This window comes from Candidatus Filomicrobium marinum, assembly GCF_000981545.1.
In the GTDB taxonomy this organism is placed as follows: domain Bacteria; phylum Pseudomonadota; class Alphaproteobacteria; order Rhizobiales; family Hyphomicrobiaceae; genus Filomicrobium; species Filomicrobium insigne.
The window spans coordinates 3,147,116-3,262,458 of record NZ_LN829119.1 but is presented as its reverse complement, the minus strand read 5'-3'; the positions used below and the strand labels follow the sequence as shown (position 1 = coordinate 3,262,458).

Genomic DNA, 115,343 nt, shown 5'->3' with positions numbered 1-115,343 from the left:
GGACGAACGCGCAGCGGTCTGCGACAGATGCTTTGGGAAGCTCGACGAGGACGTATCCAAGTCTCTGATAGGTGTCCGTCATCGCGTCGTATGTTCGTTGAGCTTCGTCGAAGTTCTGCTTGCGTTCGTTGTCCTGCTCGAAAATCTCTCGCCAGGGCGGAGCTATGAAGACGCGGCCATAGCGGAAGAGCTGCGCTGCGGTTTGTACGTGGGTTGGTGTCGGTACGTTTGATAGCGTCAGATAGCCGAGAACGTCGGGGATGCCGCGATCGAAGAAGACAGGGCCCTTGAGCTCGCGTGCCTGCTCGTAAGATCGCATATCCCAAGAGAGCATCAATTCGGCAAATGCCGTTGGGTCCGTCCAGGGTAGTGCTTTGCCGCCAATGGCGGCCTGTGCCTGGATGATCGCGCGACCCGCTTCTGACGCATGCGCGTAGCCAGATTTTGCGAGCTCGGCGATGAGCGTGCTTTTGCCGGATCCGGGACCTCCGGTGAGGATGATGAAGCGGTCTATATCGTCCATATGTTCTCCATGATGCGTGGGCGTTCGAGAGGCACACATTGCCTTCCGACGAACACGGGGGGCGAGGTGAGGGTGTGGGGCTTTGGGCCGGAAGTGACTGACTGTGCCAAGAGCCGTCAGCTCAGCAACGGCAGATTGTTTTGCGGAGCAGGCTCACGCGTCAGTTTTGTAATTTTTTCGAATATCGGCCAGCACTTCGTATCGATCAGGTTTGCTGGATGTCTTGGGACGGAGGATAGCTGATGCAAGCTATAGCAACGCCCAGCTCCTTAATCGATGTTTGGTGATCGTAGACTGAAATGTGGAGGTGGCGGCTGTTCCCGTCAGCCGTAGCCGCCACCTAAGTCTCGTACCGGTTTGATTTGCGGTTGGCCGTTGGCCAGAAAATCAAATCTTCTGATTGTACGCGCCGACTTCCGGTTCCTTCTGCAGTTCGGAGTCGATGTCCGCGAAGATGGCGCGCATATTCGCTTCTGACGTCGGGCTCTCCACGACGATGACGAGTTCGGGTTTGTTCGATGAGGCGCGCACCAGGCCCCATGTACCGTCTTCCAGGACGATACGCACGCCGTTGACGGTGATGAGTTCGCGAACGGACTGTCCGGCGATCTTTTCTCCCGCATCGGCTTTTGCCTGATAGTGCGCGACCATGCGGTCGACGACGCCGTACTTCACTTCGTCTCCGCATTTCGGAGACATCGTGGGTGATTGCCACGTTCGCGGGAGATCGTTCTTTAAGTCGGCCATGGACTTATCCGGATTGCGATCAAGCATGTCGCAAACGGCCAGGGCCGCGATAATGCCGTCATCATAGCCGCGGCCGAGTGGCGGATTGAAGAAGAAGTGGCCGGACTTTTCGAAGCCCACAAGCGCTTTGGTTTCATGGCTGAACCGCTTGATGTAGGAGTGCCCCGTCTTCCAATAGGTGGTCGTGGCGCCGTTCGCGTTCAGTACGGGATCAGTCATGAAAAGACCCGTCGACTTCACGTCGGCGACGAACTTGGCATCCTTGTGCAGGTTAGAGATGTCGCGTGCCAGCATGACGCCGACCTTATCGGCAAAGATTTCATGCCCCTCGTTATCGACGACCCCGCAGCGGTCGCCATCGCCGTCGAAGGCCAAACCAACGTCCGCGCCGGTTCGCTTCACCTCGTCGGCGATGGCGTGGAGCATGGCCAAATCTTCGGGATTGGGATTGTGGTTGGGGAATGCGTAATCAAGGTCGGCGTTCAGTGGAACGACCTCGCAGCCGACGGCCTCCAGGACTTGGGGGGCGAAGGCGCCTGCCGTGCCGTTCCCGCACGCGGCGACGACCTTGAGCGGGCGGGTTAGCTTCGGACGGTCGGTAAGCATGGTCAAATAGCGCCGGGCCATGTCCTCAACGAAGATATATTTGCCGCCGCCGGGAGCATCGTAGGTGCCGTCCAGTACGATGGCTTTAAGTTCGGACATTTCATCCGGGCCGAACGTCAGGGGGCGATCAAGGCCCATCTTGATGCCCGTCCAGCCGTTGTCGTTATGGCTTGCCGTGACCATGGCCACGCCTTCGACATCGAGCGCAAACTGCGCGTAATACGCCATGGGCGAGAGTGCCAGACCGATGTCATGGACCTCAAAGCCGCCAGCCAGCAGGCCCGTCATGAGCGCCTGTTTTACGGCTCCGGAGTAAGAGCGATAATCGTGTCCGACGACGATGCGCTTTTTGACGCCGCGGCGGTCGAACAGGGTTGCCATGCCGAGTCCTACGGCATTCAGCCCCATGAGGTTGATTTCCTCGGGGAATAGCCAGCGTGCGTCGTACTCGCGGAAGCCGGTGGGTTTGACGAGTGGAAAGCGCTCGAAGTCGGCGGTATTGGGCTTCAGATCTGCGCGCGGCTTGGGGAGCATTTGGTCGTCCTTATGAGAAGTCCGCCTGCAACGGCGGCAAGATCCAGCTTGTATTCAGCCTAGGAACTCCGTCTTGCGCTGGGAGCACAAGGTGAGATTCCGGCATTCCGCATATGTCTTTCGGAGAATTCGATGACAAACCGATGGCATGGCGTCAACGATGGATGATTAATCCTGAAGTACTAGAACGCCGTCGCGCATCTCAAGCCGGGAGATGCGGCCAAGAAACGACATTCCCAGGAGTGTGCCGTTTAGCCGCCCCCGTTCGGCGACGGCGGCGCGTACGTCGCGCACCTCTATGGATCCGAGACGTACGCGATCGAGCGTTACGGGAGCGACACGGGCGACGCCATTCGCAGTGTTGACGCGATGGGTGAAGTTGGACGGAGAAAGGAAAATACCGGCGTGTTCGGCATCTTCGTAGCTCATAGCTACCATCGTTGCGCCGGTGTCTACCATGGCATGGACGGTGCGTCCGTTGATCTCGATGTCGCTATTGTAGTGACCCTGGGTGTCGGCGCGAAGTTCGACGTACCCATACGGGCTGGAGCCGGGGACGGACCGGGCGTCTGTGATCTGCGTAACGTTATTCTGAGAGGAGCTGAGAGTTTGCAAAGCGAAATCGCGGATCTCAGTATAGTGCGCCGCTACAACGGCGATCATGGCTGCCGCTGCTGTCCAACTCAGGGCTTCGCTCAGAAGTGCGCGCGTTCCAGTTGATAGCGCCATATCACGAAACAACCGTGCGTTTTTGATCTGCAATTTGTGGCGACACGCCAGAGGCACCGATTGCAGGGAGCTGCGACGGTTAACTGCGGAGTGTCAAAAACTCACCCGAGAACTCATAGGACCGGAGACGTCTTAAAAAACTCATACCGAGCAGGCTTTCGTTGAGCGCTCCCGGCTTGGCAACCAAGGCCTCGACATTGTCCAGGGCAATGGGGCCGATCGAGACAGAACGCAGGCGCACGGGCGCTGCGAAGCCGGTGCCGTTTGCTGTCCGCACAGGAATTGTGAACGAGAGCGTACTTGTATCAATTCCAGCCCGTTCCGCGTCTGCGGGTTTCAGAACGACGGTTGATGCGCCGGTATCTACGAGCATGAATAGGTGAGCGCCATTGACCTTTGCGCGCGCGGTAAAGTGGCCATCTTTGCGCTGACGGATGCGGACCGATGCCGGGCCGTCGCCGTTTCGGGTGACCGTCATGGTTTCGCCGGGGGGCAGCAATTCACCAGCCACGCGGTTGGCGACCATCGAAACGTCGTTGCGGTAGGTATATCCCACGATCAGCAGCAGCCCTATGACAAGCCAAATGCCGAGATGGCGAACGGCCTGCATGAAGCGGCCGCCATGGCCCATGAGCAGCACGCCTGCATAGAGGCAAATGAGGGCTGCAGAGATGACAAGAAGCCAACGTTCTAGGCCGCCCATTTCCGCAATCACAGCGGTGTTGCCGGACAGGAAATAGAATACACCGATCAAGACAGCGAGGATTGCGACGAGCCAGCCGAGCATTCGTTATACCCTCGCTTTCGCCTTGCGTTCGGGCAGAAGCGCCATGATCCGCTTGCGTTCTTCAGCGGTTAACCGGCTCCAGGATGCAATCTCGTCAATGGTTCGGTAGCAGCCTTCACACATCTCGGTTTCGTCGCTAATGGCGCAAATATTGATGCAGGGTGACTCCATAGGCGCGATAATTCCTTTGCCGGTTGCGCATCGCAATGCGGGCGACCTGCGTTTGCACGTGTGCCGTATGGATGTAAGCCGACATCCGTGTGAGTACAATCGTCAGACGGCTCAATGATGAACCACTGTGGCTGTCTTGTGCACGGTGAAGGTTGGCGTAGCGGCCTGATCGCGGACCAGCCGTGGTGGCCTGCTGGCGCGCTGTGTGACGCCGGCGTTTTGGCGGTGCCGTTCGCTTCCAAGGGGTTGCAACGGAGCGACGGCGCGCAGCACCCGTTGCCGTGGAAGGTAGACGATGGCTTCGGTACCTTTGCGCAGTTCGGACCTAAGTTCGAAGCGTCCGCCGTGGAGCTCGATCAGTTTCTTGACGATCGGCAAGCCGAGGCCGGTTCCGCCTTCCGCTGTGTGCAGGGCCAACGATCCTTGGCCAAATGCCTGCATTACTTTCGGAATTTCTTCACGCGGGATGCCTGGCCCTGTGTCCCGGACCGAAATGAAGTGTGCACCGTCAGCCGTATGGCCTACTGTCAGCTTCACGGTTCCGCCCTGCGGTGTGAATTTGAAGGCATTCGACATGAGGTTCAGCACGATCTGGCGCATAGCGCGCGGATCGGCCCAAACGGGCGGGAGTTCGGCGTCGAAATCCTCTAAGACCCGCAGATTTTTGTTATTTGCGCGCAGTTTTAACAGACGATGGCCATCTTCCACGACCTCCGTCAGGCGCAGAGGTTCTTCGTTGAGATCGTAGCGTCCCGCCTCAATGCGTGACAGGTCAAGGATCTCGTTGATCAGGTTCAGCAGATGGCTGCCGCTGTCGTGGATATTGGACGCGTACTCCCGGTATGTGGGATTGGACAGCGGTCCAAGAATTTCCGCTTTCATGACCTCCGAAAAGCCCATGATGGCGTTCAGCGGCGTGCGCAATTCATGGCTCATCGTTGCGAGGAACTGCGACTTTGCCTTGTTGGCGGCTTCGGCGCGACGGCGGGCTTCATCCGATCGAGCTTTTTCCTCTTCGAGCTCAGCGATTAACGCGTCCTTCTGGTCGCGGAACTCGAGCATTGCTTGAGCCGTCGATTTGAGGCCGATCGCTAGGAAGATGAAATAGAGGTGGACACCAACCGCCATTGTCGCGAGTGCGAAATAGAGCGGATCATTCATTTCCACGCCGAGATATGCGAGGCGCCCGACAACGGCTACCGTTACCGGAATTGTTCCGGCGTGCATGATCGGTAGAATGGAAGATGAAAACGTCATGCGGATCGCCAAAATGACAATCAGCATAGCGAAAATAAATACGTGAGCGGAAAACAGAGCTGCGGGACTCGACAGCGTATGCGCGCCGATGCCAACTAAGGCAAAGCCGGCCCATGTCATGCCGTTGATCAATTCGGCAATTACAAAACGCCGGCGCCAAACGCGCACGTCAACTTCGGCGCGGGGCAGGGCTAGGAAACGACGGCACAGCTCGAGGAGGAGCACCTTGGCGGAGATGACGAGGATCATCCACAGCGCTGCTTCCAAGGGCGTTGCCCATAACATGGAAGCGATCGAGATGATGATGGACAGCGCTGGCATGGTCGCGGCCGCTGCCATTTCGTTGCGCACGAACATCGTCAGAAGATCGTATTCGTTTTCGGGACGGAGCTCGCCGCCGTTGGTCAGGCGTTCGCGCACGGCCTTGACGTTGTCGAAGGCGCGATTGCGAGTTTCTCGACGGCCTTGGCGAGGCGCGAACTCATCTGATGTGGGAGACCAGGTCATATGTCCCGAACTTCTAATCAAGGTGAAGGAACCGCGTGGTTACGTCTGATTCCGATACAACTACATGGCCCTAGTAGGGCAGAGCTACAGTCTACACGATGTGTTAATATCTACTAAACTCATTAACTTAGTGTTTATCGGTGAGTTCAATTTGTTAAGGTCTGCGGCATGGTGAGCATGGTCTTCAGAGGCCGGACTTGGCGCAATCGATGGGTGTCAATCGCCCTGTTGGCGGGGCTTATCGCAGCTGCCTTCCTTGTGCGTCAGCTAGAACAGACCGACGTCGGCGATGTCGAAGGACATGCAACTGCGATCGACGGAGACAGCCTTTATGTGGCCGGCCGGGAGGTGCGCCTACAAGGCATTGATGCTCCGGAAGGTCAGCAGGTTTGCCGCCGCGGCGGTGCGAAATGGGAATGTGGCGAAGCTGCAACTCAAGAGCTTACTGCGCTGATCGGTGGGCAGACGGTGCGCTGCGAGGGGCTTGAGATCGACAAGCATGGGCGGCTTCTCGCTTTATGTTTTGTCGGAAATTTGAATCTCAATCAAGAAATGGTGATTCGCGGATTTGCAGTCGCCTATGGTCGATATGGCTCTGAAGAGCGAGAGGCGGCAAATTCCAATAGAGGTCTTTGGGCTGGAGAATTTGAAAGGCCACGCGATTGGCGCCGTGAGCGCGGCATCGGCAACTAATGAATTGACGTTGAGATTTGGCTTCGCGGGCCAAAACGGGGAGCACCATATGAAAATTCTAGATACGACTACGGCGCCAAATCCGAGACGTGTCCGTATTTTTTTGGCTGAAAAAGGATTGAGCGTTCCATTTGAGCCTTTCGAAATGAATATGACAAACCTGCGTTCTGAGGAATTCACAGCAATGAATCCGATGCAACGCGTTCCGATTCTCGTGCTCGATGATGGGACGTGTATCAGCGAGAGCGTCGCGATCTGCCGGTATTTTGAAGAGTTGCACCCGGAGCCACCGCTCTTCGGCACAGGAGCGTTGGGCAAGGCGCTCGTCGAAATGTGGAACCGGCGTATGGAGCTCAATTTCTTTACGGCTGTCGGTCAAGCTTTCCGGCATCTACATCCCAACATGCGCGAGCGGGAAGTGCCTCAGGTCGCTGAGTGGGGTGAGGCGAACAAAGCAAAGTGCTTGGGCGCTCTGAAGATTCTTGATGATCAACTTGCGAACACCCAATACGTCGCGAGCGAAAACTATTCGATTGCGGACATCACAGGCCTCGTTGCTGTGGACTTTATGAAGGTTGCCCGCATCGACATGCCCGATACTCTTTCCAATGTTCAGCGCTGGTATAATGAGGTTAGTGCGAGACCGAGCGCGAAAGCCTAATTCCCATTATCATGTCCGTTTTCTGTCGCCGCGGGCATGTTCCCTAGGGAACAGCCCGTAATTTATCCCTATGGCAACCTGGGAGATCGCGGGATAGATGCGGGCAACATCGCCATGAAACTGACCATTGTGGGTTCAGGTGACGCGTTTGGTTCGGGCGGTCGATTGCAGACGAGTTTCCACGTCGCAATCGGCGAATGGAACTGTCTTGTAGATTGCGGCGCGACAACCCTGATGGGGATGTCGCGTCTCGGACTCGACCCGAACGGTGTCTCCGCTATTTTTATTTCTCACCTGCACGGGGATCATTTTTCGGGGCTTGTCTGGTGGCTGCTTCACGCACGGCATGTTGCAAAGCGACAGACGCCGCTGACTATTGTCGGGCCGAGCACGATCGCGGAACGTTATCGCGCGGCAACGGAAGCTTTGTTTCCAGGCTCTTCAGATAAGAGCTTGGCCTTCGATCTGAATTTTATCGAGTTTGACGAAGCCGTGCCTTGTGAGGTCGGGCCTGTGGTGGTGACGGTCGTTCCTGTCAGCCATCCATCTGGTGCGCCTTCCTATGCGGTTCGTCTCGCCGCGGAAGGTAAGGTTGTTAGTTATTCTGGAGATACCGAATGGGTTGATGCCTTGCTTGATGTCGCTAGCGGGGCTGATGTCTACATCACGGAGTGCTTCAGTTTCGACCAAGACATTCCGCATCACATGAATTGGCAGAAGATTTCAAGCCATCTTGATGAGTTCAATGCGCGCCGTGTAGTTGTAACGCATATGGGCGATGACATGCTGTCGCGAGTGGCAGCTGGTCTTGATGTTGGTGACGTAATCCTTGCAAAAGATGGACTCAGTCTCGACGTTTGATGTTTCGTCATTTGAGTAAAGGTGAGTTCCATTCCTCCTGCCTCCGCACATCGCCAGGCAAAGAACGCGGCTAGCGGGCTGGGGCGCTTGTTGCGTGAGATCTCTGGGTGCCGTGTGTGCGTTGACACACCGACCGGCCAGCCTTTGCCGCATGAGCCTCGTCCCGTTCTGCGCGTACGATCGAGCGCGCGCGTTGGGGTTTTTGGGCAAGCACCGGGGCTGCGCGCCCATGATGCCGGGCTCCCATTCAAAGATCCCTCCGGCGTTCGTTTGCGTGAATGGATGGGCGTCGATGAACAAGAATTCTACGATGAGGACCGTATTGCCTTCGTTCCGATGGGCTTTTGCTTTCCTGGCTACAATGAGAAGGGTAGCGACCTGCCGCCGCGCCGGGAATGTGCGCGGACCTGGCGTGCCCGGCTCATCAAGGAGCTCCCCAACCTCGAACTCGTCTTGTTGGTTGGCTCTTATGCGCAGCGCTGGCATTTGCCGGAGGCTCGTAGGCAGTCCCTGACGGATGTCGTGCGCGCTTGGAGAGAGACTTACGAGCAGAGTGATTTTCCTCGTTTTATTCCCTTACCGCATCCGTCTTGGCGCAATTCAGCTTGGCTGAAAGCGAACCCATGGTTTGAGGTGGACGTTTTGCCGGTGGTACGATCTGAAGTGCGCAGACTTATTGCGACGGCGTCGGACCCTGTTGCGCACGACGGTGGACGTTAGAAACCGCCATCCGCGACCGGTGTCTGCTCAGTTCGCATGGAGGGCATTCCGGTGCATTCAAGCTTCTCGACGCACGAGATTACGAACCAAAGCCCGTCGTTTTGCGACATCAATCTTTTCTTGAGTGATGCGGCTCTTCAAAGCGCGATCGCAGCAGAAGGTGCGGCTCACGAGACAGAAGAACTGGCAAGATTTGGGCAAAAGGCGGGAAGTGCGCAAGCGTTCGAAGCCGGGCGCTTGGCGAATGAAAACCCACCGAAGCTCCGACGCTTTGACGAGAAGGGATTTCCGCTCGACACGGTCGAATTTCACGCTGCCTATCATGACTGTATGGCGATGAGTTTTGCCGTGGGGCTGCATTGCAGCCCGTGGGACTATCTCGGCGCTGCCGAGTCCGGTCCACGTCCGGGTGCGCACGTGATGCGTGCCGCCAGACTCTACATGATGACGCAAATGGAGCCGGGCCATGTTTGTCCGGTGACTATGACGAACGCAGCCGTTCCTACACTGCTGCTACAGCCTGATCTGGCTACGTCACTTCTGCCGAAGATCCTTTCGCGAACTTATGACAAAGCCTTTCGGCCATGGCCTCAGAAAGAGAGCGTCAGCATCGGAATGGGGCTCACGGAAAAGCAAGGCGGAACAGATGTCCGTGCGAATGCCAGCACGGCCATTGCCGCCGTGAATGCCGGGGCCGGGCAGGAGTATATTCTCACTGGCCACAAGTGGTTTATGTCAGCGCCGATGAGCGACGCATTTCTGATGCTTGCGCAGGCCCCCGGCGGCCTTTCCTGCTTCTTGGTTCCGCGGTTTCTTCCTGACGGCTCGATCAACGCTTTGCGTCTGCAGCGGCTCAAGAACAAGCTCGGGAATCACTCCAATGCCTCATCGGAAGTTGAGCTCCAGGGCGCGTCCGGTTGGCTTATTGGGGAAGAAGGGCGCGGCATTGCCAACATCATCGAGATGGTGACGATGACGCGGCTCGATTGTGCCGTCGCGTCAGCAGGTCAGATGCGTCTTGCGCTGGCGGTGGCCCTTCATCATTGCCACTATCGCTACGTGTTTCAGAAGCGACTTGTGGATCAGCCAATGATGGCCGCTGTTCTTGCTGATATGGCGATCGACGTTGAGGCCGCGACGGTGCTTGCTGTGCGGTTGGCCGGTGCATTTGAGCGCGCTTGGATGGATCCGCATGAGGCTGCGTGGCGTCGGGTTATGACGCCGGTCACGAAGTATTGGGTGTGCAAGATGGCGCCAGCGCTGGGCTTTGAAGCGATGGAGTGCCTCGGCGGGAATGGATACGTCGAGGATGGGCTCGCCGCCCGGCTTTATCGTGAGTTGCCGCTCAACGCCATTTGGGAAGGGTCGGGCAACGTTATGTGCCTTGACCTCCTGCGGGTATTGCAACGCACTCCTGAGGCCGTATGGACGGTTATGGCTGTGTTGAAAGAGAGCAGCGCAGGGGATGCCGTACTTTCAGCTTCGGTCGCACGGCTTGAGACGTTGATGCGTGGCAGCGCGCAGGAGGGCGATGCACGCACACTTGTCGAAACGTTGGCGCGGACGGCGGCTGGATGTTTGCTGCGCCAATCTTCGCCCGATTTTGTGGCCGATGCGTTTATCGCGAGCCGCTTAGGGGGAGAGTTTCGCCACACCTACGGCACGGGCGTTGGGAAGGCAGGCCATCGCGAAATTCTCGAGCGGGCGCGGCCTCTCCAATGATTGGTGTCATGTAAGTCTTAGGCCGTTTCCGTACCGGCGGCATGTGCGGCTTGCTGCTCCAGTTCATCGTGCAGGAAGCTCAGGTCGAAGGGGCCCTGACTGAGGATTTTCTCGACTTCCGCGACTGGTCGGGTTCTTGCGCTGGCTGCTGCCCAGACTATTGCCGAGCGCATCCCCGATTTGCAGTGTGCGAGTATCGGGCCGTCCAGCTTGGCAAGGGTATCTGCCATGGCGCCGACGACGCTGTCGCTGAAGATGTTCGCCTGATTTACAGGGATGTGGACGTACTGGAGGCCATGCTTTTCTGCAATTGCCTTTTGGGATGCCGCCGTTGGTTGGCCAGGTGCTTCGCCGTCGGGACGATTGTTGATGATGGCTTTGAAGCCGCTTGCGGCCGCTTCTTCAAAATCCGCGTCGCTCAATTCTCCGGCGACCGCGAAGTCTGGCGTCAGGTGGGTAACGGTTTGCATGGGCCTCGCTCGTTTCAATTCGTTTGCCGCGTCGCAGGTTTAGGTGTTGCGCGCGTGTTGGTCGACGCGACAATTCGATCTCAGTCACGGATTTTACGCGACGCGGTGTAGTCCCACTTGAAATCATATGCTAATAAATTTGCGTTTCGTCATGGATATTGAAATTTTTTTCTAGTGACGACATGTCCCAATTTTTAATAGCCGGTGGAGATGTGCTGTGCTCGATGAGATGGACGTCAAGATCCTCAAGGTGCTGCAGCAGGATACGACGCGTGCGGTCGCTGATATCGGCAAAGAGGTTGGATTGTCGACCACGCCCTGCTGGCGGCGCATTCAGAAGCTTGAGGAGGCTGGCGTGATTCAACGCCGTGTTGCCTTGCTTGAGCCAACCAAGGTGAATGCAGGCGTTACGGTGTTTGTGCAGATCAAGACGGATCAGCACAGCCTGGAATGGTTAGAGAAGTTTCATGCGGCTGTCGTCGATTTTGAGGAGGTCGTCGAGTTCTACCGCATGTCTGGTGATATTGACTATTTGCTGCGCGTGGTTGTGCCGGATATTGCCGCCTACGACGCATTTTACAAAAAGCTGATCGGCCGCATCGAAATCGCCAAGGTCTCTTCAACGTTTGCGATGGAGCAGATCAAGTACACCACGGCGTTGCCGTTAGACTTCGTTCTTGAAGATGCACAACACTCCAAACGAACCTAGGCAAAGCCAGCTTAGGAGTTGGCTTCCGGGTCCGTGATGACCGGTCCGCCAAGAATGCGCATGCGCCCTCGCGCAATCGCCGTTGTCGTTCCATCCTCCAAATGCAGGCGCACATCGTAGTAGACATTTCGCCCTTTGATGGCGGCTTCGGTCACATCTGCATAAAGATAAGCGCCGAGGGGGATAGGTGCGAGATATTCGATGCTCGCTCCCGCCGTCATGGACCGTTCGCCCCTGGCGTTACACGTGAAACCAAAAGCCAAATCGGCCAGGGCGAAAGTGACACCGCCGTGGCAGACGCCGAACGTGTTGGTGTGTTGAGGCTTCACGCGCATCGCGAAGCGGCTGCGCTGGGCACCCGCTTCGATGATTTCGACACCGAGTTCTCTAAAAGCCGGATTATTGGCGGCCATTGCTTCCATGAGTTGCCGCGGATCAGGCTGGTCCACTGCAGAGGTGGTGTCCGTGCTCATAATTGTCCTTATTTTCGGTCGCTAGCGTTCAGGCGCGCAATCAAGCTCGACGTATCCCAGCGATTGCCGCCCATCTTCTGGACCTCGCTATAGAATTGGTCGACGACGGCTGCAACCGGAAGGCTGGCGCCATTACGCCGTGCCTCATCGATGCAGATGGAGAGGTCCTTGCGCATCCAATCCACGGCAAACCCGAAATCGAACTTGCCGGCGTTCATGGCTTCCCAGCGGTTTTCCATTTGCCAGGATTGGGCTGCACCCTTGGAAATTGTATCGATTACGGTCGGGATATCCAGGTCGGCCTTCTGAGCGAAATGGATAGCTTCTGCCAAGCCCTGGACCAATCCTGCAATCGCGATTTGGTTCACCATTTTGGTGAGCTGGCCTGCGCCTGGCGCGCCGATGTGTTTGATCATCCGGGCGTAGTGCGTGATCACCGGTTCTGCACGCGCGAAGACATCTGCGTCGCCACCGCACATGACGGTCAGCACACCGTTTTCTGCACCGGCCTGCCCGCCGGAGACCGGGGCGTCGATGAAACCGATGCCCTTTTCTTTGGCAGCAGCGTAAAGTTCGCGTGCGACGTTGGCGGAAGCCGTTGTGTTGTCGATCAGGATGGATCCGGGTTTCATCGCGGCGAGCGCGCCATCGGGCCCAATGATGACGGAGCGCAGGTCGTCGTCGTTGCCAACGCAGCAGAAGACAAAGTCGGCATCCCTGGCAGCTTCAGCGGGCGTCGCTGCCGTTTGTCCTGAGCCGTGCTGCTCAACCCACTCCTTGGCTTTGGCGGCGGTGCGATTATAGACAACGAGGTCGTGTCCGCCTTTCTTAAGGATGTGGCCCGCCATCGGGAAGCCCATAACGCCGAGCCCAATCCACGCAACTTTTGCCATGCCCCTGCTCCTTCCCAGAATTATCGATGGTTCGTATTTGTTGATCCGGCACTTTTAGCCAATGGGTGATGACGGAAGCAAAGAAAAAGGGGCTAGCTGGGACTATGGTTCAGTGACAACACTGAAGAAAGGACACCTCAGTGAATTCGAAGCAGCTTGATGACGGCGGTTCTCTGGCTTCGGGATCTGGTGCGCGTGCGTTGGCTGTGACGCTGGCGGATGTCAAACGCGCTGCTGAGACCATAGCGGGAGCGGTGGTCGATACGGATTGCGGCCGCAGTCGTACGTTGTCGGAAATGTTCGGCGCGGACATCTGGCTCAAGTTTGAGAATCTACAGTTTACCGGGGCCTTTAAGGAGCGTGGCGCTCTTAATCGCCTGATGGCGCTGAGTGCTGAAGAACGCCGCAAAGGCGTTATCGCGATGTCGGCGGGCAATCACGCGCAAGGCGTAGCTTATCATGCGAACCGGCTTGGTGTTCCGACGGTTATTGTCATGCCTGAAGCGACGCCGACTGTAAAAGTCGAGAACACGCGGGGGCACGGCGCTCAGGTCATTCTCAAAGGCCCGACCTTGGAAGAGGCGTCTGCTTTCGCGCACGACTATGGGCATGAACATGGGCTCACGTTTGTGCATCCCTATGATGATCCACTCGTAATCGCGGGGCAGGGGACGATCGCTTTGGAGATGCTGCGTGATGTGCCCGATCTCGATGTTCTCGTGGTGCCGATCGGCGGAGGCGGCTTGATTTCCGGCATTGCCGCCGCTGCGAAGGCTTTGAAGCCGGAAATTTGCGTCGTCGGCGTTCAGGCCAAGCTTTATCCATCCATGTACAACGCAACGCGTGGCATGAGCTTGCCGATGCGCGGGGATACATTGGCGGAAGGGATCGCGGTCAAAGCGCCGGGCAAGTTGACGAGCCCCATGGTGAAAGAGCTCGTCGACGACATTGTGCTTGTCTCCGAGCCGGAACTTGAGCGGGCCGTCAGTTTGTTGCTCGCGATCGAAAAGACGGTGGTCGAGGGGGCGGGCGCGGCGGGCTTGGCGGCTCTTATCGCGGAGCCGGGGCGGTTTGCCGGACAGAAGGTCGGCTTGGTCTTGTGCGGAGGCAATATCGATACGCGTCTGTTGGCCAGTGTGTTGACGCGGGAACTCGCGCGCGAGGGCAGGCTGTCTCAGCTCACCATCGATATCCCCGATCGGCCAGGCCAGCTGGCTGCGGTGTCAGCCATTATCGCGGAGGCTGACGCCAATGTTGTTGAGGTTTATCACCAGCGCGTGTTTACGGACCTGCCGGCCAAAGGTACCGAGCTGCACATTGTCATCGAGACGCGCGATAGGGATCATCTCGGTAGAGTTTTGCGACAGCTTGAAGAGGCTGGCTTTGCCGTTGAGGTGAAGGGCGCCCGTTGAGCTTTCGGACTTTGCGGGCGCACTCACTCATGGAGGTCACTGCTTAATCGGCGTTTCCGGATAGGCTAGCTGTTCCCGGGCACGCCATTCGTTTGTGACGTAATTGATGATCACTGACTTACGAACGCCTTCAATGGGGCGCGACTCGAAGCCGTGATAGGTGTTGTCGGACGGAACGAAGATCATGGCCGAGTTTGATTGGAATGGTGAACGTCCAAGATGCTTCTTGTCGTTGTCGTAGATGTCGGTGCCGAGGTTGGCGTGTGAGGGTTCACGCGACATGTAGAGTAACATCGTGAAGACCTTCACGCCGAGATCCGTGTGTGGCTCCAGCCAAAACCCGTCGATGTCTTGCGCATATTCTACGCGGAGATAGCTACCATTCAGGTTGGTGCCGAAATGGTCTGCGAGCGCGTGCGTGAGTTGGTCAGCCTGGAAGGCTTCATTGAACGCCTTGCAGACGGGGAACTTCGCCATGTTCTCAGCATCGAAGTAGGTGCGCGTTGCGTTGTGCAATTCACGCTTTCCGGAAACACCGTCCAGAGCCGGAGCCGGGAAGGGAAGATGGACAATGTCTTCAGCGGCGGCGGCGGGGAGGCAGTCCGTCAGATACCAGTGTCGATAAGGTTCGTCGGTCCGGTTCGACGCCTCAATGCTCGCCAGCATGCTGTCGATGATCGCTTGCGAAGAGATGGTCATTTTGTGGACGTCCCCGATTGAGATCAACTGGCGGAATGTGGCCGCCTCGTGGGTTAGGCACGGTGCTAGGGCGGTCTGTCAAGGGGCAAGTGCGTGAGGAGTTTGGTGAGCGGGAGCTGTGACGGTTACGGACTTTTGCGGGTGGACAGCGACGAGCTTGAACGGTTTTGGCCGTAGCTGTCCATAACGCCTTGCCTGCAGGTTGGCTGGCATTTGTGGAAAAGTTGGGGAAAGAAAGGCTCAGATCGGCTGAGGCCGCGTGCCGTCGGCCTTATGGCAGTAAAGCCCTCAGGTAAGAGCTTGATCTCTAATTTAAAAAAGTTGACCCCGTTCGGTGAGGAACGGGGTCATAGAGTTGGAAGGAGCAGTATCGGGTTGGGTCGGAGGTAATCTCGATTTCGGCTTGTCTTAGTCTAAGCGTGTTTTCGCGAAAAATTGCGGGGACGGCTCGTTAAGGGCGACATCGTCTTTGGGCATAGGGTTCGACGACAGCGATACCCTAACGAGAATGAGGGCGGCCAGTAGAAGGCATCCGAGCGCGGCGATCATCGTGTAGCGACAGATATTGCCGCTGAGTAACTTGGCTGCCTCGAGATCCATGGTTTCCTCACAGGCTATTCAGAGAAATGCCGTTAGGATTTTTATAACCGATAACTTCTTGTTAGTCGAAGAAGTAGAATGGACATGGATAACGACCATTTCTTGAAATTAACTTCACGCTAACCTAAGTTAATGAGTAATTACTTTTATTTTTATGTAATTCAATTTTGGTAGTCGCGCGGATGGTTGGCGATGCCCCAGAAGCAGTTTGTGGTATTTATTTGAAAGCTTGAGTCGAATTTGCGGGAAGGTGGCGGCTCGTTGGTTCCGGGAGCTCAACGGCGGAAATGGCTGGCGGTGGCCGTCCTCGTGGCGCTCGGCTGTCTTGTCGTTCCGTGTCAGGCACAAGATCAAGATCCCCCTGCAGTGCTTGCACCTTCCGCGGCCAGCGATGCGGTGCGCGCGTACAAGGTTCTGGATCAGCACTGCGCGCGATGCCACCAGACGGGTCGTCTCAAGCGGAGTGTCGCGGCGGGGGATCTGGGAAATGTCCTAGATCTTGATGCTCTTGCACGGCGCGCGGACTTAGTGCGCCCTGGCTATCCGGATGCTTCTTCACTTTTTACCGTAATGCAGACGCGGCATATGCCGAATGACGTTACGAACGGCTTTGGCGACCTCAAGGAGCCCAGCGTCGAGGAAATTGCGGCGGTTAGGACTTGGATTGCCGGTTTGCGTGCCGTTTCCCGTTGTGTATGGGGAGTCACGGACACCGAGGACGTGGATGCGCTGATCCGGGCCGATCAGCAAGGGGCCGACCCTGAGACCGCAAGGTTTCGCCGGTACGTGCAACTTTCGCATCTTGGCACATCATGTGGCGGAAAGAGCCAACTGGATGCTTACAGGCAGGCTCTCGTCAAACTCCTCAATAGTGTTTCGCGCGCGCCGAAGCCGTTGCGTCCGGATAACGTCGATATCCGAGGAAGTTTCATTGCTTTTGATGTGCGCAATCTGGGATGGTCTCCCGACGAATGGGAAGCCATTGCCAAGCAAACGCCTGAAGCAACACGGCCTAATTTAGGTTCGGATATTTTAGAGAGTTCCGGGAGCCGTCAGCCGCTTTTACGGGCTGACTGGTTGGCGTACGCCCTCTCTGAGCCTGGAAACTACTACGCGCGTTTGCGGATCCCTGTCCGAGAGAGGAATTTTGATGCGTGGTTAGGTTTCACGGGAAACATTGATCTTGCGCAGACACGTGTTGCTGGCGTTGCGCAAAGTGCCGTTACGGGTGCTGCGCGCACTTTTTTGCGCCGCGCGGATAAGGATGGGCGGGTACTTTGGGAGGCTTTTGATTTTGTGCCTGGGACTGGGGAGCAGTCGGACGCACTCACAAATTTGTCGAACCGACTAAGCCGCGGGGCGGGAGATGACGTTGCGGAGGGTGCTGAACAGTCTCGCTTGCTGTTTCAGCTTCCGAACGGCTTTTTTGGCTCGGCCGTGTTTTCTGCCGATGGTACCCGTCGGGACGAGGCAAAGGAGATAGGGACTGAAAGCCATGTCTCTGAATTGGCTGGGCGCGCGACAGGTGGAGGGCTTGGGTGTTTTGTCTGTCATCAGCCGGTCCTGTTGCCCTTTCAGGATGATTTGCGTGGCATTGCCATGGAAGAGGTCAGCCAGAGCGGAGGCGGTGCAAACCACCTGGTTTCTCAGGCGGAGCTTGATGCGCTCTTGGCGAACGATGCCAACGCACAGACGATCGTCCTCCGTTCGGCGGGCATTGGACCTGATCTGACAATCGATGGGTTGGAGCCGATTCACGCGCTGGTTCTGAACTATCTGCGCGCGCTTGATATTCGCCGCGTGGCCCGCGAAATGGGTCGAAGCGTCCAGCAGATTTCTCAAACGCTTGAGAAGCTTGACGGCGATTTGGCGCCTGCCGCCCGGCGCTTGCGTCAGGGGGTGATCACACGCGCGGAGTTTGACTGGCTCGCTTCTGAGCTTGTTGAGGATACGGATCAAAGGCAGTCAATTCGGCCCCATGCGGATGACTTGCGCCTTTCGTTATGGAGCGACAAGCCAAGCTACAAAGCGGGTGAAGCGGCCTACTTCTTTGCTTCTAGCACACAGGATTGTCATCTGACATTGATTTCGGTTGATGCCAAGGGGCTGGCTACCGTCTTGTTTCCCAACGACTTTAATCCCGATAACCTTCTCAAGGCCCGCCAACGTTTACGCGTGCCGGGACCGGCCGATGAGTTCAGGTTCCGATTGCGGACTGTTGGTGAGGAAATGATCGTTGGGATTTGCATGGCGGGCGGACGTACCTCGCCGCCCGGTGTTTTCCACGACTTCGAGCGTCAACGCTTTACCAGTCTGGGGGATTGGGAAGCCTTTCTCCGCGATGAGCTGGCAGCGGATAGCAAGGAGCGTGCCGGCGGAGGGACGGTGCAGCGGGCGAAATTAGTGTCCGGCCGCAAGCGCCGGGACACAGTGCCCGCCCGCAGCGACCCGACACCGCTGCCGCAAGCCCGCGACGCGATCGTCATCAAGATAGACTGAGCTTTATTGCGGATCAGGCCAAGCGCTCTAGGGCTTTCAAGCCGAGAATGCCACCGAGAACGATCGCGACAAATGTCAGGTATGAGCCCAAAGCCAGCGTCGAGATGCCTGTCAGGCCCTGGCCGATCGTGCACCCGAGCGCCATCACACCCCCGAAGCCCATGAGTGCGGCGCCTGATAAGGTCCGCACGGTGTCACCGGCATCGGAAAAGGACGCCACGCGGAAACGTCCCATAGACATGGCGGCAAGGAAGGCGCCGAATAATGCCCCGAAGACGCTTGCGGCTCCAAAGCCCGGATAGCCTAGTGCGGTGTAGCGCTGGATCCATTCTAGGCTGTCGCCCGCGGGGCGGACGTAGGTCAACGAGATTGGAGGAACGGGCGCTTCGGTGAACTCATCGAAGGCGAGGCCAGTGGCCGCCCAGCCTGCGATCACGCACAACCCGACTGCAATACCGGCGATGATATGGACGGGGCTTGCGCGCATTTCGCGGCTTGCGAAGCAATAGAGCATCATTAGACCCGCGATGATCGCACCGACGGCGAGGCCCGCGATGTCGCCCGGAATGATTTGGTGGGCTGAAGCCATGTCGGCAAGGCTTGTCGATGGCGCGCCGAGGCCGCTCATTGGGAGTGCTGTCGCGTCCGCAATTGCAGCTCGCAGAGGGCCTAGGACGCCGCCGATTGTGGCGTATGCAAAGATCCCGACGACGACGAGAGTGAGCAAAGCCCGCAAGTCGCCGCCACCGGCGCGCGCCAGGTTGCGGCTCGGGCAGCCGCCGGAAAAGACCATGCCGAAGCCGAAGATCAGTCCGCCGAGGATATGGCCTGACCAATTCAACGAGGGGCCGAGATACATCGACTTCTCGACCGACACGATGCCAGCGTAGGCGAGCGCCTGGGTGCCGAGGATTGCGACCGCGCCTGCCAGGATCCATGAGCGGAAGCGGCGGTAGTCGCCAAAGTTAAAAGCGTCGGAGATCCCGCCCATCGTGCAGAAGTTTGTGGCGTAGACGATGCAGCCAAACGCGAAGCCGACCACCAATCCTGAGATCATCAGGTAAAGTGGTGCGTTTTCGATAAAGGCTTGGCGTAGTTCTTCCATCGTCAGTGGTCTCCGAGACTGTCCGTTGTCGGCGGCAGCGTTATCATAGTCAAACTTGAGAATGTTAACTGAATTCCACTGTTCTAAACGCCCCTGGAACAAGATGGCGCGGTGACAGCGGGCCTGGAACAACAAATTTGCTTCACGCTAGTGTCCGGTTTCCAAAGTTCGCTGCAGGGGATGCTTGTTTGGGAGCAAACTTCGGAATCAAAAGGGACACTAGAATCATGGGGTTGCTCGTGTGTTTCAGAGCGAGTAATTCGCTGACGGCCATTCCGCGATAACCGGCGAATTTCTCGATCATCACACGAGGGGTTTACGTGGGGGGCAAATGACCATATATCCGCGCTTCTTTGCGATAAGGCGGTCTCTGCTGGTATGAGCAGCGCCCTCGGATTTTTAAACCCGACTGGTGGAGGTCCCATGAAATGGAAAAGCTCGCTTCCGCGGCAGCTCTGATCCAATCCCGACGCCCTGAAAAGCCCGTACTTGGACTTCGTCCGCAGGCGGCTGGCCGGGCGGCGCGTTGGTTTATAGACAACTTTGATGGCGATGTGGCCTATGCCTACAAGGCCAACAGCTCGGTCTTTCTGATCGGGGCGCTGTATGGTGCCGGAATCCGGCATTTCGACGTTGCCTCGCTCCCTGAGCTTGAGGACGCCGCCACGATTCCTGGGGCAGAGCTTCATTTCATGCATCCGGTCAAATCGCGCAGCGCAATTCGTCGCGCGTATGATTTGGGTGTCCGTAGTTTTTCCCTCGATGGGCTCGATGAGCTTACTAAAATTGTCGAGGAGACGACTGGGGCGGATGGCCGCCCGGCGCGGGATTTGAAGCTGTTTGTGCGCGTGGCGGTACCTGCGATCAACAGCCTCATCCCACTTGAGCACAAATTTGGGATCGCTGGTGCTGCAGCCGCGGATCTTCTCGTTAAGACGCGTCAGGTGGCAGCCGAATTGGGCATCACGTTCCATGTCGGTTCGCAAACAACGACACCAGACGCGTTCGTCGCCGCATTGCAGGCGGTGCGCGAATTGATCGGCGTTGCTGGCGTTGTCGTCGACCGTATCGATGTCGGCGGCGGCTATCCTTCGCGGTATCCGAACAGTGAGCCTTCACCGCTCGTCGATTTTATCGACGCGATTGATGCTGGCCTCGAAGAGATGCCCGTGCGTGAAGATGTCCGCGTGATGTGTGAGCCAGGCCGTGCGCTGGTCGCAGAGGCTGAAAGCCTAATCGTGCGGGTGGATGCGCGCCGCGGTAGCCATCTTTATATTAATGACGGCTCTTACGGGACGCTGTTCGATGCCGCGCATCTTGGCTTCGTATTTCCGGCACGCATGGTTTCGCGTGAGCCGGAAGCTGGTGAACCGCTCACGGGGTTTGAACTGTGGGGGCCGACCTGCGATTCAATTGATCACATGCCAGGACCCTTCATGTTGCCGGCGTCCATTCGGCCAGGAGATTACATTGAGATTGGCAACATCGGCGCTTATGGCCGGGCGATGGCTGGCAAGTTCAATGGTTATGGCGATTACGAGGAGGTCATCCTGCTCGATGAGCCTCAGGTGACCATGTACTCGGAAGATGCCGCTGTGCCGGCGCGGTTTGCGCGCGGCTAAAATTTCGCTGCCGGCTTCGTCTGGCGGGACACAATTGATAAACAACGAGGCTCGGGGGTAGACGCTTTCGAGCCTCGTTTTGTGACTAGTGCCAGGGACCAAAAGATATGGGCCAACAACCGAGCGACCCCTTCACTTACCTACATGCGGACGAGGCCTTTCTCGATCCAGATCGGTCCGACGTGCTTTGTCCGCATTTGGCCCGTGCTCTCGTTATTCCGTTTGGGCTCGAGGCGACGGTGAGCTACGGCTCCGGTACGGCGCGAGGTCCTGCGGCCATCCTTGCGGCCAGTCATCAGCTTGAGTTGTACGACGACGAACTCATGCGTCAGCCTTGTGATGATTTCGGTATCGCGACGTTGAAACCGCCGATGATTGATCTCGAAAAGGGTCCTGAACCTGCTTTGGATAAGCTCGCACGCATCGTCGAGCAAACATTGGAAGCTGGCCGATTTCCGTTCGTGCTTGGTGGCGAGCATTCGTTGACTGCAGGTGCCATCCGGCCTTTTGCGGCACACTATGACAACCTCGTTGTTTTGCAGTTCGATGCTCATGCCGATTTGCGGGATGGTTATCTGGGTGAGCGCTTTTCGCATGCGGCAGCGATGCGGCGTGTGCTTGACTATCAGCACGTCAGTTTAGTTTCGGTTGGTATCCGTGCGGTATCGGCTCCAGAGGTTGGTTTTGCCGAAGCGAACAAGCATCGTGTTCACATTCATTGGGGCAAAGACCAAGCACATTGGTCGATCGAAGATATCGTTGCGCCGCTGAAGGGGCGTCCGATCTACGTCACTTTCGATATCGACGGTCTGGACGGGTCAATCATGCCTGCGACGGGTACGCCTACGCCCGGCGGTATGAATTATCCGCAGGCGCTTGCGATCCTGCGCCGCGCGGCGCAGGTTGGCACGATCGTAGGTGCGGATCTCGTAGAGCTGGCGCCGATACCGGGCTTCCATGCGTATGATTTTCTTGCGGCGCAACTTGCCTACAAGATGATGGCGTATGCTTTGTCCGGGACGGGGCCTGGCGTGCGCCGTTCGCGCGTCTTGTCCTGATAATCTTAGGACTGGTGGGCGGTACTGGGATTGAACCAGTGACCCCACGCGTGTGAAGCGTGTGCTCTACCGCTGAGCTAACCGCCCGGTTCCAGGGAAGCCAGCTTATGCTGACATTCTTCACCTGCTGTCAAGGTCCGTGGTGACCGAACTTCGCACCCTTCACTTACCGTCGCGCATCAGTCAGCTCGAAGCTTTGGGCGATGCGTCGGAACTCCGGGATAAGCGTTTGTGATGTTGGTGTGATGCCAAGCAATCGATAGTATCCACCACCGGGTGCCGGAAGCAAAATCTGTAGCAGGTTGACCGGATTTTCGTCTGTTGCGTCTACGGCGGTTGCCTCTATCGATATGCCTTCCAGGCCGCCGATAGTCACTTCTGTGGGCGTGCTCAGCTTAAGCTGGCGATAGCCCGTGAGTGAGGTCAGCAGCTTTGTTGCAAACGCTTGGGGCTCCTTGACCGGTCGCTTGTCGAGGGAGGGGGCAATCATGAAAACGGGGCGACTTTGTCCTTTGCGCTCAGGTTCAAATCGGCCGTCCCGGGTATAGACCGTGCTTGTGCCGATAACGGTGCCCGCTCGTTTGAATTCTCCGAGATATCCAAGACGGTAAAGCTCCCGCACCGTGAGATGAGCGGCGGTTTTCGCCGAACTGAGAACGCGCTCAATATCCTCTGCCGTTATCGTGCGATTACGCATGATCTCGACCGGCACATTCGCGGAAACCAATACCGACTGATCGGCCGTACGGAACACAACGAAGAACTTTTCGTACGTACCGGTTGGCGAGGTTTGTTGGGCGCGAATGTAAATGTGATCATCCGTCCGGGGCAGTGTCCCACGTTCGACGGATGTAATTCCGCGCTTGGCAAGCCCTTCCGCCGTAAAACCTGAAATCAATTCGTCATAGGCTTCGTGAGGCGTTTCGAAGATCACGTAGCTCACACCGAGATTTTCGTTTGTAAAACCGGAGAATAGCGGGGACGGTTCGAAGCCTTCCGGGAGGTCGAGCACGACCCGACTGTTGAGAGCCTGTTGGGGCAGGGCGGAGGCTTGAAGTGCGCCGAACATGAAAGAGGCCGCGAGGACCACGAAAAGCGCCACCGTTCGAACGACACTTGTTCTTCGATCAGCGCTCAGATCGATGGTGTGGCACTCAGCTGTCGGAAGGCGCATTGGTTATCTCGCTCGCCTGAAACGGTACCCAGTCGCCGTTCTGGCCCCAGAATTAGTTTCTTCATAGCGAGAGGAGAGGGGGTGGATGCGGCTGAATTGCGGCGCCTCAGCTGACTGCTACAGGGCGTCGCGAATGAAGCACTTTGCGCGAAAAAGGGGCGCCGCGTGGACCTACGGCGCCTCTGGTATGGGTCAGGCGGAATGTTGGATCAGGAAGCGATATACGCCGCCGCTTTCTTCGTGTTCCAACAAGGTGTTTCCGGTTGTTTTGCAGAACGCTTGGAAGTCGGCGACAGATCCGGGATCGGTGGCCAGGACCTCAAGGGTGCCGCCGCGGGGAACGTCCTTGATGATTTTTTTGGTTTTCAAGATTGGCAGCGGACAATTCAAACCCTTTGTATCCAGTGTCATATCGGCCATGGTCGTCGCAGTCTCCGGACAGATTTTTGTTTTTATCGGCGCCTAATTCTCAGCCGCTCACGAGAATAGCAGAGGTAGAAGGCGCGCGACGATATCAAAACGTGCAAATTGGCGATAGGTTTGGCGGCCTGACGCCCGAATCGCACGGTGTAAGTGGGTATATCGCGGCAATTAGGCATTGCCGGATTGGTTGTCATCAGGCATCAGCGGGTGTCACCATTATACGGTTTGCGTCGGGTTTGGCTTACCTAGGGGCTGTCGGCTTTTTTTCGGCATGGGAACGCGAGGGGAATCATGAACGTGTCTGAACCCAAACCCAGGACGTTCCGGTTTTCATTCGGTCTGGAAAAACTTGGGCTGATTGCGCTTCGCGCCCCTCTTCTCTCGGCTTTGTTGATCGTCGTTCTTTCGGGCTTGGCGGCGCTTGGCGTTTCGCGGCTCAAGGTGGACGATTCGCTTTCGGAGCTCTTTCGCACCGATACACCAGAGTTTCATCAGTACGAAACTATCGATCGGTTGTTCCCATCAAGTGAATATGACGTTTTGATTGTTGCTTCGGGGCCTGATCTTCTGAGCCGCGAGGTTTTGACGGCGTTTCGCGAAACGACGATTGATCTGCAACTAGCAGATGGCGTCAACGGTCTCGTTTCCATGATGTCGGCGCGTGATAAACCGGACGAGACCGGCTATGCGCCCCCGATTGTTCCAGACGATCTCCCGGAGGATGACGCTGGCCTGTCGGCCATGGCTGAGCGGCTCAAGACAAATGACATTGTGAAAGGGAAATTCCTGTCAGATGACGGGAAGCTGGCTTTGATCGTTATTTCTCTGGATCGCGCTGCGGTTGCCAGAGACGGTTCCAAGGCTGTCATCGAGGGACTGAGAAAGACCGCAGAGGATGGCTTCGCGGGGACAGGCGTCACCATCAAGCTGACCGGGGCGCCAGTCATGCAGCTTGAGATCCGCAATGCGGTGGAGCAAGACCGTCTTGTCTATAACGGGTTGGGCTTCCTCGCAGGACTCGTTGTTGCATTCATTTTCTTCAAGCGTCTATCCTTGACGATCATTGCGGTAGCGGGGCCTGGGATTGCCATTCTCTGGACGTTGGGCGTCCTGGGTGCGCTCGACTTTCGGCTCAATCTCTTCATCAACGTTATTACGCCCTTGATTCTGGTGCAGGGTTTTTCAGATTCCATGCACTTGGTTCTTGCGGTTCGTCGCGGCATCATGGCTGGCGTGGACCGGGTCGCTGCAGCGCGCGCGGCTGTTATAGACGTGGCGCCTGCGTGTCTTCTGACGGCTATGAACGCGGGGATTGCGATCCTGTCGTTATCGCTGGCTGAATCCGCTCTCATTCGAACATTCGGTGTCGCGGCTTTGTTGGCTGTCGGGATTTCTTATCTTGCGGTGGCCGTGGTCGTGCCGACGCTTGCTGCAATTTTCGTAAAGCGCGAAACCCACGTGCTTGCCGATCCTGATGAAGAAAGCGGTGGCGTCGGACTGCTGCAGCGGGTGACCGACCGCGTGATGGGGACGGCAGCCCGAAATCCGGCGTTGTTCACTACGCTTGGCGTCGTTGCTGTGGTGCTGACCGGCACCGCCTACGCCCAGCTTGAACCGAAGTATCGGCTCGCCGATCAAGTGCCGGATCAGGAGCAGGCCTTGGCGGGTTCAGCGCAATTGGATCAGAAACTAACGGGCGCCAACCCGATCCATGTCATGATCCTTTTGCCTGACGATAAAGACGCGTCAGGCGCCCCTAAAAATACTCTTTTCGATGAAGAAACGCTGGATACGATCCGGACGGCTCATGACGTTCTCGAAAAGCGCGCTGGGCTCGGCAACGTTTGGTCGCTCGACAGTTTGAGGCGCTGGCTGGCAGAAGCCGGGGAAGACAATGTCGAGACCGTTCAACGCTACGTATCAATTTTGCCGGAACATCTAGTGCGACGGTTCATTTCAGGCGATGAGCGGGCTGTCTTGGTGACGGCTCGCATGCCGGACCTTGATGCCAGTGAAATCCTGCCTGTTGTCGAGCAGATTGACGCTGCGTTGGCGCCGGTGCGCGCGGCGCATCCCGGCTATGAAATCAACGTTACGGGCCTGCCGGCCATCGCGGCGCGCAACTCGGCGACGTTGATCACAGAGCTCAATTGGGGCCTCGTCGGCGATATTTTCGTGATCTTTATCTTCCTAGGGTTGGCATTACGATCGGTTCTGGTGGGTGTTGCAAGTATTCTGCCATCCCTGTTCCCGATCTTTGCGACAGGTGCTCTTCTCTGGGCTTCTGGTGAAGGGCTGCAGTTTGCGTCGATCATCGCGATTACCGTGGCATTTTCGTTAGCTATCGACTCTACAATTCACTTCCTGAACAGGTTCCGGCTGGAGGAAGACCGTCTCGGTGGCGGCTCGGGCATGCACTTCGAGGCGTTAAGGCGCACCGCCCATCACATTGGTCCCGCGGTCGTTTTAACGACGATCGTTCTGGCGATGGGGCTTGGCGTTACGGTGCTTTCGGACCTGCCGTCGCTGAGGCTCTTTGGGCAGCTTTCGGCAGTGTGTCTGTTTGCTTCTCTGATCGCGCAACTTGTTATCCTGCCGGCGACAATTTCCCTTTATCGCGGATGGATACCGCGCAATCCGTAACCCTAACGATTTGCGACGGGGCGGGGGCCGACAGGGAGGCTTGCGCTCTTGTTGCTCAGATGCTTATGGACTGGGGTTCAGACGTGGCGTTCGGCGGGGCCGACAATGAGAACACGCGAATTCTTGTGTGCGACCGGTACTTTGCGGTTTGGAGGAGACCCCTTATGGCTCGTATTTTGACGTTTGTTCGGTCTTTCGGTGTGCTTGTGGCTTTGGTGGGGTTCGGCGCCTCCGTCACGTTGGCCGATGATAAGCCAGAGTTCAGTGAACAAGGCTTTCTCAGCGCGGCGTATGATAACTGCGCCACCGTCGAAAATCGTAATCCCAAGTCTTGCGAATGCGAGCAGAAGCTTATGAGCGATCCGGATCGGATGAGCCTCGAAGACAAGCAAATGGCATTTTACTATTGGCGCGATAAGGAACGCTATATCAAAGAGTTCGAGGCAAAGCGCACGGCGGATCCTAAGTGGCAGGAGGCGTTTGCGCTGCGGATGGCGCAGGTTCAGGCGCTTATAATCGCTGCCTGCGGGGTTTGAGGGAAAAATACTCGGTTTCTACTATTGGGGCTTCTCTAAGGTCGGTCGTTGCCTGTAACATGACTGACATGAAGTGAGAGTGGAGACGTTGGGGATGGGACCGTTCTGTATCTTCCCAATTTCCGTCTCTAGTAAACCCTAATCGTGCCGAGGCCGCGTGACCGACGCATCCTCACCTAAGAGCACCAAATCAGCCACCCGCCACCATCGTGGCTGGAGGGAATGGCTTCGTAATGTATTCCTTGGGCCTCTCGCGTTTCTGATCGTTATCAACGATACGATTTATCGGCGTATTTTAGGCGCTCGCTTTAGCCGGGAACGACCTGAAGTCATCGGACTTAAGGCTCGTCCTCGTTCGATGCTTCGCCGCAATGCCGTGAGTGTGGTCCCGTCGTCGGGCGGTACGGAGAGGCAGGCTCATCGGGTTGGCGGACGGCTTGTTCTCGTTGGTACTAAAGATGTGCGCCGGCGTGCGCCTGCTACGCGCATTATACGGGCGACATCCATTGAGGTTTCACCGGAAGCGCACGACGCGTTGATTAGTAACCTCAGGCGGTGTCTCAGCCCTGCCGCCGTTGGTGCTGTGCTCGAGGAGATCAGCGAAAGGGGCTTATGCGGGTATCAGCAGTTTGTGGCCATTCTTGATCGGCTGGTTGATCTTGAGGCCACCGAAGAGGAAGTGAAGGGCACACTAGCCTGTGCAGGACTGATGGGTACTTGCGAAGTCGATATGATCCGCCGCGTCATCAAGCTGAAATTCGATCCCATCAGCGGGCACATGGATTGGCACCACCGCGCTGTGCGAAGCATTGGCTTCAGCCGAAAGGGCCGGGCGTTGTTGCCTGCAGCCCGACGCGACATGTCGCGGTTAAGAGCCGTGGTTCATCTCGACGCGATGGACCGCATGGTCGGCTGGGATCTGCCGCCAGAGGATACTCTTCTCGGGAACGGATAAGGGCGGCCAAAGACATCGGCGGTTGTTCGCCAGCACGAGATGCTGCAGCCATTGTTCCGTTGGGTTATCGCCACATTGCGCCAAACGGCTACGGCGTTTCAATTTCGGTCTTGATTTGGCCGGCGACAGTGGCGGCTTCGTCAAATTTGTTAGAGTCGCAGTGCCCCTCCATGGTGGTCAAGAGCTCTTCAAGCTTATCGAGCTTGGCATCAGGGAGGTTCTTTTCCTCGGCCGATTGAGCCAGGTCAAAGGCCTGTTTCAGACAATCGTCAACGTTAGCGGCCACATCCTGTGCGAAAGCGGGACTGGAGACGAGGAGGCCTGCAGCGACGGCGAGGACGATACGTTTGATCATGTCTTAGGTTTCCTCTTTTGAGAGCCGTTACGGCCGAGCGTATCTTGCGGTTGAATATGGCTCTTCAAGGACAAGTGCAATGGTGCTTTGGAGTGTGGCTTGAGGCCTACACATTGTGTCAGTCGGAGCCCAACAATTCCTGTAGAGCCTGTTCCAGCTGACCGTAGTGGTGGATCAGGATATCAGCTCCCAGATCTTCCGGAGGCACTTCAGTATAACCAAAAGAAACGGCGATGACTTTAATTCCGGCGGCGCGGGCGGTGGCCACATCGGTTGGGCTGTCACCAACCATTATCGCGCGCGTGAGCTCTCCGCCTGCAAGTTTAACGGCGCCGAACAGGTGATCGGGGTGGGGTTTGCAGACTGGAAAAGTATCGCGTCCAGCCAATGCATCAAAGCTGTCGAGCCAAGCCAGTTCGGTAAGGAGTTGTCGCGATAATGTTTCGCGTTTGTTGGTACAAATGGCCAATCGGCTGCCCGCGATGCGGAGACGGCCTATAACGTCGCGGGCTCCTTCGAAAGGACGGCTGGTTGCGGCGATGTTTTCGCTGTAGTGGCTCAAGAAGCTGGCAAGGAGTTGATCGACGTCTTCGTCGGTTTTTTCCATACCAGACTGCCGCAGGCCTTCGATAATCATCCGCCGCGCGCCAAAGCTGATCCAGGGTCGCAGATCTGCTGGCGTGACTGCGGGAATGCCGCACAGTTCAAGAACGTGGTTGGCAGCGTGGATGAGATCGGGTGCCGTGTCGACCAGAGTGCCATCGAGATCAAAGACGACCGTCGCATCGCGCATGCTGGCGTTCCTTAGGTTTGGTTGGTTGTGATGGGGTGGTGAAATTGCGACTACCAGTCGGGTGTAGGTTGAATGACGACTATTGCGCGCTTACACAAAACCTACAGGCGGGTCCAGGCGCTAGGGCCGATTTTAAATAGTGCGCGCATAAATCAGCGGGCCAGAAAGGCTAGGTTATGGATAAAAAGGTCATGACGCTTCTTAAGACGCAAGCTCTCATCGATGGGGCTTGGGTTGGCACTCCTGCGATGCCTGTTACCGACAAAGCGACCGGTGAAGAGATTGCGCGCGTCCCCGATCTCGGCGTGGCTGAAGCGAAAGCAGCGATTGAGGCTGCTCACAACGCATTTCCGGCCTGGTCGAAGCTTCTTGCCAAGGAGCGCACCGCCATCCTACGCCGTTGGTACGAGCTGATCATCGAACATGCGGATGAGCTGGCGCTTCTTCTTTCCAAAGAGCAAGGAAAGCCACTGAGTGAGGCGCGCGGTGAGATAATGTACGGTGCGGGCTTTGTCGAATTCTTCGCCGAGCAGGCCAAGCGCGTTTACGGCGAGACGCTGCCGACCTTCAAGGCAGGGGCGCGTACGGTTATTTTGAAACAGCCAGTCGGTGTCGTTACGGCGATCACGCCGTGGAATTTTCCCAATGCGATGATTACACGGAAAGTCAGTCCCGCGCTCGCGGTGGGATGCACTGCTGTTGTGAAGCCTGCGGAGGATACGCCTCTCTCTGCGCTCGCTCTTGCAGAACTTGCCGTTCGTGCTGGTGTTCCCAAAGGCGTTTTGAATGTCATCACCACTGCGGATGCGGCGACGGTCGGCAAAGAACTGTCGACGAATCCGCTGGTACGTGTCGTCACATTCACGGGCTCGACGGAAGTGGGCCGCATTCTCATGGGGCAAGCGGCTAGTACGATCAAAAAAGTGTCGCTGGAGCTGGGCGGGAATGCGCCGTTCATCGTGTTCGACGATGCGGATATCGATCAGGCCGTTGCAGGTGCGTTGGCTTCGAAGTTCCGGAATGCGGGTCAAACGTGCGTCTGCGCCAATCGGATCTATGTACAGGACAAGGTCTATGATGCTTTTGCGGAGAAGCTGTCAGCAGGGGCGGCGAAGCTCAAGGTTGGGGCAGGTACGGAATCTGGCGTTGAGATTGGCCCACTGATCAACGAAGCAGGCATTGCCAAGGTGGAAGATCATGTCGCCGATGCTGTGAACAAGGGCGCACGTGTTCTCATCGGCGGAAGCCGGCATGACCGTGGCGGCACGTTTTTCCAGCCTACGGTTCTAGCGAATGTCGATTCCAGCATGAAGGTGACGCGGGAAGAAACATTCGGTCCTGTTGCTCCTCTGTTCAGGTTCACTGACGAAGCCGACGTTGTCGCACAAGCCAACGATACGCAGTTTGGGCTTGCGGCTTACTTCTATGCGCGCGATATCGGTCGCGTTTGGCGTGTCGCTGAGGCTCTCGAATACGGAATGGTTGGTGTCAACGAAGGTGTGATGTCGACCGAACTGGCCCCCTTCGGTGGTGTTAAGCAATCGGGCCTGGGGCGTGAAGGCTCTCATCACGGTATCGAGGAATTTCTTGATACGAAGTATGTGCTGATGGGTGGTCTTTAGTCCTCGCCATAATTTTCGGGCGCGCAGCCCTCGAGTGGTTGCGCGCATTATCGAACTCTTCTGGCCGAATTAGCTGAGCGGCCGCAAGCCAAGGATAGTCAGAATGTCGGATGAGCTGAAGCGTCAAGCGGCGGCGAAAGCTGTCGAATTCGTTGAGGCGGGGATGCGGGTTGGTCTCGGGACGGGATCGACAGCCGCGCATTTTGTGGATCTTTTGGCGGCGCGTGTGCGCGAAGGCCTTTCCGACATCGTTGGAGTCCCAACGTCTGAGGCGACACGGGCGCAGGCGGAGAAGCTCGGCATTAAGCTCGCGACACTCGATGAATTCCCAGTGCTTGATTTGACCGTCGATGGGGCCGATGAAATCGACGCTGAATTGCGCATGATCAAGGGCGGTGGCGGCGCGCTATTGCGCGAGAAGATCGTCGCTACGGCTTCGGAGCAGGTCGTGATCATTGCGGACAAGAGCAAGCTTGTCAAAACCCTGGGTGCATTTCCTCTGCCGTTAGAGATTGTACCGTTTGGGCTCGGCGCGACGCGCAATCTCGTTGAGCTTCTCGCCGCGGACGCGGGATGCGAGGGGGAGATCTCTCTCAGAATGGGAGCCGACGGCAAGCCGTTCATGACGGACAGCGGCAACGTGATCCTCGATTGCGCCTTTGGCCGCATCGAAGATCCGGAAGGGCTTGATGACGCATTGAAGTTGGTGCCCGGCGTGGTTGAAACGGGGCTGTTTATCGGGATCGCGGATGTCGCAATCCTGTCTGCTGCCGAGGGGATCGAGGTTCTGGAAACAGATTACAGCGGCGAGATCTAAATTAAGCGTCGTTAGTGAGAAACTTCTGTCTCGGTTCTGAGTCTTTCTACTTCCGGTGAAGTTATGAGCAATTACGATTACGACCTGTTTGTCATCGGTGGCGGTTCGGGTGGCGTTCGCGCTGCGCGCATTGCAGCCGGATATGGCGCACGAGTGGGCCTAGCTGAGGAATATCGGCTTGGCGGCACGTGTGTGATCCGGGGCTGCGTGCCGAAGAAGCTTTTCGTCTACGCGTCGCGCTATGCCGATGAGTTTGAAGATGCCGCGGGTTACGGCTGGTCTGTTGGTTCGACTAAGTTTGATTGGCCGAGCCTTGTCGCCGCAAAGGACAAAGAGATCAGCCGCCTCGAGGGTCTGTATGGTGGTACTCTTGAAAGAGCGGGTGTCACCGTGTTCGGTGAACGGGCAGAGTTTGTCGATGCGCACACCTTGCGGCTTAAGACTTCCGGCCGGACGGTGACTGCGGACAAAGTGCTCATTGCGACGGGCGGCACGCCATTTGTCGACTCAAAGCTTGAAGGCCATGAATTGGGGATCACGTCGAATGAGGCGTTTCACCTAAAGCGCTTACCGGAGCGTATTGTCATTTATGGCGGTGGTTACATAGCCATCGAGTTCGCGGGCATCTTCGCCGGGCTCGGTGTCGACACGACGATCGTTTATCGCGGTGACAAAATATTACGTGGCTTTGACGATGATTTACGCGATGGGCTAACAACTGCTTACACCAAGCGCGGAATCAAGCTCGTCTTAGGGCGGGTGTTCACCAAGCTTGAAAAGGTCAACGGTCGGCTCGTTGGTCATCTTGACGACGGCTCCACCTTGGAAGCGGACGAGATCATGTTGGCGATCGGCCGCAATCCGAACGTTGTGGGGCTCGGGCTCGATGCCATTGGCGTTGAGCGCGGATGGAACGGAAGCATCGTTGTTGATGACGAGCAACGGACGAACGTTGAGAACATCTTCGCGGTTGGTGACGTCTGTGACCGGTTTAATCTTACGCCGGTCGCCATTGCTGAGGGGCATGCATTTGCGGATGCCCAGTTTGGGAACAACGCGCGGTTGGTTTCTTACGAGATGATCCCGACGGCGGTGTTCTCGACACCGGAGATTGGGACGGTGGGGCTTGGCGAGTGCGATGCCCGTGAACGGTGCGCCAAGCTCGACGTCTACAAATCCGAATTCCGGCCGATGAAGGCCACGTTATCCGGCCGCGATGAGAAAATGCTCATGAAGCTGCTGGTTGACGGGGAATCCGGGCGCGTTGTTGGGTGTCACGTCATCGGAGAGGGTGCCGCTGAAATCGTTCAGATGGCGGCCATTGCTTTGCGCATCGGCGTGACGAAAGCACAGTTCGATCAAACGATGGCGCTGCATCCGAGTGCTGCGGAAGAATTCGTGACCATGCGGCAAAAGTGGCAACCCGTAGCAGCCGCTGCCGAATGAGTCCCTCGGAGACATGTCTGTTAGGGACGTTACGGCTTGGCTGATTGCACGTGGCATCGCGCGCGGCTATGAGTGCCGTCAAATCCATTTTGTGAGGGATCATGCGACGGCTCGATGGCAAAATCATCGTGGTGACCGGTGCGGCTTCCGGCATTGGCCGGGGTATCGCGCATGTCTTTGCCGCTGAAGGTGGACATGTGCACGTCACAGACGTTGACGGCGACGGCGCGGAGCGGGTCGCTGGCGAAATCGCGTCCAATGGGGGACAGGCGACGCCTTTCACCGTTGATGTGTCGCGGGGACAGGATGTCCAGGCTCTTTTTCGCGCGGTCGAAAGTGCCCATGGCCGTGCGGACGTCATCGTTAACAACGCCGGTTTAAATGTCCGTGCCGATTTCCGGCATTTGGCGGACGCGGAGTGGGAGCGCATTCGCGAAGTCAATCTGGACGGTGTCGTCCGCATCGCGCGCGATGGCTTTGGGCTCTTGAAGGCAGCCGGGAGCGGCTCGCTGATCAATATTGCCTCGATCATGGGGCATCGCGGGATGCGGCAGCTCGCGGCTTATTCAGCCTCGAAGGGTGCCGTTGCGGCGCTGACGCGCGCACTCGCTGTCGAATACGCGCCGTTTGGGATCCGCGTAAACGCTTTGGCACCGGGCTTTATTGAGACGTCGCTGACGGAGCGTGTGCTTCGCAACCCCATGGTAAACAAGGCGCTTATCGACAGAACGCCCATGCGGCGGTTTGGGACCAGTGAAGAGGTCGCCAAGGCGGCGCTGTTCTTCGCCAGCGACGATTCCGCCTTCGTTACGGGGGCCGAATTGGCCGTTGATGGCGGAATGTCGGCCTCGCTTTGAGGCTTGGATCTACTTTATGGGAGGCTGGGTGAAGCAAATTCGCGCGTCAATGTGCCGAAACCATTGAAAAGCTCTGGCCTTGGGTAGTAGGTTCGCGCGTTCTTAAGCGGCTGGTTGCCTTATGTGCCCTCGCCGCCCAATCTCTCGCAAGTCTAATCGACGAACAACAACAACCGAAAGGGGCAACCCATGCGCGTGTTCTATGATCGCGACGCCGACCTCAATCTCATTAAATCCAAGAAGGTAGCGGTCATTGGCTACGGTTCGCAGGGCCGTGCGCATGCACTGAACCTGCGCGACTCTGGCGTCAAAGATATTGTTATTGCACTGCGCCTCAGTTCGTCGACGGTCAAAAAGGCGGAAGCCGACGGCTTCAAGGTGATGTCGGTGGAAGAAGCCGCTGGCTGGGCCGATATGATGATGATGGCGACGCCTGACGAATTGCAGGCCGACATCTATCGGGACAATATCGCCGACAACATTAGGGACGGTGCAGCGATCGCATTCGCGCATGGTCTCAACGTTCACTTCAATCTCATTGAGCCGAAGAATACGGTCGACGTCGTCATGATCGCGCCGAAGGGTCCGGGACACACGGTGCGTGGCGAATATGAGAAGGGCGGCGGTGTGCCCTGCCTCATTGCAATCCATCAGGATGCGTCCGGCAATGCGCATGAACTGGCGCTGTCCTATGCGTGCGGCGTCGGTGGTGGCCGATCCGGCGTAATCGAGACGACCTTCAAGGAAGAATGCGAAACCGACCTGTTCGGTGAGCAGGTCGTGCTTTGCGGTGGCCTCGTTGAGTTGATCCGCGCTGGTTTCGAGACGCTGGTTGAAGCCGGTTACGCTCCGGAAATGGCGTACTTCGAGTGCTTGCACGAAGTGAAGCTGATCGTCGACCTGATCTACGAAGGCGGCATTGCAAACATGAACTACTCCATCTCCAACACCGCGGAGTGGGGCGAGTATGTTTCTGGACCGCGCATCATCACACCTGAGACGAAGGAAGAGATGCGCCGCGTTCTGCGCGAAATCCAGACGGGTCAGTTTACGTCGCAGTGGATGCAGGAATGCAAGGCTGGCCAGGCCCGCTTCAAGGGCATTCGTCGTCTCAACGACGCGCATCAGATCGAGGAAGTCGGCGGCAAGCTGCGCGGCATGATGCCCTGGATCAAAGACAAGGCTTTGGTGGATAAGTCTCGCAACTGATGCCTTGGCGCTCTAGCGCCGAGACGCAAGCAGACGCAAACTGCGCGCGCGAAAGCTATCCTTGAAGGAGTGTGATTTCATGCGCGTGGTGTCTGCTGTTGTTGCTGCCGCCGTGTTTATGGCTCTTATGCCGACTTCGGCGGTAATGGGTGCTGAAGGCGAGGCTCGGTCGATGAAGTCGTGGCCAAGCCCGACGCGCTCTGCCGGCAAAGACGAAAAAGTCTGTAAATATAAGTTCCCGAACGGCGAAAAGACCGTTTGGGTCTGCGATAAGTCGGTTCCGTGCTGTGCTTGGGATGAAATTCAATACGTGAAGTGCGGCACGACCTTCACCGGATGCCTCTAACCATCCTGCGATATCTCTAGAGTCTTACATGGCGCGTTTTCCCTATATAGTGGGAAACGCGCCAGCGGACTTTGTTGGCTGCCTTCGCTGCTGTGATGTAACGGTCGTCTGCTTATGTGCTGATGAGAATTGGCACAAAGTCTGAGTGGGACGCATTCTGATTATTAGGGTGCTACCGGAAGACTCGCGCCACCGCGTCGGGGAGGGAGGTGTGTGGCGGTGCAGCAGCACGAGCCTTCCAGCAGCTACTCGTCCGCCCGTTGTCGCAGTCGCGACTTGGGCGGACGAGCATCCTAACAGGCGACGAAGAAGCGGGGACCTTCATCTCCTGTCATACGAGCGGTTCCCCGGTAAGGTCTCCACTCGAGCCCGGCGTGATCGGGCCTTGATGCGGCGCGCGCTCGCGCGCCGTCTATCTCGACAGCACAAACATCGGAAACTGCGGTCCGGCTCGGGCACAGGTGTGCCAAGGGGCCGAACGGCTATCTTGCAAATTCAGTGATGTTGGGTGTGATTGTCCCCAAAACCCCCTGAAAAGAATCCCGGAAGCGCAGCATTGCTTCAGGCCTTCTCTAGCGGCGCGTCAAGAACCCCCTGTCAGCGTCCGCTTGGTTAAGGATTTCAAGCTTCACCGGCGGCGGAAAATTGTTTCAATCGTGATAAAAAAGTGACGTGCAGTAAGATCTTTGAAATGTGCTGAAACAATGTTCACAAAAACACTTTTGCCGAATTTTTATACTCGAAATTGACGAATTCACTGGGCCAATTTTCGGGTGCGAGGGCCGACCGGTCAATGCGGTGTGCTGTGTTTTTGTGATTCTGATGTGAGTGTGTTGCCCATCGGCCAATTCAGGCATCAGAGGGCACGGCTTATCGTGTCTTGTATTCTTTTCGAGGGGCGCAGTTTGATTGGCAAAGTGCCGTTTGGCGCGACGCGTGAGGTTCTGCGCGTTCGCAATTGTTGCTTATGTCTTGAGAGGTGTTCGTGGGACTTTGCGACGAACAGAGAGGCGGAAATTTCCGCGCACTGGGGGCGCCGAAAAGCTGAAAATCCCGACTTCTTCAATGGCGGTATTCTCGTAATGCAATCGCCGCGCATCGAGAGCGGCACGTTTTTCGCTGAGCTCATCCAGACGGATTTCAAGTCTTATCTGTTCTGGCGCGAGAGCGGATTTCCCGAGGCGGGTGTCTTTGACGGTTTTGGCGCTGCGCTCATCAGGTCGGCTGATGGGGCTGTTCTGCTGGGCCGGCAAGGGGCGGGCAACATCAATTCTGGATTGGCTTATCTTCCTGGCGGGTTCATCGATCCGCGTGATGTTCGGGAGGATGGTTCTGTCAGTATTGATGAGAGCATAGCTCGCGAGCTGGTGGAGGAAACCGGTCTTAATGCCGAGGAACTTCGACGTCGCCCGGGGTATTATGTGACGGTCTTCGGCGCCAAGATTTCGATTGCGGTTGAATACTGTTCCGCGCTTCCAGCGGATGCGTTGCGGCACACGATGTTAAACAGGATCGCGACGCAGGACGATCCCGAGCTTGAGGATATTGTTGCGGTGAGCGAGAGGGATCTCATGTCGTCGAGCGCTATGGCAGACTATGTGCAGATGCTGCTACCGGCAGTCTTTTCCGCGCCAGGTGACTAATGCCGCTATAGGTCGGCCTATTCGTCGTATATGCCTTTAAAATCGCGACCGAATAAGGCAAAGTCCGCGCGATTTCCGGACCAGGGGCCGGAACTAAGCCAACGTTAGTAGCTACCCGGAGCCCTCGATACGGATGTCGCTGGAATTTCACACGATCGATGTTTTCACTGATAAGCGCTTCGGTGGAAATCCCTTAGGCGTTGTGCTTGGCGCGGATAGGCTCGATGCGCCGACGATGCACGCCATTGCGCGTGAAATCAATCTGTCGGAAACCGTCTTTGTAACGGCGGCTCAGAACCCAGCTCATACGGCACGTGTGCGCATCTTCACACCGGGGCAGGAGTTGCAATTCGCAGGGCATCCGACCATTGGCACGGCGATCTTGCTTGCGGATCTCAAGGAGCTCGCCGGTGCAAACGGCTGTGGCGATGCTATTGTGACTCTCGAATTGCCGATCGGGACAGTTCGCGTTGGCGTTCGGCATAAGGCGGGCGAAGCGACGTTCGCTGAATTTGAAGCTCCTAAGCTTCCGCAAGATGCGGGGGTGTTGCCGCCCCTCGAAAAGTTGGCGGCGGGGCTTGGTCTCATTCCCAGTGAGATCGGATTTGAAAATCATCGCCCCCGCTGCTTTGCGGCGGGAAACGCGTTTGCCTGCATTCCGGTCGCGTCGCTTGAGGCGATGGAAAAGGCTTACGTGAATACCTTGCATTGGTCCGCGGCGTTCGAAGAGCAGGGGCTTGCTGGTGCATACCTCTATACGCGCCAATGCGTGCATACTACGGCTGCGTTCCATACGCGTATGTTTGCCCCTGCGGCAGGTGTGCCAGAAGACCCAGCAACAGGATCCGCGGCGATCTGCCTAGCGGGGGTTATTACGGCGTTTGATGGTTTGCCTGACGGAACTCACAAACGCGTATTGGAGCAGGGCTTCGAAATGAACCGGCCCAGTCGGATCGTGATGAACCTCGTGGTGAAAGGCGGCAAGCTCAGCGTCGTCCGGATTGGGGGGCACGCTGTTCGTGTTATCTCTGGCCAGATTGAAGTTTGAATTGATCCCGCTTTGTCGGCCTTAGGCCTATGTCAAACGTAAAACCATTGCTCCGCAGGCGACGGCACTCACTGCGGCGACCCGGCCGAGGGTGATGCGTTCGCTGAGGGTTATCCCGGCGATGGCTGTTCCAAACAGGATTGAGGTTTCCCGTAGCGCGGCGATGATGGCGACGGGGGCAAGGGTCATGGCCCAGAGCACCAATCCATATGATGCGAGTGTCCCAAAGCCGCCAATGAGGCCCAGGTGCCAATGGCGCGCAACATAGCGGGTGAATTTTTTGCGTTTTGCCACAAGCGCCCAGAGTGCGAAGAGGAAGCCGGTGAGCAGAAACATCCACATGTTGTAGGCTAAGGGCGCGCCGGATAGGCGCGCGCCGATCCCATCCAACAGTGTGTAGCCCGCTATGACTAGGGCATTGAGCATCGCGAGCGCTATACCACGGGTATTTGTTCCTCGGCTTCCGAAGGCCAGACTTAAGATCCCCAGGCAGATCGTTGAAACGCCGATCCAGCCGGTGAGCGAGAGGTGTTCTCCGATCCAGTAGCCACTCGTCAGGGCAACAAGCAGCGGCGCGGTGCCTCTCATCAAGGGATAGGCCTGGCTCATGTCGGCGAAGTGGTAGGCCCAAGCGACCAGAGCGAAATAAGCGATATGTACAGCGACGGAGACGGCGATAAATGACCAGCTTTCCGGGGCGGGTTGGGTCACAAAAGGGAGCGCGAGAGCAGCTAAAAAGGCCGCCGAGCCGGTTACCATAGCCGTTGTTAGAAGTGTGTCCTCGGTGCCTTTAACGATGGCGTTCCAGGTGGCATGGAGTGCTGCTGCGAACAGGACGACTACAAAAACCGTTGCTGACATCACCCTGTTCCATTGGATTCCCGCGTACTATCTATCATGTGCTGACGGAAGAAATCTCGTTTACTATGAGACTTCCTCTTGCATTTTGTTAATTGCTTTGCCTTATTGCGGGGAGAGTTGGAATCCTTCCCGAAATCGGGACGCGGGAGCGCTGATCTCAATGCCGATGCATTGGACAATCGCTGAATGTGACCGTTCGCACGCCATTTTGGCGTGGCGGGATCCGCGGACGTGTGCGCTCGCTCTAGACCTGCTGCTTAGCAGCCCCTGAGCCTTAACGGGTCCCGGCCAATAGCTAATGTGGGATCAGTGCTCAGGGGTGATCGAATTGATCGAAGCCAGGCAACAATCTTGTGCAGGCTGACGCATAATGTCGGGCCGGCCAGAGACGAGAGACATGAAATCAGATGACCAACGATAGCCAATCAGCTCAAAGCGATGCCGATCGCGTCGTAATTTTTGATACAACTTTGCGTGACGGCGAACAGTGCCCCGGCGCTACGATGACCTTCGAAGAAAAGCTCGAGGTTGCCGAATTGCTCGACATCATGGGCGTCGACATCATCGAAGCTGGGTTTCCGATAGCTTCAGAAGGTGATTTCGAGGCTGTCGCCACGGTTGCAAACCGCGCCAAAAACGCAGTGATCGCTGGCTTGGCGCGCGCTATTCCGGCGGATATCGATCGCTGCGGGCAAGCGGTGAAGGGTGCGCGCCGCGGTCGTATCCATACTTTTGTTTCGACGTCCCCCATCCACTTGGCGCACCAGATGCGCAAGTCACAGGACGAAGTCCTCGAAATCATCACTGCGACCGTTACTCAGGCGCGCAACCTCGTCGAGGACGTTGAATGGTCGGCGATGGATGCGACCCGCACGCCGATCGAGTATTTGTGCCGATGTGTCGATGCTGCGATCGCTGCGGGTGCTACAACGATCAATCTGCCCGACACGGTCGGTTATGCGACGCCGCAGGAATATCGTGACATGTTCCTCGCGGTCCGCGAGCGCGTACCTAATTCCGATAAGGCTGTGTTTTCCGTGCACTGCCATAACGACTTGGGCTTGGCGGTCGCGAACTCTTTGGCTGGCGTGGCGGGCGGTGCGCGGCAAGTCGAATGCACGATCAACGGCATCGGTGAACGTGCGGGTAACGCGGCGCTTGAAGAGGTCGTTATGGCCATTCAGACGCGCGCCGACGTTCTCCCCTATCACACGAATATCGATACGACGTGGTTGTCGCGTGCGTCGCGGCTTGTGTCAGCGGTCACCAATTTCCCGGTGCAGTACAACAAGGCGATCGTTGGCCGTAATGCGTTTGCGCATGAAAGCGGTATCCATCAGGACGGCATGCTGAAGCATACGCAAACGTATGAGATCATGACGCCTGAATCGGTTGGGGTGTCCAAGACATCTCTTGTCATGGGCAAGCACTCCGGCCGCAACGCTTTCCGCTCGAAATTGAAGGAATTGGGATACGAACTGGGTGACAACCAGTTCGAGGATGCGTTCACCCGGTTCAAGGCGTTGGCCGACCGTAAGAAGCATGTGTACGACGAAGACATCGAAGCGTTGGTCGATGAAGAAATCGCGCACATGCACGATCGGACGAAGGTGGTGGCTTTGACTGTGATTGCGGGCACGATGGGCCCACAGACGGCGACTTTGACGCTGGACGTGGAAGGCGAGCATCGCACCGTTCAATCAATCGGCAATGGTCCTGTTGATGCAACTTTCAATGCCATTAAGGAGATCATGCCGCATCAGGGTTCGCTGCAGCTCTACCAGGTGCATGCGGTCACGCAGGGTACGGACGCTCAGGCGGAAGTATCTGTGCGATTGGAAGAAGATGGCCGCACCGTCACGGGACGTGGTGCGGACACCGATACATTGGTTGCGTCGGCCCGCGCCTATGTGGCGGCTGTGAACAAGCTGAAATTGACGCGAGAAAAAACGGCGCGTGCGCAAGCGCTCGGCTAAGCCGCAGCCTGTTCGTTAGGCTGCAATCAGTGTAAATTGCTGCATTGAGATTCGCGAGTAGTGGTTCGGGTTACGGCGCGTCGTATCCCGAACCGTTCGCTGTTCAGCTATGTGTCCTATTGGGTGCACTCTTGCTCGCATGTGCCGGCATTCGCGGTGATGTGCGTTTTTATAGATTTTAGATCAACGAGGCGGAACGCGTGGCGAGTGTCTTTTCCGATGACATCGCAATCGATCTCGGCACAGTGAACACGCTCGTGCACGTGATCGGGCGCGGCATCATCCTGGATGAACCCTCGGCGGTTGCGGTCAGCAATAGTGGTGGGCGGCGCGAGGTTTTGGCCGTCGGGCTCAAGGCCAAGGGCACGCCTGGGCGGGCGCCAGAGAATATTGAGGTAATCCGGCCGTTGCGCGATGGCGTCATCGCCGATTTCGTCGCGACTGAAGAAATGCTACGTCAGTTCATCAAGCGCACGAAGACGATGCTCGGGTTTCGCCGGCCGCGCATTCTCGTGTGCGTTCCTGCCGGTGCCACGCCTGTCGAACGGCGCGCCGTTTATGAATCAGCGTTGTCGGCAGGGTCGCGCAGAGTCTATCTCTTGGATGAGCCCGTGGCGGCCGCCATCGGTGCGGGGATGCCCGTTGATGAGCCTATCGGTTCGATGGTCATCGACATCGGCGGCGGGACGACAGACATCGGTGTACTTTCGCTTGGGGGCGTGTTGCAGGCGCGGTCTCTCAGATGTGCTGGTAATGCCATGGATGAGGCAATTATCCGCTACGTTCGCCGACAGCATCAGCTGCTGATCGGAGAGTTGAATGCCGAGCGGATCAAGATTGAAGCTGGGTCGGCCCTTGTGAGTGGCGACGGCCGTGATCTCGACATCCACATTCGCGGCCGCGATCTGAGGCAGGGGCGCGCGAAGAGCATCGTGTTGGGCCCGGCGGACATTGCGGAAGCGCTCGATGGACCTATAGAGCTGATTGCAGAGTTTATTCAGAGGTCCCTCGAGGACCTCCCCCCGGAAGTTTCAGCAGATATCTGTAGCCGTGGCATATGCCTTACAGGCGGTGGCTCGCTACTCGATGGGCTTGATCAAGAGCTTGAGGCGCGCGTGGGCGTTGAATTCTTCCGGCCCGATAACCCGATGCACTGCGTTATTCGTGGTGCTGCAAAGGTCATGGAGCACTTGGGTGACCGTAGCCATTTACTGCTAACACCCTAGTGTATTTATACTTGCCGAAGGGCTGCGGGTCGCCTATATCCAGCACTTCGCATGGACATTCAAAGCGTCTGGACAGCGATTTCTCTCGGTGCTAACAAGCGCCGACGGGGGCCTGAAGGCCCCGCTTTCATTTGGTGTGGACCGGTAGCTCAGTTGGTAGAGCATCCGACTCTTAATCGGATTGTCGGGAGTTCGAACCTCCCCCGGTCTACCAAGTCTCGTCTTCGCAGGCGCTTGATTTCAAACGTAAAATTTCAATTCGTTGCCATCCGCTAAGCACCATTGTACCCTTTCTTGGGTAACAAATTGGGGTACAACGGGGGGGCGGCATGAGGCGTTTAACGCCGACCAATCGGGGCGGTATTTGGTACTTGGTTCGCCGCGTGCCGAGGGCTTTCCAGCACGTCGATAAGAGGCGCTTCGTCAAGATCAGCACTGGCGTTTACGTCGCTGATGACCCACGCGGCGCGCACGCAGGTCGCATCCTTCCACAGATCAACGAGCAACTTGAGCAAGAGTGGCGTGATCTGGACGCCGGGCTGGAGCCCGACCACAATGGCCGCTATGAGCGCGCTCGTCGTCGCGCAAGGTCTTTCGGCTTCGAGTATAGGCCAGCCAACGATCTAGTCGCTGGCCCGTTGCATGAGGTGCGTCGCCGTCTTGATATGATCAGACTGTCGGGGCTCATGGATGACGAAAAGGTCGTCGAGGCGATCCTTGGCGGCGTCGAGCGTCCGCCGCTCATGTTGTCCGGTCTGCTCGATGCCTTCGAAGAAGAACAGAGTGCTTCGCTGACAGACTTGTCACCACGCCAGCGGCAGCGCTGGCGGACCCACAAGGAGCGACCCCTGCGGACGTTCATTGAGGTGGTGGGAGACAAGTCGGTCGGTGAGCTGACGCGCGCCGATGGTTTGGCGTTCCGTCGTCACCTTCAAGACAGGATCATTGCGGGCGAGCTGGAAATCTCAACCGCGAATAAGGAGATCGGAGGCATCACGCGCATGCTGCGCGTGATCGAGGACGCTCGCCAACTTGGCATCCCCTTGGCGGCTTACTCGAAGCTTCGAATAGAAGGCGGCAAGGAGAAGCAGAGGGCCGCGTTCGATCCTGTCTTCATTCAGAATGTGATCCTGGCGGAAGGTGCGTTCGACGGGATCAGCGAGGAAGCGCGCCGCGTCGTGTACGTCTGCGCCGACAGCGGCCTGCGGCCCGTGGAGGTGGTCAACCTCACGCCGGAGTGCATTCACCTGTCCGCGCCGGTTCCCTACGTACAAGTCAAGGCGATTGATCGCAGATTGAAGACGGACCAGTCCGAGCGTGACATTCCGTTGGTCGGTTGCGCCTTGGCGGCCATGCGGTTGCAGCCTAAAGGCTTCCCGACCTATCGCGATAAGAGCGATGGCCTGTCGGCGCACGTCAACGCGGTGATGAAGCGGCGCGGCATGCGCCCGACGAAGAACCATACTCTGTATTCGCTGCGCCATTCGTTTGAAGACAGGCTGACCGCGCTTGACCCGCCCGACAAGATTGTGGCGACGCTCATGGGCCACAAGTTCGCCCGTCCAAAGTACGGGGCGGGTCCAACGCTCAAACACCTTCAAGGCTGGCTTCAGCGGATCGCCTTCACGCCGCCTAAGAGCCCGTAGCGGCCCGCAAGCCGCCCCCGTGGGCTGCCTTTCTCCTACTTGATCTTGGCGCTCACCACCGCCGATACTAATGGCGGCTTAGACCGGGGGGCGCATGACATACGGAGATTGGACCGCGATATATGCTGCCATCGTTGCAACCGGAGCGCTGGTGTTGGAAGTGCGGCGCTGGTTCGAGAGCGGCCCAAAAGTTTTTGTGCGCGCCAGTATAGGCTTGGACCGAGATAAGCGGGAGGTGTTCGTCACTGTCACCAACCGGGGCGACACTGTAACGACTGTTACTCACTTCACAGTAAATCAGTATTCGGGCTTCTGGGATCGACTGCGGGATCGGTTCGACTTTGATCGTTCGTACCCTGTATTCCACCCAAGCGGGAAGCCGCTGCCGAACGTACTGGCACCTGGGACACATTGGACGGGATGGGCCGACGCAGTGCCAGTCTATGTGGGGGACCTTGAAACGGGTGCGGTGTGGGTCGCCATTCACACAACTGACCGTGACCGTCCCTATCTCGCCAGAATTCCCAAGCACAGGCGGTAGCCCGATCTTGAGAGCGTCATGAACCTGTGACCGGCGCGCCCACCGGGTTCAACGCCGCTTGGTGGCCCGCCCTGGCCACTTAGGGCGCATCTGTGGGTCCACCATCCGGCCGTCGAAGATGCGGCAAACGCCGGTTTCTCACCTATGGTCTTGATCCATGCGTCGGGCGCGACATACATCAATTCCGCATAGATGCAAGGCCATCGCCTTCTGATGGCCGAGTTTCCCACAGCCCAACCATTGTTTTTCAAAAAAGCGTGGCCAAAAGAACACGCCAATCAACGTTGCGTCAGCAATGTCCGCGCTTTCACACGCTTATCTCACTGTTTTTCTTAGGTATTTCCACTTGCCTGCTATTCTTTGTGATTTATCAAGTTCGAGAAACTCTAAAACTAGGTTGGCCTAATACCCCTTATCAATACAACTAGGTTGTATTCATTAATTCTTGGCAATTTCATTCCCGCCCCCGGGGGCTTGTGTTCGCTTTCCGTTTGCGCATCTACTTGAACAGACGCGAACAGTGGGGGTCGAGTACGCATGAAGCATGACGAAATAAATCTTATCGCTCCAGATCGGTTTTGCCGACGAAACGGCATCCGTCGAACGACTTTCTATCGACTGCTCGAAACAGGCGAGTTGAGCGCCATCAAACTTGGTCGTCGGACTTTCATTCGCAGTGACGAGGAAGCCCGTTGGCTTGCGTCGCTGCCGAACTATCAGCCGTTGGGCTGTCAATCCTAATCAGACACCGCCCTTTTGTTTATTGCGTTGGGCTCGACATAAAAAAACGCCGGGGCGTGACCCCCGGCGACACCTAGAAACTCGTTCGTTTAACATGCTGGAGGCATCATATGACCACGCTTATTTCACGCCCTAAGATGATCGCGCTCGATCTCTGCAAGGCCCTCGTCCATGAGTGCGGCCACAAGGTCATCGCCAAATGGGCGGGGGTAGAACAATTCTTTATTGAGAATTGGCTCTACGATGACGCAGACCCAGAAAAGGAAAGTCTAGTTGGGGGTCGGAGCCACTACTATCCGCCTCTGAATGGCCGAAACAATCAGCTTCTTGGGATTGCCGGATATGTCGCGGAGATGCTCGCCAGCGATGACATGGCCGATATAGACGATGAGGATTTGATCGACTACTGGGACAGCGATGCGAAAGCCCTGTCGGCGACTGACCTTGAGGCGGCCGGGGAGGTGGACGGGGCCCTGTTTGATGATTGCGGCAAGCTGCTTCGCAAGTACTGGCCGGACCTGATCGCCGCCGCTGTTCACCACCTAAACCAGTTCCAGGAGCTGCACGCCCATGACGACGATGCCGTTGAGGCCGCGTCTTCTGTCCGGGCTGAATTGGAGGGGATGCGGGACCGTTTCCAAATGGCTGCCGTCGCCTAATCTCTGAGAAGAGAAACGCCGCCGGATCGAGGGACCCGGCGGCGTTGAGAATTGATCAAAGGAAGAATGATCCATTATGTTCAAACTAATTGCGCCATTCCAAGGGCGGAATTACGTTTCTGCGTATCGAAACAACAAACAAATCGGGGTTCTAATCTGCGGCCCAAAAGGAAAGTGGCTGGCATTCGCCGCAACCGCCATCGGGCTCCAACAAATCGGCTCCTTTCATAAATCAATGCACGCAGCGGTCGCGGTGCTTTTGAGGGCTTGCCGATGCTAATTCGTTTCCTATCGGATAAGCCGTTGCCGCCGCCAGTCTCTCTGGTGCACGGCTATCTCCAAAAGGGCAGCTTGATTGTCCTGTCGGGTCAAGCTGGCAAGGGAAAGACCGCGCTCGCGACGAACCTCGTTATGGCTGGCATTGACGGCGGCACTTGGCTTGACATGCCGGTTAAGGGCGGCCCGACGCTGTGGATCGCCTACGAGGCAGCCCACAGCACCGAGCGCCGCATTCGAGCATTGGCCGCTGGGTCGGCGTCTACGCCGCCCGTAGCGGTCGCATCGCAGCTTCCATTACTAACTGCGGATGAAGCACCCAAGGCAATTGACGCCGCTCTCAAGGCGGCGTCTGAGTGCTTTGGCGCGCCCGTCGAACTGGTCGTGGTGGATGCTTTGACGAGCGCGATGCGCGGCTCCGATGAGAACGCTAGCGCCTCCATGACGAAGGCGCTTGGCGTCCTGCTCAAGCAAATCGAAGCGCACGGCGTGTCTGTCCTCCTACTGACCCACACAGGCAAGAGCGGCGGCCTGGAGACGCGCGGTCACTCGGCTGTCATAGGCGATGCCACGTCAGCGTTCGCAATCGACTGCAAGCGAGGCGTGACCAGTCTCGTCTGCACCAAGCAACGCGACATGGAGCTGTCTCCGCCAATCCCATTCAGGATCGCCGCCAACGGCTCGGAGCTGCGCGTCGAGCGCGATCATTCCGAGCCAGTGGAGAGTAGCCAGCCGGAAGGCCAGCCGCTGCCCAAGGGCGCGGCTCGGATGCTGGAGGAAATTAAAAGGCTCGGCGGCAGGACGACGCTCAATGCGCTCCGTGAGGCTTGCAAGCAAGCCTTCAAGTCGAAGACTGAAGGTGCCTTTCGGTCGGCATTCAGTGGCGCAAGAAAGGAGCTGGAAGGCCGCGCTCTAATCGTCATTCAGGGTGACGTTGTTGCGCTGGCAGAAGCGTCAGTTTCGTTAGAACCGTCAGAACCGTCAGAACCGTCAGAACCGTTAGAAGTGTTAGAAACGTCAGAAAATCTAACGCGATCTGACATCAGCGAGCGTCAGAAAAAAGCGTTAGAAAAAAACCCCTATAAGGGGTTTTCTAACGTTTCTGACACGCAGCCATCGCCGGGAACATCAGAACTAGCTGACGCTGACGCGTCGCCAATGGATATGGCGGTGCCAGCGAAGGCGAGGCTGCATTGATGGGAGCTGAGGCAAGGGCGCGCGCAACGGCAACCGTAGCGCGTGCGGCTAGCGAGGGGGCAAGGGCGGCACAGAGCCAGCGGCTCGCGCCTCATGGCGGCCCCTTACCCAATCCTCCGGCAGTCCCGAACGTCAACGAGAGAGCGCTCGACTATGGCTCGTGCAGCGGCCCCAAGGCCGCGCAAGCACGGGCAGCTACCCCCCCGTGGGCATGGGTCCTTCCCAAGCCCCTGGCCACCATGCGGCGCGCCGCCCCGCAGTTTTTGTGGGTGTTCCCGCTGCCGATTTTTCCGTTTTGTTTTGACCCGGAGCGCTGCCTTGGTGGCATGCAGTAGGCTGTCATCGGTCGATGGGGGCGCAGACGGAGTGCTGCTCGCTGCCATGCGTACGCGGCGCTAGCCCGACAGAAGACGTCTGCGTGGCTCCGCCCAACATGGGCGGCTGCTCAGTCGCCGTAGCTCTTGGCAAGACGCTCGATGATGCGGCAGTCGGCGACCCGGCCACCGGAGCATCGATCAATCATGCCTTGCAGTTCCGCCTGAAGGGCTCGGAGCTGTGCTAACCGTCGTTTGACCTGCGCAAGCTGTGTCCGTGCGATCCGGTCCACTTCGTCACAAGGCTGATCTGGCTGATCGGACAGGCTAAGGAGCTCCCGGATTGACCCGAGCGGAAACCCAAGTTCTCTGGCATGGCGGATGAACAGCAGCCGCTCCAGATCCTGCTTGCCGTAAAGCCGCTGGTTTCCTTCAGACCGCCTAGGGCGTGGCAGCAGGCCAATCTGCTCATAGTAGCGGACCGTCTGCACCTTGCAGCCGGCCGCCTCGGCAATGTGGCCAATGGCGAAGCTGGACATCGCAATCTCCTCTTGAACCTACAGTTACTGTAGGCCCTACATACGGCTCACCCGATCCGAAAGCGAGATTCTCTGGGAGGGCCCATGGCCGCCGGCTGCTGCAATCAAACACCCAAGTTCGACGGCATGTCGCTCGGCTTCCGCCGGGCGCTATGGGCGGTCATTGCGATCAACGCGGCCATGTTCATGGTGGAGATGATCGCGGGCGCTCTTGCCGGCTCCCAGGCCTTGCAGGCCGACGCCTTGGACTTCTTAGGCGACACGCTCACCTACGGGATCAGTCTTTTCGTCCTCGGCATGTCGCTCCGGGTCCGCGCGACGGCGGCGCTTGTGAAAGGCGTCAGCCTCGGCGCCATGGGGCTTTGGGTCTTCGGATCGACGGCCCACCAGGTGCTTATCCTAGGGCTACCCAGTGCTGGCGTGATGGGAGCAGTGGGCTTTTTGGCGCTGTCCGCAAACCTGCTCAGCGTGCTCGTCCTCATGCGCTACAAGGACGGCGACGCCAACGTCCGGTCGGTCTGGCTGTGCAGCCGCAATGACGCCATCGGCAACCTGGCCGTGATGGGAGCAGCGGCCGGCGTCTATGTAACCGGGACCGCGTGGCCGGATCTCGTGGTCGCGGCACTTATGGCCGGACTGTTTCTCTGGTCGTCCCTCCTGATCATTACGCAGGCTCTTGAAGAACGGCGCCATGCGCCGTTTGCCGTGGCGGCTGAATAAGCAGGAGAGCGAAAACTATGAATATGCCGCAAGCGATACGCTACCGCGTCACTGGTATGGATTGTCCTTCCTGCGCCGCCAAGATCGAGAAGGCGGTTCGCTCAGTGGGCGTGGGCGATGTGAAGGTTTCGACCGCGACGCAGATCATGACGTTGCACCTTGCTAACGCAGGTGTGCGACTGCCCGACGTGGAGCGCGCCGTTTCAGGTATCGGCTACCAGCTCGATCGTCTGGGCCGATCCGAAGACACTACCGGAGAAGCGGATTTCGACGATCTGCCGCAAGACCTGAGCCATATCACTCCAGCGTATAAGAGGGCGCTCTGGACCGTCGTTCTTCTGAATGTCGGTTATGGTGTGATCGAGATGACCGGCGGCCTCATCTCGGGTTCGCAGGCATTGAAAGCTGATGCCCTGGATTTCCTTGGCGATGGCCTGATCACATTCTTGGGGCTCCTTGCTATCGGCTGGAGCCTCCGCTGGCGCGCGCGATCTGCCCTTATTCAGGGCCTGTTTCTCGGAGCGCTGGGCTTAGGCGTCCTCGGCACGACAGCCTACCGCGCGTTGGTGCAGCAGGCGCCAGATGCTGAACTCATGGGTATCCTCGGGCTCGTTGCGTTGGCCGTGAACGTGGCGGCAGCCTTGGTGCTGATCCCGCATCGGAAGGGCGACGCCAATGTGCGGGCGGTCTGGCTGTTCAGCCGCAACGATGCCATAGGCAATGCGGCCGTGGTCGCCGCTGCTGGGCTCGTGGCTTGGACGGGCTCGGCATGGCCCGACCTTCTAGTTGCGATGGTGATCGCCGGTCTTTTCCTGCAATCCTCATGGTCGATCGTACGGGATGCGAGAGCCGATCTGGGGGAGGCCAAATGAGGGCACCGGTAGTAGGGGCGCTGTGCGTAGTGGCTGCGTTTGCGCTCGATCAGGCGACCAAGGCTGTGGCGCTGGGCGCTTCGGCTTTGGCGACCGGCGTTGAGGTCTTGCCCGTTCTGAACTTAGTTCTTGTCCACAACCATGGTGTGAGCTTCGGAATGCTCGCGGGGATTACGCCATGGTGGGCTCTCTCCTGTCTAAGTCTCACCATCGTCGGTGCCTTGTCCATTTGGCTCTGGCGAGCACACGACGGCCTGCTCGGCGCCGCTTTAGGACTGGTAATCGGCGGAGCCCTCGGCAACGTACTTGATCGACTGCGGCACGGCGCAGTGATCGATTTTCTGGACGTTCACCTTGGCGCCTATCACTGGCCAGCCTTCAATCTGGCTGATGTCGCGGTTGTCTGCGGAGTTGGACTTCTGCTCCTCCAACATTGGCGAGAGACGTCAGAGCAGGTTGCCGCGCGACGCTCGGGCGGTTCACCAGACCGTAGATAGCCGCGTGACAGTCAGTCGTGAGTGGCCTCGATGAGACCACAGCGCGCCAATATGGGAACCCGAAACAGCGTAACAACCGGCGTGACACGCGAAGCGCTCGAAGGGGCGCTGAGCGCCAACGGGGTCTGCCGTGTCGTATGGTGTGAGGCTGGCGGGGTCAATCATGGGCGGCTCCTTGCCGTGTGCACGTTACATGCGCGCCGCGCAGGCGGGCAAGCTTCGCACTTGAATTGACGCAACTTGACACAATTCAGGCGCCCACCTAAATTAACGCAAGTTGGGTTAATTTGGAGGCGATATGGTCGAGGACAAGCCGTACAGGCTGAGCGACATAGCCGATGCTCTCGGCATCCCACTGACCCGCGTGCGGACCATGCGGGCGCGCGGGCACACCGGAATGTGGGACAGCGGCGTAGATGAAAGCGCAGACGACTTCGGACGGGGATGGCGCACTTATAGCTTCACCGACGCTGTGGCGTTTGCGTGCGTGCTGGAACTGATTGAGCGCGGCGTGGCTGCCGATGTGGCGGGAAGCGTTATCGGCAACTGCCGGGGCTGGCTTGCCGGGCATCATGCCGACGCTCCGGCTCTGGCGGACACCTGGATTGGCGTGGTTCATCTGAACGGTTCAGCCGGTCACGTTGGCGGGCATCTGGCGCAGGTGCTTGCCAGCGTCGAGCAACAGGTGGGCCGCGATATCCGCGACACAAAAGGCGGTGGCGGCTCGGCGGTCTTCCTGGTGAACGCCAGCAACCACGCGCGCCGCGTCAGGGAGGCGCTTGCTAGTGCCGATTGACACTTCACTCAAGCCGCCGAAGCGGTCGCCAGTTCCCGAGCCCGAAATGCTGACGCGCTTCGCGCCGTCAGCAGGCTCCAAATCATGGAACCACAAGAGCCGGACGCTGCGCGCCACCATCGCAGCCGGAGCGGGCGTGGAGCGGTACGACTATGAGGGTCGGTACCTTGAACTGCTCGACCCGTCAGGGGTCGAGCTTTCGGCGCACATGCCTGTCCTAAACGCGCACCGCGCTGGCGACCTTTCAGACGTACTCGGAGCGGTCGTTAGCGTTGATCGTAAGGGCGAGAACCTGGACGCCGTTCTGCGCTTGTCAAAGCGCCAGGAGGTTGACGCAATCGCCGTCGACATCGCGGACGGCATCGTGACCGGCGTGAGCATTGGATACTTGGTCATAGCCTGGACCGAGGCCACCGACGAAGACGGCAACCGCACTAAGACGGCGACCAAGTGGCGATTGCTGGAGGTCAGCATAGTGCCGATCCCCGCAGACGACGCCGCACGCATCAGAGGAAGAAACATCATGAGCACCACGACAACGACTAGCGAAGCCCCCGAACGGGACGAGCGCGCGGAACGCAAGCGCCTGACCACCATTCGGGAGTTGGGCGAGCACTTTGGCCAGCGGGCGTTCGCGGCAGAACACGAGATCGCGGGCACGTCCGTAGAAGATTTTCGGGCGGCGCTCATCGACCGTCTGGCTGACGAGCAGCAGCGGCAGGCCCCGACGCAGTCTGTGGTTGCCTTGTCGCCTTACACGGGGATGTCAGGCGGTTCTGCCAGCCTGCACGATCCGGCATTCCGCACTGAGGCGATGGGCGAGGCCATCGCTGTGCGCGCATTGCCCGGCCTGGAGCCGTCACCGGCTGCCCGCCAGTTTGTCGGCCTGGCACTTCCGGAGCTGGCGCGGGAGCACTTGCGGCTCGCAGGTGAAGACGTGCGCGGTCTCACTCCGGCGCAGGTGGTCACGCGGTCGCTTGGCGGGTTGCATTCGACAAGTGACTTCTCATATGCGCTTTCGAGCGCCGTTGGGCGCGTGCTGCGTAAGACGTATGAGGAAGCGCCAAGCGGGCTCAAGCCGCTTGCCCGACGCTTGGAGCTGGCCGATTTCCGCGCCCGAACCGTGGTCGGCTTGTCCGGGATGAGCGCTCTGGAGAAGGTCGGTGAACATGGCGAGTTTAAGCGCGGAACGATTTCGGATAGCGGCGAAAAGATCGCGGTAGAGCCCTTCGGAAAGATATTCGGCGTGACGCGACAGGTGCTCGTAAACGATGATCTCGGTTGGGTGGCTGACATTCCGCGCAAGCTCGGCGTTGCCGCTGCTCAGTTCGAGGCCAAACAGTTGGCAGCCCTGCTGACGAGCAACCTCGTGATGGGGGATGGCAAGCCGGTCTTTCACTCTGACCACGGCAACGTCGCGGCAGCCGGTGCGGCTCTATCCGAAACTACGCTCAGCGCTGCCCGTCTCGCGATGCGCAAGCAGGTTGACGAGGCTGGCGAGTTGATTGGTATCGGCCCTCGGTATCTCATTGTCGGCCCTGAACTTGAAACCGATGCGGAGAAGCTGATGGCAGCCATCACGGCGACGGACACGTCTGACGTTCAGCCGATCCGATTGACGGTTGCGGTTGAGCCAAGGCTTACGGGTAAGCAATGGTTCGTTGCCGCCGATCCCGCCTCCATCGACGGCATCGCCTACGCGCACTTGGCCAACGAACCCGGCCCGCAGCTCACATACCGCAACGGGTTCGACGTTGATGGGGTCGAGTTCAAAGTCCGGCTCGACTTTGGCTGCGCGTTCCTTGACTGGAGGTCTTGGTACAAGAACCCCGGCCAAGCCTAGCCATCGGCTTCCGCGCTCGTTGGCGAATTGCGAGCGAGGGGTCGGGTGCGGCGGGTGTGGTCACTTCTCCGGACCTCCGCCGCCCGTCGCACCCATCCCATAGAACGGCCCGCCATGCGCGGGCCGTTTGCGTTTGTCCCGCCCGTGGCCGTACTAATCGGAGGCGTGAGACAAACACGGGGGGCAACATGGCGGAATTCGCGGCGGCACTTGTGGGTGCTGTGGTGGGCGGCAGCATCGCCCTTATCGGAGTGCAACTTCAAATCCGTCATCAGGCTCGTATGGAGGACGAGCGCCGCTTCCGCGACAGCTTGGAGCGGCTCTATGAAGTTCTCAGCAATGCATATGACCGGGCAACAATGCTGCTCCAAAGCATCGATGCAGGCAGGTCACTGATCGACAGCAGGGAGATCGCCCAATTCGACATCGGGCTGATGCACATGATCGTCAGCTATTATGTGCCAGAGCTAAAGAAGGAGGCTGCCGAGATCGAGCGGGGGTTAGAGGGTATGCTAAGTGCGTGGGGCAAGCGGGATATGTGGACCGACGACCTGGATGCGGCAAGAAGGGAAGCCCTTTTCCGTGAAGGTTGCGAGGCCGGAGGCCGCGCTCAGGAGGCCATAAAAAGGGCAAGGGAAAAGCTGGGCGAGATCGTCCCGCCATACAATCGGCTGCGGTCCTGACCATGCCGAGCGGATGCGATCTAGCTCCCGCAAGCCGGGCGGGTCGGCGCTGGGCTCTGCCCGCCGTTCACCTATCCTGTGTCCCGTCCTTTTTGCAGGTGATCCAGGGTAACAAATTGGGGTACATTCTGGGTAACAGTTGCCCTACAACATTCGATAAAGCTCAACAAAAACAATTGCATATATGGTAGTTCCATTGCCCCCCGGTCTACCAAAGCGCTTTTTTCAAAACATCGGAAAAGTTTGGACCTTTAGCTTTGCGGGAGACGCGAAGGCATGTTGTTGGAGAACTGGCTGGCTTTTTCGGCGGCTTCAGCGCTTATGCTTGCGATTCCAGGACCGACAGTGCTGCTCGTCGTTACCTACGCTCTCACGCATGGGCGAAAGCCGGGGGCTGCGATTGTGGCAGGTGTTGCTCTTGGCGATCTCACGGCCATGACGGCTTCGATGCTGGGCCTTGGTGTGATGCTGGCCACGTCCGCCACGCTCTTCACCATTTTACGCTGGGTCGGTGGGCTGTACCTCATTTATCTCGGCATCAAGCTGTGGCGTTCTCCGGTTTATGTGTCAGAGGAGGTTGAGGCGCCGAAGATCAGTCTTGGCCGGATGTTCATCCACTCCTATACGGTGACAGCGCTCAATCCGAAGAGCATTGTTTTCTTTGTGGCGTTTGTCCCGCAGTTCATCGTTGCGAGCGATCCTTTCCTCCCGCAGTTGCTGATTATGGAGGCTACGTTTGTCACGTTGGCTGCGCTGAACGCTGCTTTGTTTGCGCTGTTGGCAGCGTCTGCTCGTACAACCTTACGAAGCCCTACAGTAAAGCGGACAGTCAATCGCATGGGGGGTGGGCTCTTGGTGGGTGCCGGGATTATGGCCGCGGGTTACCGCAAGGCCGCTTAGGATCCACCGCCCCGGGAACGGTTTGCGAAAATAATTGATTTGGGTGGCCCCGCTACCTCAAAGGGAAACGAAAGCGATAGCGGGGCCGAGGCGCACGACTAGGATGCGCTGGGAGCGTCAATCGGCTGGCTGCAGCCGATCGACTCGCCGTAGCTTAAGAAATTGGCTGGGGCTGGGTCCAATTCATCAGTTCTAATACTATGTAGCCAATATCCATTGCGCTGCGTTGTCCGACCCGAATGTCCCGACTTTGTGGCTTTTCGCGTAAGGGAGTTGAAACATGGTGTCCGCAGCTGACCGCGCAAAAATCATTCGTCCTGGCCAAACATATGTCGGTCAGCAAGGTTTTACCTATCAGGCTGGCGTGTCGCGGGGCACGGTGGGTGAGACGAGTGTTTGTATGAATGTGCTTCCCATGCCGCCAGGTGCGAAGGCCAAGGCGCATTATCACAAAGACATAGATACGATCGCGTATCTGTTGGAAGGGCGCTGTTCCGTCTATTACGGCGATCAATTTGAACATCGCGTGGAGATGGTGCAGGGCGAGCAAATGTTTATGCCGCGGGATGTTCCGCACGCTCCCGTCAACGACAGTGGCGCGCCGTGCACTTGGATCGTTGTCCACTCTTCCGGAGATGATCAGGACGACATCATCATGACACCGCATCTTGATGCGCTGTTGCCAAAATTTTGAGATGCGCATCATTTGCCGATGTTCACTCGGAGCTGTCTGACTTCGGTGTGTTGTTCAAAGTGTCTTTCACGTAAAGCTCTGTGACTAAGAAATACGCGATGAGACCGAGAGGGCCGGCGACGAGAACGCCGACGGGGCCAAATAGCAGGCCGAGGGCAAGTATGCCAAAGAGGACCACAAAAGGCGGGATGTTCGCGACCTGCTGTTGAACCAGCGGTGTGATGATGAAGGACTCGAGTTGCTGAACGGCAAGAAACAGAACCGCAGTCCAAACCGCCATTTCCCAACTGACGCTTAAGGCGATGAGAAGTGCCGGGACGGCGCCAATCCAGGGACCAATGATTGGGATGAATTCCGTCAGTCCGGCAAAAAAGCCAACAGCTAGCGGGGCGGGGAGTCCGATTGCCCAGGCCCCCACCCCTGACAATAGCCCGACGAGCCCCATCGAAATAAGCTGTGCGCGCAGCCAAAGCTGCAGGACGCGTCCGCATTCACGCAACGCCGAATCTGCCTGACTTTGGCGATCCTTGGGGACTAGCAGCACGATACCGCGCCGATATGTTGTGGGATCGAAAGCTAAAAACATTCCTCCGACAATTACCAAAGCCAAGCTGACCAATCCGTTGAGGAGAAGGCTTCCGGCGGACATTATCTTGTCGGTTACGGAACGAACCGCCCCCATCACATCAGGGATTCCGTTTCTTAGCCCACTTGGGCGGGAGGCGGCGTTCGTCGATCCGCCCTCATTGGGAAGAAGTTGTTCGGCCTTTACGCCGAGCCGCTCTTCGACTTGTTCTAATGCGGCGGGCAGCTTCTGTCGTAATTCCCCGAATTGATTGTACAGTTGCGTACCGATCAAGACGGAGAAAAGTCCGATAAATGTGAGAAGCACCAAGCCGCTTATCGGTACCGACCATCGGCGGCTAAGAGATGTGAATTTTTCAATCGGGTGAGCTATCGCCAACAGTACGACTGCAAATACGACCGATGCGAAAGCAAGAAGGAGAGCTGCACGGATCTGCCAAAGAGCGAGAGCTGCCGCTACGACCAGTGCGCCAACAGAAAACACGATCAGAGCCCAGCGGGCGGTGCCCATGGCTGAGTCGTGATTATTTCGTGTCATGTGGTATCGGACTTTCGAGAATGTCTTTCATTGCTATGACGATGTGCGGCGAGGTTCTTACGTAACAGCTCAATCGGGTTTTAGGTGAGAACGTGTCTGCCGAACACGAACTAAGCGCGTCAGAAGCGAGTGACTTGGTGCGTTGGCTTGACCGGCTCGAACAGCCGTTCCGTAGGGGAACCGATGTAATCGGCCAAGGTTCCATGCTTGATTAGGGCCTTGCTCGATTTGCTTGTTTCAACCCAGGCTGATGTCAATTTTTTTGTACTGGCCCTTTTTCCGTCGTGTTCAGCTGGCAGCGGTTTTCCAGCCGGACACGGATGGCCGGTGATGGGTGCTGGGGCACCAGTTTTTGTTGGGGGATTTTTGAAGTGGTATGGAAGGGTGGTAGGCGTACGGCGCACCGCGCGCAGGAGGATTCACTCGAGCAGGCGACACGGGGACGTTTGAGTGATGGAGGGTTATGGGCAACGCTGATTTCAGCGTTCGCGTTGGCCTTTTCCGGTTATAGTTTTTATGAATCCGTGCTGCGTTCGCCCGAACTGAGCGTGTATGTCCCGCCCCGGATCGAATATACGGATCCAGATTCTCCCGACAGTCCGTTTGAAGTTTTTGTGCTGCCGTTGACGGTCCTAAACGACGGGGCGCGAACCGGAACCGTCCTTTCAATTGATCTCGAAGTGACGAACCCTCGGCGGAATGAGGTTAAGCGTTTTTATGCCGCGCGCACGGGAACCTGGGGAACTCAACCGTTTCAGCCTTTTGCACCCGTGTCCCTGGAAGGCAAGGGTTCGTCTTCGCAAGCGCTGCAGTTTTTTCCGCGCTCGGGCGAACGGGTGGCGCGCATTCTTGATCTAGAGGCTGGCACCTATTCTTTTCGGTTGGTTCTCAATACGGCGACAACGTCGTCGTATCGTTTTCTTGAGCCAAAGACCAACCCGCTCGAGTTCGAGATGCAGATTGATCAACTCGACTACCGGAATTTTTCCGGTGCCGGGACAATGGCAATGTGGGCTGCAGATTACCGTCCTATCTCGTCGGGGAATTAGACTTCGCAACGATTTGCGATCAGTTATTTAAAAGTTTAAACCGCTCGGGTTCATACAATATGCGAAAGTGTTGCGTGTTTCCGCGCGCTTTACTGTTTTCGTTGCCGTCTCGTTTTTTGATGGGATTCGTCGCGTGTTCATAATGATCTTTACTGCCCGTTAAAGGCTCTCGTTTAACCAAAGCATCATGGTGGATTGGGGAGCTGATTAAATGTCCTCAAAGGTATGATGCCGCTCCACTATGCCGTGAAAGCCGGTATGTCCCAGTCGTTTTTTCCTCTCGAGTTTTAGGGGCAGTAAGTAAATGAACAGCATCAATACCAACTTCGCGGCAATGACCGCTCTGCAATCCCTCAATCAGACCAACAAGAGCATGATCGAGACGCAGTCGCGCATCTCGACAGGCTTTCGCGTTGGCCAAGCTTCTGACAACGCTGCATACTGGTCCATGGCCACCACCATGCGTTCCGACAACAAGTCGCTGTCAGCTGTCTCCGACGCGCTCGGTCTTGGCGCAGCGACGGTCGACGTCGCTTATGTCGCCATGGAAAAATCCATCGACGTCATGACGGACCTGCAGAAGAAGCTGGTTCTTGCCCGTCAGCCAGGTGCTGATCGCGCGAAGATCCAGACGGAAATCGATGAGCTGCAGAACCAGCTCCGGTCGATTGCAAGCTCAGCTTCATTCACGGGTGAGAATTGGCTGGACGTTGATACCACGGCAGGCTCCGGCTACACGGCAAGTGAGGAGGTCGTTGCGTCCTTCTCGCGGAGCGGCGGTAGTGTCTCGGTCAGCACGATCTCTATCGACGTTTCATCGACTTTCCTGTTCAACCAGAACGGAGCTGCAACCGCCGACGCACGTGGCATCCTCGCTTCGAATCGCGTTGCTGCGACGGGGGCGATTGGTGCTGCCGGCACGATCGTTATCGCCAGCACAGACGGCACGGCCGAGATGGATATCTCGGGTGCTGCAGTCACGGATGCAAACATCGACGAGTTCATCACGGCCGTCGATCAGGCCATGCAGGAAATGACGGATGCTGCAACGAACCTTGGTGCCGCCAAGAGTCGTATCGATCTGCAGTCTGAGTTCGTCTCGGCTCTGAGCGATGCCATCGATCGTGGTATCTCGACGCTTGTTGACGCTGACATGAACGAAGAGTCCACGCGTATGCAGGCACTGCAGGTTCAGCAGCAGCTTGGCATCCAGGCTCTGTCGCTGGCCAACCAGAACAGCCAGAACATTCTGTCGCTGTTCCGCTAAGCCTAGTTAGCGTACTCTCTTTCTGTACGCGCATGACGGCCGTGCTCATCCGAGCGCGGCCGTTATTGTTTTGTTGAAGGGGATCATTTGCTCCGCACGCTATATTGAAGATGTGAGTCCTGTAACGTCCGCGCTGGTGAGAAACGCAAAGAGCATGGTGCCTAGGTTCATATTGCACGCCGACGATATCGGCCTCAGCCGGGGGATTACCCGGTCTATCGTTGCGGCGATCGACGAGGGAGGTGTGCGTTCCGTCAGTCTCATTTGCAATGGGCTCGCGTTTGATGAGGCGATTGACGCTTTGGCCGTCCGGCCGCACGTTCGGGTGAGCCTGCATCTTAATCTTCTCGAAGGTCAGCCTTTAAGTGCGGCCGGGGAGGTTCCATTGCTCGTCGACGGCGAAGGTGCGTTATCGACAACGTTTCAGGATCTCGTTCGTCAGTGGATTGCGGGGGATCTGGTCAAGAAGCAGGCGCTCAGCGAACAGATAAAACGAGAATTTACGGCTCAGCTTGTTCGAGGGGGCGCGGCTTTAGCGGCTCTCCACCGGCCGGTGGATCAACTTCGCATCGACAGCCATACCCACATCCATGCTTTGGGGTTTGTTCTCGATGCCGTTCTCGCCTCTCGCTCGGCGGTGGACGTTGGTTATGTGCGCGTTCCGCGGGAGCCGTGGCATCTGTCCCCTGGTGTCGACAATCTGAAGACGACGCTGGGTCTCAATACCGTCAAGTGGGGCGTGCTCAATCGCTTGGCGGGTTCTATGACTGGAAAATTGCAGGCTGCGGATATCCGATTTAACCCAGCCTTCCTTGGAGTGTTGCATACTGGAGCGATGACGGTTCCCGCAATTGAAGCGGGTGTTGCTGCAAGCCTCAGGTCATTGCAGCGGGCTGCTGGCGATCACGGTGAAGAGGCGGTGGAAGTTTTGCTTCATCCCGGTAAGGCTACCGCCGCAGAAGAGGATAAGTGGCGTCGGCGTCCCGAGTTGCGGGCCTATTACCGGTCTCCGCACCGAGATCTGGAGGCGCAAACGGCACGCGAACTCGTACGCTCCGAGGTGTTTGCAGCTTACTTCGAGGGCTCCTGAGTGAGGGGTAACGCCCTTACCAGTAATTTTTTCCAACACGATTTGCGGGTTTCCTGAGGAACAGCGCCTGCCTCACGCGCTGCCTAGGTTTGAGCCATCGGGTTCAAACAGGGCGGAAGGCGTCATGATCGTTCAGCAGGATACCTACAAAATAAAAGGTGGCCGGATCGGTGTGCTCCTCGTCCATGGTCTGTGTGGCAGCCCGACCGAGATGCGTTATGTCGCCAATGGAATGGCACGTCAGGGTTACACGGTCCATTGCCCGCGACTGGCGGGGCATGGCGGCAGTGTTGAGGATCTGAAGGCAACCAGCTGGCAGGATTGGTACAAGAGCGTAGAAGACGCGCTTTTCGAACTTTCCCAGAATTGCGACAGAGTATTTGTCGGAGGCCTTTCGACGGGTGCTGTTCTCGGTCTTCTGCTGGCAGCCCGCCACCCTGATAAGGTTCACGGATTGACGCTGTTTTCACCGACGCTCTGGGTGAATGGCTGGCTCATCCCTTGGTATATGCGCTTGTTTAAGCTTGTCCGATCCAAGCGCATCGCAAACCTCATCAAGTTTCCAGACCTTCACCCGCACGGGATCAAAGACGACCGTATCCGGCAGTTCGTAGTTCGTGCGCTGGTAGACGGCGAAACGGGGACATCAGGCCTGCGCAACACGCCTGGCTGCGCGGTTCTGGAGCATCGCCGCCTTGTTTCGGCAGTGAAACGCGAAGTCCGCAAAATTCAACAACCCGCTCTTATTCTTCATCCGCGCGAAGACGACTACGCGCATCTAAACAATGCCTGGTATCTCCAGAGCAAGCTTGCGGGACCGGTCGAAGTGACCGTGCTGGAGGATAGCTACCACATCGTTACGGTCGATCGGCAGCGCGACGTTGTTGTTGAAAGATCTACGGCATTCATCGCTCGTCTCGTGGGAGACGCCGCTGAGGAGCGGGAGAGTACAGTGACACGCTTCAAGGTTTCTGTCGCAGCGTGAAGTCTTTGTCAGCTTTCAAGAAATAATTCGATTTCTGTATCTGTCGGAACAGCGGGTTCGACTGGTCAAGGGCACATTGCTTGGCAGGACATGAAGTTTTGCAGCGTTGGAACGCAATGAAAATTGATAGGGCGCTGGGCCGTCAGAAGGAGCTCGTCATGAATAAGTTTTCGACCGGGATTATAGGGGGTGCGTTTGCCGTCTTGGCGATCACTTCGAGTATTTCGCCGGTGCACGCCGGAGGTGGTGTGCGTCTCAATTTTGGTGGTCCGCTTGGTGTATTCAACGCGCATTCAAATGGTGCTCATTACAAATCAAGCTCTTCTCATCACACGCGCAACTTCAGTCACAAGCGCAAGAATGACATTGCGGCGCGTAAGGCGGCTGCGCGGCATGCGCAGATTACCGAGGCTAAAGAACGTGAGGCGAAACGCCGGAGGGCGGCACGGCTAAAGGCTGAAGAGCGTGCACGGAAGCTCGTCGCCGCACAGCGGGAAGACCAGAAGGTTGAGGTCGTTAGAGCTGAAGTTGCAACTGTGAAGGCGGCAGAGGTGCAAAAGGCCGTTCCCGTCAAAGCTTCAGCTGTTACCGGGGCTACTGCGCTTATTCCTGTCGTTGCGATCGACAACAATAGCCAAAGCGACACCGTGCACCTGAAGACTATTGATGTTCGGACGGAGTCCCCAAAAGCGGAGATTGCGGACACACAGGTCGCGCACGTTCCTCCTCCTGAGCAAAGCATCAATAAAGAGCTGACGTGCAAGAAATTTGTGCCGAGTGCTGGCCTAACAATCAATGTGCCTTGCGGAATCCATAAAACTTGTGGTGGTTGGCGCTGCGTTATCGGAACAACGGACGAAGCTGCCATTTTCATTAATCAAGATAGTGCGCGCGGAAATAAAAGCCCGTATTGATTAGGCGCGGCTGGTCTGCGGAGACGGGGAAGGACCGACTAACATGACAGCGAGCAAGGATATAAGTGAGACGGGTGGTGGGATGATTGCCCCGGCCGGTAATAGCAAACGTCTCCGGATGGCCCCGAAGCTGGCTTACCGAAACCTTTTCCATGATCGTTTGAGCTTGTTTGTTACGCTTGTCGGCATCGTCTTTTCTGTCGTCCTGCTCGCATTCCAATCAGGGATTTATCTCGGGATTGAACGTACGATTGCTGCTGTTATCGATCAGACGGAAGGAGAGCTCTGGGTCGTACCGATTGGGACGAAGAGCGTCGATGATCCATCGCTGCTGCCGGGCCGTGAAAGTTATGCGGTACTCTCAGTTCCGGGCGTAGCAAGTGTTGAAACATTGGTTATGGGTTTCTCCCGCTGGCGAAAGCGTAACGGCGGAGCGACGACGGTTTTGCTTGTCGGGTCGGATTGGACGCAGGGGGGATTTCGGCCCTGGAATGTCATTGAGGGGAGCGTGGAAGAACTGGCCGCTCCGAAGGCTGTTGCGGTCGACAAGACCTATTTTAAAGACCTCGATGTCACAGGGCTCGGCGATCCGGCAGAAATAAATGGTCAGACCGTCACCGTCGGCGCTGTGACAAAAGGCATCCGCTCCTTCACGACCATGCCTTATGTGTTTACAACCCTGGGCCGGGCCCAATCGATGCTGCGGGCCAATCAAGAACAGGGCGCCTACACGTTGGTGAAAGTTGAGCCGGATGCTGACATCGCGACGGTGCAGGCCCGGATACAGGAGCGTCTTCCTGATGTTGAGGTTCTCACGCGTGGAGAGTTTCGTTCGCGGAGTATCAATTATTGGCTGTTTCACACGGCCGCGGGGTCTGGGCTTATTGCAGGTACGGCGCTGGCATTGATCGTGGGCATCGTTATTGTCGCACAAACGCTTTATTCCAGCACCAAGGATCACATCAACGAATTTGCTACGTTGCGGGCACTTGGAGCTTCATCGCGTTATATCATTCAGGTCATTCTCCTGCAGGCCTTGTTCAGCGCTGTTGTGGGGTATGCCTTGGGCATGAGCCTGACGCTTGCAATATTTGCTGCGGCAAAGGGGACGACCCTCAATGTGGTAATGACACCGGGCCTCGCGCTGTTGTTGTTCCTCGTCACAATCGGCATGTGCACGATTGCTGCTGTTTCAGCGATCTTCAAGGTCACACGCATTGATCCGGCGGGGGTTTTCAGCCGCTAGGCTTCTTTTCCCCAGTGCGGCATCGTCGTCGCTTTGGTGTTGCGCTGGGAACTGCGGAAATTGCGGCATATCGAGATACTGACGTCGATTGCTACGAAATAAAAAGTATCCATCAGGAAGGACGATATGAACGATTTCAGTACGAGCGCTTCGGTTACCGAACCGCTGCTCGTTGCCCGTCAAATTAAAAAGGTTTTTGGTACCGGTGCGGGTGAAGTGCAGGTTCTCAAAGGGATCGATCTCGACTTGAAGCCTGGAGAGCTGACATTGCTCATGGGGCCCTCGGGTAGTGGTAAAACGACATTGCTGTCGATCCTCGGATGTATTCTGACGCAAAACTCCGGAGAGTTAGAGATTGCCGGGCGTAACACGACCGGCATGTCTCCCGAGGAGATGGCTGACTTGCGGCGTCACCACATCGGCTTTGTATTTCAATCCTATAATCTTTTTCCGACGCTTACGGCATTGGAAAACGTGATGCTGGCCCTCGACGTGCGCGATCAGCTTCCGGCCGACGCACCACAGAGAGCTGCGTCAGCGCTTAATGCCGTCGGGTTATCACATCGCATCAATACTTATCCGAGCAAACTGTCGGGTGGTGAGAAGCAACGCGTCGCGATAGCCCGTGCGCTTGCCGGTTCGCCCTCCGTGATTTTAGCCGATGAGCCCACCGCCGCGTTGGATTCTGAGAACGGACAAGCGGTTATGGCGTTACTCGCGGAAGTTTCCCGGGATACGAGCCGCGCTGTACTTGCCGTTACGCACGACCACCGGACGCTGAAATATGCCGATCGCATTATTCGTATCGAGGATGGTTTCATCGTTGGCGATGAACGGCCTTCGCAGGGTGAAATTGTAAATCATAACTCTGTAGGGGAGCACGCTGCTGCTGCGGCGAATGGGAGCCATGACCATGTTTAAGATCATAGGTGGAATCGCGGCGTTGGGCCTGGCAGCTTTCGCCGGCTATTGGGCGAGCAATCAGTATGGGGGGGTGACGGCTTCTCCCGCTCCTGTCGCGGCTTCGGCAAAAGTTGCGTGGGTCGCAGCTGCTCCCGGACGCGTAGAACCTAAAGGTGGCGAGGTTGGAGTTGGCACAGCCATCATCGGCCGGGTTACAGAAGTGTCCATCAAGGTCAACGACGATGTGGAAGAAGGCCAGCTTCTCATCAAATTGGATGATGCGGAGGCCCGGGCACGCCTTGCTGCTGCGGAAACACAGGCGGATGTCCGCGAAAAAGCACGTGACGACCAGCAACTCAATTCCAACCGCAGAGATGTGCGGGATGCCGAGGATGAGGTCTACCGTGCGGAACGGGCTGTAACGGGTGCCAGGATCGAACTCGATTATGCGTTGAACGGGAAGCGTGACGGCAGCGTGAATGATCAGACGCTGGAGAATGCGCGGCGCCGTCTGCGTGAGGCGGAAGATCGCGTCCAGCGTGCTCGCGTTAAGGTCGCTCAGGCGCAGGCGGATTCGAAACTCCCTGCACCCAGCCAAGCGGAAGCTGCCGTCAGTGAGGCTCGTGCGCAAGTCGCTATCGCGGAAGCTTTACTCGATAAAACTCGTATTCGTGCCCCTCAATCTGGACGCGTACTTCAGTTGAAGGCGAAAACCGGTGAGATGGTGGCGCCCTCGCCAAGTGTGCCTCTAATTGTGATTGGCGACATGTCGGTCCTTCAGGTCACCGCTGAAGTTGACGAAGCGGATGTCTCTAAGATCTCGGTCGGTCAGGATGCCTACGTGAAGAGTGTCAGCTATCCCGGTCAGGAGTTTTCCGGAAAGGTCGTGAAGCTTGCCCCGGCGCTGTCCAACCCAGGTATTACGCAGCGTGGCCCACGGCGTCCGACGGATGTTGAGGTGTTGGAAGTTACGCTCGAATTCGCTGGGGACGTGCCGTTGTTGCCTGGCATGCGGGTAGATGCCTTTTTTCGTGAAAAATAAAACGGAAGGAACACCGGTCAGGGTGTTTCGTACGCGGATTGCATCTTTGAAATAATGCGTTTCTAGATAAAACGAAGTTACACTATGCCCACCAAACCCGCCCTTCGTGGCGGGTTTTTTGTTTCTTTGTTTTTCGTTGTCGCGCAAGGAACAGCGCACCTCCACAAAAACCCGCACCTTTACAGACATACCGAGCGATGTCGCGACGGTGCGCGGCGCACGGACGTTTTCTTAAGTAGGAAGTTGCAGACATGTACGGTCACATCACGAAGTTTGATGAAAGATTGCAGGTCGGGGTTATCGCGACCAACGACGGACGGAAATTCCGTTTCAACAAGGATCAGGTCGTCAATCAAAACGGTCGCCTCGTCGGTCATGAAGTTGATTTCCTGGTTTATGGCGTGTGCCCTCTCGACATCATTCTGCTGACGGGGTCTCCGTGGCAGGTCTTTCAGCACGCATAGTCACATTCCAACTGGCTCTTTATTGGACAATCAGGAGAGGCATTCATGACGGCCGCGCCCACGTCGAACATGGATTTGAGTGATGTGCCACGGGCCGCGTCTGCCGATCTTTGGCTGCTGATCCAGATCATGGTTGAGTGTGAACATGGATTACTGTTCCTGCGCGGCGTGACCGACGTGGATCGCGCGAAAATTGAAGATCGCTTCTGGAATGATTTTGAGGGCGGCACTGAGCGTGGTGTTGTGGCGCTGATGCGTTTTTGGTGTCTCGTAGATATCTTTCAATCGCGTCGGTTGCGAGCGCTTCTAATGGCGCGCGGCTACGACATTTTTTATCCTGCAGTGGTGGCTGCAGCTCGGCTGCGGCTCAACCTTCATTGGGGCTTTAATCCGCAGCGCTTGATTTGGGCGCTAGCAACGGAGCGTCCCGCTTATTCAAGTACCCTGCGTTTAGGAATTGAAGCTTCGCAGATGGGAATGGCGGCTTGAGTCATTCATTGCTCTGTTGTTTTTAGTGCTTGTTAAAACTGTGATTTTTCCGCTGTCGAAATAGATGGTAGATTAGGGCTCCCCCTTTTTGTGGGGACGTTGTGTGGCGGTTGGGAAAGTCCCCAAATTGGATTTGATGATCAGCGGTTGATTGGAGAAAATCTTGCCCGCGTTACGGCGGGAACAGCGCGCAAGAGGTTGGGAGTATAATTTGGAAATCATCAAGGGCTCGACGGGCAAACCCCGTTGGATGACTAGGAGAGCAGGACGATGACGATTTCCAGATCAACTTCGATGGGTCTTTTTGCGGTCGCGACGATGATTGCTGTTGCTTCGTTGATTTCTGCAACGCCTGCGGATGCGCGCGGCCGTACCTTCTATTCGCAGGATTATAAGTTCAATAAGCCGATGCATGGCTTCGATGGTCGAGCGGCTGGTGGGTACTACTGTTCCTATCAACGGTTGCCGAACCGTGTTTGCTCCATCGTGAACGGCGAAGAGAAATGCAAGGTCAAAGGCTGGACGTTGCGCCAGTATTGTTACTGAGGTCCGTTTATTGAATAAGGCGCGGGAGTGGTCAGTTATATTGGGCCAAATTTACTTCGCGTACGCGGACCAAAGTAGGACCCCGAGGTAATGCCTCGGGGTCTTTATTTTGGCGGCTAGGACGGTGTTAGTCCGAACTCAATGTGTTTAGAAATGCGATAAGCGCCCGGCGTTCGGTCGCGGTCAGGTTCAGGTCCTGAACGATGTTTCGCGAGAGAGAAGGCCTTTCGGTGAAGCCCCCGTTGTAATGCTTGATGACGTCTTCCAGTGTGGTCTTTGATCCGTCGTGCATGTAAGGCGCGGAGTAACGCAATTCGCGAAGGCTTGGCGTCTTAAAGGATGTCTGGCTCGCGGTGTCGTCGGACTGATGGTCGGTGCTGCCAGCGGATGCGGGTAGTCCTATATCGTGGAGCCGGTCGTCGGTGAATCTCCAGCTGCCATGGCAGGCTACGCATCCTGCACGTCCGACAAATAGCGCAAAGCCTTGCTGTTCGAAGGTGCTCAGGGCGTTGGCTTCACCTGCGATAAATCGGTCAAAGCGAGTCACAGGCGAGATTAACGTGCGCTCATAGGCTGCGAGCGCTTCGACAATATGGTCCGGCGTTACTGGATCGGTTGTGGTCGTTTGAGGAAAAGCCCTTTCAAACAGCTCAGTGATTGCTGAATCAGCTTTGAGCCGCGCGGTGATCTCCGGCCAGTTGCCCGCCATTTCAAGCGCATTGAGGATAGGGCCGGAGGCCTGCTCTTCAAGGGATTGCGCACGGCCGTCCCAGAAAAACCGCTTGGCCCAAGCCAGGTTTTGCAGACTGGGGACGTTGCGCGTGAGGTCCTTGCCATCGCGTCCAGGGCCGCGCGCTTTTCCGTTGCTGTAGCCGAGGTCGGCTTGGTGGCACGTGGCACAATTGCGATCTTGGGGGCCGGAGAGGCGGGTGTCATGGAAGAGCAATTTTCCCAATTCCACCTTCGCCGAGGTTGAGGGGGTATTCGGCGGCGTGGGAATTGTTTTGGGTCTTGTGAAGATATTTCGCCAAGCGGCCATCAGAACCGGCTTGTCTGCCGGAGCGGCCTGAATTGGGGCGAGACTGTATGACGCCGACCCGACGACGAGCAGGGCCAGGATGCAGCGGACTTTTGCAGAGTGTATGGACACGCCGGTGCGTATCAAGCGCGCTCGCATTGCGTTCAGTCGTCCTCCGGCGCGGCGCAGCAGTCGCGATACTGATGTGTCCTGCCCTTGCGGTCGGTGATTTCGTAGCTTTGGTCTTGTCCGTTCCCGCGAATGTAACCGGGACCGATCGGGACTTTGCCGTATCCGCCTGGGATGTCGAGAATGTAGGTCGGCATCGCGAGGCCCGACAAACGCTGACGCAGTTCCCCGACGATCTCTTGTCCTCGCGCGATAGGCAGGCGGAAGTGTGTGGTGCCAGGGGCCAAATCCGGATGATGCAGATAGTAGGGCTTGATCCGCATTTCGACAAAGGTCCGCATCAATGTCTCGAGCGTATCTGCGTCGTCGTTGACGCCTTTCAGCAAGACGCTCTGGCTAATCATGACGACGCCGGCGTCGATGAGACTCGCACATGCAGCGCGTGCGGTATTGGTTAGTTCTCGGGGATGATTGGCATGGAGTGCGATGTAGACGGATTTCTCCGGCGAACGTAGTGCCTGAACCATTGCGGTATCTATGCGGTCCGGATCGACGACGGGCACGCGTGAGTGCCAGCGGATGACGCGTACGTGGGGAATGCCAGTGAGTCGTTGCGTGATTTCCCGGACGCGTCGTGGCGGCAGAACTAACGGGTCGCCGCCTGTCAGGATGACTTCCCAGATCTCGGGATGCTGCGCGATGTACCCGATTGCCTTTTCGAGTTCGCTGCTCGTGAGTTGGCCGTTATGACCGGGGCCGATGGTTTCGCGTCGAAAGCAAAAGCGGCAATAGACTGGGCAGACGCTTACCGGTTTCAGTAGGCAGCGGTCGGCGTAGCGATGCACGATGCCCTTGATTGGGGCATAGGTGTCGTCGCCAATGGGGTCGTCTTGCTCCTCGGGATGCCGATCGAGTTCCGCCATGCTCGGTACGAATTGTGCGGCGATCGGGTCCTTATGCCCGGCAGTAGGATCGATCAACGTTGCGATCGTTGGAGTAATGGCGAGCGCATAGTGTTGCGTCAGCCGTTCAAGGTCATCGTGCTGATCTGGAGGTGTAAGACCGGCAACGATCAACTGGCCCACTGTCTTGATCGGTTGGTCGGTCGTGCTCATTGTGGGAGGGGTGTCCAGATAACCTGATCGATGCGTTGTGCACCGGTTGCCAGCATCACTACACGGTCGAAGCCCAGCGCGCAGCCGGATGCTGGTGGCATGGTTTCGAGGGCTGCCAGAAAATCTTCGTCGATTGGGTAGCGTTCATTGTAGATGCGCTCTTTGTCATCCATAGCCGCACGGAAACGCGCGCGTTGTTCAGCAGGGTTGGTGAGTTCGCCAAAGCCATTCGCAAGTTCGACGCCGCAAACATAGAGCTCGAAACGCTCCGCTAGCCTCTCGTTGTCGGGTTTGCGTTGTGCCAGTGCGGCTTCGCACGCGGGATAGTCCGTCAGCAGTACGGGGTGGTCCATTCCCAATTGCGGTTCCACCTTAGCCGTCAGCACGCGCGAAAATATATCGGACCAAGTGTCGTCCTCCGCGCAAGCGATCCCAATGGCGGTTGCGGCGCGATAGAGCGCGTCACGGTCGGTCGTCGTGGCATCAAATGTCGTTTGCAGGTTGATGCCAGCGTGTCGCAAGAAAGCCTCGCAGACGCTGAGGTTCTCTGGTTCGGCTAACGGATTACATGTGCGTCCGCGCCATTGAATCGTCTCTAGACCGGTTGTTTTTGCCGCGATTCGGAGGATTTCGATGCAATCGGCCATAACGCGTTTGAAGGGTTCGTCCGCTCGATACCATTCCAACATCGTGAATTCAGGGTGGTGCAGGGAGCCCCGCTCGCGATTTCGGAACACGGGTGCGAAGGTAAATATGTTGCGTTCTCCCGCAGCGAGCAGTTTTTTGCAGGCAAACTCGGGGCTTGTGTGTAGATAGTAGTCGCCAATACCGAGATCGGTACCAATAAGCTCGGTCCGGAATGCGTGCAGATGGGTCTCGTTGCCGGGGGAAATCTGCAGGCAGGCGGTGTCCACCTCAACGAAATCCTGCTCGTGGAACCAGTTGCGTACTAAGCGCTTGATCTTGTTGCGCGCGAGAAGGATTGGGCGTCGATCGGTGTGGTAGGCGGGACGCCACCAGGGTGTTGAGGGGGACATGGGCAGGTTCTTTGAGGTGCGAAGATCGCGCTTAGGGTCGGCGCACTTGGCCTGGGGCGTGTGAACAGGTAGAAACCGGCGATCCGGTATCAATTCAAGCGGCCCGACCGCTGCGGAGCCCGTAAGCCCGCGCGTCCAGGGGCGAACAACAATGGAGACTGATGTGCCTAAGATTATCGCAAGCTCGGTGCGCAAAGGCAACGTGCTCGATCTCGACGGGAAGCTTGCTGTCGTGATGAACGCGGAAAATATTCATCCGGGCAAGGGAACTCCCGTTACGCATCTCGAAATGCGCCGCATCGCGGATGGCGTCAAAATTGTTGAGCGGTACCGGACGACGGACCAGGTTGAGCGCGCTTTTGTTGAGGAGATCGACTACAACTACCTCTTCGAAGACGAGAGTGGGTATACGTTCATGCACCCTGAAACCTACGATCAAATCGTAGTGCCGAAGGATGTCATCGGAGATCAGGCCGTCTGGCTTGACGAGAACATGACCTGCACGATCTCGCTGCATGAAGGTAATCCGATTGCCATCGAACTGCCGCAGCGCGTCACGTTTGAAATTGTTGAGGCCGATCCTGTCGTAAAAGGTCAGACAGCATCTTCGTCATATAAGCCGGCCGTACTTTCTAACGGTGCCCGCATTATGGTTCCGCCACACATTGGAAGCGGTACGCGCGTCGTTGTCATGACGGCGGACGGCTCCTACGTCGAGCGTGCCAAGGACTGATCTCAAGATAATAGCGATGAAGCGCGAGTTTTCGATCTTGCGCTTAAGTAACTTCTAGCGGCGCACAGATTCGCCGCTGGACTTACCTGCTTTCATTTGTGGTTACCCACGGTTTGAGTAGGTGCATCGCTGGGTCAGGCGGGCCGCCGGCACCTTTAGCCAAACGCTTTTCGACGTCGATCACGCGAGAGCATGTCCAAACCGCCATCCAAAGGGTGATCAAGACGATCGGCGCGGCGAGGACTTCGGTCACGACCAATGGAAGCCCGAAGGATGCGGAAAATCCGATCAGAAGGCCCATCGTGAGCATGATGAAGGTGGTGACCACGAGGAGGCTTACCGATAACCCTGTGACCCAGAGACCAAGAGTTGACACTGAGCCGCGTTGGGTGACGGTTCCAGACTGGCGAACGGCGGAATCGGTGCTCATGGGGCGAAATTGTCCAGTTCAGGGGCTCGGGTGGTGGCACAGTGGCCGACGGGCGGCAAGATGGTCTGCCGTTAGGATTGCGTCAAGTGGCCTGTCTGGCGACTTGCGCGCAGCCCTGGGAGGGGTTCGAGCATATTCCAGCTTTATAAATTCTACGTTCTTATGTGGCTCCCGATGGATGGTGCGTAGGGGCCGTTCGGGCTGCTTTAGAACGTTTTAGAGCTTTGCGTTGGTTCTAGAAACTCGTTGCATGCTTGATCTGATAGATCTCCATGATACGGCTGCCCCGATGGGGGCCGTCGCAAACGAATTTCCATTGCCCGTCTGTGAATGTATCGCAGATCTTGACCCCCTTGATCAAAATCCAGTGACCCTCTTTGCCGCGATTTATGGCGAGAAGGTAATGCACCCAGGCGTTCCGTGGCTTTTGCATCCATTGCCACAGAGTTGGCCGCTCCTTCCGCGGCAAGTGCTCGAACGAATGGCCCAACTTCATCTCGTAGCCGAGCGCTGAAGCAGCTGCTGCAACCTCAGCCGCGTCTGTGCCTTTTATAGGGGCATCAGGCGGCAGCCCCCTGAACCGATTGACCTCTTCTTCCACGCGGCTAATCGGGAAGCCTGTGAGCGCGGAAAGAACGAAGGGACCGCAATATGCCGTGCGACCTGTGTCGTTCTTGACGTTGTTGAGGCTGGAGGTCATACGAGCACTGAGCGCGTCTCCTGCCATTTGCGGGGCCTCCTCGGGCCGATTGGATAGTTAAGCTGATCGAATGGTTAAGCAAATCTTGACGCGCGATGGTTGATGATTGGTTAATGTTCAGAGATCTGGCTGAGATAAGCCGTTGCAGTTAGCCTTGTGACAACGGATCGAGACTGACGATAGGAGAGGTCAGCCCATGAATGTTTCGTTTTTGCAGGAACTGCTCAACACGGTCGCCGAGCAAGGCCGCTCTCTCTTGCCTAAATCTCTCTTCCGGGAGGATCCCGACCGTGGCCTGCAAGCGCTCGTGCAAGCGTTGGTGTCCGAACGTGGTGAAGCTTCAGGCGTCGCCATCGCACGCCAGCTTCTGCACCATTATAAACTTCTGAAAGCAAAGGAGCGCGAAGCGTTTTTCCGCTATATCGCGCATACGTTGACCCCAGAAAGTTCGCGCGTTGCCGACGCTGCCCGCGCTTACCTGGATAAACCGTCCCCAGGTTCTCTTCTGAATCTGCAGAAAGCGGTCGAGAGTCCGCGACAGGAATTCTTCCGGCGGCTCAATCTGGCGCCCGGAGCTACCGCTGACCTTGTCGCTATGCGGCGCGACCTGTTGGGTTTTCTGAAAAAGTATCCCGAACTGACGGTCGTCGATTCCGATCTGCGCCATCTTCTCTATTCCTGGTTTAATCGCGGATTTTTGGTGCTCCGCCGTATCGATTGGCAGACGTCGGCTTCAATCCTTGAGAAGATTATCGCTTACGAAGCGGTGCATGAGATCAAGGGCTGGGAGGATTTGCGACGTCGGCTTGATCCGGCGGATCGGCGTTGTTTTGCGTTCTTCCATCCATCGCTGATCGATGATCCGTTGATCTTTGTGGAAGTGGCGCTGATGCAGGACATCCCAGGCGCCATTGCTCCTGTCTTGCATGAGCCGGCAAAGTCCGAACCGATCGAAAATCCCACGACCGCAGTCTTCTATTCGATTTCGAACTGCCAAGAAGGCCTCAAGGGCGTTTCGTTTGGTAACTTCCTGATCAAGCAGGTGGTTGAAGAGCTGGTGCGGGAAGTGCCCAGTTTGAAAACGTTCGTGACGTTGTCACCGGTGCCGACTTTCGCGCGCTGGCTCGAGAAAGAGAGCCTGGATGCGGCTAGCGAAGTCGTCACGGAGGAGGATCGCGAGGTGCTTACGTCTCTCAAGCCTGCTTCCTGGGCTTCCTCCGAGCAGGAAAATGCAGAGCTGAAGGCTTCAGTCCTGGCGTTGGCCGCGGACTATTTTCTGCGGGCGAAGTCCGCTGACAACAAGCCGGTCGACCCGGTGGCGCGTTTCCATCTCGGTAACGGTGCCCGCCTGGAACGCATCAATTGGCTGGGCGATACCTCCGAAAAGGGTCTACGAGAGGCGCATGGGCTGATGGTCAATTACCGTTATGAACTCAAGGAAATTGAAAAGAATCATGAGGCTTATGCGAACGACGGCCCGGTAGCTTGTTCTCGTGCGGTAAAGGCTCTTCTGCGTTCGCCCTCAAAGACGAAGTCGTTTGTTAAAACCGTGGTTCAGCCTGAGCCTCCAAAGGCTTTGGCTCCACCTAAAAAGTCCCCTGAGGAAGACAAGATCGAAGCGCCTGCGATGCCGAAGGCCGAGTGACAGTCTTTTCGTTGCGAATATGAATATTGAGTCGACCTCGGCGCCATGCACTATGGGCTCTGCCAGCGTCGATAGAAAGGTCGGAGAAACAGATGCGCTACGATGAGCAGGACCGTCAGAGTTCCAACGTCGAAGACAGGCGCGGACGCGGTGGCGGCGGATTTCGTATGCCTGGTGGTAGACGTGGGATCCGCATCCCGATCGGTGGCCGTGGTGGTTTCAGCATCACGACGCTTTTGATCATCGGCGCGATCATGCTGCTCTTCGGTATCAATCCGCTGGAGCTGCTCACAGGGGGTGGCGGCAACGGGCGCATTAATTTCCCGGATATTCCGCAAATGCCGCAGACGCAGGACGTCAACCGACGGACCGCGGACCGCTCACCGTTAGATATTCCGGGACTGCCGGGCACTGAGCCCAAATCCGAAAGCAACGATGAAATGAAGGTTTTCATTTCACGGGTGCTGGCTGATACCGAAGATGTTTGGGCGCGGGTGTTCAAGTCTTTCGGCCGTCAATATCAAGATCCGCAGCTCGTCCTATTCAGCGGGGGCACGCAGACGGCTTGCGGAATGGGTATGTCCGCTATGGGGCCATTTTATTGCCCGTTGGATCAGAAGATCTACGTGGATCTGGCGTTTTATGACCAGCTCAAGCGCCGCTTCAATGCGCCGGGCGATTTTGCTCAGGCTTATGTGATCGCTCACGAAGTTGGACACCATGTGCAAACGCTCCTGGGGATCGCCGAAAAGGTTCAGCAGGCCAAGCGCGGCATGGGCGAGCGTGAATCCAATGCCCTACAAGTGCGGATGGAGCTTCAGGCGGACTGTCTCGCTGGCGTCTGGGCCAATCTCAACGATCAGTTGAAGAACCGTCTTGAGGCCGGCGATATCGAGGAAGGCTTGAATGCTGCGAGTCAGATCGGCGATGACATGATTCAGCGTCGGCAGCAGGGCTATGTTGTGCCCGATGCGTTTACGCATGGTTCCGCAGCGCAGCGCGTCCGCTGGTTCAAGACCGGCTTTAGCTCGGGCAAGATGCAAGCTTGCGATACGTTTGGCGCCTCTTCCGACAGTCTTTAATAAAGCTATCGGAAGCAGATGGGCGTGTAAGGATTAAAGGATGGATCTCTTTTTTGAGGTCCATCTCATCCTTTAAAGCGACCTGCCTTCGAACGTGGCGAGGGCGCATTCGCGAACCTCGCCGCCTAGCCCGGCGCAGATTTCGAGCACGTCCGTGGATTTGGCTACGGGGCCGGCCACCAAGGCATAAGGCCCAGTGCTCGAAACGCTTTCTTTTACGTAGCGCGGAGATAACCCTTTTAACGCGTCGCCGTGACGTTCCCGCATAGCGTTCCATGTCAAACGCAGGGCATCAAGCGTCGGCGCCGTAGCCAAGCGAACACCGATTTTGGGTATCTCCACCGTTTTTGGGGCCCGTGTGACCGTTGCGGGGCCAAAGGCGACGACCTTTGATGTCGGTCCTGTTGGTGGGGCCGCAGCCTTTGTTGGCGCAGCCTGCGGCTGTGCTGCGGGTTTAGGTTTGGAGATTGCTACGACGGCAACCGGCTTTGGCTTCGGGCGCACACCTGGAGCCGGGGGCGGTACGACTGGGAGCGCGCCGGTTTCGATCGGCGAACCTGCGTTGGAGCCATTTACAATCGTCGTGTTGACGATGGCGACTTCGCTGACCGAGCTCGGAGGCGAGGGTTGTTCAGGGGCAGCCGTTGTCATCGGCATGTTGGGGTGTGGCATACCGGGATGCTGTGTCGCTGAATCAACGATGCTCAGTCCCGGGATCACGACACCGGGCACGACCGGCACAGGGGCGGTTTCATTTGCAGCAGTCATTTGAGGTTCGGCCGGGACGCGATCGTCGTCAGCGGATGTTGTCGGCACTGCCTCGGAAGGCGCGACTTCCTGGGGCTCTCCCTCCGCATAAGCCTGCTTATGTTCATTCAATTCTGTGCGGAGCTTGGAGAGTTCCACTTTTGCGTTGGACAGGCGGTCGCTGAGCGCGCGCGCTGCCGGGCTCGCAACCTGCTCATCGGTAAACAGACTTGAGGGTGAATCAGTGGAGGCTGGCGTGGAAAGTGCGTTGACCAAGTCAGGATCGGTGAAAATGACCCCGAGATATGCGACTGAGGCGGCGCCCGCGAAGCTCCAAAAGAGAACGTAAAGGAATGGCAATGCCCTTCCCTTCGTCTTACGACGTCCACCTGCTTCCCGTGCCGTCTTGACTTTTTGCATTGCGCAAATCCGCTGACCTGTTGAGAGCCGGCAAAATGGTGATCGAGTTTCCTGTGCCGTAGGCCCCAAATTTTATTGTTCATTGAGAGAACATTGCTTCGCGCTGGGCTGGTATTCCGCCTGCGCTCGTCGACGCCAGGCCGCGGCAAGTCTCTTGTCGTGACGCTGGCTGAGTCGCGATGGGGAAGCAAACGGTCGGCGGCGATGCGCCTCAACACGCTGTGGACGGATTGTGGACGAGTTGGATCAATGCAGTGCGCCGCCGAACCCAGCCTCCTCCGCTGCCGGTTGCGCGGCAGGGCCCTTGGGCGCTATGCACTTGGCAAATTGCGCTGCCCGACCTTTAGGCCAAGCCCCGCCGGTTGGGCTGGCATATCAGCAAATGTGGAGCCCCGATGACCGACCGCTCGCTTTCGATCGTGATATTGGCCGCCGGCAAGGGCACACGCATGTACTCGCGGCAGCCGAAGGTGCTGCATCAAATCGCCGGCCGGTCGATGTTGGGGCACGTGCTAGCGCTGGCGTCGGGCATTTCGCACGCGAAGATCAGCGTCGTCATTGGACCCGGTATGGATGATGTGCGCAAGGAGGTGGTGCGTTGGTCTCCGGATGCTTCCATTTTTGTCCAGGAGAATCAGGCAGGAACAGCGGATGCGGTTCTCGCTGCGCGTGATCAGCTTGCCGAGCGCGGTGATGTGATCGTGCTTTATGCGGATTCTCCGCTGATGAGACCGCAGACTCTCGCCAAGCTTGTTTCCAGCCTGGAGTCCGGAGCAGGTGTGTCGGTAGTCGGCTTCGAGGCGGACGATCCCACAGGATATGGGCGCTTGCTCACGGATGCGTCCGGTGACCTGATTGCGATCCGCGAGCACAAGGATGCCAGTGCCGACGAATTAAATGTGAGGCTGTGCAACTCTGGTGTGATGGCATTCCGGTTGCCTGACGTGGTGGCGGTGCTAGACCGGATCGGCAACGATAACGCCAAGGGTGAATTTTATCTCACAGACGCCGTTGAAATCGCTCGCCGGGATGGGCTGAAGGCTGCGGTCGTGACGTGTGAAATGGATGAGGTGTTGGGCGTCAATTCGCGTGATCAACTCGCTGTGGCGGAGAGCATCTGGCAAACGCGAGCACGCTTGGCAGCCATGCGGGCGGGCGTGACGATGATTGCGCCGGACACTGTGTGGCTGTCGTTTGATACCGTGCTTGGGCAGGACGTGACCATCGAGCCTAACGTGTTTATTGGGCCGGGTGTCACCGTCGGGGAGGGGGTCTGGATCAAGGCCAACTCTTACCTTGAAGGCGCCGATCGCAAGAGCGCTGCAGGATTGCGGATCGATACCGGTGCGGAGGTTGGTCCCTTCGCGCGCTTACGGCCCGGGACAGAACTGGGCGCGGATGTGCATATCGGCAACTTTGTTGAAGTGAAGAACGCAGTTCTCGCCCCGGGCGCCAAGGCCAATCACCTGACCTACATTGGCGATGGCACAGTGGGCGCAGGGGCCAATATCGGCGCTGGGACGATCTTTTGTAATTACGACGGCTTCAACAAAAACCGCTGCGAGGTGGGCGCGGGTGTGTTCATTGGCTCCAACTCTGCGCTTGTTGCGCCGGTCCGGATCGGAGATGGCGCCTATGTCGCGGCTGGCAGCGTGATCACGACAAACGTGGAACCCGACAGTCTTGCGATTGTCAGGGCCAAGCGCGAGGACCGTCCCGAGTGGGCGGCAAAATATCGCGCGATGATGCAGCGCCGTAAAGGTTAACGCGAAAGTCGCCAACATCGCTCTTTCCCGGTGAAATCGCCGGAAATACTTTGTGAGTTGGCCTTAGATGTGCATGCCATTAGCTCGTCCATTGGGATAGGGCAGGCGAAGGGGGCTACCGAGGTATGTGCGGAATTGTCGGCATCTTAGGATCGAAACCTGTCGCGGAAGATCTCATCGAGGCTTTGCGGCGGCTCGAATACCGCGGGTACGACTCCGCCGGGATTGCGACGGTGGAGAATGGTCACCTTGGACGGCGGCGTGCTGAGGGCAAGTTGCGCAATCTTGAGGACCGGGTTCGTGCGGAGCCGTTGAGCGGGCGCAGCGGTATCGGTCATACGCGCTGGGCAACCCACGGCAAGGCGAGCGAGACCAACGCTCATCCCCATATGTCGGACAAGGTCTCGGTTGTTCACAATGGAATTATCGAGAACTTCCGCGAGCTGCGCGCAAAGTTGCAGGCCGCTGGCCATACTTTTGACAGTGAGACCGACACCGAAGCCGTCGTCCACCTCGTTACCGAGGAGCTCAAATGCTGTGGCGATGATCCGGTTGCCGCTGTGCGTTCCGCGCTTGCTCAGCTGAAGGGCGCTTTTGCGTTGGCCATTCTGTTTGCTGGGCACGACGATCTCATGATCGCGGCGCGGCAGGGCAGCCCGCTGGCTATCGGCCACGGTGATGGTGAAATGTATCTGGGTTCGGATGCTATTGCGCTGGCCCCCTTCACCAACGCGATTACGTACCTCGAAGAGGGCGACTGGGCGGTCATGCATCGTTCAGGGATGGAGATCTTCGACGCGAACGGTGAGCGGGTGGAACGTCCGATCATGCGTTCGTCTGCAGGGCTTCAGATCGCGGACAAGGGCAATCATCGTCACTTCATGGCCAAGGAGATACACGAGCAACCCGAGGTCATCAGTCATACGCTGGCTAATCTGATCGATATGGCGGCGGGTCGCGTGAACTTTCCAGATCTGGGTGTCGATCTGTCGAAGCTCTCGCGTGTGACGATTTCAGCTTGCGGTACGGCGTACTATGCCGGGCTTATCGGTAAGTACTGGATCGAGCGCTACGCGCGGGTGCCGGTTGAGATCGATGTTGCGTCGGAGTTCCGTTATCGCGAACCACCGCTGCCTGAGGGCGGGTTGGCCGTCTTCGTTTCGCAATCAGGAGAAACAGCCGATACGCTGGCAACTTTGCGATACTGCAAATCTCAGGGGCAGAGGATTGCATCTATCGTCAACGTGCGGACTTCGACAATCGCGCGGGAATCCGATGCCGTGTTGCCGACGCTTGCCGGGCCCGAGGTTGGCGTTGCGTCGACCAAGGCGTTCACCTGTCAGCTTGCTGTGCTGGCAGCTCTGGCTATTGCGCTGGGACGTGCGCGGGGGGCGATCAGTGCCGAGTTGGAGCAGGAGCTCGTCGGTGCTTTGATGGAAGTGCCACGTCACATTTCATCGATGTTGAGTGACGAGAGCGTCTACGAGGCGCTTGCGCACGACCTGTCACGGGCGCGGGATGTCCTTTATCTCGGCAGGGGCGTCAATTTTCCACTGGCTCTTGAGGGCGCCTTAAAGTTGAAAGAAATCTCGTATATTCACGCAGAAGGCTACGCGGCTGGTGAGCTGAAACATGGGCCAATCGCGTTGATTGACGAGAGTGTGCCGGTCATCGTGGTCGCGCCAAAAGACGAACTTTTCGACAAGACAGTATCGAATGTGCAGGAGGTGGCTGCGCGAGGTGGCCAAATCGTGTTCGTTTCGAATGGCGAATCAGATGAAGTTGGTTGTGACGTCGTTGCGCATATCACTATTCCTGATGTGCATCCGTTCACCAATCCTTTGATCTATGCCGTGCCGGCACAGCTGATTGCCTACCACACAGCTGTATTTATGGGGACGGATGTAGATCAGCCGCGGAACTTGGCGAAATCGGTCACTGTGGAATAGGGTGTAGGCGGCGGAATTCTAAGTCGATCCTTTGGGCCAAGAATTTGCCTGGATAGCCTGTTTCACTTAGCCTTCTCAAAACGAAGTTTGGGGGTAGTGGCGTCCGTGTCGAGACGAGGGGACCTGTCTATGAGCGTACGACAATCAAGGACATGGCAAAGGCTTGCGGTGGCGTCGTTCGCCGCCGGGCTGTCGGTCCTCGGTGGTGCGAGCCTGCAGCCGACATACGTTCTGGCGCAGACTGTTTCCGAGGATGCCTCGAAGAAAGATCCCGCTGAAGCCCGCAAGGATGTGATCGCCGGCGTGAAAGCGTTCGAAAAGGGCAAGATGGATCAAGCCATCGCCGAATTGACCAAAGGTCTCAAAAGCGGTGGACTGGCACCTAAGGATACGGCGAAAGCGCTTTATTATCGGGGGCTCGCCAATCGGCGCTCGGGGCGCCCAGCGCAAGCGATCTCGGATCTGACCAGCGCGGTCTGGTTGAAGGAGGGATTGACGGAGACGGAACGTAAGACAGCGTTGGAAAATCGTAGTGCAGCTTACGGTGAGGCGGGGCTGAAAGACCCCGGAATGGTCGAGGCGAAAGGTGCAGCTGACTCGGGCACGACGGTGTCGAGCCAATCCTCCAGTGGTTCAGGTTCTTCGACGACCGTATCGTCGTCGTCAGGTTCATCGTCCAATCCGTTGTCAGGCGTCGGCGATTTCTTTTCAGGTCTCTTTGGTGGCGGGTCCTCTTCATCGGCGAACGCCAGTCCAAGCGCCTCCGATACGCCGCCGGCGAGCGGGTTAGAAACTGCGTCAACGGGGCCTTCAGTTTCCGCCTGGGATAGTACGACGCAAAAATCGACGGGCGCAACGCCAACGCCAACGCCGCCGCCGACGCAGCAATGGCAGACCGCGGCGCGTCCCACCAAGCAGGCCGCTGTTGCTCCTCCGTCTAAGGCTGCCGCGCCCACTAAAAAGCTAAAAGGGCGCTATGAGGTTCAGGTCGCGGCTGTGCGTTCACGCGACGAAGCGGAACGTTTGGCGCTGGAACTCTCCAAAAAGCACGCGAGTATTTTAGGGGCGCGTGTACCTGAGATCGAAGAGACGGTGTTCGGCAACATGGGCACCTTCTACCGGATCAGCATCGGGCCTTTTGCCAAGGCTGACGACACGGCGAGCGTCTGCAAGGCGCTCAAGGCCGGCGGGTATGATTGCATGGTCGCTAAGAACTAACTTAGCGGGTATCTGCTGATACGCGTGCGGTGGTTTACTGGCGAAAAGACGAAAGCATGTGTTCAGCTTCGGCCCTTCCCGTGACAACATGTGCGGTGGTTTTGGGGGCAACTTTCCGGCGGGCAGAGTTACCGCGAGGGGGGAGCGTTCATTCGCGTAGCGCCAAGTGAGTTAGCGGGTCATGACGAAGCCGAGTGACAAGGAAGAGACGGAAGCACCTGAGCTGGAGGCCGCTGAAGGCCCAAAACTCGGGCCTATTACGGCTTTTCCTAATGGGCCGGGGGTGACGTTTGGTGCACGACTGCGCAACTATTTTCTTACCGGACTGATTATCGTCGGACCGGTTACCATTACGCTCTACATCGTCTGGTCGCTGATCAACATCGCGGACGCGTGGATCAAGCCACTTTTGCCAGAACGGTATCTGCCGGAAGCATATTTGCCGTTTGCCGTGCCCGGGATTGGCCTTCTGGTTGGTATCGTTGGGCTAATGGTTATCGGTGCGCTGGCCGCGAATCTCCTTGGCCGTACGCTCATCAGTTTCGGTGTGCAGATGCTGGATGGCATGCCGATTGTTCGCAACGTGCATCGCGGGCTTCGGCAGGTGTTTGAGGGTGTGCTGGTTGCGGCAGGGCCGAACCAGAGCTTTCAAAAGGTCGGCCTGATCCAATTTCCGTCGAAGGGATTGTGGTCGCTTGTTTTTGTGACCAGTGAAAAAACGGGTGAGATCAACATCAAGGTCAACGACGCTGGCGAGGATCTGATTGCGGTCTTCATGCCAACGGGTGTTGTTCCGCCGACAGGCTTCATCTGCTTCGTGCCGCGGAAGAATGTGACTATTCTGGATATGACTGCCGAAGACGCCGCCAAGATTATTTTGTCGGCGGGCATGGTCGTGCCAGACTATCAGGCCAGATTGGCGGCACTCGGCGCGGGTGCCGTGCCTCCGAAAAAGCCAAAGGCTTAGCGTTTGTCTGTGGGGCGTTAAGCGGCCCGAAACAAGCGTACCGCTTCATCGCATTCGAACAGATAGAGCAGGAGGCGAACGGCCTTTCCGCGCTCGCTTGTCAGCTTAGGGTCTTCAGCGAGAAACATACGGGCGTCATCGTGGGCTGCTGCCAGTAATTCGGATTGGTTTGGCACATTGGCAATACGGAAGGCCGGGAGCCCACTCTGGCGTGCGCCGAGAACCTCGCCGCCGCCACGTAGCTCCAAATCCTTTTCTGCGATCAAGAAGCCATCTTCCGTTTCGCGCATCATGTCGAGACGTGCTTCCGCGGTTTCTCCCAGCGGTGGTTTGAACAGCAGTACGCAATACGACTGGCGGCTGCCGCGGCCCACGCGTCCGCGCAGCTGATGAAGCTGAGCCAAGCCAAAACGCTCGGCGTGTTCAATCACCATGATTGAGGCGTTCGGGACGTTGACACCGACCTCGATCACAGTCGTCGAGACTAGGATACGAAGATCACCTGCCGAAAATGCCGCCATGGTCTGATCTTTTGTTGTCCCGTTCATCGCGCCATGAAGGAGACCAACGACACCCTCGCCGAAAATCTGGCTCAGGTGAGCGTGGCGCTCTTCAGCGGCAGCGAGTTCGCTGGTGCCCGTGCCTTCGATCAGCGGGCAGACCCAATAGACCTGGGCACCTGAAGCCAACGCGCGTCGCAATCCATCTACGACGTCTTCCAGGCGTTCCACGGAGGCTTTGGTGGTGACGACCGGTTTGCGCCCGGCCGGCTTCTCGTTCAATCGCGAAACATCGAGGTCACCGTAGTGCGTCATAACGAGGGTGCGCGGTATCGGGGTTGCGGTCATGACGAGGACGTTTGCGCCGCCATCGCCTCCCTTGGCTTGCAGCGCAAGGCGTTGATGGACGCCGAAGCGATGCTGCTCGTCGATGACGGCGACGGAGAGATCGCGAAATTGGACATCGGGTTGGAAAAGCGCATGGGTTCCGATGAGGATGTCGATCTCACCGGCTGCTAGGGCGGCCAGAACGTGTTTGCGTGCCGCACCTTTCTCACGGCCGGTGAGAAGACCCAACCGAAGCCCTGCTTTTTCGGCGAGCGGCGCAATGGTTTCCAGGTGCTGACGGGCCAGAACTTCGGTTGGGGCCATCAGGGCTGCCTGGCTTCCGGCCTCGACCGCGATCGCCATGGCCATAAGCGCAACGACGGTCTTGCCGGATCCGACATCGCCTTGAAGAAGCCGCAGCATACGGCTTGGGCTTGCCATGTCGGCGGCGATCTCTGTGATCGCCGTTGTCTGAGAGCCAGTGAGCTGGAAGGGGAGGGCGTCAGAGATACGTTGGCGAATGGCACCGTCGCCCTTTACCGCACGGCCGTGCTGGGACTTCAAGCTCTGGCGGACTAGTGCGAGCGCGACCTGACCGGCAAACAGCTCATCATAAGCGAGCCGCTGCCAGGCTGGAGCTCCGTTCGATATATCGGTCGCGTCTTGTGGCCGATGAATGCGCGCGATCGCCTCAGCGGCTGAGGGCCACTTTTGCTGGTCGAGCCAGCTCGGATTTTGCCATTCGGGTAAGTCCGGGAGCCGCTCCAGGGCTTGCCGCGTTGCCTTCTGCAGGATTTTTCCCGACAATCCTGCTGTCAGCGGATACACGGGCTCAAGCATGGGCAGATCGTCGCGGGCGTCGGCTGCGACGATGTAATCTGGATGCGTCATCTGCAGCGTTTCGCCGTAGAGTTCGATGCGGCCGGAGATGTAGCGTTCCTCGCCTACGGGGAGCTGGCGCTCAATGAATTTGCGTTCGGCTCTAAAAAACACCAAATCAATGCGGCCGCTGTCATCCTCGCAGGTGACCTTATAGGGCGCTTTGTTGTTGCCCCGCGGGGAGGGCCGGTGTTTGAGGATGCGCACCTTAAGAGTGGCAATGGTTCCAGGAACGGCGTGGCTGATCGTGGGTTCAGCACGGCGATCGATAACACCTGTGGGCGTGTGCCAGAGCAGGTCGATGATGCGGGCTTCGCTGACGCCAGCGGGCAAATCCAGGGCTTTGCGCAGTAGCGCGACCAGTCGTGGACCGATGCCGGTCAAGGATTGGGCTGGGGCAAACAGAGGCTGGAGTTGATCGGGCCGCATACGACGGAATTCCGTTTGGGGGTACGTGTGTTGTTTGGACGTGTTGGATCAAAAAACGCTTATACCCCGATCAAGTCCTGTTTTGGGGTTGCGGAGCATGCGTGTTTTGCCTGGTCCCCGCTTTTCTCAAGGTCTTGTAGGCGTTATAGGAACGCAACCTGTCAAAGAAGCAATGTCTCCCTGAGCTAGGTGCCGTCTGAGGCGGCTTCGGGTGCGGTCTGCTAATTCGGCTTGAGACCTGTCGGCGCGAAACGCTGCCAAGGAATACCGTGACGGGTGAACAGGAGAGGGACAATTGGACGAGAGCCTCGATATACGACGGCGCCGTGCGCTATACCGGGCCAACCATCGCGGTACAAAAGAAATGGACCTTTTGATGGGCCGGTATGCGGAAGCGCATCTAGAGGCCATGGATGAGGCTGCGTTGGATAGTTTCGAGCGATTTCTCGCTCTAGCCGATCCAGATGTTCAATCGTGGATACTTTCCGCGTCGGATGCGGATCGCCGGACGCCCATCGAACCGGAATTTGCTGACCTCATTCAATCGCTCAGATCGTTTCACGGATTGTCCTGAGCTTCGCCGAACAGTCATCGGCCCACATTTAAGGAACGACGTTAGCTATTATGAGCGGCGCTACCCCTAAAAACCACGATCTGCTGCTGACAGGTGTCCCGGAGGGGCTGGATGCACTTGTGCTGGCCAAGCTCGCTCAGGAAGCGCAAGGCGCTGAGGGGCATGCGGGTATTCTGATCCACGTCGCGCGCGACGATCGCCGGGTCGACCAGCTCGAGGGTGCGCTGCGCTTCTTCGCGCCGCAAATTCGCACGATCTCTTTTCCAGCGTGGGATACGGTCCCCTATGACCGGGTTGGGCCTAATTCCGATATCGTGGCGCGTCGCATCGCGGCACTGGCCAAGCTGACGATCGGGCGTCGGAAAGCGCCTACCCTGGTGCTAACCACCGTCAACGCGATCCTGCAACGGGTGCCTCCGGTCGCCTTCGTCCGCAGCTCCTTAAAGCAGATGGCAGCTGGGCAGCGGATCGATATGGGGCGATTGATCACGCGATTACAGCTCGCGGGATTTACGCGCACTGGGACGGTGATGGAGCCGGGCGAATATGCGGTTCGGGGTGGCATTCTCGACCTTTTTCCGCCGGGCAGAACCAATCCGGTTCGGCTCGATTTCTTTGGCGATACGCTGGAGAGCATAAAATCCTTCGACGCGGAAACGCAGCGCACACTCAAGCCTTTGCAGAAGATTGTGCTCATGCCGATTTCCGAACTGGCGCTGGGGGATGCAGCGACCAGCCGTTTTCGTAGTCGTTACGTCGAACTGTTCGGCGGAGGGACAGGCAGCGATCCGCTCTACGAGGCCGTGAGTGCGGGCAGCCGCTATCCGGGGCAGGAGCACTGGCTTCCGCTCTTTCATGAGCAACTCGATACACTGGCGGACTACGCGCCGGATTCTGCCATTTCATTCGACCACCGCGCCGATGAGGCTGTGCGGCAGCGTTTCGAGCAGATTGCGGAACATTACGAAGCGCGCACGCAGGCGCTTGAGGTGGAAGCCTTCGGCGCGCCTCCATACAAGCCTGTGCCGCCAGACCTCATGTTCCTTGATGGGAAAGCGTGGGGTGAACTTATGGGGCAGCGCCAAGTCTATCGTTTGAACCCGTTTGAGACGGGCGAAGGCGCGGACGTACGCTCATGGAATGGCCGCCCGGGACGAACGTTCGCGGCCGAGCGCCTAGCAGGAGACGTCAATGTTTTCGACGCTGTCGTCAGTCATATCTCGGCGCTAAAGCGTGAACATCGGCGCGTGATGATTGCGGCGTGGACGCCCGGTGCTCGGGAGCGGCTTGCCGGATTGCTCAACGATCACGGTCTAAAGGAGACCCGCAACGTTGAGAGTTTTGATGCGGCTCTGGAGCTTCCGGCGGACGTCACGCCCATGGCTGTGCTCGGTTTGGAGCAGGGTTTTGTCACTCCCGAACTCGCGGTTATCGGTGAGCAGGACATTCTTGGCGACAGGCTGGTGCGACCGCGGCGGAAAGCCCGTCGCGCTGTGGACGTTCTTACGGAAGCGACGAGCCTTTCCGTTGGCGATCTCGTTGTGCATGCCGATCATGGTATTGGCCGCTTTGCAGGGCTTACGACGATTTCCGCACTCGGCGCGATGCACGATTGCCTTGAGCTGATCTATGCGGGTGGCGACAAACTGTTCGTGCCGGTTGAGAACCTCGAACTGTTGACGCGCTATGGTGCGGAGGACGGTTCGGCTCAGCTTGACAGGTTGGGTGGTGTCGCATGGCAATCGCGGAAGGCTCGGCTCAAGAAGCGCCTCCAGGAAATTGCTGGCGAACTCATCAAAATCGCAGCGCTACGGCAATTGCGCGAGGCGCCGGCGTTGGCCCCTCCGGCTGGGGCCTTTGAAGAGTTTGTCTCGCGTTTTCCGTATGAGGAAACCGAGGATCAGGCCGCCAGTATCGATGCGGTGATCGAGGATCTTGGGGCGGGCCGTCCAATGGATCGCCTTGTTTGTGGCGACGTTGGATTTGGCAAGACGGAAGTCGCGTTGCGTGCAGCCTTTGTGACTGCGATGAGCGGCCTTCAGGTCGCAGTTGTCGTCCCAACGACGCTTCTTGCCCGTCAGCACTTCAAGACATTTAGCGACCGGTTCAAAGGATTGCCGCTCAATGTGGCGCAGGCTTCCCGGCTTGTGGGTGCTAAAGAGCTGGCTGAAGTGAAGGAGGGGTTGTCAAACGGGCAAATCGATATCGTTGTGGGAACCCACGCGCTCCTCAGCAAGTCGATCAAGTTTGCCCGGCTCGGGCTGCTGGTGATCGACGAGGAACAACACTTCGGTGTCGCGCACAAGGAACGCCTCAAGCAGCTACGTGAAGATGTTCATGTTCTCACGCTATCGGCGACGCCTATTCCGCGGACACTTCAGCTTGCGTTGACGGGTGTACGCGAGCTGTCTTTGATTACGACACCGCCGGTCGATCGTTTGGCTGTGCGCACGTATATCTCGCCGTTCGATCCCGTCATTGTGCGCGATGCACTTCGCCGCGAACGGTATCGTGGCGGTCAGGCATTTTATGTCGTCCCGCGATTGAGCGACCTTCCTGATGTCAGAGAATTTTTGACAGAAGCGGTGCCCGAACTTCGCGTGGCGACGGCACACGGGCAGATGACGCCAACTGAGTTGGAAGACGTCATGACTGCGTTCTACGAGGGGCGTTACGACATTCTCTTGTCGACGCCAATCGTCGAGTCCGGTCTCGATGTGCCCAATGCCAACACGCTGATCGTCCATCGTGCCGATATGTTTGGCTTGGCGCAGCTTTATCAGCTGCGCGGGCGCGTGGGCCGCTCGAAGGCGCGTGCGTATGCCTACATTACGACGCCACCGGGCAAAGCTCTGACGGAAGGCGCCGAGAAGCGGCTCAAGGTCTTAAATTCATTGGACTCATTAGGGGCAGGTTTTTCGTTAGCGTCGCACGATCTGGATATTCGTGGTGCGGGTAACCTGCTTGGCGAAGAGCAATCCGGGCACATCCGCGAAGTTGGCTTCGAGCTTTATCAGTCGATGCTGGAAGAAGCCGTGGCTGCAATGAAGGGCGGCGAAGGCGGTGAGTTGAAGGATCAGTGGAGTCCGGAAATTTCGCTTGGTACGTCGATCCTCATCCCCGAGAGTTACGTCACAGATCTACAGCTGAGGCTGGGACTTTATCGCAGGTTGGCCAGCCTTGAGACACGTGCGGATATCGACAATTTTGCAGCGGAATTGGTCGATCGCTTTGGTCCCGCGCCGGAAGAGGTTACCCATCTTCTGGATGTCATGGAGATCAAAGGTTTGTGCCGTCAAGCTTCCGTTAGCCGGGTTGATGCTGGTCCCAAGGGCGCGGTGTTGTCGTTCCATCAGAACAGCTTCCCCAATCCGGAAGGCTTGGTCGAACTGATGCAGCGATCCCGCGGGCTTATCAAATTGTTGCCCGATCATAAGCTGGTGTTCAAAGCGGAATGGGATCTACCCGAACAGCGCCTGAAGGGTGTTCGGGGGCTGGTAAAGCAGTTGGCGGAAATTGCGGAACGCGAGCGTAAGGTCGCGTAAAAAAATAGGGTCGGAGAATAGACTTCTCCGACCCCGAAATCGTTACCCTGTGATCCCGATCAGATTACTTCTTCTCGGACTTTTCGGGTTGCGCTGTGCTCATGCTGGGTTTCGTTCCCCACTCCGAGCGCATTTCAAATACTGCTTTGGCGGAATCAGTTGGAAGGGCTGGGCGGCCCGCTACTTCCACTGCTTTCTCTCCGCCCTTTTTGTCTTGCGCCAGTGCGGGCTGACTTGCAATTGCTGCGACCAGCAATGCCGCGACAGTCGCTACAGACTTCATGTTGCTTCCTCCTAGTTACTTGCAAAACTTGAAATGACTAACGCTTCACAAGCTAGGTGGTTCCGTAACAATTTAAAGGGGTGTTTAAGGATATACCGTTATCTGAAGTTATATAATGTTGGCGTGTTCTTATTTTTCCCGGATGATGTTTCCTTGTTTGTTTCTATCTGGTTTCCGAATTTTCCATTGGTTCTTCTTCTTTGCTCAGAATAGATCGTTTGATCTTCCCATTGGCGGTACGGGGCAGCTTGTCGATGAAGCGGATCTCGCGCGGACATTTGTAGGCTGCAAGGCGAGAGGCTGCGAAGGCGAGCAAGTCATCCTGCCGAGGAGGTGAGCCGGAATTTTGGGCAACGATGAACGCGCAGAGAATAGTTACGCCAGAGCTGACTTCCAGCGCTGCGCATGCGCATTCTGCGACATGAGGATGTTGCACGAGTACGGCTTCAACCTCTTGCGGGGCAATCCGGTATCCGAGCGCCTTTATGACATCGTCGGCGCGCCCGAGATGGCTGATGTAGCCCTCGCTGTCCATGACGCCAAGATCACCACCGACAAACCAATCGCCGCGTATCACCGCGGCTTCCTCGTCCGGCCGCTTCCAATATCCGAGCATCAAGCCTGGATCTGTCCGATGGATAGCTATGAGACCCGGCTCTCCGGGCGCAAGAGGTTCGTTCCCAGCCTCTTCGCTGAGAATTGCGATGCTGCGACCCGGTTGTGCTCGGCCAACTGTTCCAGACTTTCTGGGAACGGTTGGGCTTGAGGAAATGTACGTGGAGATTTCGCTCATGCCGAGTGCTTCGTAGAGCTGGCGGCCCGTGCGCTCTGTCCATTCCTCAAAAAGGTCCGGTGGAGGCGCTTCGCCTGCAATGAGAGCATGGCGGAGAGTCGGCATCCGTGTCGGGTCGACATCTGCGTATTTCAGGATCTGACGGATCAGACCTGGTACGGCAGCAAAAATTGAGGCCTCGGTTTTCTCGATCAGATTTGGCCAGACGGCAGGGTTCTTTTCGCCGGTAAAGATGATGGCGGTTGCGCCATTAGCCCACGGGTCCGTCAGTCCGGTGCCGAGTGTGAAGGTCCAATTGAATGCCCCAGCGTGTAGAACGCGATCTTCAGGCGTGATGCCGTACCATCCTTGATACATGGGGCGGCGCCCCCACGCGGCGCGGTGGGCGTGGATCACCCCCTTGGGGGAGGCTGTGGTCCCGGATGTGTAGATCAGATATGCCGGATCATCAGAATGTGTGGCGACGTAGTCGCTGCTTTCTGGAAAGTCGATCAGGTGATGCAGCTCGCTGCGTCCGTACAGCGCTACGTTTGATGGCAAAGCGCTGGCTGCCTGCTCATCGTCACAGATGACAAGTTCGGCTTCGCTGTCGGCGACGATAAATGCCAGCTCTGACGGTGTGAGGGCCGCTGACGTCGGGATCGGTACGAATCCGGCTGCGATTGCTCCGAAAAAGGCCAGCGGGAAGGCGCTCGTATTGCCGAGGCTTAGGACGATCCGGCTGCCGCGCGGCAACCCGCGAGCGCTTAGTCCGGCGGCTACGCGGCGCACCGCTTCATCGAGTTCGCCGTATGTCCAGACCTCAGCCGGTGTTTTGGCGGAGACATCCTCAATGACGATCAGCGCAGGTTTGTCGGGGGGGCGCTGGGAGGCCGGAGCAAGACAATACGCTGCGAGATTTAAGGCCTTGGGGGGAGGCTGCCCTGAAAAGCCGAGGTGACTGCTTTGCGTTTTATTCGTTATGGGATGCTTCAACCGCCTGGGCCTTCTCAATGGTGGCGCTCCACCATGTGTCGACCTGATATCCAAACAATGATGTCTGCTGAGGCTGGCCGAGGTGGTGCCAGTAAGCGACCCATTGCTTTTGCAGATGGTAGAGCGGAATTACGTAATCTCCCGACAACAGCGCTCGGTCAAGAGCGCGCACGCTGGACACGAAGTCTTCTGGTGCTTCGGCCGTCAGCATGGCAGCGATCATGGCATCGACGGCGGGACTCTTGACCCCCGGGTAGTTGAAGGTGCCGTCACGGTCGGCCAACGCCGATGACCAACGGAAGAGCTGCTCGTTGCCTGGCGAAAGTGAGGAAGGCCAGCGTGTCTGAATCATGTCGTAGTCGTATGTCTTGAGCCGCGACTGATACTGCGCACTGTCCACTACGCGAATTCGCGGCTTAATGCCGAGGCGTTCAAGGTCGCGCGCGAAGCCTAAAAAAAGACGTTCTTGGGCTGCCGTTGCGGCTAATATTTCGAAGCTGAGCTGTTGACCGGTTTCCTGTGAAAGCAGCTTGCCGCCTTCGAGCTTGTAGCCGGCGTCGTTTAGAAGCTTCAGGGCGGTGCGCCAATTCTCACGATTACGTCCTGTGCCGTCAGATACGGGGAATTGATATTCTCCCATCATGAGTTCCGGCTTTATCTCCGAAAGATAAGGCGCCAGTAATTTTTTCTCGAGCGCGTCGGCAGGCTGGCCGGTGCTGGCGAGCATGGAACGCTCGAAGTAGCTCTGCGTACGGCTATAAAGCCCATGATAGAGGTTGCGGTTGATCCACTGGAAATCGAAGAGATAGATCAGCGCTTGCCTTACGCGCTGGTCAGCGAAGACAGGGCGGCGGGTATTGAAGGCGAGAGCAGACATGCCCGCCGGCAAACCGATATCGAATTCGCCTTTTATGATGTTACCATTGGTCACCGCGCGGGTGTCGTAGCCTTCCGCCCAGCGCGAGGGGTCTTCTTCTGGGCGTATATCGATCCTGCCAGACTTGAATGCTTCGAACATGGCGGCGTCGTCACGATAATAATCAAAACGGATCTCATCGAAATTGAAGCGTCCACGATTGATCGGAAGATCCTTGCCCCACCAGTCTGGGTCGCGCTCGTACACAATGGAACGGCCGGGGTCGACCTGTGCCATCTTATAGGGGCCTGAGCCTATAGGGGGGGTCAACGTCGTGCGCTGAAACGTGTCCTCATCGAGAAGGTGGCTCGGCAGGATCGGCATCAGGCCGAGAATAAGTGGCAGTTCACGGTCGTCGGGCTCAAGATCGAAGCGGACGCTCAGATCGGAAAGCCGCTCGGTTTTCGTGACCTTTTTGTAGTACGCGCGATGGTTGGGGCGGCCATGATCGCGCAGGACGCGCCATGAAAATAGGAGATCATCTGCGGTTACCGGGTGGCCGTCCGAAAAGCGCGCGTCGGGGTTGAGGTGGAACGTGACCGTACTGCGATCCGGCGCCAGTTCGACGTGCTGAGCAAGCTGCGCATAGAGCGTGAAAGGTTCGTCGAGGCCGCGTGTCAGCAGGCTTTCATAGAGAAATTCGCGTAGGCCCGCACCAGGGTCGCCCTTAATGATCAGGGGATTGAGGCTGTCGAATGAGCCTTGGGAGCCAAGGCGCAAGCGACCACCCTTCGGCGCGTCAGGATTGACATAATCAAAATGCTTGAAGCCTTCCGAATGCTTAGGTGTACCGTGCATGGCGATGGCGTGTGTTTTGACAGCTGACGCTGGAGACGGCAAAACGGCAAAACTGAGCAAGGCGGCCGCGGTCAGACACAGCCGCATGACACCATCGCGTTGAGTAGAAATCACGGGTTCACAAATCCTTTGAGTGGTGTGCTGACAACCGGGGTGAGCCGTGCCGTCTCGTTCTCGGCTGAATTCTACCACACTTGTTGGTGCAATAGAGGCAGACGGCCAAGCCTCTGGCGTGAACTTCGAAAGCCTAAGCGTTGCGGATTTGCCACGATGTGTCTGATGAGGTCTAACAATACAAATTCAACATACGTCACGTCACGCGATCGCCTTATTCCACGCCTTAGTGCGATCGCGCTGGCGTGATTGTGGCCAAGAAAATAGAGCGCAGTGTTTGCGCCAAAGAGGGGCTGAGCTGGCGGGACTAGCTCTCAACGAAAGGTTGATGTGTCAAATGACTATTAAGGTATGGCAGTCCAAGCGGTTTGCGCTTGGTGCGGCACTGATGGCGGCAGCGGCAATTGCCATGCCGGCACATGGGCAGGAGAAGAAGGGCGCGGCTCCAAAGCAGGCGGCGGCCCAAGCTCCGGCCGCCAGTCAGAGCGCATGGGTGAAATTGTGTGAGAAAGCCCCTGTCGTTACGGGTGTGGACAAAAAAGATAAAGGCAAAGTCGTCCGTGAAGATAAGACGATTTGCCTGACGCACCACGAACGTCTCGATGGCAATACTGGCATGGTTCTGGTTTCGGCGGCTATCCGCGATGTTGAAGGCGCTGATCACAAGAGCCTGATGGTGATGGTCCCGCTCGGTATGGCGCTTCCGGCTGGTGTCCGCGCTGCGGTTTACAGTCAAGAGCAGTGGACGAAGGCGGCTAATAACGAAAAGATTGATGAGAAGGAACTCAAGCCAATCAAGCTTGAGTATTCGCTGTGCCATGCTGCAGGCTGCACGGCTGAAGCCGAGGCAACGCCGGAACTCATCAATCAAATGAAGAAGGGCGGTGGCCTGATGATCCTCGCGGTCAACGCTGGCGCTCAGCCGATTGGCTTCCCTGTTCCGCTGTCCGGCTTTGCTGAAGCGCATGACGGTAAGCCCGTCGATAACGAGCAGTACGCAAAGGCACGAAGCCAGTTGATGGCGCAAATTCGTGAGCGCCAGAAGGCTGCCATGAAGGCGTTCCAGGACGCTCAGAAGGACAAGGCTGGTGCGGCCAAGAAGGACGAGAAGAAGAAGTAATCAATTTTCATGGTCGGTGCGGTTTTTTCCCGCGTCGACTGAGGTTCCCCGGTTCAGGACCAGTCGCAGCGCTGCCGTTATTTTCGGCGGCGCTGTTTTTTTGCTTGGATGGAGGGTGGAGATAGTTTTAGCCGCTGCCATGCGCCTTCTGCGGGCGGCTCGGCTCACCCGCTCACAAATGAATTTTTGACGCTGCGTGTGCGGGTCAGTGTGCCTGCAAAAACAGGGGCTGGAACTGGCCTTCCTCGTCCTGATGGAACAGCTCTTCGATCTGCGGGTGACGCAGCGGTGTTCCAGTCTGGTCGATCACCAGATTCTGTTCCGAGACATAGGCGATGTATTCGCTGTCAGCATTTTCAGCGAGCAAATGATAGAATGGTTGTTCGCGATCAGGGCGGATTTCCTCTGGGATCGCGAGAAGCCACTCTTCCGTGTTGTCGAAGGTCGGATCGATATCAAACACAACGCCCCTAAAGCCGTAGTGGCGGTGCCTTACCACCTCTCCGACATTGTATTTGGCGCTTTTAATTTTATCGGCCGTGCCCATGACTGCTTTCAGAACTTCATTGTTTCGTTTTTTGGAACCCATTCTGGTATTCCACGAGACTGCATCAGTCCTGTCAACACGTTCGATAGGTGAAAGATGGGCGGCCAAGGTATGGCCGCCACACCTGCCTTGGCTCAAAGGCCGTAGGCGCTTGCCAGCTCTGGATCCTTGGATGCGACAATTCGCGCCAAGTCGACAATGACCTTTGCCTGCTTCCACGTCGCGTCGTCTTGCATCTTGCCGTCAATCATAACCGCGCCTGTCCCGTCCGGCATGGCTTCGAGGATGCGCTTTGCAAAGTCAACTTCGGCAGGATCGGGACTGAACACCTTTTTGGCGATGTCGACCTGGCTAGGGTGAAGAGACCAAGCGCCCAGGCAACCCTGCAAGAACGCGTTCATGAACTGGCTCTCGCACGCTGCCGGATCAGAGAAGTCACCAAAGGGTCCGTAGAATGGCTTGATACCATAGGCCATGCACGCGTCGACCATTTTGCCGACGGTGTAGTGCCAGAGATCTTGCTGATAAGCGATGCGCGGTGCCCCGGCTTCCCCGGCGTCGGCTAGCACGGCGTAATCAGGATGCCCACCGCCGACACGGGTCGTCTTCATGCCGCGTGAGGCTGCGAGGTCGGCAGGGCCTAAGCTCATGCCATGCATGCGTGGGGACGCTGCAGCAATAGCCTCGATGTTATTTACACCTTCGGCGGTTTCGAGGATGGCGTGAATGAGAATGGGTTTCGTGATGTTATGCCGAGCTTCAAGCTGTGCCAGCAGCTGATCGAGATAGTGGATGTCCCACGGTCCTTCGACCTTCGGCAACATGATGACATCGAGTTTATTGCCCGCGCTCGCGACGATCGCGGTGATGTCGTCGAGTGCCCACGGTGAATTCAGGCAGTTGATACGTGTCCAGAGGCCAGTGGAGCCGAAATCGTGTTCCTGCGCCATGGAGATGAAGCCGGCGCGGGCGGCTTCCTTCTCGGTGGCTGGAATGGCGTCTTCCAGGTTCCCGAGGATGACGTCGACCTTCTTGATCATGTCGCCGAGCTTGGCGCGGATCTTTTCGTTGTGCGGGGGGACGAAGTGAATCATCCGCTCTAACCGGACTGGCAGAGTACGGAAGGGTTCCGGCGCACCGATGGCGAGAGGCTGGAAGTGTTTGGCGGGCGTGCGCGTAACAGTCATCGGTGGGCTTTCCTATTTCATTTTATAACGATTGTTGCGCTGCACTGTAGAGGGGGTTGGTGCCAAGTCAACGCGGCGGCAGAGCGCTGTGTTTGAGGCTGCTGCAACTTTTTTAAGGGCTAAGCGTTTTGGTGAGCTTGGGGAGACTGAAAAAGGTCGTCTCGCGGCGGGGGAGCCACCGCGAGACGCCACGGCCCCGCTTGTACCAGCGCGCCCGACTGACGGTCTTGCGCCGGTGCCGCCAGCCGTAAACGCCTAGTAGTGCGTACGGTTCCATTCCTACGTCGGATTTTCAGTTGTGTGTTTTTGCTTGCGCAAGCTGTGATCTTGCGCTTGCCCGCGGCAATCTCCGCGAGCCCCGGTTCCAAAATGGTGCAGCTCAAAACGCATTGTTAACTAGTGCAACGCCATAGTTAACCACGTGGACGCCGCCAACGGACCGAAAGGCTGCACGACATGCTGGATGATACCGCTTCGCGCCAACTTGCAGATCGGCTTACGCCGAGCCGGTTGCCGCACAGAGTACGTCTGGTTTTGATGTCTGCGGGCGTGGTCATGGCGGTTACGCTCGTTCTGGCGGCGGGTAACCCCGATCAGAAGCGGATCGTGGCGGATGTGAACAATAGGATTGTAGCGCAGCAGGTTTCTCAACCTGTCGTTTCCAGACCGGATGAGAGCGCTACGGCTTATGGCCGCGCGATTGCAGCCATGCGGGGTACTATCGATCTGGCCTCCGCACAAACCGCGACGCAATAATCATCACAGAGACGGCGTTGCTGTGTCAGGTTTGTGGGGCCTCGTCTTCGCTGTCTGACTTCACCTGCTGCGCGGATGCACGGTTCTGTAGGAGCTTGGCCAGTACGATCTTCAGTCCGTCCAGGTCGCGTAGATGAATGTCGCGTTGCGGGAACGGGAAGCCAATTCCTTCCTCAGCAAAACGTTTGACGATCTGGGTGCGGAGTTCTGTCTTCGTCCCCAAGGTTTTGCCGACATCGATGATATAGACCCTGAGAGAGAACTCTAATGCGTTGTCGCCGAAATTTTCAAAGGCGACAAACGGCGCTGGGTGTTTTGCTACAAGCGATGAGTTTTCCGCAATGTCCATGAGGACGGAGATGACGTGCTCAGGGTCCGCTCCGTAATTCACACCAACAGGTATCGTCAGGCGCCCCATCGCGTTGCGATGGGTGTAGTTGATTACGGTACCAGTAATCAGTTCCGAGTTTGGGAGAATGACGCTCGCTCGATCGAATGTCTCGATCTCGGTTGCACGGACTGAAATGCGACGAACGTACCCGCCCTGGCCCGCGACATCGATCCAGTCGCCGACCTTAATCGGGCGCTCGACCAACAAGATCAAGCCCGACACAAAGTTATTGACGATTGATTGTAGGCCGAAACCGATACCAACGGACAATGCACCGGCGACCAGCGCGATGTTGGTGATATCGAGGCCCGCGTAGGAGATAGCGGCCAGCGATGCGACGCCAATTCCGAGATAGTTGACGCCGGTTGAGATCGAGTTGCTCAATCCCTGATCCGTGCGCTTGGGGTGCAAAACCGTTTCGGAGAGCCAGCGCTGTAGAACGCGTGTCAGCGTTAAAAGGACAGCGAAGATGCCCAGAGCGATTGCGATGCGGGCAAGTGAAATCTGGACGCCGCCGATTTCGAAACCGAACAGAGCACGGTTTGCGAGGCTGCCGATGTCTGCGGTGGAAAAGCCGAAGGATAGCAGCAGAACCGGGATGCCGACGACCACGAGGATGCTGTCCAGTACGACAGCCGTGATGCCTGCCATCCGTCGCCGCAGGTCGATCGAAAGACCATGAGGATCTGCGGCCGCGGCTTGAGCTCCCGGATTTTGATCTGGTTCCGCTGCTATTGCTCGATTGGCGAGGTAGAAGAGCAACAGAAGGATGATCGCAGAACCGGTCATCAACACCTGATTGCCGACGTAGCGCGCCAAGGCGATGTAGCCCCCGACAAGAGCGACGACGATCACTACGGCCGCTAGCAATAGGGGCAATCGAATGAGCTCTGCTCTCAGTCTCGCTAGCGAGCTATCGTTATCGACCGATAGTGGGAAACGCATTCGGGAGACCAAGGCGAATAGAACGGCCAGTAAGAGGCTGGCGGTCAGGGTCGTTACGATGCTGAAGGGCAGCGGTAGATAAAGAAGCCTGATGAGTTCTCGTAAGGCGAGATCAATCACGTAGACAGCGGCGATCAACTTTATCAGTCGTGCAAGGCGCCGCGCCGTCTGATTGTCGAATTCCAGGACACGCCATGCAGGCTGGTTGGGTCGCAAGTACGCCCTCGCGAGGGCGGTGCTGACTTTGTAAATGATAACGCCTTCGAGGATCGTCGCGGCTAGGTAGCCGACCTGGAGGTAGAGCAACCCCAGAAAATCGAGCCCGAAATACAGCGCACTTGCACCAGCTATGGCTGGGATGGCCCGTAAAGGGGCTTGAGCCCCGGCCATCGACACTTTCAAATAAAAACCTGGATCTGCGATCTGCGATGCTGAAAGGCCGCGCAACAGACGCAACATTAAAAGCTTCAATACAGCGTAGAATGCGAAGCTACCCAGAATGACAGCAATCGTTGCCGGGAGCTGGATTAAAACATTGGACCACCAGCCAGCGGTAATTGCCTGTACTTGAAGTTTGGCACTCGGGACAGCGCGCCAGATTTCCTCCCAGAAGGCTGGGGCCAGTGGCGACCGTGAGCGTCGCAACAGGTCGCGCGTGAAGATATCTTGTCTCAGTTCTTGGACACGACCGGAAAGCTGTCGTGCGCGAACTTCAACGAGGCCGGCTGTTTTTATTGCGCCATCGATCGCTGCGGCTATGGCATTCAGTCTGCTGCGTTGCGCGGCGATCGTGGCAGATTCTGGCGGTATGTCTTTGCCGTCAGGCGCCGGACCAAGTCGGCTGATTTGGGATCGAACATCGTCGAGCTTGGGGCGCAGTTCACGGGCCAGACGTTGCGAGTCCGCGATTACGGCTTCGATCACAGGGAGTTGGTCGATGAGCTCTTTATCGCGGCCTTTGACGCGCTCTACGCTTTTTTCCAGCGCTTCTATGCGGCTTTCAAGGCCCTGGGCTTGGTTCAAGCCGTTTGTGATATCAGCGGGCAGCTCAGTCGGTGTCGGTGCGACCGTATTCGCCGGGGCCTCGCTTTCCGACGATTTCTCGGATGATGCTGCGGGCCGTGCGTCCCCGTTGGTAGCCTGACCGTTGCCATTGGTTGGCGCCGGAGCTGCCGCTGGGGTGCCGTCTGCCGTCGGGGTATTGGTGCTGGGTTCGGTTTTCGTTTGGGCGGGTGTTGCGGATTTTTCCGCCTTGCCTTCGGCCTTTTTTGCTTCGTCAGGCTGCTGCGCAAACTTTTCAGACGGCCACTGCGTACGGCGGGCGGGGGGTGCCCCGGCCGGAGCAGGCTCGCCCGTTGCGGATGGTGGTGTTGCCGGTGGTGCAGTCGGCGTCTGCGCGGCCAAAGGCAGCGCGCCCATGCCAACAAGTGCTAGGATCACATAAAGGCCGAGCCGCCTGATATCCGCAAACATGACAATCCTTGTTCAGGCGGCGGCGTTTATTCGTCGGCCGCGCAGCTACTCTGACTGTAGATGGCCGTAAAGACGGCATAAAAGCCGATGAAGAGCTCTTAGTTGGATGCGTCAAATGCCGCACAGGATTGCCAGTGCGCGCTCATGATCGCAACCCCTCAGTGCGCCGCACCCTCCCCAACCTTTCAAGCTTCCGTCTTGCCGGCGGTGCGTGCGGGACGCGAAAACGTGGGCTCGACGACCTCGCCGCTGCTTACGACTGGCTTGCCATCTTTGATGCCCGTTTCAATCACGACATCCACTGGACCACCGGTCATGATCAGGTGTTCGGTATCGTCACGTCTGATGAGTACCAATCGCCGCCGACCATCAAGGTTCGTTTGCGCCACGACGTCGAGACGGGGCTCCTGGCGGGCGCGAAATAAGCCCGCTGTCGGGCTGACACCTTCGGCGTAGCTGCGCCAAAGCAAGCCACCAACGACGATGGATGCGGCAACGAAGGCGAAGATCGCGAGATAATAGAGAATGTCCAACATTCATTTCCCGCGCGGACGGTGCCGCGCCCTTTTTTGGCTGATGCTTCAAGGTTGCCCCTTGCGGGGTGAGCCGTCTATCGACCTCGACGGTTTTGCGATGTGCCAGCCGAATGCGTGCAATAGCTTCTGAAATCTCGCTGGCGGATTGCGTCTATTGTCCCGTCTATAGCTTGCAATTCATGTCATTTTAACTCTGATGATCGAACAGTTAGCGGTGTCGCAAGGGTGTTAGCGTGGGGTTTTCCCCTACAAATGTGGCCGTGGCGCAGTCGTCATTGCCCCATTCTGCGAGAACCGAATACTGTCGGCTGAGAGTGTATCGAGTATATGTACAAGCGTCCGCAGGCTTCTGAGAGCCGCCCGCAACAGAATCGTATAGCTTGCCCGCCTATGAGCGGAATTGGAACACAGCGACAACATGTGTTCGGTGACGGGCCTGCTGTCCTTGCGGACGTGCGCGCGCACGCCGGATTGATTGCTGTTGTGGCGGGGGCTGGTGCAGCTCTGATCGCACTTATTGCCTCCGGGACGGCACAGCCCATTCTGCTGATCGTGCTTTCGCTGCTTGCTATGGCGGGCGCATTTTTCATCTTCGGATGGATGGTGGGGCATATCCACTTTGGCACGGCTCAGTCCCGACATGACGTCGCTGGGATGCTGGTGGACGATTTCAACGAGGCATTGCAGCTCACGCGTAACGATGGGGCACGGGTGTGGGCGAATAAGCGTTTTGATCGCATTCTCGACCGTTCGGCAGCAGGGAATATTGCAGCGTTAGAGCTTGGCCTTGGCGGCAGTTCGGCAGCTTCTGAAGCCATTTTCAGACTGACCCGCGCGGCGCAATCAGGCTTGGCACGCAGTGAAGACGTCAAGGTGACGCTTGCGAACGATGCGCTGGGTCCGCGCGAACTGATTACGTGGGTTCGGATCAGCGTCTCGCCTTTCCAATCAGGTGGGGCTTCCAAAGACAAGCGGCCGCTCGTCCTCTGGAAAATCAGCGACATTACTTCGGAGCGTCAGAAGCAGGCTGCAGCCGTCGCCGGTTACGAGCTTCAGCTTGAGCGCTACGAGACGATGCCAATCGGATTGCTTGCAGCTGATGACGACGGTGCGATCGTTCATATGAACGGCACGCTGGCGAGATGGCTCGGCGTTTCCGACAAGCTGGGGGCCTCGACGCGCGTCAGCAAGTTAGCGGACATGCTTGCGGCCGACGGTGCCGAACTTCTCCTCGACATGCGCCGGCGGCGCCGGCCTGACGAGATTGTCAGCACGGATCTGGATCTCGTTTGCGAAGACGGACGCCTCTTGCCTGTGCGTATTGTCTGCCAAACGGCGAACGATGCCTTGAGCGCGTTGGCGGACGATCCAGACGAATTTTCGCAACCGGTTGGTGGTGGCATGGTGATTGCCGTCATGGACCGGCGCGAGGAGGAAATCGACGACGCCACAACTGAGGTTGCCGGCGTCCGGTTTGCCCGCTTTTTCCGGTCCGCCCCGATTGGTATTGCCACGATTGGGCGGGATGGAAAGATTTCGAGCACCAACGCTGCGTTCTCTCGCATGATCGTGGATGGAACGAGCGGCATAGGCGAGGCGGCTCTCGATGTTCTCGCTCGTACCGGCGATGATGATACGAGCAAGGCGATTGGCGACGGGCTAGAGAAGGTGTTGTCGGGGCGCGGCAACATACCGCCCGTGGATATCGTCGTCGGGGCCAAGTCTGAATTTACGCGGCGCGTCTACATGAGCCCGTTGACGCATACGGGAAGCTCTTCGGAAGCTGCAATCCTGTATGCGATTGATGTTACTGAGCAAAAAGCTCTTGAGGCTAAATTTGCGCAAAGCCAGAAGATGGACGCTGTTGGCAAGCTCGCGGGCTTTGTTGCCCACGACTTCAACAACATGCTGACGGCAATCATCGGCTTTTCCGACTTTCTTCTGCAGACGCATCGTCCGACCGATCCGGCGCATGCCGACATCATGAACATTAAGTCGTCGGCGAACCGAGCCGCGGGGCTTGTAGGCAAACTGCTTGCGTTAGCGCGTCAGCAGACACTTATGGTTGAGCCGCTGCAGTTGGGTGAGGTCATGACCGATCTGGCTTCGCTGCTGAAACGCTCCGTTGGCGAAAAGATCGAATTGAAGCTCTCGTCGGGCCGTGACCTTTGGTACGTCAAGACCGACAAACTTCAACTCGAGCAGGCCGTCATCAACCTCGCGGTCAATGCGCGCGATGCGATGCCGGACGGCGGGCGTCTCACAATCCGCACGCGTAATCTGACCGAACGTGAGTCCCGTCGCTTGCAGCAGCGGGGTATGCTCCCTGGCGAATACGTGGAGATCGAGGTCAGCGATACGGGGACCGGTATTCCGCCTGATGTAATTGGCAAGATTTTTGAGCCGTTTTTCACGACGAAGGAGGTCGGCAAAGGCACGGGCTTGGGGCTGGCAACAGTCTACGGCATCGTCAAGCAAACCGGCGGTCACATCTATGCGGAGAGCTCGCTGGGTGACGGGACGACGTTCCGCATATACCTGCCGCGTTACCATCTCGATGAGAAGGACGAAGCGGCGATTACCGAACGAGTCGAAGCCAAGAACCGCGTGCAGAAGGCTGATCTCACGGGCGCTGGGCGTGTGCTGCTGGTCGAAGACGAAGATGTCGTACGCTCGTTCGCCGTCCGGGCTTTGACCCGCCAAGGCTACGAGGTTCTCGAAGCTTCCGATGGCCTGGAGGCCCTCGATGTCATGGCCGAACAGAACGGCAATATCGATATCGTGGTTTCCGATGTCGTGATGCCTGCGATGGATGGGCCGACGATGCTGAAGGAAATGCGCAAAACGAATCCCGACCTCAAGATCATCTTTGTGTCGGGCTATCCGAACGAGGCTTTCCAGCAGGCCCTGGGTGAAGAAACGTTTGCCTTCCTGCCCAAACCGTTCTCGTTGCCTCAACTCGCGGCAAAGGTGAAAGAGCAGCTCGAAACATAAGGCGGGTGTGATTTGTTGAGATTTTGTGGCTGACTGATGGGGTATTCCTGCAACACACGCCACTGATGTGCCCCGAACCTGCACGAATTTTGCCGCCAGTGAGACAATTTGCCATCTGATTGCCATAAGCCCTGGGGAAAACTTTTCTCATTGGGGCATAAGGCGAGTGCGTATCATGGTTGTTGACGTCGTCCTTCCGTTCGTAAGTCTTCTCGGCATCATTGGCGTCGGAACGCTTTCCGGTGTCGGGGCTGCTGTTCTCCTCGCATCTCTCTGGTAGATCGGCTGACAGCTTCCGTTATGGAACGCGCGGCAAAGCGTTATGCTTGCCGCGCGTTTTCATTTGTTGCTTCGGCGATCATGTTTCGTTGCAACGCATTGCGTGTGTCCACTGTCTTCACACGGGTTTTAGGAGCCCGCGATTTAACTGGACCGGCTGATTTGCTATGACTGCATCAGTGGTGACGCTTTCTCTTACGGAGTGCGCGCACTGAGCTCTGACAAATGCGCCATGTTCTCTTCTTGTTCTCAGCGAACAAAAAGTGTACGTTGTGACTCGCGGACATGATCTGCAACTCACGACAACATCGGGAATCGCGTTATGAGCAAGCCGGAACTTCGTGTCCTCGAAGGGGGAGCTATGGATAAGCAAAAGGCGCTGCAGGCCGCGCTCGAACAGATCGATAAGAACTTTGGCAAGGGCTCGATCATGCGGCTCGGGGCCAACGACAAGTCGATCGATGTTGAAGCGGTGCCGACTGGCTCGATCGGGTTGGACATCGCCCTTGGTATTGGTGGTTTGCCGCGTGGCCGAATTATAGAGATTTATGGTCCTGAATCCTCCGGAAAAACCACGCTTGCTCTGCACGTTGTGGCTGAGGCTCAGAAAAAGGGCGGCATTTGTGCCTTCGTTGATGCCGAACACGCGCTTGATCCGGTTTACGCGAAGCGGCTGGGCGTCAAAGTAGAAGATTTGCTGATTTCTCAGCCAGATGCTGGTGAACAGGCGCTGGAAATTGCCGATACGCTCGTTCGTTCGGGTGCCGTGGATGTATTGGTCATTGACTCGGTGGCCGCACTGACGCCAAGGGCGGAACTTGAAGGTGAAATGGGTGATAGTCTGCCTGGCCTTCAAGCCCGTCTGATGAGCCAGGCTCTGCGCAAGCTTACGGCTTCCATCTCCAAATCACGCTGCATGGTCATCTTCATCAACCAGATCCGGATGAAGATCGGCGTCATGTTCGGAAACCCGGAAACGACCACCGGTGGCAACGCGCTCAAGTTTTACGCTTCGGTTCGTCTCGACATCCGTCGCATTGGCCAGATCAAAGAGCGTGACGACGTTGTTGGCAATCAGACCCGCGTTAAGGTCGTGAAGAACAAGGTCGCGCCACCATTCAAGCAGGTCGAATTCGACATCATGTATGGTGAAGGTGTCTCCAGGGTCGGAGAGTTGGTTGATCTGGGCGTTAAAGCCGGCATTATCGAAAAGTCGGGGGCTTGGTATTCTTATGGTGACCAGCGCATAGGGCAGGGGCGCGAGAATACGAAAACGTTCCTCAAGGAAAATCCGAAAATCGCCGCTACGATCGAAAAGGCTATCCGCGAGAACGCGGGCCTCGTCGCGGATCATTTGCTGGTTGATCCTACCGTCGCTGAAGATGAGGACAGTGAACCGGCGGAGGTGCCGGCGGTTGTTGGCGAGGATGAAACCACTGACGATCAGGCCGGTGGCCGTAAATCGCGTGCCCGGCGCTGATTGAACACAGATCTGATCTAAGTCGAAATTTCGCGATGTTGGCGGGGTGGTTCTGAAGCGGACCCTCCGCCTTTCGCGTTCTTTAGCCTTGAGCGACTGGCTTAGAGGGCTTCGGTGTCCCGGAGCCCTTGCCTGGACAGGGCGCGCGTGCGCCGATAAAACGGCGACGAACTGCCGTTTTGGCTGTCCCGTGGTGCGGGGTGGGCAAGCGTCAGGCAACGGTTGCCTTCCAGTTCCATCTTGATGGCGGAGAAGGCGACGCTACATCGATAAGACGACTTTTCTGGAGCCTGCGCGTCCGTTTTTCGCCGTCATTGCTTCTTCCGGCGTTTCTCCGGGTAACCTGACGGACGTGGCGGGTGGTAGCTTGCACAACTTCAAGCGCCGGGGATCAGGCGGAATACGCTTCGCTGGAAATGAGAAATAGTCTACAGCCTGAGCGTTTCGCGCGAATCCCGTGAGGCGTCAGGCTCTAGGGCTTGGAGTTGGCACTCTCTGACAGGATGGAATAGCACGCGGGGCAGACCCACGTTTTTTCTACGACCGCTAGCACGAGGCGATGAATGACCGGCGTTAATGAGATCCGAAGCGCATTTCTCGAATATTTCGGGAAGAACGGCCATGCGATAGTGCCGTCGTCGCCGCTTGTCCCGCGGAATGATCCGACGTTGATGTTCACCAACGCCGGGATGGTGCAGTTCAAGAACGTATTCACCGGTCATGAGACACGGGACTACGTGCGTGCTGTCACGTCGCAAAAATGTGTGCGCGCGGGCGGTAAGCACAACGATCTCGACAACGTGGGCTATACGGCGCGCCATCACACGTTCTTTGAGATGCTCGGCAACTTTTCATTTGGTGATTACTTCAAGGATGTCGCCATCGAATTGGCCTGGAACCTGATCACCAAGGAGTTTGGACTCGATCCCAAGCGTCTCCTGATCACGGTCTATAAAGAGGACGATCAGGCGTTCGATATCTGGAAGAAGCTCACGGGCTTTCCTGATGAGCGGATTATCCGAATCGGAACATCCGACAATTTCTGGCAGATGGGGGACACGGGGCCCTGCGGGCCGTGTTCGGAGATTTTCTTCGATCACGGGGAGCATATCCCTGGCGGACCTCCCGGCTCGCCGGACGAAGACGGTGACCGTTTCATCGAAATTTGGAACCTCGTGTTCATGCAATACGAGCAGGTTACGCCTGGGGAGCGCGTCGACCTGCCACGCCCTTCCATTGACACTGGCATGGGGCTTGAGCGTATCGCAGCGGTTCTTCAGGGGACTCACGATAACTATGAAACAGACCTGTTTCGCGCTTTGATCGCGGCTTCGGTCGACCTGACGAATGTAGAAGCGACGGGTGAGCACAAAGCGAGCCACAGGGTCATCGCAGATCACTTGCGCGCGGTTTCGTTCCTCATTGCGGATGGCGTTCTGCCTGCGAACGATGGTCGTGGCTACGTCCTGCGCCGCATTATGCGACGGGCGATGCGTCACGCTCATCTTCTTGGCGCGACGGAGCCGTTGATGCATCGGCTCGTTCCGGCGTTGATGCGGCAGATGGCGGAAGCGTACCCCGAACTTAGCCGGGCTAACGCACTCATTACCGAGACGCTCAAACTCGAAGAAACGAAATTCCGCACGACTCTGATCAAAGGGCTCGGCCTATTGAGCGAAGCTTCGAGCGACCTTGGCAAGGGAGACGTCTTCTCTGGGGATGTCGCCTTCAAGCTCTACGATACGTACGGTTTTCCACTCGACCTAACCGAGGATGCATTGCGGACGCGCGGCATCGCTGTCGATCATGCTGCTTTCAACGCGGCTATGGAGCAGCAGAAAGCCGAGGCCCGTAAAGCTTGGAAAGGATCGGGAGAAGCGGCGACGGAAACCGTCTGGTTCGAAGTGCGGGATAAGGTCGGCGCCACCGAGTTCCTCGGTTATGACACGGAGGCGGCCGAGGGTGAGATCCTCTCGCTCATCAAAGACGGCAAGCCCGTGAAGACCCTCAAGGCGGGTGACGAAGCTCAGATCATCCTGAATCAAACGCCTTTTTACGGAGAGTCCGGCGGACAAGTGGGTGACACGGGTGTTATCCGCGGACCGAAGGGCGCCGTGTTCCGCGTTACAGATACGCAGAAAAGGTTGTCTGATCTTTTTGTTCACTTCGGCACGGTTGAGAGCGGGGCCTTCAAAACCGGCGAACCCGTCAGTCTCGAAGTTGATCATGCGCGGCGGACAGCGACGCGCGCCAACCACTCTGCAACGCACCTTCTGCATGAGGCTTTGCGCCAGGTGCTTGGAACGCACGTTGCTCAGAAGGGCTCGTTGGTTGCGCCAGAGCGTCTGCGGTTTGACTTCTCACATCCCAAGCCGATGACGGCTGATGAAATTCGCGAAGTCGAGCGTCGGGCCAATGAGATTGTCGTTCAGAACGTTCCTGTTGAAACGCGCCTGATGGCACTCGACGACGCGATGGAGTCGGGGGCGATGGCGCTGTTCGGCGAAAAGTATGGAGATGAAGTTCGTGTCGTTTCCATGGGCTACACGCCTGGGGATGCGTCCGAATCCGTGGGCAAGAAGGCCAACAAAGCTTGGTCCGTCGAATTGTGCGGCGGTACGCATGCCAAGCGCACCGGCGACATCGGTCTCATCAAGGTCGTCGGTGAATCCGCGAGTGCCGCCGGCGTTCGTCGTATCGAAGCGCTGACCTCGGACGGCGCGCGCGCATATCTTGCGTCGCAGGACGAACGGCTTCGTGAGGCTGCGGCCATGCTTAGGACGCGGCCGGAGGAAGTTCTCGATCGCGTTCGTGCACTGCTTGAGGAGAAGAAACAGCTTGAACGGCAACTGAGCGATGCGAAGCGCCAGGCTGCGCTCGGCGGCTCAGGGGCTTCCGACACGGGTTCCGGATCTGCGGTTCGCACCGTGGGGGACGTCAAGCTTCTGGCGCGTACGGTTGAAGGGTTAAACCCGAAGGATCTGCGCGGACTTATCGACGACGGTAAGAAGCAAGTGGGGTCTGGCGTGGTTGCCGTGGTTGGTGTTACCGAAGATGGTAAGGCTGGCATCGCCGTTGGTGTGACCGGAGACCTGACGGATACCTACAGCGCTGTTGATCTGGTGCGTGTCGGTGCTGAAGCCCTCGGTGGCAAAGGTGGCGGCGGCCGACCTGACATGGCTCAGGCGGGCGGTCCGGATGGCAGCAAAGCAGCCGATGCGATCAAGGCTATCGAAGCCCGCCTCGCGGGCTAACGACAATCAGTTCACGGGAAGGAAGCAGGACATGATGAATGTTTCGCGTTGCGGCGTTGCCGCTCTCGTCTTTGTGACGACCGTCGGTCTTGCCGCTGGTGGTGCCTGGGCCGACGCTTCCCCATGCGCGCGTGCCAATACAGATCCCGAGAAATTGCAGTCTGAGTTGTCGACCACGGAAAAGCTTCCTGAAGTGTTCCGCGACGACAATTACGTGGCGCTACAGGACAAGTCGACGTGGGCCATGTGGACCTTCACCTTGCCTTCGCATCCGGCCCATCCGGCTGTGGTCTGTCGCCGCCCCGTTCGTGAGGGCGAATCCATCACGCTCGATATGGTCGTGAACTGCAAGGGAGAGTCCAAGGCCTGCGCACAACTCGATCAGGACTTCCGTGCTCTCAATGCCCGCATGGCGCAAGAAATGAAGGCGAAGAAGTAGTCGCCGCCTTAACGCAGAGGGCTCTCCGCGGACGATGCCAAACAGCGCGACGGTGGTTTATTTGCTGCTGATGTGGATTGTGTAGGCGCCGGCGGCTGATCGGTAGTGATCGTACACCTGAATAAGGTACCGTCCAGGTTGGGCGGACTTGAATGCTTGTGTCACGTCGGCGCCGCCGGTCGTGTTGTATGTTGCTGATATCTGAGACTTGGCTGGGTCGTATATGACAATGGCCGGGCGCAATGTCGTCGATCTGTTTTCGAGCCGTATTTCAGTTTCAGCCCGTCCTTCTGGGATTTCAAAGCTAAAGAAATCGCTATCGGCTGGGTCCATTATCGCTGCTTCTATTCCCTCCCCGATATTGATTGGCTTTGCCGTGAGCAGCCCGTCATTTGGTTCGAACGCATCATAGCTCTTTGTTGGAACGACGCGCACATTATAGACGCCAACGCTGTTGCCGTAGTGGTTGCTCACTCTAGCTGCGTAACGCGTGTCAGGCGTGGCGACGAATGTGTAAACAATATCGGCTCCCGCGGTCGTCTTGTGCACAGAGCCTAGGCTGGTTTTTTCTGCATCGAACAATTCGATCCGTGGCTCAAGCGTTGTGGACCGATTTTCTATTTCGACCCTGATCCAGTCTCGGTATTCCGCAGGCGTCGTGAAAGTGAAAAAGTCCGCGTCTTTCGGTGGATCAATCGATGCCGCGACCCACGTCTTCAATCCAAGCTGATTGGTCGACAGGCTGTCGTTGTTGGGTTCGCTTTCCCGCGCGTCGATCTCGATATGCCGAGGGGGTACGGCTTCCAGAGATTGCAGCGCCTGTTCCTTTCGAACTTCGACAACTTGATGGTTGAACGTTTTGGAAGCTTGCCGGGCTTCGCTGACTTTCTTTGCAATGGCTTGGTCGACCTGTTGTTTGGACGTGCTCGTCGCCGTATTCGTCGGGGATGCTGCGGCCGCAGTAGGCGTTATTGGGGAAGACGACGGCGTGTCAGTTGCCTGCATTGCCGTACGTACGAGCGCAACGATGTCTTCAACGCGCGATTCGTAATCACGTGCGTTTGCCTTGCACTGCAGGAACTGCTCAGGATTGAGGCGTCCGGCGTCGAGGACTGTGCAGCAGGTCTTTAGATTGATTGCCGTCATTTGAGCCCGTTCATCGAGCTCGGTCAGTTGTTCGCGACCGATCTTCAATTCGCCTTCGGTTTTCAGGAAGGAAACCTTTGTCGCCAATCCAACGGACGTTTGCTGAAAGATAGCTTCGCAGGGCGTCAGATTCGTTCTTAAAAGATCATAGCCCAAGTATAGCAATGCCATTGCGAACAAGCTGCTGGCGACCGCTACAACCTGACCAAATGAGCCGAGCCGTAAGCGCTTTTTGCGAATGCGGGTTGTCTGCTCTTCTTCAGGCATGAAAAACCTCAAAAAATAAAACAAACTCAAAATATTGGTTCGAAAAACGCTTTACTGAAAAAACGCGTGAATTGTGTCTATGTAGCGACGACCGATGTCGCGGCAACGGCTTCGGTTTGAGGCTGTATTATAATTAAGCTCAAGTTAAGCCCTGCACTATAGTCTCCTGCCCGAGGAACGCTTTTTCCGTGATTTTCTGAGTTTATCAGCATCCCCATATCCGAAATTTCGAACGGAGAAGTCCGTGCTATCGTTTCAGAGAAAACCGACGCAGGACCGCGAGATCATTCAAACATCGGCGGCCCCTTCTATGGCAGTTGTCGATAATCAAGTGCTGGCTGCTCTTGAGGATCTCGTACGCTCTAATCTAACGGCAAAGATTGCCGCTGATGGACGCTTGGGAGAAACGCTGGAACAGCTTGTCGCGCTTGTGAAGAAGTCAAATTCTGCACAGCTGCAGGCTGTGAGCCAGCTGGGTGCACAGGCCGGCGAGTCCGCCATAAATATGGGCTGGGTCTATCACGACTTCCGCGAAGTCGCGGACTCGACCAAATCGATTTCGGGCGCCGTCGTCGAGCTCGCGGCGTCTATCAGCGAGTTGGCGGAATCTTCACGCACCAGTACAACGCAAGCGGAATCCGCGCGGGATACGATGCGGTGCTGTACTGACGACAGCCGCGGCGCGATCGATGCGATGCAGGCTATTCAGCAGCGTTCCAGCCATATCGGAGAGCGCGTCGCTGAGTTGCAGACCGCTGTCGACCAGATCAATTCCATGACAGGTGCTATCGATTCGATTGCCCGTCAGACAAACCTTCTCGCGCTCAACGCCACGATCGAAGCTGCGCGTGCCGGAGAGGCCGGTCGCGGATTTGCCGTTGTTGCTTCCGAAGTAAAAGAACTCTCGGTGGAGACAGGCAAGGCGACCCAGCAAATTCGCAATTGCGTTGAGGCATTGACGAATGAGATGGCCGAGATCAGCGTTGCGGTTAAAGAGAGCCTGAAGTCCGTCGAGGCGGGCAGTGATATCGTTCGCCAGGTCAGCTCGATTATCGAGAATGTCGGAGACGAGGTTAGCGAAGTTTCCGAGCGGATCCGCGGGTTGTTCAACCTCATTCAGCAGCAGGAAGCTGCGACATCGGAGATCAGCCAAAACGTTGTTCAGATTTCCGAGAAGGCCAATAAAAACAAAGATGAAGTCGAAGCGATTGGCAAGCGTTTGCAAGAGTCTGAGAAGCTGACTGCCAACACGTTTGCGGCCAGTGAGATGCTGCCGGTGGAGAACTTTGGTCTCATCCGCTTTGGTGCCGATGTCACGATCTGGAAGCGGCAGCTTTGCTCGGTTCTGCTTGGTACCGAATCTGCACAATCTGTCAGCGGCAAGTTCTCTGTCTCTTCTGCTATCGAGGACGCGCGGCACTTGGCGGCTTCGAAACCCGCCCTCAAGCCGATCTGCGGCGAACTGGAAAGCTCGATGCAGCAGGCACAGCGTTTTGCTGAGAAGCTCATTAGCGAGATCAAGAACTGCAACTGGAATGAAGCAACGCCCGCGTATGTAAGCTGCGACGACGCGATCACAAAAGCGATCGCTGCTACCAACAAGCTCCTGGAACAAGCAGCCCGCTAAGCTCTGCGTTCTCCTATAGGAAAGCCCTGGCAGTCATAAACTGTCAGGGCTTTTTTTCGTCGCGAAATTTGTGTGCGGCGTATCAGACGGCGCCCATCGCGATCTTGAGGTTTTCATCGACCTTGTCGAGGAAGCCGGTTGTGGTCAGCCATGCCTGGTCGGGGCCGACCAACAAAGCGAGATCCTTCGTCATGAAGCCGCTTTCAACCGTGTCGACACATACCTTTTCAAGGGTTGTCGCGAACTTGGCGAGTTCTTCATTGCCATCGAGTTTCGCGCGATGCATCAAGCCTCTGGTCCAGGCGAAGATCGATGCGATGGAATTGGTCGAGGTTTCACGACCCTCCTGGTGTTGGCGATAGTGACGCGTCACCGTCCCATGGGCGGCTTCGGCTTCGACGGTACGGCCATCTGGAGACATCAGAACGGAGGTCATCAGGCCCAACGAACCGAAACCTTGCGCGACCGTGTCGGACTGAACGTCGCCGTCGTAGTTCTTACATGCCCAGATATAACCGCCCGACCACTTCATCGCGCAGGCGACCATGTCGTCAATGAGACGGTGCTCGTAGGTGATCCCGGCGGCCTTGAATTTATCCTGGAATTCTTTCTCGTAGATCTCCTGGAAGATGTCCTTGAAGCGACCGTCGTAGGCTTTCAGGATCGTGTTCTTCGTTGACAGATAGACGGGATAATTCCGCGCTAGGCCATAGTTCATTGATGCGCGCGCGAAGTCTTTAATTGCTTCGTCGAGATTGTACATGGCCATGGCAACGCCGGAGCCGGGGGACTTGAACACCTCGTGCTCAATCACCTGTCCGTCTTCGCCAACAAATTTGATCGTTAGAGTGCCGGCGCTTGGGAACTTGAAATCTGTTGCGCGATATTGGTCGCCGAATGCGTGACGGCCGACGACGATCGGTTGCGTCCAGCCGGGAACCAGCCGCGGCACGTTTTTGCAGATAATCGGTTCGCGGAAGATAACGCCGCCAAGGATGTTACGGATCGTGCCGTTGGGCGAGCGGTACATGCGCTTGAGGCCGAATTCCTCGACGCGTGCTTCGTCCGGCGTGATCGTTGCGCACTTGACGCCGACACCGTGTTTCTTAATGGCGTTGGCAGCGTCGACGGTGATTTGATCGTCCGTTCTATCGCGCTCTTCGATGCCCAGATCGTAGTACTCGAGATTGACGTCAAGATACGGGTGGATCAGCTTATCTTTGATGAACTGCCAAATGATGCGCGTCATCTCATCGCCGTCGAGCTCAACGACGGTGCCGGTCACCTTGATTTTTTGCATATGATCTGGGCCTCAACTGCCTTAATTCGGGGTTTCGCGGCGCACCTTAGCCGTCCGCCCAAGGCACAACAAGCAGACCGAAGGGCTAATCCAACCTTCAGCAAACGCCCACCAGGAGCCGCAAGAAACTTGAAACACGTTCACAACGACGGTTTGAAAATATCAGTCGACATAACTGGTGATCTACCAGTTCCGGTTATCTCAGGTTCGTCCGTATCGGTTGGCGCTGTTGTGCATGCCTGCCATGAAGGCTCAATCGACGGTGCCTTGGATCAATTTTCTCTGACGGGATTAGATCGGACCAGCCTTGATGATGTGCTGCGTTATTGCGCCGAGCGGCGATGTGAGGCCGACAAAGCGAGTTGTCCGGGATGCCGTCGCCGTATGGAAAGTCAGGGTTTAACCAGTTTTGACGCGTTCGCTCGGGATCACGCGGCCATTATTATCGGCGATGGTTCGTTACGATTAGAGGGGCCTGGCGTCCGTACTGCGCAATCCGAGAGTCTTGAGACCCTGGCCGAAACGTGGTCTGGCGAAAAGTATTGGTATTGGGCGCGGCGCGTTATTCGCAAACTACGTCACGGTATTCGTCGCGCCCACATTCAGGGGACCCCTTTCGCCGAAGAAGGGCAGACCCCGGCGGTTATTCTGATGGAGCCGCAACTTGCAGACAATATCGGTATGGTGGCGCGCGCCATGGCGAATTTTGGGCTCGATGAGCTGCGTCTCGTTGCCCCGCGCGATGGATGGCCGAATGAAAAAGCGCGGATTGCTGCATCAGGGGCGAATTACGTTATCGACGACGCGGTTGCCTTCGAGAAACTCTCTGATGCTACGGCGGATCTGACCTGGGTTTGTGCAACGACCGCGCGGCAACGCGACCTTCGGAAACCCATTTTAACGCCAGATCAGGCTGTTACGGAAATGTCACGGAGAATCTCCGAGGGACAGCGTTGCGGTATGTTATTTGGGCGAGAGCGGAATGGGTTGGAAACTGCAGAACTGGCTGATGCCGACGCCCTCATCATGATCCCTGTGAACGCCGAATTCGCGTCCTTGAACCTCGCACAGGCCGTTTTGATTCTGGGTTATACCTGGATGCAGGGCCGCGAAGAGCAAAGCCTCGGGCGTGTCACGACTTACGAAAAGCCGCTTCAAACCGGACTTAATATGGGAGCAGATCGTCCGGCGACGAAACAGGAGCAGCTTGGCTTCTTCGAACATCTGGAGAGTGAGCTTGATCGGCACGGCTTCTTTAACCCGGTCGAACGGCGGCCGATGGTCGTACGCAATTTGCGCACCTTGTTCACACGTATGGAGCCAACCGCGCAGGAAATCCGCACCCTTCGTGGCGTTGTTGCCACACTGGTCCGTGGCAAGGGTCCCGCGCGAAAATCTTAAGCAGCAACCGCCTTATTCAAGCCAAGTTTTCAGCAGAGCGATGCCCGGCGGGTGTGGCATGGACAACAGCGAGGCTCGGCAACTCAAGCTGAAGCCCACGTGCGCGGTTACGCTCATGAAAAAGCATGACACATCCGGAATTTTGAGCGACGTACACGTCAATAAAGCGAGCAAATCAAATCTGCGGCGGGCAGACGGGGGCTGATTGGAGATGCGGATGAATCGTAAGGCGGGGCTGGGTCTTGTTGGCGGGATCGCCTGCGTGGTGGCTGTTTTGTTTCCGGCCTACGCACAGGAACTTAGCGAAAAGTCCGTGCGCACGTTCATGAACTATGCGTGGCAGTTGGTGCCTTCACAGTTTACTCCGCCCAACGGCGATACGATCATGATCGATAAGACCAAGAAGGATGCGGTCATGGTCCCGATAGACGTTGCGCGTGAGGTTATTCGTGTCGGACGGCTTTCGGCACATGCGCAGATCTGCGACCTCAAGGAGGAGCAGATCTGTAACTATCAGTCGTTGATGCGGCGTGAGGTCAATAAAAAGTCCTGGAGCGAGCAGCAGCTTGTCTACATTTCCCAGCTTCACCTGACGACCGTCATGCTGCTGACGGGCAAGATCAAGCTCGTTGAAAAGGATGGCGATAAGGAAGTTGTCGTCGAAGAAAGCAAGGCGCCCGCGGCGGCGACTTGCACCGAAGAGCAGAAGGCCAAGGTTACGGAAGTGATCGCCACCTACGTTAAGGCGGGCCCGGATCTCAACGCCGATATCTGCAAATTCGACAACGCAGCCAAGAAATAGCGTACGTTTTTAGCCGGTTGACGTCCGCGTGTTCCGGTTGTAAACGCTTGAGGTCTTCACGGGGCCATGGTCGGCCCCGTGTTGTTTTTTGCGCACCTGCGGTATTGGCGGCGATTTGGACTTCCGGTTCAATGCGTCTCCGTCTTTACCTGTCGGCTCCGGCCTTCCGGTCGGCGCAGAGGAAGGGGCGCTCCAAATCAAAAACTATATGCAACTTAAATTGGAGTGCTAAGAAATGACGAAGCGCATTCGCGCCAAGCATAAACTTGACCGTCGTATGGGCGAGAACATCTGGGGCCGCCCGAAGAGCCCGGTAAACAAGCGTGAATCCAAGCCTGGTCAGCACGGCGATCGTCGTGGCGGCAAGCTTTCCGACTTCGGCCAGCAGCTCCGCGCCAAGCAGAAGCTCAAGGGCTACTACGGCAACATCACCGAGAGCCAGTTTCTCCGCATTTACAAAGAAGCTGTGCGTCTCAAGGGCTCGACGTCGGAGCATATCATCGGTCTTCTCGAGCGCCGTCTTGATGCTGTGATTTATCGCGCCAAGTTTGTACCGACGGTCTTTGCTGCGCGTCAGTTCGTCAGCCATGGCCATGTTTCAGTCAATGGCCGCCGCGTGACCATTCCGAGCTTCCGCGTTCGCATCGGCGACGTGATCGAAGTTCGTGAGAAGGGTAAGCAGATGGCGCTGGTGCTTGAAGCTAGCCAGAGCGCTGAGCGCGACGTACCTGACTATATCGAAGCTGACCACGGTAAGATGGTCGCGAAGCTTCTACGCGTGCCGGCTCTTTCCGACGTGCCTTATCCGGTGCAGATGGAGCCGAACCTGGTGGTCGAGTTCTACTCGCGCTAATCCGGCGTCGCGGGTGATCCCGCGGTTATGTCATTACGAAAAGCGGCTGGCCGATCAGGCTGGCCGCTTTTTGTTTGTGAAGGCTACAGCTTCGGTGTGGGTTTGTTAGCTCCAGCGCCGGTTCGACCACATCCATTGTTCGGGACTTTCCCGGATCCAGGCTTCGAACTCCTGCTGCATCGCTGTCATGATCCATTTGATGTCTTCGGACTGATTAGCGGTGCGAGGGACGCGCAGTTCCTTCAATTCAATTTCGAAGCGGCTCGAGGTCCCAATACGCTTGCAGCGTGAGAGCCAGAGACGTGCGCCGACGCGACGCGCAATCATGGCTCCGATGGCTTGTGTTTTGGCTGGCTGGCCGAAAAACGGCACTGGGATTCCGGTGCGGTCATAGAGATCGCAGACCATTCCGAGGCGGCCGCCCTTCCTCACGTAGTCCGTAATCACGCGCGCCGTTTTGCGGTCGTCGCCGTGGTCCCCTTCGACTTTGCCCCGCCCGAACAGGCCGCCAGTGTAAAGATCTTTGCGTTGTGCGCGTAGGTATTCGTCGACATATGGGTTGTTGACGGAACGGTAGATCGCGGCGGGATTGGCGTTCGCGAGCGTCAGCGGCCAGATCGCCAATTCCCAATTGCCCATATGTAGCGAGATGCCGATTGCCGGGCCTAGCTTGTCACGGTAACGACCGAACATTGCGGCGCTCGTGATGACGATGCGATCGGGTTCGGCGATGATACGATCGATCTGCATGGTCTCAGCCATGACGCGGCCGAGATTCTCCCAATGGGCCATACAGATCGCGAGCCGTTCCTCTTCGCTCTTCTCAGGGAAGGCGATCGCGAGATTGGCCAGCGCGCGATTGTGTCGTTTGGGGTTGATGCGGGGAGCCAGAAGGCGCCACGCCCTTGCAGATGCGGATGTCGCGACTTCCAGAGGAAGCGCCCGCACGACAGCGATGACGCAGCGCAGTACGACGTATTCCAGGCGAAACTGAATGTCGCGAAAGCGAGCGGCGGGTTTCATGCGGGTTCGTGACAGATTCTTTCCAGAGACGATGCGCGCCCGCCGGTTGATCCCCTGGCTTTCAGGAGCCTAATCCGCGCGGGCCGGGTAGCCTTTACAGTGTTGTGCGCCTGCTCGCAAACGTTGCGTCTCGCGTGTCGGCTTCACGCATGAGCGGCGGCGGATCACCGGCAGGCGCGAGGCCTGCAGCCATGATGCGGCGGCGCAGAGGAGAGAGTGCCTTGAGGGCGTGAACCCCTGCACCTCTCAGCAGCTGCACTGGGATAAGCTGCGAGGTAAGTGAGTAGTTGAGGAGATCAACGGCGCGGGCACGGCTGTTGACATCGCCATGGCGGGCGTTGTCGTAGCGCCGCAGGAGATCATCACTACCCAGGTCCTGCTTTTCCAGCTTGGCGGTGTGAAGAATGTCG

101 protein-coding genes, 2 tRNA genes and 1 pseudogene (2 of these 104 running past the window's edge) are annotated in these 115,343 nt (G+C 57.3%); 66 read left to right on the top strand and 38 right to left on the bottom strand.

All coding sequences use genetic code 11. The features are described from left to right. The 6 genes from YBN1229_RS15285 to YBN1229_RS15260 all read right to left on the bottom strand — a co-directional run. Positions 1–523 carry the 5' portion of an AAA family ATPase gene (locus YBN1229_RS15285; protein WP_082101162.1) on the bottom strand. It extends 44 nt beyond the left edge of the window, so the window shows 523 of its 567 coding nt (coding positions 1–523); its start codon is at positions 521–523; its stop codon lies beyond the left edge, outside the window. Between the two features lie 387 nt (positions 524–910). Then, positions 911–2,410 (bottom strand): phosphomannomutase/phosphoglucomutase, encoded by a 1,500-nt coding sequence (locus YBN1229_RS15280; protein WP_046478433.1) that lies wholly within the window; start codon positions 2,408–2,410, stop codon positions 911–913. A 168-nt stretch (positions 2,411–2,578) separates the two neighbouring features. Continuing rightward, the gene (locus tag YBN1229_RS15275; protein WP_076605408.1) at positions 2,579–3,139 is read right to left on the bottom strand and encodes a retropepsin-like aspartic protease family protein; all 561 of its coding nucleotides are present in this window, start codon (positions 3,137–3,139) and stop codon (positions 2,579–2,581) included. A gap of 79 nt (positions 3,140–3,218) precedes the next feature. Further along, positions 3,219–3,926, bottom strand: coding sequence for a retropepsin-like aspartic protease family protein (locus tag YBN1229_RS15270; protein ID WP_046478434.1), 708 nt, complete (start codon positions 3,924–3,926; stop codon positions 3,219–3,221). Between the two features lie 3 nt (positions 3,927–3,929). Continuing rightward, entirely contained in the window at positions 3,930–4,097 is a 168-nt protein-coding gene (locus YBN1229_RS15265) for a DUF1289 domain-containing protein (protein WP_046478435.1), read from the bottom strand. 111 nt (positions 4,098–4,208) lie between these two features. Further along, positions 4,209–5,861, bottom strand: a complete 1,653-nt coding sequence (locus YBN1229_RS15260) for a sensor histidine kinase (protein WP_046478436.1) — start codon at positions 5,859–5,861, stop codon at positions 4,209–4,211. Positions 5,862–6,074: 213 nt separating this feature from the next. Here YBN1229_RS15260 and YBN1229_RS15255 point away from each other — a divergent pair, with 213 nt between their 5' ends. From YBN1229_RS15255 to YBN1229_RS15235, 5 genes are all read left to right on the top strand, one after another. Then, a complete protein-coding gene (locus YBN1229_RS15255; RefSeq protein WP_052743984.1) occupies positions 6,075–6,554 on the top strand; it encodes a thermonuclease family protein in 480 nt (159 codons plus the stop codon). A 49-nt stretch (positions 6,555–6,603) separates the two neighbouring features. Further along, on the top strand, positions 6,604–7,215 hold the full coding sequence (locus YBN1229_RS15250; protein ID WP_046478438.1) for a glutathione S-transferase family protein: 612 nt from the start codon (positions 6,604–6,606) through the stop codon (positions 7,213–7,215). Positions 7,216–7,329: 114 nt separating this feature from the next. Next, positions 7,330–8,076, top strand: coding sequence for an MBL fold metallo-hydrolase (locus YBN1229_RS15245; RefSeq protein ID WP_046478439.1), 747 nt, complete (start codon positions 7,330–7,332; stop codon positions 8,074–8,076). A gap of 78 nt (positions 8,077–8,154) precedes the next feature. Continuing rightward, positions 8,155–8,796, top strand: a complete 642-nt coding sequence (locus tag YBN1229_RS15240; RefSeq protein WP_046480380.1) for a uracil-DNA glycosylase family protein — start codon at positions 8,155–8,157, stop codon at positions 8,794–8,796. Positions 8,797–8,847: 51 nt separating this feature from the next. After that, on the top strand, positions 8,848–10,518 hold the full coding sequence (locus YBN1229_RS15235) for an acyl-CoA dehydrogenase family protein (RefSeq protein WP_244464915.1): 1,671 nt from the start codon (positions 8,848–8,850) through the stop codon (positions 10,516–10,518). 17 nt (positions 10,519–10,535) lie between these two features. Here the strand turns inward: YBN1229_RS15235 and YBN1229_RS15230 are convergent, their stop codons facing one another. Beyond that, a complete protein-coding gene (locus YBN1229_RS15230; protein ID WP_046478441.1) occupies positions 10,536–10,988 on the bottom strand; it encodes a TIGR01244 family sulfur transferase in 453 nt (150 codons plus the stop codon). A gap of 229 nt (positions 10,989–11,217) precedes the next feature. Between YBN1229_RS15230 and YBN1229_RS15225 the strand changes: the two genes are divergently transcribed. Then, positions 11,218–11,697, top strand: a complete 480-nt coding sequence (locus YBN1229_RS15225) for an Lrp/AsnC family transcriptional regulator (protein ID WP_046480381.1) — start codon at positions 11,218–11,220, stop codon at positions 11,695–11,697. A gap of 11 nt (positions 11,698–11,708) precedes the next feature. On the opposite strand, the gene YBN1229_RS15220 is transcribed toward YBN1229_RS15225, so the two are convergent. Then, a complete protein-coding gene (locus tag YBN1229_RS15220; protein ID WP_046478442.1) occupies positions 11,709–12,170 on the bottom strand; it encodes a PaaI family thioesterase in 462 nt (153 codons plus the stop codon). A gap of 8 nt (positions 12,171–12,178) precedes the next feature. After that, entirely contained in the window at positions 12,179–13,081 is a 903-nt protein-coding gene (locus YBN1229_RS15215; protein ID WP_280136734.1) for an NAD(P)-dependent oxidoreductase, read from the bottom strand. Between the two features lie 122 nt (positions 13,082–13,203). Here YBN1229_RS15215 and YBN1229_RS15210 point away from each other — a divergent pair, with 122 nt between their 5' ends. Further along, positions 13,204–14,475 (top strand): threonine ammonia-lyase, encoded by a 1,272-nt coding sequence (locus YBN1229_RS15210; RefSeq protein WP_432264123.1) that lies wholly within the window; start codon positions 13,204–13,206, stop codon positions 14,473–14,475. Between the two features lie 36 nt (positions 14,476–14,511). On the opposite strand, the gene YBN1229_RS15205 is transcribed toward YBN1229_RS15210, so the two are convergent. Both YBN1229_RS15205 and YBN1229_RS15200 read right to left on the bottom strand, forming a co-directional pair. Next, positions 14,512–15,174 carry a 2OG-Fe(II) oxygenase gene (locus YBN1229_RS15205; RefSeq protein ID WP_046478444.1) on the bottom strand — a complete coding sequence of 221 codons (663 nt, stop codon included), beginning with the start codon at positions 15,172–15,174 and terminating at the stop codon, positions 14,512–14,514. Between the two features lie 408 nt (positions 15,175–15,582). Beyond that, complete coding sequence (locus YBN1229_RS15200) at positions 15,583–15,774, bottom strand: hypothetical protein (protein ID WP_046478445.1); 192 nt, start codon at positions 15,772–15,774, stop codon at positions 15,583–15,585. 366 nt (positions 15,775–16,140) lie between these two features. Here YBN1229_RS15200 and YBN1229_RS15195 point away from each other — a divergent pair, with 366 nt between their 5' ends. Continuing rightward, on the top strand, positions 16,141–18,273 hold the full coding sequence (locus YBN1229_RS15195; RefSeq protein WP_152024997.1) for a DUF4384 domain-containing protein: 2,133 nt from the start codon (positions 16,141–16,143) through the stop codon (positions 18,271–18,273). Positions 18,274–18,286: 13 nt separating this feature from the next. Here the strand turns inward: YBN1229_RS15195 and YBN1229_RS15190 are convergent, their stop codons facing one another. After that, positions 18,287–19,378, bottom strand: a complete 1,092-nt coding sequence (locus YBN1229_RS15190; protein WP_052743983.1) for a YeeE/YedE family protein — start codon at positions 19,376–19,378, stop codon at positions 18,287–18,289. A 428-nt stretch (positions 19,379–19,806) separates the two neighbouring features. Between YBN1229_RS15190 and YBN1229_RS15185 the strand changes: the two genes are divergently transcribed. Both YBN1229_RS15185 and speB read left to right on the top strand, forming a co-directional pair. Then, complete coding sequence (locus YBN1229_RS15185; RefSeq protein ID WP_046478447.1) at positions 19,807–21,000, top strand: decarboxylase; 1,194 nt, start codon at positions 19,807–19,809, stop codon at positions 20,998–21,000. Between the two features lie 107 nt (positions 21,001–21,107). Then, positions 21,108–22,058: an agmatinase gene (gene speB / locus YBN1229_RS15180; RefSeq protein ID WP_046478448.1), complete on the top strand. Its 951-nt coding sequence runs from the start codon at positions 21,108–21,110 to the stop codon at positions 22,056–22,058. 12 nt (positions 22,059–22,070) lie between these two features. Here the strand turns inward: speB and YBN1229_RS15175 are convergent. From YBN1229_RS15175 to YBN1229_RS15165, 3 genes are all read right to left on the bottom strand, one after another. Continuing rightward, positions 22,071–22,145 (bottom strand) — tRNA-Val (locus YBN1229_RS15175). A 79-nt stretch (positions 22,146–22,224) separates the two neighbouring features. Beyond that, positions 22,225–23,232: a hypothetical protein gene (locus YBN1229_RS15170; RefSeq protein ID WP_046478449.1), complete on the bottom strand. Its 1,008-nt coding sequence runs from the start codon at positions 23,230–23,232 to the stop codon at positions 22,225–22,227. A gap of 192 nt (positions 23,233–23,424) precedes the next feature. Then, the gene (locus YBN1229_RS15165) at positions 23,425–23,652 is read right to left on the bottom strand and encodes a sulfurtransferase TusA family protein (RefSeq protein ID WP_046478450.1); all 228 of its coding nucleotides are present in this window, start codon (positions 23,650–23,652) and stop codon (positions 23,425–23,427) included. Positions 23,653–23,946: 294 nt separating this feature from the next. Here YBN1229_RS15165 and YBN1229_RS15160 point away from each other — a divergent pair, with 294 nt between their 5' ends. From YBN1229_RS15160 to YBN1229_RS15150, 3 genes are all read left to right on the top strand, one after another. Then, complete coding sequence (locus YBN1229_RS15160; protein ID WP_046478451.1) at positions 23,947–26,298, top strand: efflux RND transporter permease subunit; 2,352 nt, start codon at positions 23,947–23,949, stop codon at positions 26,296–26,298. A gap of 164 nt (positions 26,299–26,462) precedes the next feature. Continuing rightward, positions 26,463–26,834, top strand: a complete 372-nt coding sequence (locus YBN1229_RS15155; protein ID WP_046478452.1) for a hypothetical protein — start codon at positions 26,463–26,465, stop codon at positions 26,832–26,834. 157 nt (positions 26,835–26,991) lie between these two features. Then, positions 26,992–27,789, top strand: a complete 798-nt coding sequence (locus YBN1229_RS15150; RefSeq protein WP_152024998.1) for a hypothetical protein — start codon at positions 26,992–26,994, stop codon at positions 27,787–27,789. 88 nt (positions 27,790–27,877) lie between these two features. Here the strand turns inward: YBN1229_RS15150 and YBN1229_RS15145 are convergent, their stop codons facing one another. Both YBN1229_RS15145 and YBN1229_RS15140 read right to left on the bottom strand, forming a co-directional pair. Beyond that, positions 27,878–28,144, bottom strand: coding sequence for a hypothetical protein (locus YBN1229_RS15145; RefSeq protein ID WP_046478454.1), 267 nt, complete (start codon positions 28,142–28,144; stop codon positions 27,878–27,880). A 118-nt stretch (positions 28,145–28,262) separates the two neighbouring features. Further along, positions 28,263–28,937 carry an HAD-IA family hydrolase gene (locus YBN1229_RS15140; RefSeq protein ID WP_046478455.1) on the bottom strand — a complete coding sequence of 225 codons (675 nt, stop codon included), beginning with the start codon at positions 28,935–28,937 and terminating at the stop codon, positions 28,263–28,265. Between the two features lie 191 nt (positions 28,938–29,128). Here YBN1229_RS15140 and YBN1229_RS15135 point away from each other — a divergent pair, with 191 nt between their 5' ends. From YBN1229_RS15135 to YBN1229_RS15100, 8 genes are all read left to right on the top strand, one after another. After that, on the top strand, positions 29,129–30,559 hold the full coding sequence (locus YBN1229_RS15135; protein WP_280136713.1) for an NAD-dependent succinate-semialdehyde dehydrogenase: 1,431 nt from the start codon (positions 29,129–29,131) through the stop codon (positions 30,557–30,559). A gap of 103 nt (positions 30,560–30,662) precedes the next feature. Then, the gene (rpiA, locus tag YBN1229_RS15130; RefSeq protein ID WP_046478457.1) at positions 30,663–31,376 is read left to right on the top strand and encodes a ribose-5-phosphate isomerase RpiA; all 714 of its coding nucleotides are present in this window, start codon (positions 30,663–30,665) and stop codon (positions 31,374–31,376) included. A gap of 63 nt (positions 31,377–31,439) precedes the next feature. Beyond that, entirely contained in the window at positions 31,440–32,822 is a 1,383-nt protein-coding gene (gene gor / locus YBN1229_RS15125; RefSeq protein ID WP_046478458.1) for a glutathione-disulfide reductase, read from the top strand. 101 nt (positions 32,823–32,923) lie between these two features. Further along, complete coding sequence (locus YBN1229_RS15120) at positions 32,924–33,679, top strand: SDR family NAD(P)-dependent oxidoreductase (RefSeq protein ID WP_046478459.1); 756 nt, start codon at positions 32,924–32,926, stop codon at positions 33,677–33,679. A gap of 189 nt (positions 33,680–33,868) precedes the next feature. Continuing rightward, positions 33,869–34,888, top strand: coding sequence for a ketol-acid reductoisomerase (gene ilvC / locus YBN1229_RS15115; protein WP_046478460.1), 1,020 nt, complete (start codon positions 33,869–33,871; stop codon positions 34,886–34,888). A 79-nt stretch (positions 34,889–34,967) separates the two neighbouring features. Beyond that, positions 34,968–35,234: a hypothetical protein gene (locus YBN1229_RS15110; protein WP_046478461.1), complete on the top strand. Its 267-nt coding sequence runs from the start codon at positions 34,968–34,970 to the stop codon at positions 35,232–35,234. 875 nt (positions 35,235–36,109) lie between these two features. Further along, positions 36,110–36,877, top strand: a complete 768-nt coding sequence (locus tag YBN1229_RS15105) for an NUDIX hydrolase (protein ID WP_152024999.1) — start codon at positions 36,110–36,112, stop codon at positions 36,875–36,877. A 133-nt stretch (positions 36,878–37,010) separates the two neighbouring features. Next, positions 37,011–37,925, top strand: a complete 915-nt coding sequence (locus tag YBN1229_RS15100; protein WP_046478462.1) for a PhzF family phenazine biosynthesis protein — start codon at positions 37,011–37,013, stop codon at positions 37,923–37,925. 27 nt (positions 37,926–37,952) lie between these two features. On the opposite strand, the gene YBN1229_RS15095 is transcribed toward YBN1229_RS15100, so the two are convergent. Continuing rightward, positions 37,953–38,786 carry an EamA family transporter gene (locus YBN1229_RS15095; RefSeq protein WP_046478463.1) on the bottom strand — a complete coding sequence of 278 codons (834 nt, stop codon included), beginning with the start codon at positions 38,784–38,786 and terminating at the stop codon, positions 37,953–37,955. Between the two features lie 407 nt (positions 38,787–39,193). Between YBN1229_RS15095 and YBN1229_RS15090 the strand changes: the two genes are divergently transcribed. The 7 genes from YBN1229_RS15090 to YBN1229_RS15050 all read left to right on the top strand — a co-directional run bounded on the left by YBN1229_RS15090 (position 39,194) and on the right by YBN1229_RS15050 (position 47,048). Next, positions 39,194–40,762: a 2-isopropylmalate synthase gene (locus YBN1229_RS15090; protein WP_046478464.1), complete on the top strand. Its 1,569-nt coding sequence runs from the start codon at positions 39,194–39,196 to the stop codon at positions 40,760–40,762. 200 nt (positions 40,763–40,962) lie between these two features. Further along, a complete protein-coding gene (locus YBN1229_RS15085; protein WP_046478465.1) occupies positions 40,963–41,988 on the top strand; it encodes a rod shape-determining protein in 1,026 nt (341 codons plus the stop codon). A 138-nt stretch (positions 41,989–42,126) separates the two neighbouring features. Beyond that, positions 42,127–42,202, top strand: a tRNA-Lys gene (locus tag YBN1229_RS15080). 115 nt (positions 42,203–42,317) lie between these two features. Next, on the top strand, positions 42,318–43,634 hold the full coding sequence (locus YBN1229_RS15075; protein WP_046478466.1) for a hypothetical protein: 1,317 nt from the start codon (positions 42,318–42,320) through the stop codon (positions 43,632–43,634). A gap of 94 nt (positions 43,635–43,728) precedes the next feature. Next, positions 43,729–44,175 carry a hypothetical protein gene (locus YBN1229_RS15070; protein ID WP_046478467.1) on the top strand — a complete coding sequence of 149 codons (447 nt, stop codon included), beginning with the start codon at positions 43,729–43,731 and terminating at the stop codon, positions 44,173–44,175. A gap of 851 nt (positions 44,176–45,026) precedes the next feature. Beyond that, positions 45,027–45,575 (top strand): hypothetical protein, encoded by a 549-nt coding sequence (locus YBN1229_RS15060; RefSeq protein ID WP_046478469.1) that lies wholly within the window; start codon positions 45,027–45,029, stop codon positions 45,573–45,575. 273 nt (positions 45,576–45,848) lie between these two features. Further along, entirely contained in the window at positions 45,849–47,048 is a 1,200-nt protein-coding gene (locus YBN1229_RS15050) for an AAA family ATPase (protein WP_046478471.1), read from the top strand. Positions 47,049–47,493: 445 nt separating this feature from the next. Here YBN1229_RS15050 and YBN1229_RS15040 read toward each other — a convergent pair whose 3' ends face one another. After that, complete coding sequence (locus tag YBN1229_RS15040; RefSeq protein ID WP_046478473.1) at positions 47,494–47,901, bottom strand: MerR family transcriptional regulator; 408 nt, start codon at positions 47,899–47,901, stop codon at positions 47,494–47,496. 84 nt (positions 47,902–47,985) lie between these two features. Here YBN1229_RS15040 and YBN1229_RS15035 point away from each other — a divergent pair, with 84 nt between their 5' ends. From YBN1229_RS15035 to YBN1229_RS14995, 8 genes are all read left to right on the top strand, one after another. Continuing rightward, entirely contained in the window at positions 47,986–48,621 is a 636-nt protein-coding gene (locus YBN1229_RS15035; protein WP_046478474.1) for a cation transporter, read from the top strand. A 17-nt stretch (positions 48,622–48,638) separates the two neighbouring features. Continuing rightward, a complete protein-coding gene (locus tag YBN1229_RS15030) occupies positions 48,639–49,493 on the top strand; it encodes a cation transporter (RefSeq protein ID WP_046478475.1) in 855 nt (284 codons plus the stop codon). Further along, entirely contained in the window at positions 49,490–49,990 is a 501-nt protein-coding gene (lspA, locus tag YBN1229_RS15025; protein ID WP_046478476.1) for a signal peptidase II, read from the top strand. The genes YBN1229_RS15030 and lspA overlap by 4 nt, the downstream gene beginning before the upstream one ends. 298 nt (positions 49,991–50,288) lie before the next feature. Continuing rightward, positions 50,289–50,786, top strand: coding sequence for a hypothetical protein (locus tag YBN1229_RS15015; RefSeq protein ID WP_046478478.1), 498 nt, complete (start codon positions 50,289–50,291; stop codon positions 50,784–50,786). Next, a complete protein-coding gene (locus tag YBN1229_RS15010; protein ID WP_052743981.1) occupies positions 50,776–52,629 on the top strand; it encodes a prohead protease/major capsid protein fusion protein in 1,854 nt (617 codons plus the stop codon). The genes YBN1229_RS15015 and YBN1229_RS15010 overlap by 11 nt, the downstream gene beginning before the upstream one ends. Positions 52,630–52,817: 188 nt before the next feature. Further along, positions 52,818–53,312 carry a hypothetical protein gene (locus tag YBN1229_RS15005; protein WP_046478479.1) on the top strand — a complete coding sequence of 165 codons (495 nt, stop codon included), beginning with the start codon at positions 52,818–52,820 and terminating at the stop codon, positions 53,310–53,312. A 276-nt stretch (positions 53,313–53,588) separates the two neighbouring features. Further along, complete coding sequence (locus YBN1229_RS15000) at positions 53,589–54,212, top strand: LysE family translocator (protein WP_046478480.1); 624 nt, start codon at positions 53,589–53,591, stop codon at positions 54,210–54,212. A 280-nt stretch (positions 54,213–54,492) separates the two neighbouring features. Further along, positions 54,493–54,906: a cupin domain-containing protein gene (locus tag YBN1229_RS14995; protein WP_046478481.1), complete on the top strand. Its 414-nt coding sequence runs from the start codon at positions 54,493–54,495 to the stop codon at positions 54,904–54,906. A gap of 22 nt (positions 54,907–54,928) precedes the next feature. Here the strand turns inward: YBN1229_RS14995 and YBN1229_RS14990 are convergent, their stop codons facing one another. Beyond that, complete coding sequence (locus YBN1229_RS14990) at positions 54,929–56,029, bottom strand: AI-2E family transporter (RefSeq protein WP_082101161.1); 1,101 nt, start codon at positions 56,027–56,029, stop codon at positions 54,929–54,931. A 371-nt stretch (positions 56,030–56,400) separates the two neighbouring features. Here YBN1229_RS14990 and YBN1229_RS14985 point away from each other — a divergent pair, with 371 nt between their 5' ends. From YBN1229_RS14985 to YBN1229_RS14935, 11 genes are all read left to right on the top strand, one after another. Next, positions 56,401–57,078: a hypothetical protein gene (locus YBN1229_RS14985; protein ID WP_139165378.1), complete on the top strand. Its 678-nt coding sequence runs from the start codon at positions 56,401–56,403 to the stop codon at positions 57,076–57,078. Between the two features lie 304 nt (positions 57,079–57,382). Beyond that, positions 57,383–58,345 (top strand): flagellin, encoded by a 963-nt coding sequence (locus YBN1229_RS14980; protein ID WP_046478483.1) that lies wholly within the window; start codon positions 57,383–57,385, stop codon positions 58,343–58,345. Between the two features lie 154 nt (positions 58,346–58,499). Further along, positions 58,500–59,435, top strand: a complete 936-nt coding sequence (locus YBN1229_RS14975; RefSeq protein WP_046478484.1) for a carbohydrate deacetylase — start codon at positions 58,500–58,502, stop codon at positions 59,433–59,435. 124 nt (positions 59,436–59,559) lie between these two features. Continuing rightward, positions 59,560–60,420 (top strand): alpha/beta hydrolase, encoded by an 861-nt coding sequence (locus YBN1229_RS14970; protein WP_046478485.1) that lies wholly within the window; start codon positions 59,560–59,562, stop codon positions 60,418–60,420. A 158-nt stretch (positions 60,421–60,578) separates the two neighbouring features. Next, positions 60,579–61,334, top strand: coding sequence for a hypothetical protein (locus YBN1229_RS14965; RefSeq protein WP_152025000.1), 756 nt, complete (start codon positions 60,579–60,581; stop codon positions 61,332–61,334). A gap of 43 nt (positions 61,335–61,377) precedes the next feature. Next, positions 61,378–62,580, top strand: coding sequence for an ABC transporter permease (locus YBN1229_RS14960; RefSeq protein WP_342027552.1), 1,203 nt, complete (start codon positions 61,378–61,380; stop codon positions 62,578–62,580). A 126-nt stretch (positions 62,581–62,706) separates the two neighbouring features. Beyond that, positions 62,707–63,501 carry an ABC transporter ATP-binding protein gene (locus tag YBN1229_RS14955; RefSeq protein ID WP_046478487.1) on the top strand — a complete coding sequence of 265 codons (795 nt, stop codon included), beginning with the start codon at positions 62,707–62,709 and terminating at the stop codon, positions 63,499–63,501. Beyond that, positions 63,494–64,525 (top strand): HlyD family secretion protein, encoded by a 1,032-nt coding sequence (locus YBN1229_RS14950; RefSeq protein ID WP_046480388.1) that lies wholly within the window; start codon positions 63,494–63,496, stop codon positions 64,523–64,525. The genes YBN1229_RS14955 and YBN1229_RS14950 overlap by 8 nt, the downstream gene beginning before the upstream one ends. 251 nt (positions 64,526–64,776) lie before the next feature. Next, complete coding sequence (locus tag YBN1229_RS14945; protein WP_046478488.1) at positions 64,777–64,989, top strand: hypothetical protein; 213 nt, start codon at positions 64,777–64,779, stop codon at positions 64,987–64,989. Between the two features lie 45 nt (positions 64,990–65,034). After that, positions 65,035–65,478, top strand: coding sequence for a hypothetical protein (locus YBN1229_RS14940; protein ID WP_046478489.1), 444 nt, complete (start codon positions 65,035–65,037; stop codon positions 65,476–65,478). Positions 65,479–65,748: 270 nt separating this feature from the next. Continuing rightward, the gene (locus tag YBN1229_RS14935) at positions 65,749–66,024 is read left to right on the top strand and encodes a hypothetical protein (protein WP_244464916.1); all 276 of its coding nucleotides are present in this window, start codon (positions 65,749–65,751) and stop codon (positions 66,022–66,024) included. Positions 66,025–66,151: 127 nt separating this feature from the next. Here YBN1229_RS14935 and YBN1229_RS14930 read toward each other — a convergent pair whose 3' ends face one another. Genes YBN1229_RS14930 through epmA form a run of 3 tightly spaced genes read right to left on the bottom strand, consistent with a single transcriptional unit; the run spans position 66,152 to position 69,323 of the window. Beyond that, entirely contained in the window at positions 66,152–67,201 is a 1,050-nt protein-coding gene (locus YBN1229_RS14930; protein ID WP_052743979.1) for a cytochrome-c peroxidase, read from the bottom strand. A 5-nt stretch (positions 67,202–67,206) separates the two neighbouring features. Beyond that, entirely contained in the window at positions 67,207–68,286 is a 1,080-nt protein-coding gene (locus YBN1229_RS14925) for a lysine-2,3-aminomutase-like protein (protein WP_046478491.1), read from the bottom strand. Beyond that, positions 68,283–69,323, bottom strand: a complete 1,041-nt coding sequence (epmA, locus tag YBN1229_RS14920; RefSeq protein ID WP_046478492.1) for an EF-P lysine aminoacylase EpmA — start codon at positions 69,321–69,323, stop codon at positions 68,283–68,285. Before epmA ends, YBN1229_RS14925 begins: the two co-directional genes overlap by 4 nt. Positions 69,324–69,486: 163 nt before the next feature. On the opposite strand from epmA, the gene efp reads away from it, so the two are divergent. Further along, entirely contained in the window at positions 69,487–70,056 is a 570-nt protein-coding gene (gene efp, locus YBN1229_RS14915) for an elongation factor P (RefSeq protein ID WP_046501069.1), read from the top strand. A gap of 82 nt (positions 70,057–70,138) precedes the next feature. Here efp and YBN1229_RS14910 read toward each other — a convergent pair whose 3' ends face one another. Together YBN1229_RS14910 and YBN1229_RS14905 are read right to left on the bottom strand one after the other, a co-directional pair. After that, positions 70,139–70,486, bottom strand: coding sequence for a hypothetical protein (locus YBN1229_RS14910; protein WP_046478494.1), 348 nt, complete (start codon positions 70,484–70,486; stop codon positions 70,139–70,141). Between the two features lie 235 nt (positions 70,487–70,721). Next, a complete protein-coding gene (locus YBN1229_RS14905; RefSeq protein WP_046478495.1) occupies positions 70,722–71,213 on the bottom strand; it encodes a hypothetical protein in 492 nt (163 codons plus the stop codon). A gap of 169 nt (positions 71,214–71,382) precedes the next feature. Between YBN1229_RS14905 and YBN1229_RS14900 the strand changes: the two genes are divergently transcribed. Further along, entirely contained in the window at positions 71,383–72,831 is a 1,449-nt protein-coding gene (locus YBN1229_RS14900; RefSeq protein WP_076605322.1) for a malonyl-CoA decarboxylase, read from the top strand. Between the two features lie 92 nt (positions 72,832–72,923). Continuing rightward, the gene (ypfJ, locus tag YBN1229_RS14895) at positions 72,924–73,913 is read left to right on the top strand and encodes a KPN_02809 family neutral zinc metallopeptidase (protein WP_046478496.1); all 990 of its coding nucleotides are present in this window, start codon (positions 72,924–72,926) and stop codon (positions 73,911–73,913) included. 72 nt (positions 73,914–73,985) lie between these two features. On the opposite strand, the gene YBN1229_RS14890 is transcribed toward ypfJ, so the two are convergent. Beyond that, positions 73,986–75,080, bottom strand: coding sequence for a hypothetical protein (locus YBN1229_RS14890; protein ID WP_046478497.1), 1,095 nt, complete (start codon positions 75,078–75,080; stop codon positions 73,986–73,988). A 395-nt stretch (positions 75,081–75,475) separates the two neighbouring features. Between YBN1229_RS14890 and glmU the strand changes: the two genes are divergently transcribed. The 4 genes from glmU (at position 75,476) to YBN1229_RS14870 (ending at position 80,980) form a co-directional block, all read left to right on the top strand. Beyond that, positions 75,476–76,846, top strand: coding sequence for a bifunctional UDP-N-acetylglucosamine diphosphorylase/glucosamine-1-phosphate N-acetyltransferase GlmU (glmU, locus tag YBN1229_RS14885; protein WP_046478498.1), 1,371 nt, complete (start codon positions 75,476–75,478; stop codon positions 76,844–76,846). Between the two features lie 125 nt (positions 76,847–76,971). Next, a complete protein-coding gene (gene glmS, locus YBN1229_RS14880; protein WP_046478499.1) occupies positions 76,972–78,795 on the top strand; it encodes a glutamine--fructose-6-phosphate transaminase (isomerizing) in 1,824 nt (607 codons plus the stop codon). A 129-nt stretch (positions 78,796–78,924) separates the two neighbouring features. Next, positions 78,925–80,013 carry an SPOR domain-containing protein gene (locus YBN1229_RS14875; RefSeq protein ID WP_082101160.1) on the top strand — a complete coding sequence of 363 codons (1,089 nt, stop codon included), beginning with the start codon at positions 78,925–78,927 and terminating at the stop codon, positions 80,011–80,013. Positions 80,014–80,194: 181 nt separating this feature from the next. After that, positions 80,195–80,980 carry a DUF502 domain-containing protein gene (locus YBN1229_RS14870; protein WP_052743978.1) on the top strand — a complete coding sequence of 262 codons (786 nt, stop codon included), beginning with the start codon at positions 80,195–80,197 and terminating at the stop codon, positions 80,978–80,980. 17 nt (positions 80,981–80,997) lie between these two features. On the opposite strand, the pseudogene recG reads toward YBN1229_RS14870, so the two are convergent. Beyond that, a pseudogene (gene recG, locus YBN1229_RS14865) lies at positions 80,998–83,124 on the bottom strand (ATP-dependent DNA helicase RecG); the annotation flags it as partial. Between the two features lie 286 nt (positions 83,125–83,410). Between recG and YBN1229_RS14860 the strand changes: the two are divergent. Together YBN1229_RS14860 and mfd are read left to right on the top strand one after the other, a co-directional pair. Then, a complete protein-coding gene (locus YBN1229_RS14860) occupies positions 83,411–83,689 on the top strand; it encodes a succinate dehydrogenase assembly factor 2 (RefSeq protein ID WP_046478502.1) in 279 nt (92 codons plus the stop codon). 50 nt (positions 83,690–83,739) lie between these two features. Then, positions 83,740–87,234 (top strand): transcription-repair coupling factor, encoded by a 3,495-nt coding sequence (gene mfd / locus YBN1229_RS14855; RefSeq protein WP_046478503.1) that lies wholly within the window; start codon positions 83,740–83,742, stop codon positions 87,232–87,234. A gap of 64 nt (positions 87,235–87,298) precedes the next feature. On the opposite strand, the gene YBN1229_RS14850 is transcribed toward mfd, so the two are convergent. The 3 genes from YBN1229_RS14850 to YBN1229_RS14840 form a co-directional block, all read right to left on the bottom strand. After that, positions 87,299–87,517 (bottom strand): hypothetical protein, encoded by a 219-nt coding sequence (locus tag YBN1229_RS14850; protein ID WP_046478504.1) that lies wholly within the window; start codon positions 87,515–87,517, stop codon positions 87,299–87,301. Between the two features lie 163 nt (positions 87,518–87,680). Further along, positions 87,681–89,285, bottom strand: a complete 1,605-nt coding sequence (locus tag YBN1229_RS14845; RefSeq protein ID WP_244464917.1) for a class I adenylate-forming enzyme family protein — start codon at positions 89,283–89,285, stop codon at positions 87,681–87,683. Further along, on the bottom strand, positions 89,263–91,086 hold the full coding sequence (locus YBN1229_RS14840) for an extracellular solute-binding protein (RefSeq protein WP_046478506.1): 1,824 nt from the start codon (positions 91,084–91,086) through the stop codon (positions 89,263–89,265). Before YBN1229_RS14840 ends, YBN1229_RS14845 begins: the two co-directional genes overlap by 23 nt. A 364-nt stretch (positions 91,087–91,450) precedes the next feature. Between YBN1229_RS14840 and YBN1229_RS14835 the strand changes: the two genes are divergently transcribed. Next, complete coding sequence (locus YBN1229_RS14835) at positions 91,451–92,233, top strand: invasion associated locus B family protein (protein ID WP_046478507.1); 783 nt, start codon at positions 91,451–91,453, stop codon at positions 92,231–92,233. A gap of 205 nt (positions 92,234–92,438) precedes the next feature. Here the strand turns inward: YBN1229_RS14835 and hspQ are convergent, their stop codons facing one another. Beyond that, positions 92,439–92,780: a heat shock protein HspQ gene (hspQ, locus tag YBN1229_RS14830; RefSeq protein WP_046480393.1), complete on the bottom strand. Its 342-nt coding sequence runs from the start codon at positions 92,778–92,780 to the stop codon at positions 92,439–92,441. 134 nt (positions 92,781–92,914) lie between these two features. Next, the gene (locus tag YBN1229_RS14825; RefSeq protein WP_046478508.1) at positions 92,915–93,967 is read right to left on the bottom strand and encodes an HpcH/HpaI aldolase/citrate lyase family protein; all 1,053 of its coding nucleotides are present in this window, start codon (positions 93,965–93,967) and stop codon (positions 92,915–92,917) included. 456 nt (positions 93,968–94,423) lie between these two features. On the opposite strand from YBN1229_RS14825, the gene YBN1229_RS14820 reads away from it, so the two are divergent. Then, the gene (locus YBN1229_RS14820; RefSeq protein ID WP_046478509.1) at positions 94,424–94,723 is read left to right on the top strand and encodes a hypothetical protein; all 300 of its coding nucleotides are present in this window, start codon (positions 94,424–94,426) and stop codon (positions 94,721–94,723) included. Between the two features lie 25 nt (positions 94,724–94,748). Here the strand turns inward: YBN1229_RS14820 and YBN1229_RS14815 are convergent, their stop codons facing one another. Both YBN1229_RS14815 and YBN1229_RS19310 read right to left on the bottom strand, forming a co-directional pair. Further along, a complete protein-coding gene (locus YBN1229_RS14815) occupies positions 94,749–97,532 on the bottom strand; it encodes a DUF3772 domain-containing protein (RefSeq protein ID WP_052743977.1) in 2,784 nt (927 codons plus the stop codon). 185 nt (positions 97,533–97,717) lie between these two features. Next, on the bottom strand, positions 97,718–98,068 hold the full coding sequence (locus YBN1229_RS19310) for a flagellar biosynthetic protein FliO (RefSeq protein ID WP_046478510.1): 351 nt from the start codon (positions 98,066–98,068) through the stop codon (positions 97,718–97,720). A gap of 390 nt (positions 98,069–98,458) precedes the next feature. Here YBN1229_RS19310 and YBN1229_RS14805 point away from each other — a divergent pair, with 390 nt between their 5' ends. From YBN1229_RS14805 to YBN1229_RS14790, 4 genes are all read left to right on the top strand, one after another. Next, positions 98,459–101,062 (top strand): ATP-binding protein, encoded by a 2,604-nt coding sequence (locus YBN1229_RS14805; protein WP_160298720.1) that lies wholly within the window; start codon positions 98,459–98,461, stop codon positions 101,060–101,062. A 601-nt stretch (positions 101,063–101,663) separates the two neighbouring features. Beyond that, a complete protein-coding gene (gene recA / locus YBN1229_RS14800; protein ID WP_046478512.1) occupies positions 101,664–102,821 on the top strand; it encodes a recombinase RecA in 1,158 nt (385 codons plus the stop codon). A 563-nt stretch (positions 102,822–103,384) separates the two neighbouring features. Then, positions 103,385–106,075, top strand: coding sequence for an alanine--tRNA ligase (gene alaS, locus YBN1229_RS14795; RefSeq protein WP_046478513.1), 2,691 nt, complete (start codon positions 103,385–103,387; stop codon positions 106,073–106,075). A gap of 31 nt (positions 106,076–106,106) precedes the next feature. Then, positions 106,107–106,514: a hypothetical protein gene (locus YBN1229_RS14790; RefSeq protein WP_052743975.1), complete on the top strand. Its 408-nt coding sequence runs from the start codon at positions 106,107–106,109 to the stop codon at positions 106,512–106,514. A 57-nt stretch (positions 106,515–106,571) separates the two neighbouring features. On the opposite strand, the gene YBN1229_RS14785 is transcribed toward YBN1229_RS14790, so the two are convergent. Continuing rightward, on the bottom strand, positions 106,572–107,927 hold the full coding sequence (locus tag YBN1229_RS14785) for a PPC domain-containing protein (RefSeq protein WP_046478514.1): 1,356 nt from the start codon (positions 107,925–107,927) through the stop codon (positions 106,572–106,574). A 310-nt stretch (positions 107,928–108,237) separates the two neighbouring features. On the opposite strand from YBN1229_RS14785, the gene YBN1229_RS14780 reads away from it, so the two are divergent. Then, positions 108,238–109,554 carry a methyl-accepting chemotaxis protein gene (locus YBN1229_RS14780; protein ID WP_160298719.1) on the top strand — a complete coding sequence of 439 codons (1,317 nt, stop codon included), beginning with the start codon at positions 108,238–108,240 and terminating at the stop codon, positions 109,552–109,554. Positions 109,555–109,636: 82 nt separating this feature from the next. On the opposite strand, the gene YBN1229_RS14775 is transcribed toward YBN1229_RS14780, so the two are convergent. Then, the gene (locus YBN1229_RS14775) at positions 109,637–110,854 is read right to left on the bottom strand and encodes an NADP-dependent isocitrate dehydrogenase (protein ID WP_046478516.1); all 1,218 of its coding nucleotides are present in this window, start codon (positions 110,852–110,854) and stop codon (positions 109,637–109,639) included. A 129-nt stretch (positions 110,855–110,983) separates the two neighbouring features. Between YBN1229_RS14775 and YBN1229_RS14770 the strand changes: the two genes are divergently transcribed. The 3 genes from YBN1229_RS14770 (at position 110,984) to rpsD (ending at position 113,910) form a co-directional block, all read left to right on the top strand. Further along, positions 110,984–112,255, top strand: a complete 1,272-nt coding sequence (locus YBN1229_RS14770; protein WP_052743974.1) for an RNA methyltransferase — start codon at positions 110,984–110,986, stop codon at positions 112,253–112,255. Between the two features lie 217 nt (positions 112,256–112,472). Then, positions 112,473–113,057 (top strand): hypothetical protein, encoded by a 585-nt coding sequence (locus YBN1229_RS14765; protein WP_046478517.1) that lies wholly within the window; start codon positions 112,473–112,475, stop codon positions 113,055–113,057. Positions 113,058–113,292: 235 nt separating this feature from the next. Beyond that, entirely contained in the window at positions 113,293–113,910 is a 618-nt protein-coding gene (rpsD, locus tag YBN1229_RS14760; protein ID WP_046478518.1) for a 30S ribosomal protein S4, read from the top strand. Positions 113,911–114,015: 105 nt separating this feature from the next. Here the strand turns inward: rpsD and YBN1229_RS14755 are convergent, their stop codons facing one another. Both YBN1229_RS14755 and YBN1229_RS14750 read right to left on the bottom strand, forming a co-directional pair. Then, on the bottom strand, positions 114,016–114,933 hold the full coding sequence (locus YBN1229_RS14755; protein ID WP_046478519.1) for a lysophospholipid acyltransferase family protein: 918 nt from the start codon (positions 114,931–114,933) through the stop codon (positions 114,016–114,018). Between the two features lie 94 nt (positions 114,934–115,027). Continuing rightward, on the bottom strand, positions 115,028–115,343 hold the final stretch of the coding sequence (locus YBN1229_RS14750) for an FAD-dependent monooxygenase (RefSeq protein WP_046478520.1). The gene runs 947 nt beyond the window's last position; only the last 316 of its 1,263 coding nucleotides appear in the window; its start codon lies beyond the right edge, outside the window — the gene reads right to left on this strand; the stop codon is at positions 115,028–115,030.

Bases quoted from the DNA above. Each gene is read 5' to 3' on its own strand.
- YBN1229_RS14790 (WP_052743975.1), top strand. From the start codon at position 106,107: ATGATGAATGTTTCGCGTTGCGGCGTTGCCGCTCTCGTCTTTGTGACG.
- YBN1229_RS15040 (WP_046478473.1), bottom strand. From the start codon at position 47,901: ATGTCCAGCTTCGCCATTGGCCACATTGCCGAGGCGGCCGGCTGCAAG.
- YBN1229_RS15050 (WP_046478471.1), top strand. From the start codon at position 45,849: ATGCTAATTCGTTTCCTATCGGATAAGCCGTTGCCGCCGCCAGTCTCT.
- YBN1229_RS14995 (WP_046478481.1), top strand. From the start codon at position 54,493: ATGGTGTCCGCAGCTGACCGCGCAAAAATCATTCGTCCTGGCCAAACA.
- YBN1229_RS14925 (WP_046478491.1), bottom strand. From the start codon at position 68,286: ATGAGCACGACCGACCAACCGATCAAGACAGTGGGCCAGTTGATCGTT.
- YBN1229_RS14945 (WP_046478488.1), top strand. From the start codon at position 64,777: ATGTACGGTCACATCACGAAGTTTGATGAAAGATTGCAGGTCGGGGTT.
- YBN1229_RS14765 (WP_046478517.1), top strand. From the start codon at position 112,473: ATGAATCGTAAGGCGGGGCTGGGTCTTGTTGGCGGGATCGCCTGCGTG.
- lspA (WP_046478476.1), top strand. From the start codon at position 49,490: ATGAGGGCACCGGTAGTAGGGGCGCTGTGCGTAGTGGCTGCGTTTGCG.
- YBN1229_RS15110 (WP_046478461.1), top strand. From the start codon at position 34,968: ATGCGCGTGGTGTCTGCTGTTGTTGCTGCCGCCGTGTTTATGGCTCTT.
- YBN1229_RS15225 (WP_046480381.1), top strand. From the start codon at position 11,218: ATGGACGTCAAGATCCTCAAGGTGCTGCAGCAGGATACGACGCGTGCG.
- rpiA (WP_046478457.1), top strand. From the start codon at position 30,663: ATGTCGGATGAGCTGAAGCGTCAAGCGGCGGCGAAAGCTGTCGAATTC.
- YBN1229_RS14850 (WP_046478504.1), bottom strand. From the start codon at position 87,517: ATGAAGTCTGTAGCGACTGTCGCGGCATTGCTGGTCGCAGCAATTGCA.
- YBN1229_RS14805 (WP_160298720.1), top strand. From the start codon at position 98,459: ATGAGCGGAATTGGAACACAGCGACAACATGTGTTCGGTGACGGGCCT.
- YBN1229_RS15070 (WP_046478467.1), top strand. From the start codon at position 43,729: ATGACATACGGAGATTGGACCGCGATATATGCTGCCATCGTTGCAACC.
- YBN1229_RS15155 (WP_046478452.1), top strand. From the start codon at position 26,463: ATGGCTCGTATTTTGACGTTTGTTCGGTCTTTCGGTGTGCTTGTGGCT.
- YBN1229_RS15090 (WP_046478464.1), top strand. From the start codon at position 39,194: ATGACCAACGATAGCCAATCAGCTCAAAGCGATGCCGATCGCGTCGTA.
- YBN1229_RS15000 (WP_046478480.1), top strand. From the start codon at position 53,589: ATGTTGTTGGAGAACTGGCTGGCTTTTTCGGCGGCTTCAGCGCTTATG.
- YBN1229_RS15145 (WP_046478454.1), bottom strand. From the start codon at position 28,144: ATGATCAAACGTATCGTCCTCGCCGTCGCTGCAGGCCTCCTCGTCTCC.
- YBN1229_RS15205 (WP_046478444.1), bottom strand. From the start codon at position 15,174: ATGACCATCTCTTCGCAAGCGATCATCGACAGCATGCTGGCGAGCATT.
- YBN1229_RS15165 (WP_046478450.1), bottom strand. From the start codon at position 23,652: ATGGCCGATATGACACTGGATACAAAGGGTTTGAATTGTCCGCTGCCA.
- YBN1229_RS14950 (WP_046480388.1), top strand. From the start codon at position 63,494: ATGTTTAAGATCATAGGTGGAATCGCGGCGTTGGGCCTGGCAGCTTTC.
- YBN1229_RS14835 (WP_046478507.1), top strand. From the start codon at position 91,451: ATGACTATTAAGGTATGGCAGTCCAAGCGGTTTGCGCTTGGTGCGGCA.
- YBN1229_RS15260 (WP_046478436.1), bottom strand. From the start codon at position 5,861: ATGACCTGGTCTCCCACATCAGATGAGTTCGCGCCTCGCCAAGGCCGT.
- YBN1229_RS15185 (WP_046478447.1), top strand. From the start codon at position 19,807: ATGGAAAAGCTCGCTTCCGCGGCAGCTCTGATCCAATCCCGACGCCCT.
- YBN1229_RS14965 (WP_152025000.1), top strand. From the start codon at position 60,579: ATGAATAAGTTTTCGACCGGGATTATAGGGGGTGCGTTTGCCGTCTTG.
- glmS (WP_046478499.1), top strand. From the start codon at position 76,972: ATGTGCGGAATTGTCGGCATCTTAGGATCGAAACCTGTCGCGGAAGAT.
- YBN1229_RS15060 (WP_046478469.1), top strand. From the start codon at position 45,027: ATGACCACGCTTATTTCACGCCCTAAGATGATCGCGCTCGATCTCTGC.
- YBN1229_RS14960 (WP_342027552.1), top strand. From the start codon at position 61,378: ATGACAGCGAGCAAGGATATAAGTGAGACGGGTGGTGGGATGATTGCC.
- hspQ (WP_046480393.1), bottom strand. From the start codon at position 92,780: ATGGGCACGGCCGATAAAATTAAAAGCGCCAAATACAATGTCGGAGAG.
- ilvC (WP_046478460.1), top strand. From the start codon at position 33,869: ATGCGCGTGTTCTATGATCGCGACGCCGACCTCAATCTCATTAAATCC.
- YBN1229_RS15250 (WP_046478438.1), top strand. From the start codon at position 6,604: ATGAAAATTCTAGATACGACTACGGCGCCAAATCCGAGACGTGTCCGT.
- YBN1229_RS15075 (WP_046478466.1), top strand. From the start codon at position 42,318: ATGAGGCGTTTAACGCCGACCAATCGGGGCGGTATTTGGTACTTGGTT.
- YBN1229_RS15030 (WP_046478475.1), top strand. From the start codon at position 48,639: ATGAATATGCCGCAAGCGATACGCTACCGCGTCACTGGTATGGATTGT.
- YBN1229_RS15270 (WP_046478434.1), bottom strand. From the start codon at position 3,926: ATGCTCGGCTGGCTCGTCGCAATCCTCGCTGTCTTGATCGGTGTATTC.
- recA (WP_046478512.1), top strand. From the start codon at position 101,664: ATGAGCAAGCCGGAACTTCGTGTCCTCGAAGGGGGAGCTATGGATAAG.
- YBN1229_RS15190 (WP_052743983.1), bottom strand. From the start codon at position 19,378: ATGGAAGAACTACGCCAAGCCTTTATCGAAAACGCACCACTTTACCTG.
- ypfJ (WP_046478496.1), top strand. From the start codon at position 72,924: ATGCGCTACGATGAGCAGGACCGTCAGAGTTCCAACGTCGAAGACAGG.
- YBN1229_RS14970 (WP_046478485.1), top strand. From the start codon at position 59,560: ATGATCGTTCAGCAGGATACCTACAAAATAAAAGGTGGCCGGATCGGT.
- YBN1229_RS14870 (WP_052743978.1), top strand. From the start codon at position 80,195: ATGACGAAGCCGAGTGACAAGGAAGAGACGGAAGCACCTGAGCTGGAG.
- rpsD (WP_046478518.1), top strand. From the start codon at position 113,293: ATGACGAAGCGCATTCGCGCCAAGCATAAACTTGACCGTCGTATGGGC.
- YBN1229_RS14775 (WP_046478516.1), bottom strand. From the start codon at position 110,854: ATGCAAAAAATCAAGGTGACCGGCACCGTCGTTGAGCTCGACGGCGAT.
- YBN1229_RS15135 (WP_280136713.1), top strand. From the start codon at position 29,129: ATGACGCTTCTTAAGACGCAAGCTCTCATCGATGGGGCTTGGGTTGGC.
- YBN1229_RS15095 (WP_046478463.1), bottom strand. From the start codon at position 38,786: ATGTCAGCAACGGTTTTTGTAGTCGTCCTGTTCGCAGCAGCACTCCAT.
- YBN1229_RS14910 (WP_046478494.1), bottom strand. From the start codon at position 70,486: ATGAGCACCGATTCCGCCGTTCGCCAGTCTGGAACCGTCACCCAACGC.
- YBN1229_RS14820 (WP_046478509.1), top strand. From the start codon at position 94,424: ATGCTGGATGATACCGCTTCGCGCCAACTTGCAGATCGGCTTACGCCG.
- YBN1229_RS14785 (WP_046478514.1), bottom strand. From the start codon at position 107,927: ATGCCTGAAGAAGAGCAGACAACCCGCATTCGCAAAAAGCGCTTACGG.
- YBN1229_RS15005 (WP_046478479.1), top strand. From the start codon at position 52,818: ATGGCGGAATTCGCGGCGGCACTTGTGGGTGCTGTGGTGGGCGGCAGC.
- YBN1229_RS15100 (WP_046478462.1), top strand. From the start codon at position 37,011: ATGTCGCTGGAATTTCACACGATCGATGTTTTCACTGATAAGCGCTTC.
- YBN1229_RS15120 (WP_046478459.1), top strand. From the start codon at position 32,924: ATGCGACGGCTCGATGGCAAAATCATCGTGGTGACCGGTGCGGCTTCC.
- YBN1229_RS15280 (WP_046478433.1), bottom strand. From the start codon at position 2,410: ATGCTCCCCAAGCCGCGCGCAGATCTGAAGCCCAATACCGCCGACTTC.
- YBN1229_RS15160 (WP_046478451.1), top strand. From the start codon at position 23,947: ATGAACGTGTCTGAACCCAAACCCAGGACGTTCCGGTTTTCATTCGGT.
- YBN1229_RS15220 (WP_046478442.1), bottom strand. From the start codon at position 12,170: ATGAGCACGGACACCACCTCTGCAGTGGACCAGCCTGATCCGCGGCAA.
- mfd (WP_046478503.1), top strand. From the start codon at position 83,740: ATGAGCGGCGCTACCCCTAAAAACCACGATCTGCTGCTGACAGGTGTC.
- YBN1229_RS15015 (WP_046478478.1), top strand. From the start codon at position 50,289: ATGGTCGAGGACAAGCCGTACAGGCTGAGCGACATAGCCGATGCTCTC.
- YBN1229_RS15275 (WP_076605408.1), bottom strand. From the start codon at position 3,139: ATGGCGCTATCAACTGGAACGCGCGCACTTCTGAGCGAAGCCCTGAGT.
- speB (WP_046478448.1), top strand. From the start codon at position 21,108: ATGGGCCAACAACCGAGCGACCCCTTCACTTACCTACATGCGGACGAG.
- YBN1229_RS14935 (WP_244464916.1), top strand. From the start codon at position 65,749: ATGACGATTTCCAGATCAACTTCGATGGGTCTTTTTGCGGTCGCGACG.
- YBN1229_RS14930 (WP_052743979.1), bottom strand. From the start codon at position 67,201: ATGCGAGCGCGCTTGATACGCACCGGCGTGTCCATACACTCTGCAAAA.
- alaS (WP_046478513.1), top strand. From the start codon at position 103,385: ATGACCGGCGTTAATGAGATCCGAAGCGCATTTCTCGAATATTTCGGG.
- YBN1229_RS19310 (WP_046478510.1), bottom strand. From the start codon at position 98,068: ATGTTGGACATTCTCTATTATCTCGCGATCTTCGCCTTCGTTGCCGCA.
- YBN1229_RS14980 (WP_046478483.1), top strand. From the start codon at position 57,383: ATGAACAGCATCAATACCAACTTCGCGGCAATGACCGCTCTGCAATCC.
- epmA (WP_046478492.1), bottom strand. From the start codon at position 69,323: ATGTCCCCCTCAACACCCTGGTGGCGTCCCGCCTACCACACCGATCGA.
- gor (WP_046478458.1), top strand. From the start codon at position 31,440: ATGAGCAATTACGATTACGACCTGTTTGTCATCGGTGGCGGTTCGGGT.
- YBN1229_RS14875 (WP_082101160.1), top strand. From the start codon at position 78,925: ATGAGCGTACGACAATCAAGGACATGGCAAAGGCTTGCGGTGGCGTCG.
- YBN1229_RS14840 (WP_046478506.1), bottom strand. From the start codon at position 91,086: ATGCGGCTGTGTCTGACCGCGGCCGCCTTGCTCAGTTTTGCCGTTTTG.
- YBN1229_RS14905 (WP_046478495.1), bottom strand. From the start codon at position 71,213: ATGGCAGGAGACGCGCTCAGTGCTCGTATGACCTCCAGCCTCAACAAC.
- YBN1229_RS14780 (WP_160298719.1), top strand. From the start codon at position 108,238: ATGGCAGTTGTCGATAATCAAGTGCTGGCTGCTCTTGAGGATCTCGTA.
- YBN1229_RS14955 (WP_046478487.1), top strand. From the start codon at position 62,707: ATGAACGATTTCAGTACGAGCGCTTCGGTTACCGAACCGCTGCTCGTT.
- YBN1229_RS14940 (WP_046478489.1), top strand. From the start codon at position 65,035: ATGACGGCCGCGCCCACGTCGAACATGGATTTGAGTGATGTGCCACGG.
- YBN1229_RS14755 (WP_046478519.1), bottom strand. From the start codon at position 114,933: ATGAAACCCGCCGCTCGCTTTCGCGACATTCAGTTTCGCCTGGAATAC.
- glmU (WP_046478498.1), top strand. From the start codon at position 75,476: ATGACCGACCGCTCGCTTTCGATCGTGATATTGGCCGCCGGCAAGGGC.
- YBN1229_RS14890 (WP_046478497.1), bottom strand. From the start codon at position 75,080: ATGCAAAAAGTCAAGACGGCACGGGAAGCAGGTGGACGTCGTAAGACG.
- YBN1229_RS15265 (WP_046478435.1), bottom strand. From the start codon at position 4,097: ATGGAGTCACCCTGCATCAATATTTGCGCCATTAGCGACGAAACCGAG.
- YBN1229_RS14900 (WP_076605322.1), top strand. From the start codon at position 71,383: ATGAATGTTTCGTTTTTGCAGGAACTGCTCAACACGGTCGCCGAGCAA.
- YBN1229_RS14815 (WP_052743977.1), bottom strand. From the start codon at position 97,532: ATGTTTGCGGATATCAGGCGGCTCGGCCTTTATGTGATCCTAGCACTT.
- YBN1229_RS14990 (WP_082101161.1), bottom strand. From the start codon at position 56,029: ATGACACGAAATAATCACGACTCAGCCATGGGCACCGCCCGCTGGGCT.
- YBN1229_RS15140 (WP_046478455.1), bottom strand. From the start codon at position 28,937: ATGCGCGATGCGACGGTCGTCTTTGATCTCGATGGCACTCTGGTCGAC.
- YBN1229_RS14975 (WP_046478484.1), top strand. From the start codon at position 58,500: ATGGTGCCTAGGTTCATATTGCACGCCGACGATATCGGCCTCAGCCGG.
- YBN1229_RS15035 (WP_046478474.1), top strand. From the start codon at position 47,986: ATGGCCGCCGGCTGCTGCAATCAAACACCCAAGTTCGACGGCATGTCG.
- YBN1229_RS15230 (WP_046478441.1), bottom strand. From the start codon at position 10,988: ATGCAAACCGTTACCCACCTGACGCCAGACTTCGCGGTCGCCGGAGAA.
- YBN1229_RS15170 (WP_046478449.1), bottom strand. From the start codon at position 23,232: ATGCGCCTTCCGACAGCTGAGTGCCACACCATCGATCTGAGCGCTGAT.
- YBN1229_RS15200 (WP_046478445.1), bottom strand. From the start codon at position 15,774: ATGGATCTCGAGGCAGCCAAGTTACTCAGCGGCAATATCTGTCGCTAC.
- YBN1229_RS15245 (WP_046478439.1), top strand. From the start codon at position 7,330: ATGAAACTGACCATTGTGGGTTCAGGTGACGCGTTTGGTTCGGGCGGT.
- YBN1229_RS14825 (WP_046478508.1), bottom strand. From the start codon at position 93,967: ATGACTGTTACGCGCACGCCCGCCAAACACTTCCAGCCTCTCGCCATC.